This window comes from Selenomonas oralis (assembly GCF_051603425.1).
Lineage (GTDB): Bacteria > Bacillota > Negativicutes > Selenomonadales > Selenomonadaceae > Selenomonas > Selenomonas sputigena_A.
On the sequence record NZ_CP194411.1, the window covers coordinates 937,565 to 1,051,642 of the forward strand.

106 protein-coding genes, 1 pseudogene and 1 riboswitch (1 of these 108 running past the window's edge) are annotated in these 114,078 nt (G+C 55.3%); of the genes and pseudogenes, 39 read left to right on the plus strand and 68 right to left on the minus strand.

All coding sequences use genetic code 11. The annotated features are described in order from the left end of the window. The 3 genes in view from ACRTGH_RS04440 to dpaL are tightly spaced (each overlapping or abutting the next) and all read left to right on the plus strand, a layout consistent with a single transcriptional unit that may run on beyond the window. Nucleotides 1–300, plus strand: the final stretch of a protein-coding gene (locus ACRTGH_RS04440; protein ID WP_368847961.1) for a Tex family protein. It extends 1,884 nt beyond the left edge of the window; the window shows 300 of its 2,184 coding nt (coding positions 1,885–2,184); the start codon falls outside the window, past its left edge; it ends in the stop codon at nucleotides 298–300. Then, nucleotides 297–2,348 carry a nicotinate-nucleotide--dimethylbenzimidazole phosphoribosyltransferase gene (locus ACRTGH_RS04445; protein WP_368847960.1) on the plus strand — a complete coding sequence of 684 codons (2,052 nt, stop codon included), beginning with the start codon at nucleotides 297–299 and terminating at the stop codon, nucleotides 2,346–2,348. The genes ACRTGH_RS04440 and ACRTGH_RS04445 overlap by 4 nt, the downstream gene beginning before the upstream one ends. Continuing rightward, the gene (gene dpaL / locus ACRTGH_RS04450; protein ID WP_368847959.1) at nucleotides 2,345–3,541 is read left to right on the plus strand and encodes a diaminopropionate ammonia-lyase; all 1,197 of its coding nucleotides are present in this window, start codon (nucleotides 2,345–2,347) and stop codon (nucleotides 3,539–3,541) included. The genes ACRTGH_RS04445 and dpaL overlap by 4 nt, the downstream gene beginning before the upstream one ends. 112 nt (nucleotides 3,542–3,653) lie before the next feature. Here dpaL and ACRTGH_RS04455 read toward each other — a convergent pair whose 3' ends face one another. The 5 genes from ACRTGH_RS04455 to ACRTGH_RS04475 form a co-directional block, all read right to left on the minus strand. Beyond that, the gene (locus ACRTGH_RS04455; protein WP_368847958.1) at nucleotides 3,654–4,145 is read right to left on the minus strand and encodes a bactofilin family protein; all 492 of its coding nucleotides are present in this window, start codon (nucleotides 4,143–4,145) and stop codon (nucleotides 3,654–3,656) included. A gap of 16 nt (nucleotides 4,146–4,161) precedes the next feature. After that, nucleotides 4,162–5,091 (minus strand): M23 family metallopeptidase, encoded by a 930-nt coding sequence (locus ACRTGH_RS04460; RefSeq protein ID WP_368847957.1) that lies wholly within the window; start codon nucleotides 5,089–5,091, stop codon nucleotides 4,162–4,164. 110 nt (nucleotides 5,092–5,201) lie between these two features. Continuing rightward, nucleotides 5,202–5,609, minus strand: coding sequence for a PIN domain-containing protein (locus ACRTGH_RS04465; protein WP_368847956.1), 408 nt, complete (start codon nucleotides 5,607–5,609; stop codon nucleotides 5,202–5,204). Continuing rightward, a complete protein-coding gene (locus ACRTGH_RS04470) occupies nucleotides 5,593–5,820 on the minus strand; it encodes a type II toxin-antitoxin system Phd/YefM family antitoxin (protein WP_368847955.1) in 228 nt (75 codons plus the stop codon). Before ACRTGH_RS04470 ends, ACRTGH_RS04465 begins: the two co-directional genes overlap by 17 nt. Before the next feature lie 187 nt (nucleotides 5,821–6,007). Further along, nucleotides 6,008–7,537: a Ppx/GppA phosphatase family protein gene (locus tag ACRTGH_RS04475; protein WP_368847954.1), complete on the minus strand. Its 1,530-nt coding sequence runs from the start codon at nucleotides 7,535–7,537 to the stop codon at nucleotides 6,008–6,010. A gap of 273 nt (nucleotides 7,538–7,810) precedes the next feature. Here ACRTGH_RS04475 and ACRTGH_RS04480 point away from each other — a divergent pair, with 273 nt between their 5' ends. Continuing rightward, nucleotides 7,811–8,344 carry a hypothetical protein gene (locus ACRTGH_RS04480; protein WP_368847953.1) on the plus strand — a complete coding sequence of 178 codons (534 nt, stop codon included), beginning with the start codon at nucleotides 7,811–7,813 and terminating at the stop codon, nucleotides 8,342–8,344. 210 nt (nucleotides 8,345–8,554) lie between these two features. On the opposite strand, the gene ACRTGH_RS04485 is transcribed toward ACRTGH_RS04480, so the two are convergent. From ACRTGH_RS04485 to ACRTGH_RS04515, 7 genes are all read right to left on the minus strand, one after another. Beyond that, entirely contained in the window at nucleotides 8,555–10,522 is a 1,968-nt protein-coding gene (locus ACRTGH_RS04485) for a methyl-accepting chemotaxis protein (RefSeq protein ID WP_368847952.1), read from the minus strand. A gap of 197 nt (nucleotides 10,523–10,719) precedes the next feature. Beyond that, nucleotides 10,720–11,487: a hypothetical protein gene (locus ACRTGH_RS04490; protein WP_368847951.1), complete on the minus strand. Its 768-nt coding sequence runs from the start codon at nucleotides 11,485–11,487 to the stop codon at nucleotides 10,720–10,722. 103 nt (nucleotides 11,488–11,590) lie between these two features. After that, nucleotides 11,591–12,235, minus strand: a complete 645-nt coding sequence (locus ACRTGH_RS04495) for a flavodoxin (RefSeq protein WP_368847950.1) — start codon at nucleotides 12,233–12,235, stop codon at nucleotides 11,591–11,593. 178 nt (nucleotides 12,236–12,413) lie between these two features. Next, the gene (locus ACRTGH_RS04500) at nucleotides 12,414–13,733 is read right to left on the minus strand and encodes a (Fe-S)-binding protein (RefSeq protein WP_368847949.1); all 1,320 of its coding nucleotides are present in this window, start codon (nucleotides 13,731–13,733) and stop codon (nucleotides 12,414–12,416) included. Between the two features lie 3 nt (nucleotides 13,734–13,736). Beyond that, nucleotides 13,737–15,122, minus strand: a complete 1,386-nt coding sequence (locus ACRTGH_RS04505) for an FAD-binding oxidoreductase (protein ID WP_368847948.1) — start codon at nucleotides 15,120–15,122, stop codon at nucleotides 13,737–13,739. Nucleotides 15,123–15,303: 181 nt separating this feature from the next. After that, the gene (locus ACRTGH_RS04510; protein ID WP_368847947.1) at nucleotides 15,304–16,248 is read right to left on the minus strand and encodes a nucleotidyl transferase AbiEii/AbiGii toxin family protein; all 945 of its coding nucleotides are present in this window, start codon (nucleotides 16,246–16,248) and stop codon (nucleotides 15,304–15,306) included. Beyond that, the gene (locus tag ACRTGH_RS04515) at nucleotides 16,245–16,931 is read right to left on the minus strand and encodes a hypothetical protein (RefSeq protein ID WP_368847946.1); all 687 of its coding nucleotides are present in this window, start codon (nucleotides 16,929–16,931) and stop codon (nucleotides 16,245–16,247) included. The genes ACRTGH_RS04510 and ACRTGH_RS04515 overlap by 4 nt, the downstream gene beginning before the upstream one ends. A 279-nt stretch (nucleotides 16,932–17,210) precedes the next feature. Here ACRTGH_RS04515 and ACRTGH_RS04520 point away from each other — a divergent pair, with 279 nt between their 5' ends. Continuing rightward, the gene (locus ACRTGH_RS04520; RefSeq protein ID WP_368847945.1) at nucleotides 17,211–17,486 is read left to right on the plus strand and encodes a hypothetical protein; all 276 of its coding nucleotides are present in this window, start codon (nucleotides 17,211–17,213) and stop codon (nucleotides 17,484–17,486) included. 1 nt (nucleotide 17,487) lies between these two features. Here ACRTGH_RS04520 and ACRTGH_RS04525 read toward each other — a convergent pair whose 3' ends face one another. The 6 genes from ACRTGH_RS04525 to ACRTGH_RS04550 form a co-directional block, all read right to left on the minus strand. Continuing rightward, nucleotides 17,488–18,138, minus strand: a complete 651-nt coding sequence (locus ACRTGH_RS04525) for a response regulator transcription factor (protein ID WP_368847944.1) — start codon at nucleotides 18,136–18,138, stop codon at nucleotides 17,488–17,490. After that, nucleotides 18,128–19,381, minus strand: coding sequence for an ATP-binding protein (locus ACRTGH_RS04530; RefSeq protein WP_368847943.1), 1,254 nt, complete (start codon nucleotides 19,379–19,381; stop codon nucleotides 18,128–18,130). The genes ACRTGH_RS04525 and ACRTGH_RS04530 overlap by 11 nt, the downstream gene beginning before the upstream one ends. Before the next feature lies 1 nt (nucleotide 19,382). Then, on the minus strand, nucleotides 19,383–20,339 hold the full coding sequence (locus tag ACRTGH_RS04535) for a substrate-binding domain-containing protein (RefSeq protein WP_368847942.1): 957 nt from the start codon (nucleotides 20,337–20,339) through the stop codon (nucleotides 19,383–19,385). A 360-nt stretch (nucleotides 20,340–20,699) separates the two neighbouring features. Then, a complete protein-coding gene (locus ACRTGH_RS04540; protein ID WP_368847941.1) occupies nucleotides 20,700–22,052 on the minus strand; it encodes an MFS transporter in 1,353 nt (450 codons plus the stop codon). Between the two features lie 275 nt (nucleotides 22,053–22,327). Then, nucleotides 22,328–23,206: a zinc metalloprotease HtpX gene (gene htpX / locus ACRTGH_RS04545; protein ID WP_368847940.1), complete on the minus strand. Its 879-nt coding sequence runs from the start codon at nucleotides 23,204–23,206 to the stop codon at nucleotides 22,328–22,330. Nucleotides 23,207–23,467: 261 nt separating this feature from the next. Continuing rightward, nucleotides 23,468–23,962: a hypothetical protein gene (locus ACRTGH_RS04550; protein ID WP_368847939.1), complete on the minus strand. Its 495-nt coding sequence runs from the start codon at nucleotides 23,960–23,962 to the stop codon at nucleotides 23,468–23,470. Between the two features lie 334 nt (nucleotides 23,963–24,296). On the opposite strand from ACRTGH_RS04550, the gene ACRTGH_RS04555 reads away from it, so the two are divergent. The 5 genes from ACRTGH_RS04555 (at nucleotide 24,297) to hflX (ending at nucleotide 28,903) form a co-directional block, all read left to right on the plus strand. Beyond that, a complete protein-coding gene (locus ACRTGH_RS04555) occupies nucleotides 24,297–24,839 on the plus strand; it encodes a hypothetical protein (protein WP_368847938.1) in 543 nt (180 codons plus the stop codon). Nucleotides 24,840–25,211: 372 nt separating this feature from the next. Next, entirely contained in the window at nucleotides 25,212–26,210 is a 999-nt protein-coding gene (locus ACRTGH_RS04560) for a nucleoid-associated protein (protein ID WP_368847937.1), read from the plus strand. Between the two features lie 99 nt (nucleotides 26,211–26,309). After that, nucleotides 26,310–26,591, plus strand: a complete 282-nt coding sequence (locus ACRTGH_RS04565) for an AbrB/MazE/SpoVT family DNA-binding domain-containing protein (RefSeq protein ID WP_368847936.1) — start codon at nucleotides 26,310–26,312, stop codon at nucleotides 26,589–26,591. Nucleotides 26,592–26,597: 6 nt separating this feature from the next. After that, entirely contained in the window at nucleotides 26,598–27,005 is a 408-nt protein-coding gene (locus ACRTGH_RS04570; RefSeq protein WP_368847935.1) for a putative toxin-antitoxin system toxin component, PIN family, read from the plus strand. Beyond that, entirely contained in the window at nucleotides 27,002–28,903 is a 1,902-nt protein-coding gene (gene hflX, locus ACRTGH_RS04575; RefSeq protein WP_368847934.1) for a GTPase HflX, read from the plus strand. The genes ACRTGH_RS04570 and hflX overlap by 4 nt, the downstream gene beginning before the upstream one ends. Nucleotides 28,904–29,270: 367 nt before the next feature. Here hflX and ACRTGH_RS04580 read toward each other — a convergent pair whose 3' ends face one another. The 10 genes and pseudogenes from ACRTGH_RS04580 to ACRTGH_RS04625 all read right to left on the minus strand — a co-directional run bounded on the left by ACRTGH_RS04580 (nucleotide 29,271) and on the right by ACRTGH_RS04625 (nucleotide 40,976). Further along, nucleotides 29,271–30,110, minus strand: coding sequence for an Rpn family recombination-promoting nuclease/putative transposase (locus ACRTGH_RS04580; RefSeq protein WP_438474720.1), 840 nt, complete (start codon nucleotides 30,108–30,110; stop codon nucleotides 29,271–29,273). Between the two features lie 123 nt (nucleotides 30,111–30,233). Further along, nucleotides 30,234–30,399 (minus strand): annotated as a pseudogene (locus ACRTGH_RS04585) (ShlB/FhaC/HecB family hemolysin secretion/activation protein); the annotation flags it as partial. Nucleotides 30,400–30,601: 202 nt separating this feature from the next. Then, nucleotides 30,602–31,465, minus strand: coding sequence for an Rpn family recombination-promoting nuclease/putative transposase (locus tag ACRTGH_RS04590; protein ID WP_438474722.1), 864 nt, complete (start codon nucleotides 31,463–31,465; stop codon nucleotides 30,602–30,604). Nucleotides 31,466–31,694: 229 nt separating this feature from the next. Beyond that, nucleotides 31,695–33,815 (minus strand): autotransporter domain-containing protein, encoded by a 2,121-nt coding sequence (locus ACRTGH_RS04595; protein WP_368848083.1) that lies wholly within the window; start codon nucleotides 33,813–33,815, stop codon nucleotides 31,695–31,697. A gap of 24 nt (nucleotides 33,816–33,839) precedes the next feature. Continuing rightward, nucleotides 33,840–34,205 (minus strand): autotransporter outer membrane beta-barrel domain-containing protein, encoded by a 366-nt coding sequence (locus ACRTGH_RS04600; RefSeq protein ID WP_368848084.1) that lies wholly within the window; start codon nucleotides 34,203–34,205, stop codon nucleotides 33,840–33,842. A 27-nt stretch (nucleotides 34,206–34,232) separates the two neighbouring features. Beyond that, the gene (locus tag ACRTGH_RS04605) at nucleotides 34,233–36,350 is read right to left on the minus strand and encodes an autotransporter outer membrane beta-barrel domain-containing protein (RefSeq protein WP_438474724.1); all 2,118 of its coding nucleotides are present in this window, start codon (nucleotides 36,348–36,350) and stop codon (nucleotides 34,233–34,235) included. Between the two features lie 24 nt (nucleotides 36,351–36,374). Beyond that, nucleotides 36,375–38,390: an autotransporter outer membrane beta-barrel domain-containing protein gene (locus tag ACRTGH_RS04610; RefSeq protein ID WP_368847818.1), complete on the minus strand. Its 2,016-nt coding sequence runs from the start codon at nucleotides 38,388–38,390 to the stop codon at nucleotides 36,375–36,377. Between the two features lies 1 nt (nucleotide 38,391). Then, nucleotides 38,392–39,354, minus strand: a complete 963-nt coding sequence (locus ACRTGH_RS04615; protein WP_368847819.1) for a glycosyltransferase family 8 protein — start codon at nucleotides 39,352–39,354, stop codon at nucleotides 38,392–38,394. A 195-nt stretch (nucleotides 39,355–39,549) separates the two neighbouring features. Beyond that, complete coding sequence (locus ACRTGH_RS04620) at nucleotides 39,550–40,146, minus strand: two-partner secretion domain-containing protein (protein WP_368847820.1); 597 nt, start codon at nucleotides 40,144–40,146, stop codon at nucleotides 39,550–39,552. Between the two features lie 17 nt (nucleotides 40,147–40,163). Continuing rightward, nucleotides 40,164–40,976, minus strand: coding sequence for an ion transporter (locus ACRTGH_RS04625; RefSeq protein WP_368847821.1), 813 nt, complete (start codon nucleotides 40,974–40,976; stop codon nucleotides 40,164–40,166). Between the two features lie 412 nt (nucleotides 40,977–41,388). Between ACRTGH_RS04625 and ACRTGH_RS04630 the strand changes: the two genes are divergently transcribed. The 3 genes from ACRTGH_RS04630 to ACRTGH_RS04640 are packed head-to-tail and all read left to right on the plus strand — an operon-like array spanning nucleotide 41,389 to nucleotide 44,390. Next, the gene (locus ACRTGH_RS04630; RefSeq protein WP_368847822.1) at nucleotides 41,389–42,117 is read left to right on the plus strand and encodes a LytR/AlgR family response regulator transcription factor; all 729 of its coding nucleotides are present in this window, start codon (nucleotides 41,389–41,391) and stop codon (nucleotides 42,115–42,117) included. Between the two features lie 10 nt (nucleotides 42,118–42,127). Then, nucleotides 42,128–43,531 carry an ATP-binding protein gene (locus ACRTGH_RS04635; RefSeq protein ID WP_368847823.1) on the plus strand — a complete coding sequence of 468 codons (1,404 nt, stop codon included), beginning with the start codon at nucleotides 42,128–42,130 and terminating at the stop codon, nucleotides 43,529–43,531. Further along, a complete protein-coding gene (locus ACRTGH_RS04640; protein ID WP_368847824.1) occupies nucleotides 43,524–44,390 on the plus strand; it encodes a beta-carotene 15,15'-monooxygenase in 867 nt (288 codons plus the stop codon). The genes ACRTGH_RS04635 and ACRTGH_RS04640 overlap by 8 nt, the downstream gene beginning before the upstream one ends. Before the next feature lie 228 nt (nucleotides 44,391–44,618). Here ACRTGH_RS04640 and ACRTGH_RS04645 read toward each other — a convergent pair whose 3' ends face one another. The 5 genes from ACRTGH_RS04645 to ACRTGH_RS04665 all read right to left on the minus strand — a co-directional run bounded on the left by ACRTGH_RS04645 (nucleotide 44,619) and on the right by ACRTGH_RS04665 (nucleotide 48,934). Then, nucleotides 44,619–45,005 (minus strand): desulfoferrodoxin family protein, encoded by a 387-nt coding sequence (locus tag ACRTGH_RS04645; protein ID WP_368847825.1) that lies wholly within the window; start codon nucleotides 45,003–45,005, stop codon nucleotides 44,619–44,621. 233 nt (nucleotides 45,006–45,238) lie between these two features. Further along, entirely contained in the window at nucleotides 45,239–46,177 is a 939-nt protein-coding gene (locus ACRTGH_RS04650; RefSeq protein ID WP_368847826.1) for a peptidoglycan DD-metalloendopeptidase family protein, read from the minus strand. A 69-nt stretch (nucleotides 46,178–46,246) separates the two neighbouring features. Next, a complete protein-coding gene (locus ACRTGH_RS04655; RefSeq protein WP_368847827.1) occupies nucleotides 46,247–46,759 on the minus strand; it encodes a DUF4446 family protein in 513 nt (170 codons plus the stop codon). 194 nt (nucleotides 46,760–46,953) lie between these two features. Then, nucleotides 46,954–48,168 (minus strand): ParB/RepB/Spo0J family partition protein, encoded by a 1,215-nt coding sequence (locus ACRTGH_RS04660; RefSeq protein WP_368847828.1) that lies wholly within the window; start codon nucleotides 48,166–48,168, stop codon nucleotides 46,954–46,956. Beyond that, on the minus strand, nucleotides 48,149–48,934 hold the full coding sequence (locus tag ACRTGH_RS04665) for a ParA family protein (protein WP_368847829.1): 786 nt from the start codon (nucleotides 48,932–48,934) through the stop codon (nucleotides 48,149–48,151). The genes ACRTGH_RS04660 and ACRTGH_RS04665 overlap by 20 nt, the downstream gene beginning before the upstream one ends. A 180-nt stretch (nucleotides 48,935–49,114) precedes the next feature. Between ACRTGH_RS04665 and ACRTGH_RS04670 the strand changes: the two genes are divergently transcribed. After that, nucleotides 49,115–49,804 (plus strand): methionine synthase, encoded by a 690-nt coding sequence (locus ACRTGH_RS04670; RefSeq protein ID WP_368847830.1) that lies wholly within the window; start codon nucleotides 49,115–49,117, stop codon nucleotides 49,802–49,804. Between the two features lie 89 nt (nucleotides 49,805–49,893). Continuing rightward, a complete protein-coding gene (locus ACRTGH_RS04675; RefSeq protein ID WP_368847831.1) occupies nucleotides 49,894–52,266 on the plus strand; it encodes a homocysteine S-methyltransferase family protein in 2,373 nt (790 codons plus the stop codon). Between the two features lie 107 nt (nucleotides 52,267–52,373). Here ACRTGH_RS04675 and pfkA read toward each other — a convergent pair whose 3' ends face one another. Further along, the gene (gene pfkA, locus ACRTGH_RS04680) at nucleotides 52,374–53,336 is read right to left on the minus strand and encodes a 6-phosphofructokinase (protein WP_368847832.1); all 963 of its coding nucleotides are present in this window, start codon (nucleotides 53,334–53,336) and stop codon (nucleotides 52,374–52,376) included. A 200-nt stretch (nucleotides 53,337–53,536) separates the two neighbouring features. Continuing rightward, nucleotides 53,537–53,613: riboswitch (ZMP/ZTP riboswitch) on the plus strand. A gap of 64 nt (nucleotides 53,614–53,677) precedes the next feature. On the opposite strand from pfkA, the gene ACRTGH_RS04685 reads away from it, so the two are divergent. Beyond that, nucleotides 53,678–54,850, plus strand: a complete 1,173-nt coding sequence (locus tag ACRTGH_RS04685) for a phosphoribosylaminoimidazolecarboxamide formyltransferase (protein WP_368847833.1) — start codon at nucleotides 53,678–53,680, stop codon at nucleotides 54,848–54,850. Nucleotides 54,851–55,085: 235 nt separating this feature from the next. Here ACRTGH_RS04685 and ACRTGH_RS04690 read toward each other — a convergent pair whose 3' ends face one another. The 9 genes from ACRTGH_RS04690 to rpmH form a co-directional block, all read right to left on the minus strand. Next, entirely contained in the window at nucleotides 55,086–55,844 is a 759-nt protein-coding gene (locus ACRTGH_RS04690; RefSeq protein ID WP_368847834.1) for a head-tail adaptor protein, read from the minus strand. 89 nt (nucleotides 55,845–55,933) lie between these two features. Then, nucleotides 55,934–56,659, minus strand: a complete 726-nt coding sequence (gene rsmG / locus ACRTGH_RS04695) for a 16S rRNA (guanine(527)-N(7))-methyltransferase RsmG (protein ID WP_368847835.1) — start codon at nucleotides 56,657–56,659, stop codon at nucleotides 55,934–55,936. After that, nucleotides 56,659–58,539, minus strand: a complete 1,881-nt coding sequence (gene mnmG, locus ACRTGH_RS04700; RefSeq protein ID WP_368847836.1) for a tRNA uridine-5-carboxymethylaminomethyl(34) synthesis enzyme MnmG — start codon at nucleotides 58,537–58,539, stop codon at nucleotides 56,659–56,661. The genes rsmG and mnmG overlap by 1 nt, the downstream gene beginning before the upstream one ends. 27 nt (nucleotides 58,540–58,566) lie before the next feature. Then, complete coding sequence (mnmE, locus tag ACRTGH_RS04705) at nucleotides 58,567–59,949, minus strand: tRNA uridine-5-carboxymethylaminomethyl(34) synthesis GTPase MnmE (RefSeq protein ID WP_368847837.1); 1,383 nt, start codon at nucleotides 59,947–59,949, stop codon at nucleotides 58,567–58,569. A 73-nt stretch (nucleotides 59,950–60,022) separates the two neighbouring features. Continuing rightward, nucleotides 60,023–60,943 carry an RNA-binding cell elongation regulator Jag/EloR gene (gene jag, locus ACRTGH_RS04710; protein WP_368847838.1) on the minus strand — a complete coding sequence of 307 codons (921 nt, stop codon included), beginning with the start codon at nucleotides 60,941–60,943 and terminating at the stop codon, nucleotides 60,023–60,025. A gap of 1 nt (nucleotide 60,944) precedes the next feature. Beyond that, on the minus strand, nucleotides 60,945–61,610 hold the full coding sequence (locus ACRTGH_RS04715; RefSeq protein ID WP_368847839.1) for a YidC/Oxa1 family membrane protein insertase: 666 nt from the start codon (nucleotides 61,608–61,610) through the stop codon (nucleotides 60,945–60,947). A gap of 50 nt (nucleotides 61,611–61,660) precedes the next feature. Beyond that, nucleotides 61,661–61,870, minus strand: a complete 210-nt coding sequence (gene yidD, locus ACRTGH_RS04720) for a membrane protein insertion efficiency factor YidD (protein WP_368847840.1) — start codon at nucleotides 61,868–61,870, stop codon at nucleotides 61,661–61,663. Further along, nucleotides 61,867–62,253: a ribonuclease P protein component gene (gene rnpA / locus ACRTGH_RS04725; protein ID WP_368847841.1), complete on the minus strand. Its 387-nt coding sequence runs from the start codon at nucleotides 62,251–62,253 to the stop codon at nucleotides 61,867–61,869. The genes yidD and rnpA overlap by 4 nt, the downstream gene beginning before the upstream one ends. A 93-nt stretch (nucleotides 62,254–62,346) precedes the next feature. After that, complete coding sequence (rpmH, locus tag ACRTGH_RS04730; RefSeq protein WP_438474733.1) at nucleotides 62,347–62,487, minus strand: 50S ribosomal protein L34; 141 nt, start codon at nucleotides 62,485–62,487, stop codon at nucleotides 62,347–62,349. 598 nt (nucleotides 62,488–63,085) lie between these two features. Here rpmH and dnaA point away from each other — a divergent pair. From dnaA to ACRTGH_RS04765, 7 genes are all read left to right on the plus strand, one after another. After that, a complete protein-coding gene (gene dnaA, locus ACRTGH_RS04735) occupies nucleotides 63,086–64,555 on the plus strand; it encodes a chromosomal replication initiator protein DnaA (RefSeq protein ID WP_368847842.1) in 1,470 nt (489 codons plus the stop codon). A gap of 308 nt (nucleotides 64,556–64,863) precedes the next feature. Beyond that, entirely contained in the window at nucleotides 64,864–65,976 is a 1,113-nt protein-coding gene (dnaN, locus tag ACRTGH_RS04740) for a DNA polymerase III subunit beta (RefSeq protein ID WP_368847843.1), read from the plus strand. Between the two features lie 44 nt (nucleotides 65,977–66,020). Next, a complete protein-coding gene (recF, locus tag ACRTGH_RS04745; protein ID WP_368847844.1) occupies nucleotides 66,021–67,187 on the plus strand; it encodes a DNA replication/repair protein RecF in 1,167 nt (388 codons plus the stop codon). Continuing rightward, nucleotides 67,138–68,097 (plus strand): DciA family protein, encoded by a 960-nt coding sequence (locus tag ACRTGH_RS04750; RefSeq protein ID WP_368847845.1) that lies wholly within the window; start codon nucleotides 67,138–67,140, stop codon nucleotides 68,095–68,097. The genes recF and ACRTGH_RS04750 overlap by 50 nt, the downstream gene beginning before the upstream one ends. A 2-nt stretch (nucleotides 68,098–68,099) precedes the next feature. Next, nucleotides 68,100–68,336 carry an extracellular matrix regulator RemB gene (remB, locus tag ACRTGH_RS04755; RefSeq protein ID WP_368847846.1) on the plus strand — a complete coding sequence of 79 codons (237 nt, stop codon included), beginning with the start codon at nucleotides 68,100–68,102 and terminating at the stop codon, nucleotides 68,334–68,336. A 108-nt stretch (nucleotides 68,337–68,444) separates the two neighbouring features. Then, the gene (gene gyrB, locus ACRTGH_RS04760) at nucleotides 68,445–70,523 is read left to right on the plus strand and encodes a DNA topoisomerase (ATP-hydrolyzing) subunit B (RefSeq protein ID WP_368847847.1); all 2,079 of its coding nucleotides are present in this window, start codon (nucleotides 68,445–68,447) and stop codon (nucleotides 70,521–70,523) included. A gap of 122 nt (nucleotides 70,524–70,645) precedes the next feature. After that, nucleotides 70,646–71,860, plus strand: a complete 1,215-nt coding sequence (locus tag ACRTGH_RS04765; RefSeq protein ID WP_368847848.1) for an ATP-binding protein — start codon at nucleotides 70,646–70,648, stop codon at nucleotides 71,858–71,860. 219 nt (nucleotides 71,861–72,079) lie between these two features. On the opposite strand, the gene dhaM is transcribed toward ACRTGH_RS04765, so the two are convergent. From dhaM to ACRTGH_RS04810, 9 genes are all read right to left on the minus strand, one after another. After that, nucleotides 72,080–72,466: a dihydroxyacetone kinase phosphoryl donor subunit DhaM gene (dhaM, locus tag ACRTGH_RS04770; RefSeq protein WP_368847849.1), complete on the minus strand. Its 387-nt coding sequence runs from the start codon at nucleotides 72,464–72,466 to the stop codon at nucleotides 72,080–72,082. A gap of 15 nt (nucleotides 72,467–72,481) precedes the next feature. Then, nucleotides 72,482–73,102, minus strand: a complete 621-nt coding sequence (gene dhaL, locus ACRTGH_RS04775; RefSeq protein ID WP_368847850.1) for a dihydroxyacetone kinase subunit DhaL — start codon at nucleotides 73,100–73,102, stop codon at nucleotides 72,482–72,484. A 12-nt stretch (nucleotides 73,103–73,114) separates the two neighbouring features. Further along, nucleotides 73,115–74,104, minus strand: coding sequence for a dihydroxyacetone kinase subunit DhaK (dhaK, locus tag ACRTGH_RS04780; protein WP_368847851.1), 990 nt, complete (start codon nucleotides 74,102–74,104; stop codon nucleotides 73,115–73,117). A gap of 115 nt (nucleotides 74,105–74,219) precedes the next feature. After that, nucleotides 74,220–75,734: a phosphohexomutase domain-containing protein gene (locus ACRTGH_RS04785; protein WP_368847852.1), complete on the minus strand. Its 1,515-nt coding sequence runs from the start codon at nucleotides 75,732–75,734 to the stop codon at nucleotides 74,220–74,222. 16 nt (nucleotides 75,735–75,750) lie between these two features. Further along, entirely contained in the window at nucleotides 75,751–76,404 is a 654-nt protein-coding gene (locus ACRTGH_RS04790; RefSeq protein ID WP_368847853.1) for a D-sedoheptulose-7-phosphate isomerase, read from the minus strand. A gap of 85 nt (nucleotides 76,405–76,489) precedes the next feature. Next, a complete protein-coding gene (locus ACRTGH_RS04795) occupies nucleotides 76,490–76,795 on the minus strand; it encodes a hypothetical protein (protein ID WP_368847854.1) in 306 nt (101 codons plus the stop codon). Nucleotides 76,796–77,008: 213 nt separating this feature from the next. Next, on the minus strand, nucleotides 77,009–77,173 hold the full coding sequence (locus ACRTGH_RS04800; protein WP_368847855.1) for an aminoglycoside phosphotransferase: 165 nt from the start codon (nucleotides 77,171–77,173) through the stop codon (nucleotides 77,009–77,011). After that, nucleotides 77,170–77,319 carry a hypothetical protein gene (locus ACRTGH_RS04805; protein WP_368847856.1) on the minus strand — a complete coding sequence of 50 codons (150 nt, stop codon included), beginning with the start codon at nucleotides 77,317–77,319 and terminating at the stop codon, nucleotides 77,170–77,172. Before ACRTGH_RS04805 ends, ACRTGH_RS04800 begins: the two co-directional genes overlap by 4 nt. Before the next feature lie 488 nt (nucleotides 77,320–77,807). Further along, nucleotides 77,808–78,446, minus strand: a complete 639-nt coding sequence (locus tag ACRTGH_RS04810; RefSeq protein WP_368847857.1) for an HAD family hydrolase — start codon at nucleotides 78,444–78,446, stop codon at nucleotides 77,808–77,810. 268 nt (nucleotides 78,447–78,714) lie between these two features. On the opposite strand from ACRTGH_RS04810, the gene ACRTGH_RS04815 reads away from it, so the two are divergent. From ACRTGH_RS04815 to ACRTGH_RS04855, 9 genes are all read left to right on the plus strand, one after another. After that, a complete protein-coding gene (locus ACRTGH_RS04815) occupies nucleotides 78,715–79,329 on the plus strand; it encodes an HAD-IB family phosphatase (RefSeq protein WP_368847858.1) in 615 nt (204 codons plus the stop codon). A gap of 95 nt (nucleotides 79,330–79,424) precedes the next feature. Then, on the plus strand, nucleotides 79,425–80,726 hold the full coding sequence (locus ACRTGH_RS04820) for a purple acid phosphatase family protein (protein WP_368847859.1): 1,302 nt from the start codon (nucleotides 79,425–79,427) through the stop codon (nucleotides 80,724–80,726). Between the two features lie 264 nt (nucleotides 80,727–80,990). Continuing rightward, on the plus strand, nucleotides 80,991–82,823 hold the full coding sequence (locus ACRTGH_RS04825; RefSeq protein ID WP_368847860.1) for a phosphoethanolamine transferase: 1,833 nt from the start codon (nucleotides 80,991–80,993) through the stop codon (nucleotides 82,821–82,823). Further along, nucleotides 82,820–83,578 carry a sulfite exporter TauE/SafE family protein gene (locus ACRTGH_RS04830; protein WP_368847861.1) on the plus strand — a complete coding sequence of 253 codons (759 nt, stop codon included), beginning with the start codon at nucleotides 82,820–82,822 and terminating at the stop codon, nucleotides 83,576–83,578. The genes ACRTGH_RS04825 and ACRTGH_RS04830 overlap by 4 nt, the downstream gene beginning before the upstream one ends. Before the next feature lie 227 nt (nucleotides 83,579–83,805). Then, on the plus strand, nucleotides 83,806–84,234 hold the full coding sequence (locus tag ACRTGH_RS04835) for a hypothetical protein (RefSeq protein WP_368847862.1): 429 nt from the start codon (nucleotides 83,806–83,808) through the stop codon (nucleotides 84,232–84,234). Nucleotides 84,235–84,559: 325 nt separating this feature from the next. Beyond that, on the plus strand, nucleotides 84,560–85,657 hold the full coding sequence (locus ACRTGH_RS04840) for a hypothetical protein (protein ID WP_368847863.1): 1,098 nt from the start codon (nucleotides 84,560–84,562) through the stop codon (nucleotides 85,655–85,657). A 110-nt stretch (nucleotides 85,658–85,767) separates the two neighbouring features. After that, nucleotides 85,768–87,093: a hypothetical protein gene (locus tag ACRTGH_RS04845; RefSeq protein WP_368847864.1), complete on the plus strand. Its 1,326-nt coding sequence runs from the start codon at nucleotides 85,768–85,770 to the stop codon at nucleotides 87,091–87,093. A 194-nt stretch (nucleotides 87,094–87,287) separates the two neighbouring features. Beyond that, the gene (locus tag ACRTGH_RS04850; RefSeq protein ID WP_368847865.1) at nucleotides 87,288–88,424 is read left to right on the plus strand and encodes a hypothetical protein; all 1,137 of its coding nucleotides are present in this window, start codon (nucleotides 87,288–87,290) and stop codon (nucleotides 88,422–88,424) included. Between the two features lie 487 nt (nucleotides 88,425–88,911). Continuing rightward, entirely contained in the window at nucleotides 88,912–89,079 is a 168-nt protein-coding gene (locus tag ACRTGH_RS04855; RefSeq protein ID WP_368847866.1) for a hypothetical protein, read from the plus strand. A 453-nt stretch (nucleotides 89,080–89,532) separates the two neighbouring features. Here ACRTGH_RS04855 and ACRTGH_RS04860 read toward each other — a convergent pair whose 3' ends face one another. Further along, nucleotides 89,533–90,684: a hypothetical protein gene (locus ACRTGH_RS04860; RefSeq protein WP_368847867.1), complete on the minus strand. Its 1,152-nt coding sequence runs from the start codon at nucleotides 90,682–90,684 to the stop codon at nucleotides 89,533–89,535. Next, entirely contained in the window at nucleotides 90,674–94,213 is a 3,540-nt protein-coding gene (locus ACRTGH_RS04865) for an RNA dependent RNA polymerase (RefSeq protein ID WP_368847868.1), read from the minus strand. Before ACRTGH_RS04865 ends, ACRTGH_RS04860 begins: the two co-directional genes overlap by 11 nt. 289 nt (nucleotides 94,214–94,502) lie before the next feature. Here ACRTGH_RS04865 and purB point away from each other — a divergent pair, with 289 nt between their 5' ends. Together purB and ACRTGH_RS04875 are read left to right on the plus strand one after the other, a co-directional pair. Continuing rightward, on the plus strand, nucleotides 94,503–95,795 hold the full coding sequence (purB, locus tag ACRTGH_RS04870; protein ID WP_368847869.1) for an adenylosuccinate lyase: 1,293 nt from the start codon (nucleotides 94,503–94,505) through the stop codon (nucleotides 95,793–95,795). Between the two features lie 56 nt (nucleotides 95,796–95,851). After that, complete coding sequence (locus ACRTGH_RS04875; RefSeq protein WP_368847870.1) at nucleotides 95,852–97,138, plus strand: adenylosuccinate synthase; 1,287 nt, start codon at nucleotides 95,852–95,854, stop codon at nucleotides 97,136–97,138. Nucleotides 97,139–97,219: 81 nt separating this feature from the next. Here ACRTGH_RS04875 and ACRTGH_RS04880 read toward each other — a convergent pair whose 3' ends face one another. The 7 genes from ACRTGH_RS04880 to ACRTGH_RS04910 form a co-directional block, all read right to left on the minus strand. After that, complete coding sequence (locus ACRTGH_RS04880; protein ID WP_368847871.1) at nucleotides 97,220–97,600, minus strand: hypothetical protein; 381 nt, start codon at nucleotides 97,598–97,600, stop codon at nucleotides 97,220–97,222. 143 nt (nucleotides 97,601–97,743) lie between these two features. Beyond that, nucleotides 97,744–98,724 (minus strand): Gfo/Idh/MocA family protein, encoded by a 981-nt coding sequence (locus tag ACRTGH_RS04885; protein ID WP_368847872.1) that lies wholly within the window; start codon nucleotides 98,722–98,724, stop codon nucleotides 97,744–97,746. A gap of 9 nt (nucleotides 98,725–98,733) precedes the next feature. Then, nucleotides 98,734–99,852 (minus strand): 5-methyltetrahydropteroyltriglutamate--homocysteine S-methyltransferase, encoded by a 1,119-nt coding sequence (locus tag ACRTGH_RS04890; RefSeq protein WP_368847873.1) that lies wholly within the window; start codon nucleotides 99,850–99,852, stop codon nucleotides 98,734–98,736. 293 nt (nucleotides 99,853–100,145) lie between these two features. Then, the gene (locus ACRTGH_RS04895; protein WP_368847874.1) at nucleotides 100,146–100,628 is read right to left on the minus strand and encodes a DUF805 domain-containing protein; all 483 of its coding nucleotides are present in this window, start codon (nucleotides 100,626–100,628) and stop codon (nucleotides 100,146–100,148) included. A 19-nt stretch (nucleotides 100,629–100,647) separates the two neighbouring features. Next, nucleotides 100,648–102,060, minus strand: coding sequence for an amino acid permease (locus ACRTGH_RS04900; protein ID WP_368847875.1), 1,413 nt, complete (start codon nucleotides 102,058–102,060; stop codon nucleotides 100,648–100,650). Between the two features lie 435 nt (nucleotides 102,061–102,495). Next, the gene (locus ACRTGH_RS04905; protein WP_368847876.1) at nucleotides 102,496–102,900 is read right to left on the minus strand and encodes a type II toxin-antitoxin system HicB family antitoxin; all 405 of its coding nucleotides are present in this window, start codon (nucleotides 102,898–102,900) and stop codon (nucleotides 102,496–102,498) included. 13 nt (nucleotides 102,901–102,913) lie between these two features. After that, a complete protein-coding gene (locus ACRTGH_RS04910; RefSeq protein ID WP_368847877.1) occupies nucleotides 102,914–103,114 on the minus strand; it encodes a type II toxin-antitoxin system HicA family toxin in 201 nt (66 codons plus the stop codon). 132 nt (nucleotides 103,115–103,246) lie between these two features. On the opposite strand from ACRTGH_RS04910, the gene ACRTGH_RS04915 reads away from it, so the two are divergent. Both ACRTGH_RS04915 and ACRTGH_RS04920 read left to right on the plus strand, forming a co-directional pair. After that, the gene (locus tag ACRTGH_RS04915) at nucleotides 103,247–103,405 is read left to right on the plus strand and encodes a hypothetical protein (protein ID WP_368847878.1); all 159 of its coding nucleotides are present in this window, start codon (nucleotides 103,247–103,249) and stop codon (nucleotides 103,403–103,405) included. 120 nt (nucleotides 103,406–103,525) lie between these two features. Next, the gene (locus tag ACRTGH_RS04920; RefSeq protein ID WP_368847879.1) at nucleotides 103,526–103,768 is read left to right on the plus strand and encodes a hypothetical protein; all 243 of its coding nucleotides are present in this window, start codon (nucleotides 103,526–103,528) and stop codon (nucleotides 103,766–103,768) included. Between the two features lie 21 nt (nucleotides 103,769–103,789). Here ACRTGH_RS04920 and nrdG read toward each other — a convergent pair whose 3' ends face one another. The 7 genes from nrdG to trhA all read right to left on the minus strand — a co-directional run bounded on the left by nrdG (nucleotide 103,790) and on the right by trhA (nucleotide 110,933). After that, nucleotides 103,790–104,296, minus strand: a complete 507-nt coding sequence (gene nrdG / locus ACRTGH_RS04925) for an anaerobic ribonucleoside-triphosphate reductase activating protein (protein WP_368847880.1) — start codon at nucleotides 104,294–104,296, stop codon at nucleotides 103,790–103,792. Continuing rightward, a complete protein-coding gene (locus tag ACRTGH_RS04930; protein ID WP_368847881.1) occupies nucleotides 104,283–106,619 on the minus strand; it encodes an anaerobic ribonucleoside triphosphate reductase in 2,337 nt (778 codons plus the stop codon). The genes nrdG and ACRTGH_RS04930 overlap by 14 nt, the downstream gene beginning before the upstream one ends. Nucleotides 106,620–106,880: 261 nt before the next feature. Beyond that, nucleotides 106,881–107,936, minus strand: a complete 1,056-nt coding sequence (locus ACRTGH_RS04935; RefSeq protein ID WP_368847882.1) for a mechanosensitive ion channel family protein — start codon at nucleotides 107,934–107,936, stop codon at nucleotides 106,881–106,883. A 162-nt stretch (nucleotides 107,937–108,098) separates the two neighbouring features. Then, nucleotides 108,099–108,821, minus strand: a complete 723-nt coding sequence (locus ACRTGH_RS04940) for a hypothetical protein (RefSeq protein WP_368847883.1) — start codon at nucleotides 108,819–108,821, stop codon at nucleotides 108,099–108,101. A gap of 77 nt (nucleotides 108,822–108,898) precedes the next feature. Next, nucleotides 108,899–109,198 (minus strand): nucleotidyltransferase family protein, encoded by a 300-nt coding sequence (locus tag ACRTGH_RS04945; protein ID WP_368847884.1) that lies wholly within the window; start codon nucleotides 109,196–109,198, stop codon nucleotides 108,899–108,901. After that, the gene (locus ACRTGH_RS04950) at nucleotides 109,176–110,057 is read right to left on the minus strand and encodes a menaquinone biosynthetic enzyme MqnA/MqnD family protein (RefSeq protein ID WP_368847885.1); all 882 of its coding nucleotides are present in this window, start codon (nucleotides 110,055–110,057) and stop codon (nucleotides 109,176–109,178) included. The genes ACRTGH_RS04945 and ACRTGH_RS04950 overlap by 23 nt, the downstream gene beginning before the upstream one ends. A 183-nt stretch (nucleotides 110,058–110,240) precedes the next feature. Further along, nucleotides 110,241–110,933 (minus strand): PAQR family membrane homeostasis protein TrhA, encoded by a 693-nt coding sequence (gene trhA, locus ACRTGH_RS04955; RefSeq protein WP_368847886.1) that lies wholly within the window; start codon nucleotides 110,931–110,933, stop codon nucleotides 110,241–110,243. Nucleotides 110,934–111,337: 404 nt separating this feature from the next. Here trhA and ACRTGH_RS04960 point away from each other — a divergent pair, with 404 nt between their 5' ends. The 3 genes from ACRTGH_RS04960 to ACRTGH_RS04970 all read left to right on the plus strand — a co-directional run bounded on the left by ACRTGH_RS04960 (nucleotide 111,338) and on the right by ACRTGH_RS04970 (nucleotide 114,054). Then, nucleotides 111,338–112,375 carry a methionine ABC transporter ATP-binding protein gene (locus ACRTGH_RS04960; protein ID WP_368847932.1) on the plus strand — a complete coding sequence of 346 codons (1,038 nt, stop codon included), beginning with the start codon at nucleotides 111,338–111,340 and terminating at the stop codon, nucleotides 112,373–112,375. After that, nucleotides 112,365–113,021, plus strand: coding sequence for a methionine ABC transporter permease (locus tag ACRTGH_RS04965; RefSeq protein WP_368847887.1), 657 nt, complete (start codon nucleotides 112,365–112,367; stop codon nucleotides 113,019–113,021). The genes ACRTGH_RS04960 and ACRTGH_RS04965 overlap by 11 nt, the downstream gene beginning before the upstream one ends. 229 nt (nucleotides 113,022–113,250) lie before the next feature. Next, on the plus strand, nucleotides 113,251–114,054 hold the full coding sequence (locus ACRTGH_RS04970; RefSeq protein ID WP_368847888.1) for a MetQ/NlpA family ABC transporter substrate-binding protein: 804 nt from the start codon (nucleotides 113,251–113,253) through the stop codon (nucleotides 114,052–114,054). The last annotated feature ends 24 nt before the right edge of the window (nucleotides 114,055–114,078 follow it).

The following is a 114,078-nucleotide window of genomic DNA, read 5'->3' on the forward strand; positions in this document are numbered from 1 at the left end:
CGCGAAGACTTGCCCGCGCCCCTGACGCGACAGGCCATCGTGAAGCTCTCGGACATCAAGCCCGGCGCCATCATGCGCGGCACCGTGCGAAACATCACGGATTTCGGCGTCTTCGTCGACATCGGCATCAAGACGGCGGGGCTCATCCATATCTCGGAACTCAGCAAGAGGCGCGTCAAGCATCCGCTCGACGTCGTATCCGTCGGCGACATCCTGACGGTCATGGTCATCAAAGTGGACGAGGAGCGCGGCCGCATCGGCCTTTCCCTCAAGCAGGTTCTGCAGGAGGCGCAGGCATGAGCCGCCGCGAAACTCCCGCCTCCGCCCATGCCGCCGGAAGCACTGCCCCCCCCGCCGCAGGCAGGCTCCTCAAGGATACGCTTGCCGCCGTCGAGCCGCCCGATCGGGAGGCCGGCGAAAGCCTCCGCCAAGCCCTCGCCGCCCGGCTCGGCGACACCTCCCGGCTCGGTGCGCTCACAGACATGCTCGGCCGCTATGCAGCGGCGACGCGAAGCACACCCGCCGCCCTTGCAAAGCCCCCCAAATGCACCATCATCTCCTGCGCCGACCACGGCGTCGCCGCGATGAACCTCAGCGCCTACCCGCCGGAAACCACGGCGCAGATGACGGCAAATTACCTGCTTTCCAAAGGCGCCGTAGCCAACGCCATGGCAAACTTCGCAGGCTCCCGGCTCCTCGTCGCCGACCTCGGCATCCGGGTTCCCCTGCCGCCTCTGCCCGGGCTGCTCGACTGCAGGATCGCGCCCGGCACAAAAAATGCGGCGAAGGGCGCCGCCATGACCCGCGAAGAGGCCGTCCGCGCCCTCGAAACGGGCATCGGGCTTGCCGAAGAATGCTTCGCCAAAGGCTGCCGCTGCTTCCTGCCCGGCGAGATGGGCATCGCCAACACGACGTCGAGCGCCGCCATCGCCGCCGCGCTCTGCGGCCTTACGCCGGAGGCGGCGACGGGGCGCGGCACGAACATCTCGGACGAGCGGCTCAAGATCAAGATCGAAGTCGTGCGCCGGATTCTCGAGGTCAACCGCCCCGATCCGACCGACGGCCTCGATGTGCTGCAAAAAGTCGGCGGCTTCGAGCTCGGCTGCATCGCCGGAATCATCCTCGGCGCGGCACGCCGCCATGCCATCGTCATTCTCGACGGCTTCAATACAGGCGCGGCGGCTCTCATCGCGCAGGTGCTCGCACCGGAAGCGACCGGCTATCTGCTGCCCTCGCACCTCGCGGCGGAGCCGGCGCACGCAGCCATTCTGAAGAAGCTTGGCCTCACCCCTTGCATGGACATGCGCTTTCGCCTCGGCGAAGCGACGGGCTCCTCCCTCGTCGCCGACTTCCTCGACGCGGCCATCGACGCCTGCCGCAGCGTGCTCGCAGGCGGCAGAGAGGCGAACACCGAACGGCACGCGCACGCCCGGCAGCGGCAGTATGCAGCGCCAGCGGAACATGCCTCTGACACCATGCCGCTGCCGCAGCATCGCACCGGATCCGAAAGCGCCCCCTATGATAACGCCGTCCGTGCGCTTCCCCCTCTGGAAACGGCCGCCATGGAAGCCTGCCAAAAGCGCATCGACAGCCTTGCAAAGCCCATCTGCAGCCTCGGCCGTCTCGAGGAGCTGGCCGTGCGCCTCGCAGGCGTTACAGGTCTGGCGCGGCCGCCCAAGGGAGCGAAGCGCGCCCTGCTCGTGTTCTGCACGGACGAAATCGCGCCGCTGCAGCGCCGCCTGCAGGACACCTTCGCCGCCCATGCCCAAGCGCCCGTGACCATCGCGCCGCTCGATCCGGCGCTCTCCATAGACGAAGCCTACGCCTTCGGCTATGAAAGGGCAAAAAAGCTGGCGGAAAACACGCCCCTTCTCGGCCTCGCCCTAGCAGAAGCGCCGAACGACGCCTGCGGCACGAAATCGCGCCTCCTGCGGGAAGCGCTCGCCCACGCGAACGGCAGTCCTGCCGATGAAGCCGCAGACTTTCTGAGCCGCCTCCCCGCCTCGCTGCGGGCCGAAACCGCCGCTCTCTGCGGCGCCGTCTGTGCCGCCGCCCGTTGCCGCAGCTTCATCATCCTCGACGATCCGGCGACAGAGCTCATCGCGCACTGCATCGAGCGCCTCCATCCCGAGCTGCGCCCCTACATCCTCCACGTCCAGCCCGCCTGGCTCGCACTCGAAATCGCAGGCGGCGCCGGCATCGTCGCCTGCCTCGGCATGCGCCTCGTCGATGCGGCGCTTCACATGCTCAACGACATGAAAACCTTCGCCGAAGCCGCCGTCACCGTCGCCAACGACGGCCCGGGCAAGGGGCGCCAAGGCGGAGAAGAGAAAGGTCTGTCAACATGAACGAAACGATCAAAGCCGTGCGCCGCAGGCATGGAAAGGCGCTGTCCGATGTCAGCGCCTTCGGCGTCGAAGAGGCAAAAAAGGCACGCGCCTTTCACCGCAGCTTTCCAACCTATAAGGAAACGCCGCTGGAGAGCCTGAAGAATCTGGCGCAGGCGCTCGGCATCTCAGACGTTTTCGTCAAAGACGAGAGCAAACGCTTCGGGCTCAATGCCTTCAAGGGGCTCGGGGCGAGCTACTGCCTCGGCAATCTGGCGGCGGAGCAGCTAGCGCTTCCCGTCGAGGAACTTTCCTATGCACGGCTCACGGACAGCGCGGCGCGCAAAACATTGGCCAAGCTCACCGTCGTCACGGCGACGGACGGCAACCATGGACGCGGCATCGCCTGGACAGCGAAGGAACTCGGCATCCACGCCGTCGTCTACATGCCGAAGGGGAGCGCGCCGGAACGGCTGGAAAACATCCAAAAACTCGGCGCGAAGGCCGCCATCACCGATTTCAATTACGACGATACCGTGCGCTTCGCCAATGAGCAAGCGCAGAAGAACGGTTGGACCCTGACGCAGGACACGGCTTGGGAAGGCTATCAGAAAATCCCCCGCTGGATCATGCAGGGCTACACGACGATGGCGGCGGAAGCGGCAGAGCAGCTGCCGGAAAAGCCGACCCACATCTTCCTGCAGGCGGGCGTCGGCGCCATGGCGGGTGCAGTCGCAGGCTTCTTCGCCTCGCTTTACGGCAAGGAGCGCCCGACCGTCGTCATCGTGGAGCCGAACAAAGCCGACTGCATCTACCGCACGGCTGCGGCAGACGACGGGCAGCTGCACTTCGTGACGGGCGACATGGCTTCCATCATGGCCGGCCTCTGCTGCGGCGAACCGTGCAGCATCGGCTGGGACATCCTCAAGGATCATGCCGACGTCTTCGCCTCCGTGCCGGACTGGGTCGCCGCCAAAGGGATGCGGATCCTCAGCAGCCCCCTCGGCGAAGATCCGCGCATCATTTCCGGGGAAAGCGGCGCCGCGACGCTCGGCTTCCTCGCGGAAAGCCTGCAGAACGAAGCGCTCGCCGAAATGCGCCAGATGCTCGCCCTCGACGCGAAGTCGCGCGTCCTCTGCTTCTCGACCGAAGGCGACACCGACCGCGAAAACTACCAGCGCATCGTCTGGGACGGCCTCTGCCCGAGCTTCTAGGAAGCCCGACGATCATACCACCGTCCTCCGACAGCCCGATCCAAAACCGTATACAAAAAAGGAACCGCCTGCCTAAACCGAAGCAGACGGTTCCTTTTCACTTATTTACGATTCAATGCTTCCCCTGCTTTGCCGCCGTCGTTTTCGCAGCAGGCTTTGCCGCCTTCATCTCCGTGTTTCTTTCCAGATCGTTCAGAGAAACCGGCTCCGGCGCTTTCGGCCGATCCTTCAGAACCACATCCGAGCGCGGATTCATCTCGCTCCTGCCCTTGAAAATGCCGCCGTCCTCGATCAGAAACGCATTGACCTTGACATCGCCGATCAACTGGCCCGTATTGTGGATCGTCAGCCCTTCCTCCGTCCGTGCATTGCCGTGCACCGTGCCGGAAACATTCAGCGAACGCGCCGTGACATCCCCCGTGACCATGCCCGCCTCGCCGATGATGACCGCGCCCGAGAGGTTCAGCTCGCCTTCGACCTCGCCGTCGACGCGCAGATTCCCCGTGCCGCTGATCTCGCCCTTGAACTTCGTGTTCCTGCCGATAATCGTTTCAATATCACCAATAGCCGCTTCACTTTCCCGCCGCTTCATCACACCAAACATAGACTCCCTCGATTCCCTACAGATAACTCGCCGGATTCACCGGCTCCCCGTTTACGCGGACTTCATAATGCAGATGCGGGCCCGTGGAAAAGCCCGTGCTGCCCATATAAGCGATGACCTGGCCGCGCTTTACATGCTGTCCCGCATGCACGATCACTTCCGAGGCATGGCCATAGCGCGTCATGATCCCGTTTCCGTGATCAATATCGACCTTGTTTCCGTAGCCGCCCGAATTCCAGCCGGCGTCCGTCACCACGCCGTCGGCTGTCGCCATGATGGGCGTTCCCGTATCGTCCGCAATATCAATGCCCGGGTGGAAATCCGAGCCATTCCACCGCAGACCGAACGGCGAGGAAATCTCACCCGTCGTCGGCCAGCCCGCCGGTATATTGCCCGGCACGCTCGTCCTCGCGAGTTTCTCCGCCTCCGCTGCCTGTTCCTTCTGCTTTTCCTTTTGGGCGACAAGACGCTCCTGGAGCCTTGCCAGATTCTCACGCCGCTCCGGCAGGCTGCGCGAAACCGTATCGAGCGCCCGTTTCACCTGCGAGACGTCCGGCGCCACAAAAGGCCCGCCCTGTCCCGTATGATGTCCGCTTGCACCATCCTCATCCACGAGGCGGTTCAGCTCTTTTTCCAGCTCCGTAAGCTTTTCCATCTCGCCCTGCAGTTCGCTCGCCTCTTTCGCCAGAGCCTTGAGCTGCTCCTGCTGGCTGCCGTTCGTCTGCTCCAAGTTCTTGAGCTTCGCCCCGTCCGCGCTGAGTCCGAAATAGCTGTAAGCCGAATAGCCAAGCGCTCCGAGCAGGACGAGCAGCACGGCTGCCGCTGCGCCTGCCGCCGCCTTCAGCGCGCGAATGGAAATGTTCAGGCTGCGCACCGTTTCCCCCTGATGCGGAATCAGCTTGAGCGTATACACACGCCTGTCCGGCTTCTTTCCCTTGCCTCTCATGCACTCCCTCACGTTCTGCCCTTGGTATGGAATTCCTTTTAATACAATTATCATTATACCATAGGCGGCGCAGGGTTTCCAAAAAGTTTTTCAAAAAGGCCGTCCCATATTCAACGATTTAGGAAATCTGTCGGTGTCAAAGCAGGAACTTTGCACCCCTCAAAATCTCTGACGTTTCTTGTAATGATATAATCACATTTCATTGATTTCGCGCACATCGCCAAGATACAGTCCTCAAAATCCCGCGCCCGCTCCTGATAGGCCGCCAAAACATCCTCTCCGCTGACCGCAGCAGGTTTGACAATATCGAGAAGCTTGCCTATGGCATCATAGCTTTTCCCGGCATCCTTCGTATATTTTCTGACAAAATAAAAGACATCGGCCATGGAGGTCACAGCAATCATTCCCTCTACAGCCCCCTCCTCGCAAAGAGAAAACAAGCGGGCAGCATCCTCAGCAAAAGGTTCCCGTTCCAGGAAAACATCGAGAAAAATATTCGTGTCAAAAAGAATCCTCATACTTCGACAGCCTTTCTTCCCGAATCATCTTGGCATCAACAGCCCCATGCGCACCTTTCAGCAAACCGCGCAGCGAATCGACCGCGCTCACATGGGGATTGACAATCTTGGCCACGGTTTTGCCGTTGCGCGTAATGAACAAGTCCTCCTTGCCGACAAGAGCAAGATATTTGCCAAAATTCGTCTTGAATTCTGTAGCCGTGACAATCATTTCCCAACACCTCCTTTTTCTATTTTAAGCAAAAGATCTCTAAAAAGCAATAATTTCGCACGATTTTTAGTATCCTTGACAAAAAATCGCGCGATTTCAAATTGCAAAAAGCCACACACAGCAACTTCTGCCGTGTGCGGCAATCTTTATTTATTTTTCAACTTCCCAAGAATCCCTTCCTCTCCTTTCAGCGCCGCCAGACGATGACCAACGGCTTGCCGAATTCCTTCCGGAACTGCTTGCAGAAGCTCTGCATCTCGAAGTCGATGGCACGGTGATCGCCGGGCTCGGCGATGACGGTCAAGGCTACGCCCTCAGCGGTCGCGGTCGCTTCCATGCCTGTCACCCGTCCCTCATAAGTGACGTCGGCGGCCTCGGCGAGAGCCAGGAGCGTCGCCAGCTTGCGGACCTCTTTCCACTCGGGCTGCGTCAGCATCATAGCATAGCGGTAGGAGCGCATGATCTTGTTGCTGATGCCATGGTGGAAACCCGCGATAAAGGACGCGGTGAGCTGCTCCTTCTGCGTCATGCCGTAAAGCGGCGCATGGCTGATGATGAACGCTGCATTGCGCGCATGTTCGTAATAATTGATGATTTTGCCCGCATCGTGCAGCCAGGCGGCGACGCCGAGCAAGTCGCGGGCGCGTGCGGACGCGCCGTGCAGTTTGCCGAGCTGGTCGAAAAGGCTCAGGGAAAGGTCGTGCACGCGCTGCAAGTGCTCCATGCGGCGCTCCACGCGCCCGAGGTAGTTCGTGACGCTCGCCTGCAGCACATCCTTGACGACAGGCGAGCCGCCGCCATACTTCTTGCCGTAGTATTCATAGAAGACCCCGTCCCTGAGACCGCAGCCCGAGACGATGAGATCTTTGCCGCCGCTGAACTCCATGAGGCAGCGCGCAATCGCCGCGCCCGCGATGATGATATCGGCGCGCTCCGTCGAAAGGCCGCCGAACTTCCTGCGGCTGCCGATGCTCGACTTGATGATGGCCTGATAGCAAGGCTCGAAGCGTTCACGCCGGATGATGTAATTGTGTATGCGCGCGAGCTGGTAGTTCGTCTTGTACTGATCCATTTTCGCGAGATTTCGCACCGTCCCGCCGATCCCGATGACAGGAAGATTCTGGGCCTTCGCCCAGGGAATCATTTCCCGGAACCTCTTCTCGACATATTTCACGCATTTGTCGAGCGCCCCCTGCGTGACGACATCCTGCAGGCCGAACTTGTCCGTCATCGTCACCGCGCCTAAGGGAACGGAAACAGATTCCTTGATCTCACGATTCTTCACAAGCGACACCTCGATGGAAGCCCCGCCCAAATCGAACTGGATATAGTCCTTCGCCGCAATGGTATTGACGACGCCGAGATAGCCGAAATACGCCTCGCACTCGCCCGAGATGATCTCGATCTCGATGCCCGTTTCCTCCCGGATGCGCTCGATAAAGGCCGGCCCGTCCGACGCGCTGCGCGCGGCTGCCGTCGCCACTGCGATGCAGTGCGTGACCTGCATGACCTCCATCATATGCTTGTAGACATGCAGGCACTCAAGGGCGCGCTTCACCCCCTCAGGATTCAGCCGCCCCGTCTCCGACATCCCCTTGCCGAGGCGTATCGCCTCCTTTTGCTGGTATTGCAGAAAATAGGAATGGTTGTCGTTGATCTGCATGACGATAAAACGAATACTGTTCGACCCCATGTCGATGATAGCGATATTCTCCATTCTGCGGCCCCTCTCCCCATCACGATAATCCCTCTTGGTATCAAGTATAACAATTCTTGGGGCATGGTTCAAGACAGGTAGAGCCTGCAGGCCTTCCTCGAGAGCTGCCTATCGAAGCACTTTTTGCCAAAAAGCCCAGACAGCAAATTTTTTATTCCCGACCTGTCATTTCTGACAGGCCGGGAATAGGCGTTTCTCCAGTATAATATAGAGTGACAAAACCAGCAGCAAACATTTTACTTGAAGTCTTATGTGAAAAAGGAGGCATGGAAAATGAGAAAACTGTTTCGCATCTTTTTCTGCGGCGTCCTGCTGCTTGCAGGCTTCGTCTTTGGCAGCGGCGCGGCGAACGCGCATACGCTGCCCGAATCCGAGCTGGTGCTGCTTCACGATCTCGAACAGGAGGATCGGACGATCACGCGCGAGTTTCGAATCGGCATGTCGTTCGACGAGGTCGAAGCTGCCTTGGGCAACGAATTCGAACTGGAGGATAAGCACTATGAATTTCGCCTCGTGAACTACAAGTACGGCGGCATCACATTCGGCACAATCTCCGGCAGAAACGATATGACGCCCACAGGCAAGCTCGAGGTCCGATCCATCTATTGCAGGAATCCATGGTTCAGGACGCCGTCCGGCTTTCGCGTCGGAGATCCCTACGAAAAGGTCAGAAAGATGTACGGCGAGGGCAAATTGTATAAAAACTCGGAATATGTTTATACGATTTCTCCCGCAAGACTCATGAGCTTCATCGTGAATCCGGCAGGGCAGATCGAAGAAATCCAAATGTGTATCCCCATTATGTGAGCGAAAGGGCGAAGATGCGGCATGACACAGCGTGCGCAGAAGCCGCTGCATGACGTGCATGCGGTCATTACCGGCTGAGAAAGCGAAACCCGCTCCTTGCGCTCCCGGACCGCAGCCTCTTCACGCCGGCGCCGTCTTGAAAAACAGCAAAAAGCCGATGTGCGGAAACTTTCGTTCCGCGCATCGGCTTTCGTTTTTCCTGCCCTTCGCTCAGAGCTTGAACTTCGCCACCCCCTGCTTGAGCTGCTGCGCAAGTTCAGCAAGCGTATGGCTCGAAGCGGCGATTTCCTCGGCGGACGCCGCCTGCTCTTCGGAAACGGCGGATACGTCCGTCGCCTTCTGCTGCACCGCACTCGACAGCTCGCTGACTTGCTGCACCGTGTCGACGGTGCTCTTGCAGTCCTTTTCGAGCTGGCCCGTGATCGTCGCGACCTTGCCGACCTGCTCGATCAAGGCGCGGATGGATTCGGCGATGCTCGCAAACTTCTCGTCGGCGGCACGGACTTCTTCCACGCTCTCCTTGACTTCTTCGTCCTGCGTCTTCGTCAGCGCGAAGGCGTTCTCGATCTGTGCGGCGTTCTTCCCGATGACTTCGTTGATTTCCTGCGCCGCCTGCTCGCTCTGCTCGGCAAGCTTCCTTACCTCGTCGGCGACGACGGCGAAGCCTTTGCCCTGCTCGCCCGCACGTGCCGCCTCGATCGCGGCATTCAGGGCGAGGAGCTTCGTCTGGCCTGCGATGCTCGTGATGAGCTCGTTGATCTCCGCGATGTTCTTCGAGCCGTCGTAGAGGCTCTGCACGGCCTCGCCGACCTTGCGGGAGTTCGCTGCGAGACTGTCGACGCCCACGACTGCCTTTTCCAGCACTTCGCGGCCTTCGCGCGTCGCCTGCGCCGTCGTTTCGGCGACTTTCGCCGATTTGTCGACGACGTCGGCGATCACATCGGTCTGTTTGCCCATATTGTGCGCGACTTCGTTCGCCATCTCCACGATGTCGTTCTGCTGCGCCGCGCGCTCGGCGATGTCGACGACAGCTTCCGCCGCCGCCTGCGACGACTGCGCCGTCTGGTTCGAGCTCGCCGTCAGCTCATCGGAAGAGACGGACACCCGCTCTGCGGCGCTCGACGTGTCCTGAACCATCTTGCGGAGCGTCCCGATCATCTCGCTCGAGCTGTTCTGCAGGATGCCGATCTCGTCGACACGGTCGCTCGCCGGCAGCTTGCGCGTGAGATCGCCCTTGGCGATGAAGCTCATCGTTTCAGATAAGATCTCGATGGGCGAGATCATACCTGTGAGGAAGTAGTAGGTGATGCCGCCCAGAAGCGCGAGCGCGGCAAGGCTGATGGCGAGAATCGCATACGACATCCGCGTCGCCGCCGCGAACGCCTCCGCCTGCGGCATCTCGATGACGATGTGCCAGCCCGTCGTGCCGATCGGCGCGGAGTGGTAGAACTTATCGACGCCTTGGAACTCCTGCTCGAAGGTCTGCGGCTCTTCCGCCGTGAAGCGCACGGCGAGATCCTTATACTTGCCGCCGTCGAGATCGCTGAGCCTCGGGTCGTCGAGCGTAAACTTCTTGTGGTAGATGTACTCGCTGTCCGGTCCCAGGACGAAGAGCGATCCCGTTTCGCCGACCTTGACGTCCTTGAGGAATGACGTGAGCTGATCGACCGAGACATTCATGCCGATGACGCCGAGAAGCTCCCCGTTCCTGCGCACGGCACGGCTCAGCGTCACGACGTATGTATGATCCAACGCCGTGTGGTAAACGTGTGAGATCTCCACCTTGTCGGAGGCCGCCGCGCTCTTATACCAATCGCGCGTGCGCGGATCGTAGCCTGCAGGCAACGGCTGGCTCGTCGTATAAGAGCCGTCGGGCCTGCCGATGTAGAACATCTGGATGCCCGGCCTCCCGCCCAACTCCGAAACGGTCTCCTGCAGCGCCTCGCCTTCCGGCATACTTTTCGCCCAGTTCATGGCAACCGCTTCCACAGCTTCGCTTTTTCCGAGCATATTTCCGTCGATGACCGCCGCATTGTTTGCGGCACGCTCGGCCATCGCAATCTTCCGCGCTTCCCTAAGGCCGTCGCTCGCCAGCATATAGATGATGATGCCCATGACGGCGAACACGACGATCAGAGGCACGCCGATGCTCAGGAGCATCTTCGGCTTGAGTTTCATTTCCCTGTCCCCCTTGCTTTCTTTGGTGAATCTTTGCGCTTTGCACAAGAAAAGAGCATGCCCATGCACACCCTTTTATTTTATCACTTTTTAAGGTTGGCTTGCAAGACGACGCAGGCTCCCTTTTGATGCTGAAAGCGAAAAGGACGCCGCACCATCTTCTGCGCGGCGTCCTTTTAAGATTTCGATCCTCCGGCTCAGAGCTGTGCGCCGGCTGCTTTCTGCTGTGCGTCCTGTGCCGGCTGTGCAGCGGCGTCTTTTGGCGCATCGTCCTTCTTCACCAGCTTGTCGAAGCGTCCCATGATTTCGTCATAGGTCTTGCCCGTGATCTCGGGCATATCCTTCTTGCCCGTCATCTTCGTGAAGTCCAGCCCCGCCTGCTTGAAGCCTTCCTGTACGGCAGAGCGCATGGCTTCGAGCTTCTTCGGGTCGTCGCCCGCAATCGAGGTCGCCATATTCATGATGCGGTCGGCAACGGCATTGACCGACCATTGACCGCCGTCAGCAATGGCCTTTGCGGCCTCTTCCGGCGTCGTCGCGACATCGGGCAGGGCGAACTGCGCCGTCAAGACCTTGCGGCCATCGAAGTTCAGGAACCCGACGCCGTCCTTCTGCCAGGCCTGGAGCATCGCGTTCTGCTCCGTCATCGTCTTGATGAGGATGTTGTAGCTGTTGTCGATATCCGCCTGCAACGCCTTGACCTCGTCCGCCGTCAGGCCTTTCGTCTTGCCGCCCTTTGCATCGTCCGCATCCGCGGCAGCTTTCGCGTCGGCTGCTTTCTTCTGTGCAGCATCGGAAATCTTTACGTCATAGGCGGCGCCTGCATCCTTCGCGTCCGGCTTCTGCGCCGTCGCACCGGCGTCTTTCGCCGGCTGTGCACCCGAAACGCCCGCTGCCGCACTCGGCAGTTTCGCTGCGTTCTGGTTCAGCGTATACGCCATCTTGCTCATCGTTGTTACATCCATGTTTGTTCCTCCTTGCAGTCTGTCCCCTGGGAAAGTCTTCATCTTCCCTGATGAACTTTCCCCGCTAATCCTATATCGTCATTTCCCGAAAAAATCTAAAGCGTTATTTCTCTCCCTTGCTCACCACATCCCAGCCGACATTGCGCAGCCACTCCTGCACGGCAGGGCGCACGGCGTCGGGGGAATCATGCACGAGCTTGCCCTTGAAGGAAAAGCCGTTCAGGACATTCGTTCCTTTCGCATGGAGCGGTATGTTCTTCTCATTGCCCGACAAGTCGCCCGACATCGAGGTGCTGAAAGGTACGATCGTCTTTCCTTCAAGTTTGTTCTGCTCCAGGAATGAATAGACGGCCATCGGCATATCGCTGTACCAGATGGGATAGCCGAGGAAAATCACATCATAGTCGGCAAGGTTCCTCACCTGCCCGTCAAGCGCGGGGCGCGCACCTTCCTTCTGCTCCTTGCGCGCCAGGTCAAGCGTTGGCTTCAAGGACTCGGGGTAGGGATTCTTTGTCTTGATCTCAAAAAGATCGCCCCCGGTTTCCTCGGCAATCATCTCGGCCAGTATGGCCGTATTGCCCTTTTCGACATAGCCCACGCCGTAATTTTCCCCCGCACGGGAAAAATAGGCAACCAGCACCCGCGGGCCGCCCGTGTTTTTCGCAAAATTGCCTTGCAGGCTATAGGCCGCAATGGCAAGAATGGCCAGCAAAAGGGCGCCGATCAGCAAGATTCGCCTTTGGTTCATGCCACATCCTCCTCTCTCTGTCCTTCCATTATAAACCATGGAAAGGCACAAGAAAAGAGCCAAGATTTTTCGGCCGGATTCGTGCCTTTTTGCGTGCCCGAAGAGCGGCGCTTCCCGGCAGACAAAAAGGGCGTCGTGCGAGAACCGTCTTCGCACGACGCCCTTCGGCTTCGTTATCTCAGTGTTTTGCCCCTGCGCGATAGGAATCGGCCAGGATCTGGATGGGATGGTAGACGATCTGCGGCATGTCGTTCTGCACGACGCCGTCCGTAATATGCATACGGCAGCTCGGGCAGCTCGTCGCCACGAGATCTGCACCCGTCGCCTTGATGTTGTTGCACTTCCTGTCGTTGATCTCACGGCTCATCTCATAATGCGCCATGCAGAAGGAGCCGCCGGAGCCGCAGCAGCGGTCATGCTCTTTCATCTCGATGAATTCGAGGCCCGGGATCGATTTCAGGACGTCACGCGGCTGCTCCGTAATGCCAAGGCCGCGCACCATGTGGCACGGATCGTGCATGGTGACCTTCTTGTTGACGGGGGCGAGCATATCCTTGCGGAAGCCCTTCTCCATCAAAAGTTCGCTGATCTCCCGAACCTTCGCCGCCATCTTCTCGGCGCGCAGACGCCACTCGGGGTCGTCCTCCAGCCATTCGGGATAATGCTTCAGGGCTTCGACGCAGGAGCCGCAGGCACCGACGATATAATCGACGTCAAGCGCCTCGAACACGCGGATCGTGTTGCGCGCAAGCTCGTTGGCGAGATCGAAGGCGCCCGAAACATGGATCGGCGTGCCGCAGCAATGCTGCTTCGGCGGCAGCACGACCTCGACATCGTTCGCCTTCAGGACGTCGATGACGGCGGCGCCCATATCCGTGTACATGTAGTTGATCGTGCAGCCCGTGAAGAAGGCAACGCGGTACTTGGGGTTGTCCACCTTGACGACTTCGGGGTACTGGCTGCGCAAAGGACGCGAGGCCAAAGGCGGCGTGGCGCGGTTTGGATCCATGCCAGGCATCGGCAGGCGCGACTTCACGGCGTTCTTGCCCGGGACTTCCTTGAAGGACATCCAGCCGAAGAGGCCGCCGAAGCGAAGCGCCGCGTCGAAGAGCGGGCGGTTCTGCAAGAGGCGGAAGACGTTCTTCTTGATCGGATGCAGGCCGCGTGCCTCGACAGCCGCATGACGGCCGCGCAGAATGAGCTCGTCGGCCGCTACGCCGCACGGGCAGTTCGCCGCACAGCTCTTGCAGTTCAGGCACATCGCCATGATGTGGTCGAACTCCGCCGAGATGGGAATCTTCCCCGAGAGGTAGCCCTGCATCAGGGAAATCTTGCCGCGTGCGACCATCTGTTCCTTGCCGGTCTCGCGGTATATCGGACAGACGGCCTGGCAGTTGCCGCATTTCATGCAGTTTGCCAGAGCGTCCTCAATGTCCGTAAGAAGTTTCGTATCCTGCGCGTTTATGGCAGCCGCAGTAAGTTTCTTTTCTTCTGCCATAGATCAGCACTCTCCTATCAGTTTGCCGGGGTTCAAAATGAGGTTCGGGTCAAGCGCTCGCTTGATCTGGCGCATGGCCTCCATGCCTTCCTTGCCGTGCTGGAGCTCCATCCAAGGCAGCTTGCCGAGGCCGATGCCGTGCTCGCCCGAAAGCGTGCCGCCGAGCTCGACGGCGCCGCGGAAGATGTCGTCCATCGCTTCGTGGACGCGCTTCGTCTCCTCCTCGTCGCGCAGGTCGCAGACGATCGTCGGATGCATGTTGCCGTCGCCCGCATGGCCGAAGGTGCCGATCGTGACGTTGTGATCCTTCGCCGCCTTCTTGACGATTGCGAGGAAGGCCGGAATCTTGCTTCTCGGCACCGTCGCATCCTCGACGAACGTCGTCGGGCGCAGCTTCGCAAGGCAGGGAAGCGCCATGCGGCGAGCCGTCCAGAGCTGCTCCTTGTGCTTCGCGTCGCGGGCCAGCGTGACCTCTCGCGCGTTGTTTTCCTTCAAGACCTTCATGACCTTTTCCGCCTCGTCCTCGACGACGACGGGATGACCATCGACCTCGATGAGGAGGATCGCATCGGCGTCCATCGGCAGGCCGACATGCATGAAGTCTTCGACCGTGCGGATCGTCGCGTTGTCGAGAATCTCAAGCGTCGCGGGAATGATCTTCGCGGCGATGATGCCCGAGACGGCACGGCCCGCATCCTCGATCGTATCGAAGATCGCGACCATGCTCTTCGTCTTTTCCGGCGCAGGAACGAGCTTCAGGAGCGCCTTCGTGACGACGCCGAGCGTGCCTTCCGAACCGGTGAAGAGCTTCGTCATGTCATAGCCCGAAACGTCCTTGACGTTCTTGCCGCCCGTATGCAGCACATCGCCGTTGGCGAGGACGACTTCGAGGCCCTGCACATAATTCTTCGTAATGCCGTACTTGAGACCGCGCAGACCGCCCGAGTTCTCCGCAATCGTGCCGCCGAGGCTCGCCGTCTTGACCGTGCCCGGATCCGGCGGATAGATGAGGCCGAACTGTGCGATATGGTCGTTGATGTCCTGCACGATGACGCCCGCCTCGACCTCGGCGATGAGGTTTTCAAGATCGACGTCGATGATCTTCTTGAAGCGGAGCATCGAGAGGACAATGCCGCCCTTCAAGGGCGCCGTGCCCGCCGAGAGATTCGTGCCCGAGCCGCGCGTATAGACGGGGATCCTATGCTCGTTCGCGAACTTCAAGACCTTCGAAACTTCCTCCGTCGTGCCGGGGCTGACAACGGCCTCCGGCATGTAGATGTGTCCCGGCGTCGCGTCATAAGCATAAGCGTAAAGCTCTTCTTCTTTCGACTGGACATGCTCTGCCCCGACGATCTTCGAAAGCTCTTCCACTAACTGCTGTTTTTCCATTGCATCGCACCTCTTTCAGTGGTTCAATATCCATAGATAAAAGCTATACAAATATAGTCTTCCTATAATTCCTAGTATCGCAATAATTCGTTGATTTGTCAATGGAAAATTGCGACTTTTCGCCGCTTTTCTTTGCTGCCCAGGCCTGCCAATAAACCCCATCAAGCTCCGCCGCCTTGATCTATTCCCCCAGCGAGGCGAAAATCTGATCCAGTCGCTCGAACACTTCCAAGGCCTTAGAAAAATCCTGCTTTTCCTCCGTAAAAAGCAAATCTTTGTGCAGCGTTTCGTACCGCTTTTTGGCCGCCGCATCAAATGCGCCGCGCCAGGCGTGGAAGTCATACGGGGCAAGGGAATTGTACGCTCCGGCGCTGCGGCGTTTGCTCAAATAGAAAGCATCGGTTTTCTTTGTAAGGTGCAAAAGAGCTTTCAGATTGTCCCGCTCGGCAAGGAACTGCTGGATATCCTCCCGCTGAAACAATGCCGTCACATCATAAATATGCCGGATCTTGTTTATCAACGTGCCGCAGACGGCATGACGCTTCACGGCCAAAACCTTGTCAAGAAAGGTGCGCTCGATCGCCAACACCTGAACCTGCACTTCAGAAAGCCCATATTCAGCGACTGCCTCATTGGCCTCATGTGCTTCAAGATATTCCTGTATATAGGAGCGAATCCCCTTTTTTCCATACGGCTCAGGACGAACGCTGGATCCGATTTCCAATTTAATGCGCCCATTTGCAGGATCGGTTTCATCAAACCAAATGTAGGCGCTTTTATTGCGGTCGTTTCGTTCAGAAATAATTTTTTCCAGATGAAATCCCTCGGCCATACTTTTTTCAATCTGCTTCAGCCGTCTGTCGTACTGTTTGCTGCCCAAGAGAACCTGCGGCGCAAAAGTCAGGTCAATATCCTCCGAAAAGCGGGAGATAGACCCTGGATAGCATTTGCTTAGGGAAGTTCCGCCCTTGAAGACGCATTCCCCGGCATAAGGGCTTTGCTGCAATTTTTGCAGCAACAGGACGATGTAATAATCTTTTTTCACAGCTGCGGCAGGAATCCCTGCGTACTTCGCCGTCAATTCCTGCAGATCTTGAAAATCTTTTGGATATGTATGCAGGTTCATGGAAACTCCTCCAAAATTGGTATGGTGTATTGCGTCAATGGAGAAAGATACCGCTGCAAATCATTTTTTATCTGCAGGCAGTCAAGACAATGCGCCAAAAAAGCTATGGTAGACTTTTTGTAACGTCGTCGTTTCAGGACATAGTGCACAGCCTCTTCCCGGTATCCCGCAGCAAAGCGATGCATATAGGCGTTGAAGCGCGTCGGCTCGACATCCTCAATGCGGGAATAATTTTGCAGGATCTCCAGCGCCTCGATACTGGCCCTGATATTTTCATCCAATTCCATGGAGAGGCTGCGGATAGAAATATTTCCGATTGTCCTGCGTTCTTCCGCAAGATGTGCAGACAGGATTTCAATATTTCTCGCATTCTGCGACGTCAGGCCATACCGGCGATAAAGTCGGTAGCCGATGATGACGCCTTGCCCGCCTTCCATATAATGCCGGACAATCTCTTCTTCACAGAAAGGAACTTCTCCGAACTTGGATATTCGAGGCCGATAGTAGAGGCCTCTGCTCAGTCGCCGCAAAATCCCCTGCTCCGTCAATCGCGCCAAAATTTTATAATAGTTTGCCTCAAGAATTTGTTCCGCCAACGAAAGGTACAATGTGCTTGCTGTCAGGAGTTTGTTTTCCGGCTGCTGCAGAATCAGCGTCTCGACGATTTTTCTCCCGCTTTCCATGATGTCACCCCTCCTGTTCTACACGATTCGTTGAGCCTGTCTCCCTGAACTTTCCTTATCATTATAGAAATATGCTGCGAATACTGTCAAGCAAAAACGAATTCTATTTGACAACAGAAAGAAGGCGAACGCCCTGTTACATCACACAAGGAAGGATTTCCTCAACGTATTCCCGCTGCAAGGGAAATTTCGCTTCCCTTGCAGGAGTTCGGGGGCGGAGCGCGAATATTTAGCGTGTATTTAGATTCTTCGCAGTCTTTCGCAGAGGGGTGGGATACCATGCGCCGTCATGCCGATAAAATCGCATACTTCCTCATCGCGCTCGCCGTCTACCTGATCGTCCTGTCCTTTTCGCTGTATAAGACGGCGCCTCTTGTGAACACGCTGCTCTACGTATCCGCAGCGGTGTCCCTGCTCGCGGGCAATATCCCCAAGGTCGTCGAGCTGCCGCTGCACTATGCCCATCCCGTGAAGTGCATTGAATACTTCATGTTCTTCCTGGCCATACTCTGCTTCATCACGCTGCTCCTGCGGCACACGCCGCTTTGGGGATGAGTTAGCCCTTCCTTCCCAGAATATTGTGCCGGAGCGCATAGTCAACAAGCTCGGAGTTCTGCGTGCAGCCGAGTTTCTGCATGAGGCGGGTCTTGTAGGTGGATACGGTCTTGATGGAGAGATAGAGCTTGTCGGCAATGGTCGAGAGCGAATAGCCGTGCACGATGAGTTCGAGGACTTCCTTTTCGCGCGGCGAGAGCTCGGCGCCTTCGGCGCATTCCCCGAGCGCGCTGTCGATGAGAAGCCCGGCCTCGCGCTCGCTTAGATAGCGGCCGCCCGCCGCGACGGTCCGAAGCGCGCGGAAGAGTTCGGCGTCGAGCGTATCCTTGCAGAGGTAGCCGTTCGCCCCCGCCTTGAGGCACTCGTATACGTACTGGCGCTCGCTGTGCATGGTCAGGACGAGGACGCGCATGTCCGGCTGCTGCTCCTTGAGACAGCGCAGGCACTCGATGCCGCCCATGCCCGGCATGGAAAGATCGAGGAGCGCGATGTCAATCGGCACTTCACGCGCCTTCTGGAGAGCCTCCTCGCCGTCGGAGGCCTCGGCGACGACAACGAAATCCTCCTCCGAGGAGAGAAGCAGCGAAAGCCCTTTGCGCAGCACGCGGTGATCGTCCGCGAGCAGGATGCGAAGCGGCTTTTTATTTTCCATCACGGTTCATCTCCTTTCGGCGCGGCAGACGGAGGAAAAGCCGCGTGCCTTTTCCCGGCGCACTTTCTATGGTGCAGCTGCCTTCGAGCAGCTCGGCGCGCTCCTTCATGCTCACGAGGCCGAGATGGCGGTCCAGGCGCGCGGCTTCCGCTGTTTCCCGCCGAAAACCTATGCCATCGTCGCTGATTTCAAGGGAAAGCTCCTTCTCGTTCAGGGAAAGCGTGACGCATACATGGCTCGCCTCGGCATGGCGCACGATGTTCGTCAGCCCTTCCTGCACAGAGCGGTAGGCGACAAGCGCCTGCACGCGGTCAAGCGCCCGGAAATCGCCTTCGGCGGCAAGGTTGATCTGCAGCTCCGGCTGCGTGCGGCGCAGCGTCTCAAGGTATTTTTCGATGGCGACGATGAGGCCGAGATCCTCGAGCAGCGGCGGATGAAGGTCGATAGCGAGATGCTTGAGCCCCTGGAGCGTCTCGTTCGTCAGGACGCGCGCCTCCTGCAGCAGTTCCCGCTGTTCGTCGGTCATCAGTTTGCTGTGCAGGATGCGCAGATAGGCGAGGATCGACACCATCGACTGGCTCGTTTCGTCGTGCAGGGCGCGGGAGATGCGCCGCCGCTCGTCCTCCCGTGCGGAAAAGAGCTGGCCGATGAGCCAGATGCGCAGGCGCTCCTTCTTCTCAAGCGCTTCCAGAAGCTTAGCATAGCGCGTCGCGAGAAAGGCGGCGAGCAGGGAGAGCAGCAGCAGCACGAGAAAAAGCTCCACGCCGCGCTGGCGTACGAGCGTGCGCGCCTCACGCTCCTCGAGGCCGATGCGCAGGTAGCCCGTGATGCCGTCATCGATGGGATAAAGAATCTCGCGAATCGGCCCCTCCGTGCTTCGGTAGACATGCGGCTCCGTATCTTCCTTCGCCCGAAGCTGCGCCAATCCTTTGGGCAGACCGTCGGGGAAAGTGCTGGCAAGGATGCGTCCGTCGGGGTAGGTCACGAGGATGTAGCGCACCTCGGGATTTTTCTCGAGCGTGCGCTGAAGCTGGTCGGAGATGGCGAAGCGATCGTCGAGCAGGATGTCGTTCGCGATGACTGCGCCGAGCGCCGAAGCGATCTCGCGGCCCGAGCGGTTCAGCCCGTCGATGAGCGTCGAACGCAGCGAACCGAGGAAAAAGGCGCCGAGCAGAAGGCCGCAGAAAAGCACCGTGCCGACGAGGAGGATGTTGAACCGAACGGTCAGAGTCTGCGCTTTCATGTCACTCCCCCTGCAGCCGCTCATGCTCGAGATATTTCTGACGCAGCGGCTCATAAAGCGAGGCGTCGGGCGCGACGAAGCGGTCGATGACCGCCGCCTGCAGCACCGGGCGCATAGCCGCGTCGTTCGCCATTCCGTAGAAGATTTCGCGAAGGCGCGCCTTTTCCTCTTCCGGAAGATTCGCCCTCATAACGACGGGCCCTGTCGGCGCGACGGCGAGATCGCCGATGATGCGCACCTTTCCCGCCAGCTGAGGGTTCGTCTCGACGATATGATCGTAAATCTGGTTGTCGATGCTCGCGCCGTCCGCGAGATGGTTGGCGACGGCCCATATAGACTTGTCGTGGTGGTACGTGTAGAAGGTGCGGCTGAAGTACTGCTCCGGCGTCAAGCCCTCCTCCAGAAGCTGGTAATCGACGGCAAGCCGCCCCGAATGGCTCAGAGGATCGACGAAGGCGAAGGTGCGCCCCCGAAGCTCTGCGAAATCCTGAATGGAGCTGTCCGCCGCCACGATCAGGAAGGTGCGGTAAAGCACCGTGCCGCCCGTCTCCACCATGGCAAGAAGCTCGATCGGCTCCTGCCCGCGATAGGCTGTATAAGCGCCCGTTGAAAGAAAAGCGATGTCGGCCTCGCCCGCCGCGACAAGCCGGTTCAGCTCCCCCGTGCTGCGCTTCTGCACGATGGCAGTCGGGCGGCCGATCTCCTCGGCGATATACTCTACCATGCGCTGGTAAGACTGGCGCGTTTCCTCCGGGCTCATGACAGGCGCGAAGGCAATGACGAGTGGCTTTGCCGCGCCCTCCTGCACCGCAGGCGTCTCGGCACGCCGCGAGAAGTCGATGAATCCCTGCTCATCGGAACAGCCTGCCGCCAAGAGGCAGCAGAGTGCGCAAAAGAAAAGGGAGAAGCAGCGCACCAAGCCGGCCGCCGCCATCCTTCTCGCCGCCGTTCCTGCCATCGCCGCTTCCCCCTTCTCCGATATATAGCCTGCTGTTTTCCTTCATTATATCATATACGCCCCGCCTCTTACAGTACGGCAAGCGCATCGACGGAAATACCGCCGGAAGAATCTGCTCTATGAAAGATATGGTGCGGTGCTGCAGACAACATCCTTTTGAACAGTCGAAAAAAGCCCTCCCGTTCCCCTGCGGCCAAATTTCGCTCAAGCGAGATCCGGTCGGTATGCGAGGAACGGGGGGCTTTCATTGGTAAACTACACGCACAAACGTCTACTTTGTGGACATTGTGCGCCGGCGGGCAGATTCATCGCGTCAGCAGCTCTTTCTATGGCTTCTGCGCTGCAAAGGAAATCTGCCGTTTACGCTTCATCGTCCGGCTTCGCGTTCCAGACGAGGAGCGCGAGCAGCGTGGAGGCGAGAGCCGCGCCGACCCAGAACTCCGTCGCGTAGCCGAAATCATAAAGTTTCTCGCCGCCGATGACCGTAATCGTCATGAGCTTGCCCGTGACGAACTCCTGAATCGCGGCGCCCGCATAAGACAGGAGACCGATCATGCCCATGGCTGCGCCCGTGACGCGCTTCGGCACGATGTCAACCGCCATGAGACCGCCCATGTAGCAAACGAGCGCGCCCATCGTGAAGCCATAGAAGGTCATGCAGAAGAGGTCGGTGTAGAACGACTGCGGCGCCCAGACGAAACCGGCGATCGAACCCGTGTAAAGCAAACCGTAGATGAGCGCCGGCATATTGCGCTTCGAATGGAAGAAGCGGTCGGAGATCCAGCCGCAGAGAAGCGCGCCGAAAATGCCCGCGACCTGCATATACGCCATGACGCCGGCCGCGCCCATCATCTCGTAGCCCTTATGGTGCGTGAGGTAAACGACGCCCCAGCTCTCCACCGCATAGCGGGCGATGTAGACGCAGAGCGACGAAAGGCCGAGGATCCAGACGGCGGGATTCTTGACGACGGCGTTCCACTGCATCGAGCCGACGGAGCGCGTCTTTTCCTCGTCCACCTGCGCCTGCGTCTTCTCGCCGTAAAGGACGGCGCCGTTCGGCAGGCCGCGCGTCTCGGGGCGGTCGCTCATGCCGAGGTAGATGAAGATCGTGCCGACGAGGGAGATGACGCCCGCTGCGATGAAGCCCATCGACCAGCTGTAGGCGGTGACGACAGCCGTAATCGCGAAATAGGCGAAGGAAGAACCGAGGTTGTGGCTCGTGAACCAAACGCCGTAAAGCGTTCCGCGCATCCGGTTGCTGAACCATTGGTTCAGGGAAACGATGGACGGCCCCGCGCCGTACGACTGGAACCAGCCATTGAGACCCCAGAGAACCGCAAGCGGCACAAAGGAGCTCACAAGACCCATGCCCGCCATGGTCGCGGATGACATAAAGAGACCAAACGCGAAAAACCGCTTGTTGTTCATGCGGTCGGCCAGGAAACTGTTCGTGAACTTGCCGAGGCCGTACGTCACGAAGAAAATCGAGCCGATGATGCCGACCTGCGTCGCATCGACAACGCCGGAGTCAAGAAGCGGCTTCTTGATGACGGAATAACTCTGGCGGATGATGTAGTAGAAAGCATAGCCGATCGTGATGGAAGCAAAGACGCGCCAACGCACGCTGTAGAAGATGCTCTTTGCTTTTTCCGCATCTGCAAGCGGCGGCGCATCCGGCCCTGTGAGGAAAAATTTGTTGAGAAAACCTAGCATAAAAACTTCCCCCTTCTAAAAAATATTCGCACTTTCCAGGCCCTATAAATTCAGACGCAGATGAATACAGCTTGAAAAACATGCGAAGCCACGGAATGTATCCTATGTTGCTATTATTTCATATTGCTTGCATCCATACTAGCAGAAAACTTCTGATTCTTTGTAGGAATTTTTCGGACAAGAAAAGACCGCCGCCCGATCCATCCCCGTCCAACACGGAGATCCATCGGGCAGCGGCCCTCTATCCAAAAACGGTCCCGGCAGGCGCTGCCGCCTCAGCGGGGGCTTCCCAAAAGCCTCGCCTGCTCCTCAAGGCGCGCGATGCGTTCAGCCGTCGCGGGATGCGTCGAGAAGAGGCTCATGAAGGCTTGCTTTGAGCCGGCGAGCGGATTGACGATGAAAAGATTGCTCGTCGCCGGACGCGCCTCGGCTCCGGCCAGCGGGCGCATATTCCTCGCGGCGTAGTCGATTTTTTCCAGCGCCCGCGCAAGAAAACGCGGATTGCCGCAGATCTCGCCGCCAAGCCGATCCGCCTCGTACTCCCTCGAGCGTGAAATGGCGAGCTGGATGAGCGTCGCCGCAAGAGGCGCAACGATTACGGCGACAAGTGTGCCGACAAGCCCGCCGCCCTCGTTCTCATTCGAACGTCCGCCGCCGAGAATCGCGCCCCACTGCGCCATGTAGGCAAGCATGGAAATCGCACTGCCCATGGCAGCCGCCACCGTCGAAATCAACGTATCGCGATGCTTGATATGCGAAAGCTCATGCGCGAGAACACCCGCAAGCTCCTCATACTCGAGCGTCTGCAGGATGCCGCGCGTGACGGCGACAGCCGCATGCGACGGATTGCGCCCCGTCGCGAAAGCATTCGGCGCATCGGAATCGATGATGCATACCTTCGGCATGGGAAGATCGGCGCGCGCCGCAAGCGTCTCCACAAGATGATAGAGATTCGGCGCATCCGCCGCCGCAATCGGTCGGGCGCCGTACATGCCGAGCACGATGCTGTCGCTGAACCAATAGGAGATGAAATTCATGGCCAAGGCGACGAAGAACATCAGAGCCGCGCCGGAACGGCCGCCCACCGCACCGCCGAGGACGACGAGAAGCGCCATGAGGAGCGCCATCAACACAGCTGTTTTTATCGTATTCATAAAGAGATTCCTCCTTTCCGCATGGCCGCCCGTTTTTCCTTTGGAGCAAAAAAGACCCTGCCCCGGAAATTCATTGGGACAAGGTCTTGCACATTCGTATCGGTCATGCGCCGCAGCAGCCATACCGCCGTCCAGCGCAGTTTCTCGGGGCTGACCATGAGTTCATTATACCAAAGCCGTCTGCCCTTAGCAAGGAGAAAATGTCAAAAGGTCAAAATAAACTTCGGCACGAACGGCAGGCTGCCTGCGCCTGCTGCTTCCTCAGCCGCGCTTCTCCGCCAGCTTCTGCTGCTGCTTTGCAAGATCCAACAGCGCGGCCTGGCGTTCGCGGCGCTCGCGCTCAATGCGCGCGGCAACATCCTCCGCCTGCGCCTCTTCCTCCTCCACCGTATGCTTGGCGACCTCAAGGATATCCGCCTGCGCCTGAGTTCTGTCGCCCGCAATGCGCGCGGCAATCTCCTCAGGAGACTCTTCCGCGCCGGACGCCCCTCCGCCGGCCTCCGCTGCAGCCGCCTTTTCCTCGGCCTCCTTGGCCGCCCTTTCCTCCGCTTCCTTGGCTGCCTTTTCCGCCGCAGCCTTCTTCTCCATCTTGGCGATTTCCTTTTTCAGCTTTTTCCGCACCTGCTCAGGCAAATGCTTCTGCCATTCCATCGGGTCTACCTCAATCAGCCGAGGTTCCTCGACAAGTTCCTCCAGTTCAATCATGTGATTGCCCATGAAAACCTTCTTGCCTGTCCTCGTCTGCTCCTTTTCCATGGCATTCATCCCCCATCCGTTGGATTTTTCCTCACATTGCCCATCCTATAGCTGAACGGAATCTTTCGCACAGCTCGTTTCTGTGCAGCCCGTCAAACATGTCACATTCATGCATTCTTAATATATTCCCCATGCGACCCCGAAAATCCTCTCCTAGCGGCAGAAAATTTTCCGCAAAATCCGCTCCCACCTGCATTTTGATACAGTACAACAAAAGCTGCGTTTATGATAGAATGATAAAAAAGCATCACCCTCTGCTTAAAATCTCTTTCCAACCTTATGAAAGCCGTGACGAATCCGCGGCAAACCATACAAAAGAAAGGAGGAATGAACCATGAAGCGCGCTCTTTTGTTTGTCCCCGTGATTATCCTTCTCTTCTTTGTCGGCATAGCCGCCGGTCTTTTTCTCGGGGCGCCTCCAGGACGCGAGACCGGCACGCAAGTGACCGAGGATCCTGAAAAAAGCCCGCGCTACGCCTTCTCCTACCGCCATGCGAACTGGAGCGACTATGTGGATATAGAAAGCATCCAAGTCACGCCCGGCTACGAGGGGAAAAAAGGTCTCTGCTTCACCTACATCGCCGACATCGTGACCGTCATCGAGGAAAACGGCAAAAAATCCCACGTCCTCTCACGCCAGACCTTCCGTCTCGCTTCGGACAAAAACGCCTCTCCCGAATTCTGGGATTCCGCCAAAGGCTGCTACCGCCTCTTCCCCTACTATGCGGAACGCTCCATCAAGGACTTCATCGAGAAAAACGGCTACACAGCTTACGTCGGGGAGTACGAGCCAAGACTCTACCACGCCTTCAAAGTCATTTACGAAAAAGACACCGGCAAACCCTTCCGCGACGGCATGAGGGGCAAATCCCTGTAAGGGAAGTTTTCATCCGGCATGGCGCTGCGAACTTTCAAACCTACATTTATGAAACAGCATGTGGCGACGAGAGAGAAAGCCGCCTGCCCACTGCCTGAAACATTGTTCGACGCTGCACATAAGCGACGCATTTCAGGCAACATCCAGAAGCCCGCCCGTTCACCTTCAAACTAAAGTTTCGCCCAAGCGAAGCGCATCGGTTTTTAAGTGGACGGACGGGTTTTCATCTGCCAGTTCCTGTACCCGCACTGAATATCACGGTACCATAAGCAAATCTTCGCTCATACCGGCTGCTTTTCTTTTCGCATACTGCCTCCTGCCCATCCCCTATATGCTATAATAGATTCTAGAATCATAAAAAGGCGGTGCAATATGACCATCATCGACAAGGCGGTGCTTCATATCCTTGATGCGGCGGGCTCTTCGCTTCTTTCGGCGGCGGAGCTGCCGCTCGCGGGCGAGACGAGCGAATATCTCCTCGCACATATCGAGAAGAGCCGCAAAAGTCCCGACAAGAAGGCGGGGACGTTTTACGAGGACAGCGAGTGCCAGAAGGAAATCGCCGCCTATCTTGCGGGCGAGAAGGATTTTCTCGCCTTTTCGCGCACGCTTGCGGAGAGCTTTCTGCGTGCGTTTTCCCATGCGGCGGAGGCGGCGAGCATGCTGCTCTTCGTGCTCGAAGTGCACGAAGATGAGCGGCGCGAGCTTGTGATCTTTCTCTGCCGCAGCCATGCAGGCTTTTCGCCCGCCGTTGTCGATACCGAGAACGGGCTTTCGGCGGAGCTTTCGGCATGCAGCTCCCTTTTGCCGAGCGCTTCGGCGACGATGGACGAGTTTGCCTTCGTCGATCTCGCGACGCTTGCCGTCCATGTGCGCGCCAAGCGCTACACCGTCGACGGCAACGCCATCTTCGTGCTGCCCGAGCTTGTCTTGGAATGCGGACAGGCACCGTCAGCACGCGAGGCGCTCAAGAAGGCGAGCGATACGGCGAAGAAGGTTGCCGAGGCCTATGGCGGCGATACCGTAGAGACGGCGGCGGCCGTCAAGTCCTTCGTCGCGAACGAACTTGCCGAAAAGGATGCGGTGAACCCCTTCGAGGCAGGACGTGAGGTATTCAAGGGCAATCCTGCCATGCAGGCGGACTATGAGCAGACAATCGAGGAAGCCGGCTTCGCCAAGCCTGTGGAGATGGACAAGGAGTCGATCCTCAAGAAGATGAAGAGCCACAAGCTCAAGACGGACACGGGCATCGAGCTTGTGATCCCGACGGACTACTTCGACAACACGGAATTCATCGAGTTCCGCCGCAGCGAGGACGGCACGATCTCCATCACGCTGAAGCAGATCCAGAATATCGTCAATCGAGGGTGAGAACACTTTTCTACTGCTTAGGGATAGACAGAGTGCGACGAATATGCTACATTCAAAGTAGGGTTTTTCCTACTTTTCTTTTTGAAAGGAGTTTTTACGATGATGGCAGAAGCTGCGCCGGATACGTTTATAGACAATGCCAAAGTCATGGCAAAAGGACAGGTAACGATTCCTAAAGATGTACGGAATGTTCTGGGGCTGGATCACGGAAGCCGGGTCACTTTTATCGTAGAAAAGGGCTCCGTTCGTATGGTAAATTCCGCTGTATATGCTATGCAAGTACTGCAAAATGAGATGCTCGGCGAGGCGCAAAGGGCAGGTCTGACATCGGAGGAAGCGATAAATGCCATGGTCAGGGAAATCCGCAGCGAAGGAGAATAATGCGAAATGCGCGTGATGATTGATACCAATATATTGATTTCGGCAATATTGGGAAGCAAAACGCCATTTCAAGCATACTGTAAAGCTGTATCCTATCCGAATCGTGGGATTGTGTGCACGCAGAATATTGATGAGTTAAGGCGCGTGTTCAATCGGAAATTTCCTGAGAAAATCTCTGCGATGGAGCGCTTTTTGGCAGTTGCTCTCCATGGAATTGAGATTGTTCCAATTCCCGATGAATCCGTGAAAGAGGAATGTCGGATAAGAGATACAAAGGACCGTCCGATTCTGCGAGCTGCTGCGGCAGCAAACGCAGATATTATACTGACGGGAGATAAGGACTTTTTAGAATCCGGTATAAAGCAGCCGAAAATTATGACGGCGGCAGAGTTTACAGCAAAGGAGGCGCTATGAAGGGCAAAAAACTCCAAGGGGAGACGCAGAATCTCAAATCGCATGTCAAAGAAGAGCTCACTGCACTCTACGAGCTCACGGTTCCCGTCGGCCAGCTTTCGACGAAGGAACTCAACGAGCGTCTCGTTGCCGTCACGGAGGAGATCGGCCACGAGGTCGCGGTCTACATCGACCGTAAGGGGCGTGTGCAGGAGGTATCGGTCGGCGATTCAGGGACAGTCGATCTGCCCGAGGTCAAGGCTCGCTCAGAAAACCGTCTTTCCGGCGTGCGCTGCATCCACACGCATCCAAGCGGCGATACAGAGCTCAGCGCACCCGACATCTCCTCACTTCGCCGCCTGCGCTTCGACGCAATGGCTGCCATCGGACGGCACTCCGGCAAGATCGTCGGCTGCCTCGGCTTCTTCACGGGAGAAAAAAGCGAGGACGGCACGCTTGAGGTGCAGCACATCGGGCCCATGCGCGCCGACCATCTGAACCGCCTCCGCCTGACGCCGCTGGTACAGGCCATCAACCGCCGCCTTGCCAAAGAACGCACACAGGCGACGGAAGACGAGGAGGAACGCGCCGTTCTTGCAGGTCTCGACACCTCGGCAGGCGCCTCCCGCTGGACGACGGAGGATTCGCTTGCAGAGCTTGCCGAACTGGCGCGCACGGCGGGTGCAAGCGTCGTCGGCAGCTTCATCCAGAAAAAGGCAAAGCCCGATACGGCGCTCTTTCTTGGACGCGGCAAGGTCGAGGAGATGGCCATGTTCATCCAGAACGAGGAGGCGACGCTCGTCATCTTCGACGATGAGCTCACGCCGTCGCAGCAGAAAAACCTCGAAATGGCGCTTGGCGTGAAGATCCTCGACCGCACGGCGCTGATCCTCGACATCTTCGCGCAGCGCGCGCGCACGGCGGCGGGCAAACTTCAAGTCGAGCTTGCCCAGCTGAAGTACCGCCTACCGCGCATCCTCGGGCAAGGGCTCGTGCTCTCGCGGCTCGGCGGCGGCATCGGCACGAGGGGACCCGGCGAAACGAAGCTTGAAGTCGACCGCAGGCGCATACGGCGGCGCATCCACGACATCGAAAGCGAGATCAAGCGCCTGCGCAGCCAGCGCAGCCTGCACCGCGAGCGCCGCCGCGCCGCGCGTGTGCCGATTGCCGCGCTCGTCGGCTATACGAACGCGGGCAAGTCGACGCTTCTGAACGCGCTGACAGGCGCGGACGTCTTTGCCGAAGACAAGCTTTTTGCGACGCTCGATCCGACGACGCGCGCACTGCCGCTTGCCGATGGCTGCGAGATCCTCCTGACCGATACGGTCGGCTTCATCCAGAAGCTGCCGCATACCCTCGTGCAGGCTTTCCATGCGACATTGGAGGAAGTTGCCGAAGCCGATCTCCTGCTGCACGTCGTCGATGTATCGAACGAGGCGGCGGAAGTCCAGATCGAAGCCGTCACCGAAGTCCTCAAGGAGCTCGGCGTCGCCGAAAAGCCTATGCTCTATGTGCTGAACAAGATGGATCGCCTGGCAAGCGGCACGGGCAATGATGCGGAAGGCTTCGAAGGAAACCGTGCAGGCGGCGAAAGCAAAAGCGATGTAGCAGAAAACGACGCGCAAAGAGCCGCCTCCCTGCCGCCCGCCGTCAGCCGCCTGCTGCGCGGGCGTGAAGGCTGCGCCGTCTCCGCCATGACGGGTGCCGGACTCCCTGCCCTCCTCGAAAAGCTCACCGCCTTCTTCCGCTCGGGCGAGGTCGAGCTCACGCTCCACATCCCGTTCGAGGAACATGCCGTCACCGCAAAACTCCACGCTGCGGGGCGCATCCTCTCCACCGAATACGACGAGCAGGGAACGCTTCTGCGCGTCCGCCTGCCGGAAGAAGAAGCCGAAAAATTCCGTTCGTACGAAAAGTGAAACTGCACAAAAAAGCCGGAGCTTTGCCAACCAAAGCTCCGGCTTTTTTGTGCAGCTACAGCGGCGGAAGCTCGCTGTCCACGCGGCGCAGGAAGTAGTCGCCGGGGCGGCTGTAGGTAATGCCGACGCCCCATCCCTTGAGGGTTTCGCCGCCGTAGTTCTCGCTGTAGAGGACGAAGTTCTGGCGCTTGCCGTCCTTTTAATACGTCGCTGCATGATAAGCAAGCAAATTGCAGAAAGTGACCGATACTTGCTGAAAAGTGATAAAGGAAACGCTGATAAAATAAGACCGCCGCATATCGAACGATGCGGCGGTCTTATTGTCAAAAAATCTTATCGCGAAGAAGACTCTCTTCGCACAGCCATACTATTCGGCAGGCGCATCTTGCAGCGCCAGAATCTCCGCACGCGTCAAGCCGCTCGCCTTCTCGATCACCTCAAGGGGAACATTCAGCGCGAACAAAGAACGCACCATATCAAGCATCCTGCGCTGTCCCTCAGCACGTCCCTCAGCACGTCCTTCCATACGTCCCTCTTCCAGTTTCCTCTCACCAAATTTTTCCATCAGTTCACACATAGTATTCACTCCTTCTGCTTCTGCCTTAAAATAATCGACACGTTCAGCAAGTTCTTTGTAATTCATCTGCTTCGGATTCTCACAAAAGAAATCCTGCATGAGCTTCCCAAGCGGCGTGTCGTCACGGTTTGCGCCGTTGACGTAGAGGATATGCGCCCCATCATCAAACGGGCGCTGAAGCTCCTCTACGATCCGCTCCACATGATACAGCGAGAAACCTGCTCCATAGATGTCGTTCTCCGTGATGAAGATCACCCATGTTTCCGGAAGTGACGAGAAATCCTCTCCTTTTGCCAGTTCCCGCGAATCCATCATGCTGCTGTTGTAGCGTGCCCTGCGCGGAATCGCACCTTCATTGGCACGCTGAATTTCACAGTCGTAGAGTTTCCCCTCACTGTCTTCTGCCAACACATCAAAGCGCACGCCGCGACCATAGAGATTGTCCGCACTCTGCTGCGTGACAACATGCTTGACGATGAGATCATCCCGACCGAAAAAGATACGCAATAAGAGCTGCATTCCTTCGATATAATTGTCAAAACATACGTTGAAAAACGCATCATCGATCAAGCGGAATTTCTGTATCAATGCACAATATTCTGCAGGAATATCTTTCTTGATTATTCTCACAGGTTCGCTCCCCTCCCCATACGCTTCTACTATCATAGTATGCATTGCAGTGAATATTGTCAAGACTGAAAAGGGGCTGTTGCATGAGTCAAATTCGACTTATGCAACAGTCCCTCTTTCCTCTTACCAAACCTTCCCGAACATAAACCAGCAGGCGGTTCTTCGCCCTGGCGTCATCGCTCGCGTCCCGGGAGAGGCCGATGCGCCGCGCCCAGTCGAGGCGCAGGAAGTAGTCGCCGGGGCGGCTGTAGGTAATGCCGACGCCCCATCCCTTGAGGGTTTCGCTGCCGTAGTTCTCTCTGTAGAGGACGAAGCTCTGGCGCTTGCCGTCCTTTTAATACGTCGCTGCATGATAAGCAAGCAAATAGCAGAAAGTGACCGATACTTGCTGAAAAGTGATAAAGGAAACGCTGATAAAATAAGACCGCCGCATATCGAACGATGCGGCGGTCTTAGTGTCAAAAAATCTTATCGCGAAGAAGACTGCCATACTATTCGGCAGGCGCATCTTGCAGCGCCAGAATCTCCGCACGCGTCAAGCCGCTCGCCTTCTCGATCACCTCAAGGGGAACATTCAGCGCGAACAAAGAACGCACCATATCAAGCATCCTGCGCTGTCCCTCAGCACGTCCCTCAGCACGTCCCTCAGCACGTCCCTCAAGGCGTCCTTCCATACGTCCCTCTTCCAGTTTCCTCTCACCAAATTTTTCCATCAGTTCACACATAGTATTCACTCCTTCTGCTTCTGCCTTAAAATAATCGACACGTTCAGCAAGTTCTTTGTAATTCATCTTCTTCGGATTCTCACAAAAAAAATCCTGCATAAGCTTCCCAAGCGGCGTGTCGTCACGGTTTGCGCCGTTGACGTAGAGGATATGCGCCCCATCATCAAAAGGGCGCTGAAGCTCCTCTACGATCCGCTCCACATGATACAGCGGGAAACCTGCTCCATAGATGTCGTTCTCCGTGATGAAGATCACCCATGTTTCCGGAAGTGACGAGAAATCCTCTCCTTTTGCCAGTTCCCGCGAATCCATCATGCTGCTGTTGTAGCGTGCCCTGCGCGGAATCGCACCTTCATTGGCACGCTGAATTTCACAGTCGTAGAGTTTCCCCTCACTGTCTTCTGCCAACACATCAAAGCGCACGCCGCGACCATAGAGATTGTCCGCACTCTGCTGCGTGACAACATGCTTGACGATGAGATCATCCCGACCGAAAAAGATACGCAATAAGAGCTGCATTCCTTCGATATAATTGTCAAAACATACGTTGAAAAACGCATCATCGATCAAGCGGAATTTCTGTATCAATGCACAATATTCTGCAGGAATATCTTTCTTGATTATTCTCACAGGTTCGCTCCCCTCCCCATACGCTTCTACTATCATAGTATGCATTGCAGTGAATATTGTCAAGACTGAAAAGGGGCTGTTGCATGAGTCAAATTCGACTTATGCAACAGCCCCTCTTTTCTCTTACCAAACCTTCCCGAGCATAAACCAGCAGGCGGTTCTTCGCCCTGGCGTCATCGCTCGCATCCCGGGAGAGGCCGATGCGGCGCGCCCAGTCGAGGCGGCCATGTTAGAATGCCCAGCTGACGTGCGCGCCGCCGGTAATGCCCTTGCGCTTTCCCTGCCAGCCGGTCAGGTTCACCCCGTAGCTGACGCTGCCCTCCTTCGGCGCAAAGCGATAGCCGATCTCAAGCATCCCGCTGCTGCCTTTGAGGCTGGGGCTCGGCGTTGCATAGCCCTGATACGTCGCCGTCGCGTCGCCGTCAAACTCGTATTCCCAGGCAAGTCCCGCATAGAACTCGCTTTCCGGCGCCGGCTTTTTCGTATAGCGCACGCCGAGACGAACGCGGCTCGATGTCACGGAGCCGAAATCATACGTCTCGCCTGTGGCGAGGGTGGCACTCGTGCCGTCCTGCCTGGACCAGAAGTACTTTGCATAGCCCTCGAGCGCGGCATCGCCGCCGAGGGCAAATTTCCTGCCAAGGCCGATATGACCCGCGAGGTAGCTGTTCGATGCGTCATAGCTCGTGGAGGTGCCGGAGATGTTGCCGCTGTAATCGCTCTTGATGCGGCCTGCGTGCAGGCTCGCCTCGACATAGCTCTGATCTGCGCCTGCCCACTTGACCATAAAGCCGCCGCCGATATAGCTCGTCGAACCGTCGCCATGCGTACCGTCGTCGAGATAGGAATCGTACGAGCCGCGCCCGTATTCGACGAAGGGGCCGTAGGTCAGCTTGCCCGCGTCCATCGCGTCTCGCTTCGCAAAGCCGACGGCCAGGTTCCAGCCCTTCGCGTCCACATAGGAGCCTGTCTCTATGCGCTCGCCGGAAGCGCCCTGCGCCGCCCAGAGCTCGTAGCTGCCGCTCTCGATCGCCGCATTCGACTCGTCTGCCGTCGCAGCGTCCGGCAGAGCCGCCGCAGTCTCGGCAGCATCCACGCCCATCCCCGACAGGAGATCCGCACCGCCGTTCAGCAGGGCGCTTGCCGCCGCTCGCGTCTCGACGAGGGACTTCGTCTGCTCGTTCATCATCGGAGCATCCGTGACGATCGCGATGAGCTCATCCGCATTTCGCTTCTGCAGGTCGAACTTGTACCGCAGGCTCACGCCCTGCATGCCCGACACGTCGTTGGTAAGCACCGCATCCGTTGTCAGCGTGCCGTTGCTGGTCTTCAGCAGGCTGACGACATCGCCCTTCTGCAGCGCGCTCCGCTGTCCGGCAACCCCCACGCCGATATGAACCCCGCGGATGTCCTGACTTTGGTTAACGGTGAGCATCGTATTGCCGCTGTTTCCCGTCGTCCCTTCCGGCAGATAGAAGTGCAGGTTCTGCACTTGCTCGACTCTTCCCACCTGCGTACCGAAATCATGGATGGCGAGCGTGTTGCCCGTGCTATTCCACACGTTGCCGCCCATGACACTGTCGCGCACCTTGGTGCCGCGGAGATGGATTGTGTTGTTGTTCGTCGTACCCCATTGGGAGGATCCGCCATAGACATCACCACTGACTTCGACGGCTCCTATGTCGACGGTGTTCCCGTCAGCGTTTCCTGAAACCATTGCATTATTTGGCCCCTCTGCATAGCCGCCATAGACAGACACCACGTCGCCTCCGGTGATGATCACCGTGTTCCCGTTGGCGTTTCCTGTGCCTTTTGTACAGCCGCCATAGACACCATCCTGCACTGTGCCGCTTGTGAGGGTCACCCTGTTCCCGTTGGCGTTTCCTGTACCTTTTGCATAGCCGCCGTAGACACCCTGCGCCGAGCCGCCGTTGATGGTCACCGTATTGCCACGGGCATCTCCGCCAAGGGCCGCGCGTCCGCCGTAGGCATAGCCGCCGACGAACCCATAGGGGGAAATCCCGCCCCCGTTTTGGATGATGAGATGATTCCCTGTCACACCGCCGCTGCCTTTATTGTAGCCGCCGTACGCAACCCCCGCATGGGTCACGCCGTCCACGGTCAGCGTATTTCCCGTGAGGGGAGCGGCGGCGTTCGTGAATCCGGCGGCAACACCGGGGCCACGCCCTTCATCCGGCACGGAGTGAGCCGCATCCGGCGTCGGGTTCCCCGCGTCTATGGTATAGGCATCTGCCGCCTCCGTACAGGCGGTGCCGCCCCAGAGACTCCCCCCGAGGGTCAGTGCCACCGCGAGTGCTAAATACCGTTTTTTTTGCTGTTTTGTAAACATCTTGTCCGCCTCCGATGAATTTTCTTAGAACTCGACGCGCACGCCGAGATTCGCCTTCCATTTCTCACGAATGGCATCCGCGCCCACCGTGCTGGTGAGCTCGCCGTAGAGGTCCGCTCTGCCGACGCGCCGCGCAAAGCCTACGCCGTACTCGAAATAGCTGTCCCGCGCCGAATAGCTGCGGTCGATGGAGGTCGCGCCATACGCCGCACGCATGTGGAGGTCGGCCTTGAACTCATGCAGGATGCCGAGCTTCAGATAGACCGTGCCTTGCTCATCCTCATAGCCGATCTGCGCACCGATGCGCCCGATGAGGGAGGTGACGGCATCGTTTGCGATGTGAGCCCCCGGCAAAGAACCTGCACGCATCGTGTAGTCTGCCGCGCCGATGCGGCGCGCCCAGTCGAGGCGGCCATGTTAGAATGCCCAGCTGACGTGCGCGCCGCCGGTAATGCCCTTGCGCTTTCCCTGCCAGCCGGTCAGGTTCACCCCGTAGCTGACGCTGCCCTCCTTCGGCGCAAAGCGATAGCCGATCTCAAGCATCCCGCTGCTGCCTTTGAGGCTGGGGCTCGGCGTTGCATAGCCCTGATACGTCGCTGTCGCGTCGCCGTCAAACTCGTATTCCCAGGCAAGTCCCGCATAGAACTCGCTTTCCGGCGCCGGCTTTTTCGTATAGCGCACGCCGAGACGAACGCGGCTCGATGTCACGGAGCCGAAATCATACTGCTCGCCTGTGGCGAGGGTGGCACTCGTGCCGTCCTGCCTGGACCAGAAGTACTTTGCATAGCCTTCGAGCGCGGCATCCGTGCCGAGGTCGAATTTTTTGCCGATGCCGATATGACCCGCGAGGTAGCTGTTCGATGCGTCGTAGCTCGTGGAGGTGCCGGAGATGTTGCCGCTGTAATCGCTCTTGATGCGGCCTGCATGCAGGCTCGCCTCCACATAGCTCTGATCTGCGCCTGCCCACTTGACCATGAAGCCGCCGCCGATATAGCTCGTCGAACCGTCGCCATGCGTACCGTCGTCGAGATAGGAATCGTACGAGCCGCGCCCGTATTCGACGAAGGGGCCGTAGGTCAGTTTGCCCGCGTCCATCGCGTCTCGCTTCGCAAAGCCGACGGCCAGGTTCCAGCCCTTCGCGTCCACATAGGAGCCTGTCTCTATGCGCTCGCCGGAAGCGCCCTGCGCCGCCCAGAGCTCGTAGCTGCCGCTCTCGATCGCCGCATTTGTCGTGTCTGCCGTCGGCGCAGCTGCCGCAGTCTCGGCAGCATCCATGCCCATCCCCGACAGGAGATCCGCACCGCCGTTCAGCAGGGCGCTTGCCGCCGCTCGCGTCTCGACGAAGGATTTCGTCTGCTCCATCACCGCAGCATCCGTGACGGTCGCGATGAGCTCATCCGTGCTGCGCTTCTGCAGGTCGAACTTGTACCGCAGGCTCACGCCCTGCATGCCCGACACATCGTTGACAAGCGCCGCATCCGTTGTCAGATCGCCGCGGCTGGTCTTCAGCAGGCTGATGACATCGCCCTTCTGCAGCGCGCTCCGCTGTCCGGCAATCCCCACGCCGATATGAACTCCGCGGATGTCCTGACCCGAGGGACTGTTAATGGTGAGCATCGTATTGCCGCTGTTTCCCGTCGTCCCTTCCGGCAGATAGAAGTGCAGGTTCTGCACCTGCTCGAAGATATCCTCCACCTGCGTACCGAAATCATGGATGGCAAGCGTGTTGCCCGTGCTATTCGGCCTGCTGCCGCCCACGACTCGGCCGCTCACACGAGTGCCGCGGAGATGGATCGTGTTGTTGTTCGTCGTGCCATACTCGGAGGATCCGCCATAGACGACATTGACGTTGATGGCTCCTATGTCGACGGTGTTCCCGTCTGCGTTTCCTGATTCATTGTTTGGATTATTATTTGGCCCCGCTGCATCGCCGCCATAGACAGACGTCACGTCGCCTCCGGTGATGATCACCGTGTTCCCGTTGGCGTTTCCTGCAGTACCTTTTGCAGAGCCGCCGAGGACACTATGCACTGTGCCGCTTGTGAGGGTCACCCTGTTCCCGTCGGCGCTGCCTGTACCTTCTGCATAGCCGCCATAGACATACTGCGCCGAGCCGCCGTTGATGGTCACCGTATTGCCACGGGCATCTCCGCCGGAGCCGGCGCGTCCGCCGTAGGCCTTGCCGCCGACGAACCCATAGGGGGAAATCCCGCCCCCGTTTTGGATGATGAGATGATTCCCTGTCACGCCGCCACCCTTATTGTAGCCGCCGTACGCAAGCCCCGCATAGGTCACGCCGTCCACGGTCAGCGTATTTCCCGTGAGGGCAGCGGCGGCGTTCGTGAATCCGGCGGCAACACCGGGGCCATTCCCTTCATCCGGCACGGAATGAGCCGCGTCCGGCGTCGGGTTCCCCGCGTCTATGGTATAGGCATCTGCCGCCTCCGTACAGGCGGCGCCGCCCCAGAGACTCCCTCCGAGGGTCAATGCCACCGCGAGTGCTAAATACCGTTTTTTGTGCTGTTTCGTAAACATCCTGTTCGCCTCCGATGAATTTTCTTAGAACTCGATGCGAACACCGAGATTCGCCTTCCATTTCTCACGAATGGCATCCGCGCCCGCCGTACGGCTGAGCTCACCATAGATGTCCGCTCTGCCGACGCGCCGCGCAAAGCCTACGCCGTACTCGAAATAGCTGTCCCGTGCCGTGTAGCTGCGGTCGATGGAGGTCGATCCATACGCCGCGCGCATGTGGAGGTCACCCTTGAACTCATGCAGGATGCCGAGCTTCAGATAGACCGTGCCTTGCTCATCCTCATAGCCAATCTGTGTGCCGACGCGCCCGACGAGGGAGGTGACGGCATCGCTGTCGATGTGTGCGCCCGCCATGCTGCCCGCGCGCATTGTATAGGAAGCGGAGCCGATATGTCCGTAGTTCAGCTCTGCCTGCGGCGTCCAGTAGAAATGATCGCGCAGGGGCATCCGCCGCCCGTATTCGATGGAGATGTTCCAGCCGTTCACGCCGTAGCCGCCCGTGTACGCCGTGCCGTCAAAGACGGCGGTCGCATCATTCGTCATGCGTCCGTATTTCACGATCGCGTCGATGTAGTCGCCGCGCTTTCCCATGTAGCTGCCGTATGCACCGAAGAAATGCGACCGATAGCTGCCGTCGAGATCGCTGTTGCGCGCGCTGCCGTTCATCATCGAGGCGGCGATGCCCGTAAAGAGGGTGCCGTCCTTCAGCGGAACGGCGCGGTCAATGCCGGCCTGTACGCCGCTGTAGCGCCCCGTCGTGGGGTAGCTGCCGAACTCGTTCCTGCCGCCGTAGCCGCGCACCCATGCGCCGGGCTCCCCGCCCGCACGCAGCGCGCCCATGCGCCGATGGAGATCGTTGTTCTCGCCGCGCCATGCGCTCAGCTGAGCGAGCGCCATATCCATGAGGAGGTCAGCCGCGCGCAGCGCAGGGCCGTCTTCCGGAGGCGCCTCCGATATCGTGAGCTTCGTCAGGTACGCGATTTTACTGCTGCCCGACACTTCCTGACGGAGCGTCGGCGTTACGGTGAAGTCCTTGGCCAGCAGCCCCGCCGCAGCGGCTTTCCGCGTGGTGTACGCCGACGCTCTGACCGTATCGCCCGCATTGGACGAACGCAGCACCTCGATGCCGTTCGGGTTCGCAGTCGTAATCTCATAGTTCGCTGTGTCGGCATCGTTCATCGTCGGATCGTAGGCGACCTGCAGCTTGTACTGATTGCTCGCTCCTGTAACGCCGCTCAGTACAACCTTGTCCGCATGGTTATGCGCGAGGTCGGTGGAGATGCGGAAGGCTGCGCCGTTAAGAGACGCTCCCGTATTCGCAAAGGTCAGCGTACGCAAACCCGCACCAGTCCCACGCGCCACGTTCGGCGCGGCAAACGCCATGTCGATCACGCCGCCGTTCGCCGAAAGGTGGAAGCCAAGCGGCTTGTTCGGATCTGACGTCAGACCCGTCTCACCTAAATCAGTAGGAGCTGCGAGCGCATAACTGTCCGCCTTCGGATACCACGTCGCCCCGTTCGAGAGTACGAGACGCACGCCGCCGCGCGTGCTCGGCGGATTACCGGTTACATCTTTAATCCCGCCCGCAAAGTAGGAGTCCCTGCCGCTCAGATAGAGATTGACATAGCCGCCTCTCTCAGAGGTGTTATCGGGTCTGCCAACGAGAATATCGCCGTGCAGCTGCACTCTCTTCGTTCCATTCGGATTGACCGTCAGAATCCCCGTCCAGTCCTCCGTACCATCCCCGTGACTGAGCGCCTCGAGGACATTGCCCGACGGATTGATGATTCTGACGTTCCCCGTGAGGGTTGCCGTACGGTTCGCATGCTGTGACGAAGTATTATCATCGACGCCCTCCACGGTGATCGTTCCGCCCGTTATCTCCACGTCACGCGTCTCTGTCGTATCGGCGGTATAGGTCTGGGACGATGTGATGGGCGCAGCGTGTGCCGCTGCGGGCAGGATGCCCATGCCCAGGGTGAGCGCGAGCGCGGTCTGCGCACGCAGGCGCATCTGTTTCTCTTTTGCATTCGGCTTCATTTCAGTTCTCCTTATCGGTTTTTCCCATGCTGTGCGTATGCTCCAGATAGAACTGCATGAGCCGCTCCGCCGCCGCGTGAAAGTAATGCGCCGCCGCAGGGTAGTCCTCTGCCGCCTCGGCATGACAGCCCGCGAGGTAGGCGATGCGCGTCTCCCACGGCTCGGACGGTGTGAGACCGCGCCACGGCGAGTTGCGTACCACCTGCCAATAAGGCTCACGCACACGCGGGTCGGCGTAGCGAATCCACGGTTTCCCCTCGTTGAGAAAATGCCAGATCGTATGCTCCGCCGCAAAGTCCACATCCCACGGCGCAAAGGCATCCATCAGCCGCACATGACGCTTTTCGAGCACGGCAAAATCCCCGTCCAGAACATAGTTGAGCGCGTCCTGTTCGAGGAGGGGGAACGAGGCGCCATGCGTGCGCCACGCATCGAGGACGCGTGCGGTCAGCTGCATGGAGCGCCACCGCGCGAGGTCGATGAGCATGACGCCCGCGTTGAAGTAGTCCGTCCCCCGCATGCCGATGCGCTGTGCCTTGCGTGCGCTGTCGCCCTCACGGGCAGCGGCGAGCGGTGCCGTGCCGAGGTCGTGCGCGTAGAGGTCGGCGAGCCGCCCGACGCAGAGTGTATCGGCATCGAGATAGAGGATCCGCGTCAGCTCCTGCGGTACCAGCTCCGGCATGAGAATCCGAGTGAATACGCTGCGGTTGATCCGCTCATGCGGAATCCCATTGGGAAATAGAATGGCATCGAGTGCTGCGCGTGCGTCATAGATATGGACATCCGTCCTCGGAAAGGCAGCGCGGAATGCCTGCAGCCGCACGATGTCCGCCTCCGCAATCCCGTCGCAGACAAGATGAAAGCCAATCTCCTCCCCCGCATTCTCCGCGGCAATCGAGGTCATGACGATGCCCGCGTATTTTACATAGCCTGTGTCTACACCAAACGCAATTTCATAGGCCATCTTTTTCCTCCGCTTTACTGATACGAAAGGACTATAAATCCTATCAATATTTTCTCACATCGGAGAGAAATATCAACAAAGTTGGGCACAAGCGCCGAAAGTATGGTATGAACGCAAAAGAGGGAAATCCATGCTTGCGCATGAATTTTCATCTTCATTCGCCTCCCTGCACATTGATCTTCTTCGTTATATTTATCACTTCCTCGCAGAAAAGCAGCTCCCTTCTCTTTCATAATAGAAGGGGACTGCTGTCTGTCGGCTGCCATTTCGCTTGTTTTTGCAGCCGAATCGTGTGCTCTCAGCGGTCGCAGAGAGCGGGCTTGTGCCGTTTGTCTTGAATGTGCTCGTCGCCGCCGCAATGTCAGCGGGGTTCGCCGTCGAGAGGTAGAGTGCGCCCGTATTGACCTGCGAGCCTGCGGCGAAGAGAATGCCGTGCGGGTTCACGAGGTAGACGTTCCTGCCGCCCTCGATCGTGCCGTAGATGTTCGATGCGCCCTCGCCTGTGACGAGGTTCAGATAGTCGCGCGTCTGCGCTCCGCCGTCAAAGCGCACCTTCTCGCCCGAGTCGATGGAGAAGTCCTCCCAGCGGAGGATGTTGTGCTGAGTCTTGCCCACGATGTCCATGACCGCGCCGCCCGTTGAAATATTCGCCTCTCCTGCGTTCGTCGCTGCGTTCGCGCCCTCAATGGGGAGAGCATACGCCGTCTGTGCGGCAAAGGGGGCGGCAACGATGCCTGCGAAAAGGGCACAGGCGACGGCGCGATACAGCTGCTTTGCATGATGATGTTTCATTTGACTCATCCTTTCTATTAGGAAACCCTTCTTGCGTTTAACAATGCTTCGATTTGCTCAAGGTGTTCACGGATCTCTGCTTCTATCTCATCGGCTTCGCGCACCTCGGAAGGTGCGTTTTCTGCCGCATCGGCCGCCTGTTTCTGTTTGACCGCTTCTGAAATGGTGCCGACCGCTTCGACCACGATGCCCACCATGACATTCAAGAGCGTAATGGCAGTAAGAAGGATGAACACCAAAAAGTATACCCACGCATAAGAGTACGTTGCCATAATCGGCCTTGCCACGGCGGTCGCCCATGATTCAAAGGTCATCACCTGGAACAGGGTAAACATGGAGCCGCCGATGTCCCCGAACAGCTCGGGGAACACATCGCCATACATCGTGCTGCCGAAAACCGCAAAGATATAAAATACAATGAAGAGCAGCAGCAGCGCCCACGTCATGCTGGGAATCGCCTTGAGCATGGACGATACGAGGATCTGCAGTTCAGGGAACTCCGCGAGTGCCTTGAGCAATCGGAAGATACGGAAGGCTCGTATGACCGAAATACTGGAGGAAATAAAGGCGATGGAGCTGAGGACAATGACGAAATCAAAGATATTCCAGCCGTCCGACCAGAATTTCCGCCGATACACCAGCAGCTTGGCGATCAATTCTATGGTGAAGATCACCAGACAGGCTTTGTCGATCGCTTCCAGAAACAAGACTTCTTCAGCGGACAGCGCCCGATTCGTCAATATGCCCAATACTGCGGCATTGAGGAGGATGACAAAAGTGATGATCTTTTGCGTATGCTTCCAATGAAGCGCTTTTTCCAGTACGTTCATAATCCTTCCATTCTGCCGCTGTCGCCGGCGGCACAGACAGAGATCAAGGGAGGTGCTACTCTCCTTTGTCCCATACAGTCTCCTTCATTAAGACCAAAGGCCTTTTCTTTATTATTTTCTCACATTTATACGAAATAGCAATAAAAGTTGGTATGAACGCCGAAAGTATGGTATGAACGCAAGAAGATGCCAAACCTGCTTGCAAATATGTATGGATTTCCCTAGAATATTATTGGGAAGCACTGATACATTCAGCTTGCGTCTCTTGGCGCATCTTTTTCGCCCTCTTTGCCTCGACAAATCCTCCACATAGCCTTTGCTATGCGTCCGGTTTGTCTCCTTGATAGGGTAAAAAATCTACACCAATCTGACAGACTTCATTTTATCAGCGATTCCCCAGGGAGGTCATACGATGAATATTGCTGTACTGGACGATATGCCGGAGGATCTGGACCGGCTCTGCAGGCTTCTCGAAAGCGTCTGCGCCGAGCATACGCCGCGCCCCGTGATTCGCGCGTTCACGGACGACAAGAAGTTTCTCGCGCACATGTCCGCCGCACGCGCCGACATTGTCTTTCTCGACATCTATCTGGGGGAGCGTACGGGGATTCAAACGGCGCAGGTTCTGCGCTCATTCAATACAAGCTGTGCGATTATCTTCGTGACGACGAGCCGCGATCATGCAGTGGAAGCGTTCGGTGTGACGGCGGCGCACTACCTCATCAAGCCCGTGACGGAGGCGGGCGTCCGCGAGGCGCTGGCGCGTACGCCTTTTTTCAAGAAGGAGCGCCCGACGATTCCGCTCACGATCGAATACACGGAGCAGCGCATACCGATCGAGCACATCCGCTATGTCGATGCCGACGGGCGTCGCTGCTCCTTTCATCTGGCGGACGGCACGACGCTCTCTCCCTATATGACGCTCGCCCGCGCACGGGAACTGCTCGGGGCGATGCCGATGTTCCTTTCCTGTCACCGCAGTCTGCTGGTCAATATGGACTACATCCATCAACTGACGCCGGACGGCATTTTGCTCTCGGACGGCACACTCCTGCCGATCGCAACGCGCCGTACGAGCGAGGTCGAGCGCAGCTACCGCGCCTATATGCTGCAGAAGATGCGTGCAGGGTTTATGTCATAGGAGAAGATTCATGCACTCATCACCGATAATCGAACTCATGCAGTATCCGCTTGCCGTACCGCTGGTAACGCTGCTGTATACGGCGGTTCACATCCTACCCGTCAATCTGGTCCGTCTCTATATCTTTCGCCGCTATCTGCGTTTTGCTCCGCTGCCGATCATTGCGGGGCTGCTTCTGCTCACGGGGATAGAGGCTGCCATCCAGATCGAGGCTGTCACGGTCTTTTCGCGGCGCATCGCCTTTCCGTTTCTCTTTTTTATCTTCTTCTATCTGCTCGCGATGACGCGCGTGCCGATCGGCAAGCAGATCTGCATTCTCATTCCCCCGGGGCTCATCTGGTTTGCCATGCAGACGGTGATTTATGCCGTAGAGGATGGCTATCCGGTCTTTGATGTGCCGTTTCTGCTCTCGGGGCTTTGCATGATTGCCTGCCTCCCCATCGCTGTGCCGCTCTTTCTTTACTATGGGCGCACGATCGCCGAACCTCTCCTTGCGGACGATTCCTTTGATGCGGTATGGACGCCGCTCGCGTGGCTGGGTATCCTGATTCTCGCGCTCACGATCCTGCTCTCGCCGTTCAATGATCTGCGGACACATACGGCTCTCTTCGTTCGTCTGAGCGGGGCGGTCGGCGGCTTCTGCTGCATCGGCCTGGCGCTCTATGCCATGAATGCGCGGCTGCGTCAGCGTGTGCTGCGCGAACAGGTCGCACGCGAGGCGGAGATGGCGGCGATCACGCGGCAGAATACGGCGCAGATAGAGGAAAACGACCGCACGACACGCGCGTTTCGCACGCAGTTCACGGAGATGATCGCCGCGGCACAAAAGCTGCTCGCACGGGGGGATCTTGCGGGCGTCGAGCGGCTGATGGGCACAGCTGCATCTGCGATTCAGACGCACTACGCGCCCGTCTGTGCGAATGAGACGGTAAACATTCTCATCGGCCATTGGCAGCCGATCTTTGCGCGGCTCGGCGTGCAGACGGAGTACCGCATCGACCTCGGCGCGGAAAATCCCATTGACCCACTCGATCTGACGGCGATCCTCGGCAATCTGCTCGCCAACGCCGCCGAAACACTGGAGCGCCTTGCGCCCGACGCCCCGCGTCTCCTGCGGCTCGCGCTCGTCCACCAGGGGGACATGCTCTTTCTGACGGTGGACAACAGCTATGACGGAGAGCTGCACTACGATGCGGACGGCCATCTGCTCTCTGCGAAGCGCAGCAATGCCGAGCGCGGCATCGGCATGGAGAGCATCCGCACGAGTCTGGCGCACTATGACGGCACGATGGAGATTTCGCCGGAGGACGATCTCTTCGCTGTTTCGATTGTGCTTCGGGCGACAAAGGACAGAGCGGCAAACGTCACGCCGTTGCGTACGGACGGCTGCGGGGAGGAGAAACATCATGACTGATGCAGAGATTCGGCTGCTCTACACGTTCGTGTGTGTGCCGCCCTTTGACCTGCTCGTTTTCTATGTTTTTCGCGATCGGCTGCGCTTTGCGCAGCGCTATGTCGTCTGCGCCTATATGCTCGTGCTCGCGCTGACACAGGCCGCACAGATGTCCTTGCCGCTCGATATGTCTATGATCGCACTTCTCTGCCGCCCGCTCGCCCTCTTCTATATGCTCCTCTCAATCCGCGATCAGCCGCTGCGAGTACTCTCGATCGCCCTGCTCGTCTATCCGCTGCTGATGCTTGCGGGAACACTCGGGACGATGGCAGAGTTTTTCTTTGGCGCAGGACTGCCGCCGGGACTGTGGAAATGTCTGCTCATCCCCATGATGTTCCTCCTCATCCTGCCCGCCGCGCTGCATACGAACCGCCATCTGCTCGCACCGATGCTGCAGGTGGATGATCGGCGGCTCTGGCTCTATCTCTGCGGCTATGAGGTGATCCTCGTCGCGCTCGCCGTCGCCGCTGATCCGGCGAATACGTCGGTGCAGCCGACGATCCTCGCTGCGCGGCTCTTGCTCCCGCTCGCGCTCGTCCAGTATCTGCGCGTATCCACTCTCCTCACGCGCTATGCAGAGAAGGGAAATGCTCTGCATCAGCAGCAGCTTCACGAGCAGATGATTCGCACGTCCGAGGAGGCGCGCTATCAGATGATGCTCTCCCTCTGGCGCAGCTCGCGCCGTATGCGCCACGATCTCAGACACCACATGACGGTGATCGCGCAGCTCGCGCATGAGGCGAGCCGCGAACGCCTTGCTGCATATCTCGATAATCTCGCGGAGCAGTTCGCGAAGCAGAAGGCAGAGGAACACAAATAAAAATAGAAAGTGACCGATCCTTGTAGGAACGCTATAAAAAGACCGCCGCATATCAAACGATGCGGCGGTCTTAGCGTCCAAAATCTTATCATCGGTCACGGCGTAAGGTTCCTTGAAGCAATGAAAGCCATCGCTGTCCTATGAGCTGATTCCATACGACCCTCTTCCAATTTCTTCTCTGCGAATTTCTCCATCCGTTCACACATGGTATTCATTTTTCACAAGTTTTCAAATATCCGCTTTCCAAAGCCCATGCAGATTGCAATAAGCCAGAACTGCTGCGGGCTCATCCCCGGGGGCCAGCAGGAAAGTCACCGCAGGGGCTTCACCGGGAAGCAGATGACAGATCTGTGCACCCTTCTTCGTCTGCAGGTGGATCCACTCGATGAAGTGCTCCTCGACCATCGGATGCGCCACGGAACCGACCTGCACCGTGACCTTACCGGCAGCCTTGTCGTACTGCACTTCCGGCACATGTTTCTCCTGCGCTGCATCCGTCGTATTCGCCTTGAGTTCCGTCAAAGGCTCGCCGTTACAGGACAAAGCACCGCCGCCGTCGTTGATGAGACCAATGATATCGCCTGTCTTTCTACAGATAAAAAATCTCTTCGCCATAATATTTCCTCCTTTTTGAAAATACACTTCTTTTCGTATTGTAGCATATCACGGAGAGAAATGCACCCTATCAATTTTCCCACAGCTCCATATTCGCCACTTGATTCAAATCGATCTGAGAGAAAATATAACGGAAGCTTCCTGCCGATACCGATCCCATATTCATGAAATCCTCTCGGAGATACCAAAAGCCGCATCCCTTGACCGGATGCGGCTTTTGGTATCTCTTTTTTTCATAGATAAGGCGCCGGGTTTACTGGCTGTCCATTGATCCGTACCTCGTAATGAACATGCGGTCCTGTTGAAAAGCCCGTGCTGCCCATATAGGCAATGACTTGGCCGCGGCGCACATACTGGCCGGTGCTGACAGCAACTGCCTGTGCATGACCATAACGCGTCATGATACCATTTCCATGGTCAATGTCGACTTTATTTCCATAGCCGCCGGAGTTCCAGCCTGCATCGGTAACAATACCGTCTGCCGTCGCCACAATCGGTGTGCCGAAATCATTTGCTATATCAATGCCCGGATGGAAGTCCGTTCCATTCCAGCGCAAACCGAACGGGGAGCTGACAACGCCGCGCGCCGGCCACATCGAGGGAACCGTCATGGATGTCCCACTGATACCAAAGGAAGCGCCATACGGCAAGAGAGCACTGAATTCCTGCTGCTGCACTTGCAAAGCCTGCTTGAGCTGCTGCAGGCTCGCCCGACGTACCGCCAGCCTTTTTTCCAAATCATTGAGGACGGCATCCACATTTTGTACATTTGGTTCGGTATAGGGCCCGCCTTGTCCATCGTTTGCAGAGGAAGCGGCATCCGACTCTGCATCCTGCTGGGCTGTTCCCGTACCCGATATGCGGCGCAATTCGTTTTCCATCTGCGTGAGCTCATCGATTTCCGTCTGCAAATTATTCGCCTTGCGGGAAAGCTGCAGAAGCTGCTCTTGCTGAATATTGCTGACCTGCCGCAGTTTCTCCATTTCCGTTTCATCATTCTTGACAACCAATGTATTGTAGATTGAATAGGAGAAGGCTGCAACGAACAGCAAAAGAACTGCCGCAAACGATATGATACCAATCTTCGCCATCTTCATGGACAAATGAATCGTATGCACCGTATCGCCCGCATCAGGCACAATCTTGATCGTAAATCCTTTTTTATTCTCCAAAGTCCATCCTCCAAACTGCAAGGCAAAAAACAACCTTTAAGAGCAGGACTGCGGCCATCATGATTGGTATCAATCAACCCGTACGCTCATCGCCTTGTCAAGTGCCTCGGCTTCTTCCCGGGTAAGTTTATAAGTGGAACGTCCGGCCTCGATCGGCTTGACATAGCTTCGTGAATCCTCCCGCGCGAAAATGCTCGAAAAAAGAACCCCGTTGTTATGTGCATCCAGCATTGCAACGGCATAACTCAGATCACTGCCCATATCGGCAAATGCGCTGAAGCGTACAATCCCTATGCGTGTTGTGGCCGTCTGCAGGATCTTATCGAGGCGCTTGTTTTCCTGCTTGATTTGCTTGCTCTCTTCGGCAACACCTTTCATCTCATTGATATGGCCTATGAGCATGCGCTCCAGGTTCGCCCCTTCCACACCTGTCATCATCTGTCGATAGCGGCTCTTCATCTTCGATACGCTGTACATCAGATAAATCACCGTGACGAGCAGGATGATGACTAGAAGCATCAAGAATACAATAAGAAAGGTTTCGTTTTTTTCTAGGAAATCAGCCAACAGTTTTGAATCCATCCAAATCATTTCTCCTCTTTCTCTGGTTCGATATAAAATGCGCAGAAGCACGCTTCACATCAAGGCTATTGTAGCACAAAATCCCCAGAAACAACACCTTTTTTTTAATAGGGAAATCCAAACCATCTTATTGGAAACAACCCTTTCTGCTCATAAAAACAGGGGGATGTTTCACGTGAAACATCCCCCTGTACTCAAACGATAAAATTACTTCCTGACGAAAATTGGCGCAGCGCTGCTTTCCGATCCTCAAGCATCTTGCTCTTCTGCTCAAGCAAAGAAGCAAGGATCCGGTTCAAATCATCCTCGGATGAAAAATCAATCTCTATACGGCGTTTCTTTCCCTGCGTCCGAATGCGTACCTGTGTCCCAAAGAACATCTTGAGCTTATCCTCTGCTTCCTGCAGAAATATAGTCTGCGATTCCACGGGAGTTTCCGCATCCTTTGGTTCTTTTGTTTCTTTTGTTTCTTTTTGCATACGTTTGACAAGCTCTTCAGCCTGCCTCGCCGAATATTCGCGCGTCATGATGATGTCCGCCACTTCACGCTGCAGGGTAGGATCTTCTAACCCCAGAAGCGGCCTTGCCTGCCCCATCGTCAAACTGCCGTTGGCCAGATACTCCCGGACATGCGATTCAAGCTTCAAAAGGCGAACCATATTCGCGATATGTGAGCGGCTGCGTCCCACACGTTCCGCCAAAACCTCCTGTGTGATACCAAACGTCTGCATAAGATTTTGGTAGGCCGCTGCCTCCTCAATGGCATTGAGATCTTCACGCTGCAAATTTTCAATCAAGGAAATCTCTGAAGTGGCCGCATCGCTCAATGGACGCACGAGAGCAGGAATCTCTGTCAGACCGGCCATTTTTGCCGCGCGAAGCCGACGCTCGCCTGCAATCAATTCATAGCCTTGGTCTGCAGGAAGCTGGCGCACGAGAATCGGCTGAAGAACTCCATGCTGCAAAATGGATTCCTTCAGTTCCTCAAGAGCGCTTTCATCAAATTCACGGCGCGGTTGATACCGATTTGCACGAATCTGTACAACTGCTATAGACTGCAGTATCGTATCGCGGATTTCTGATACCGATTCTTTCGCCGCCTTTTTCTTCCCTTCACTTCCCTCCGTTCCCTTTCCGGAAATGGAATTTAACCCCTCCGGCTGTCCTTTTTCTATCGCTTCAGCAACGGGTTCATCTATGGACGTTCGGCCTTTTCCGGTATTTTTGGTATCTCCTTGTTTTTCTGCTGCTCCGGATGCTTCCATCGTCGCCGGGCTATCAACATTATCCGGGGTCACTAAATTGGTATCAGCATCTTGTAAAGACGCTTCTCCTCCGGATATCGTTTTAGAGTTGCCGAAGAGCGCGCCAAGGCCTTTTCCCAACGCTTTATGCTTTCTGGCTGTCACGCTCGATTACCTCCTTTGCCAGATCCATATAGACCATGGCTCCTTTACAACTACTGTCATAAGCAATAATGGGCTGTCCGTAAGAGGGCGCCTCGCTCAGTCGTACTGTGCGCGGTATGAGGGTTCGATATACCTTGCTGCCAAAATGCGTCCGCACCTCTTCTGCCACCTGCACGGAAAGGTTCGTTCTTGAATCAAACATCGTAAGAAGAACGCCTTCTATTTCCAGAGCAGGATTTAGATTCGTCTGCACAAGCGTCATCGTATTCACAAGTTGAGCCAAACCTTCCAGAGCATAAAACTCACATTGGATTGGCATCAAAACGGTATCAGCTGCCGTCAAGGCATTGAGCGTCAGAAGACCCAAGGACGGAGGGCAGTCAATGAGGATAAAATCATACTTGTCCTTTACGGTATCAAGTGAACGCTTCAACCGGTTTTCACGCGAAATCGCCGCTACCAGTTCGATTTCCGCCCCTGCCAATTCAATATTTGCCGGCAGGACATCTACATCGTAACCTGTATGAAGCATTACCTTGTCTATGGGAATATTATCGATCAATACCTGATAGATCGTTGTTTCTAAATCCGATTTATTGATACCAAACCCACTGGTCGCATTGCCCTGCGGGTCGGAGTCGATGAGCAAAACACGCTTGCCAAGTGCAGCAAGGCCAGCGCTCAAATTCACCGATGTCGTCGTCTTTCCTACGCCGCCTTTTTGGTTGGCGACCGCTATGATTTTCGCCACGTTCTTTTCCTCCATATGCTTTTCTTTCTTTATTATAGCATGATATACTGATAGGGGGAAGTGCACGGGAAAGAAGCGGGGATTCCCCTTGAGTATCAGCAATTTTCCGCTTGCTTCCAACATATCCTATTGCTACAATATGGTATATGATATATTTGATGTTTCACGTGAAACATCCTGAAAGAAGGAATATTCATGCCCGTTTATAATACGGTACTGCTCGATATCGATCCAAAAGAAACACGCCGTTATGCGGGTTTGCGCAAAGCAGAAAACTTTGATGAAAAGCTCATCGAGGAGGCCTGTCTTGAAGCACGCTTGCTGGCAAATCCACGCGGCATATGGCAAATGTATGACTATGACGCCGCAACACAGACAGTTCTTTCCGATCCGCCCTTTTCCATCAAAGGAGAGGTCATCGGCAAACATCTTGAAAAATCGGAGAAGGTGATCATCCTTTCTGCGAGTGTGGGAGATGCCATTGAAGAGCATGTAACCCAATACTTCAAGGACGGTCGTTACGCCTATTCCGTTTTGCTCGACGCAGCTGCAACAGCAGCCGTCGAACAGATTGCCGATACAATGGAAAAAGCGATTGAACCAAAAGTTGCCAAAGAAGGCTATAGTATGCGCTGGCGCTTCAGCCCCGGTTATGGCGATTGGCCTTTGGAGCAGCAGCCGGAAATGGTTCGCGTGGCCAAAAGCGCACAGATTGGTGTCAACGTAAGCGACGCCTCGATGCTCGTGCCGCGCAAATCCATCACAGCCATCATTGGCCTCGTCCCGCAAAACAATGAAACAGCGCCGCATACGCCAAACGGATGTGCCGCCTGCAGCAAAATCGACTGCCCATCACGCAAGGATGTTCCAAAACCTTCTATGTGATTTTAGCTGCCCTCTTCACTCGCATTTATTAGTGATACCAATGATACCAATGATACCAATCACGATACCGTTTCATAGGAGGATTACGAATGATTCATATTTTTGACGGCGCCATGGGAACGATGCTCCAGGAAGGGGGCCTGAAGCCAGGCGGCTGCCCTGAACTGATGAATATCGAACAGCCTGACGTCGTAAAAAAAATCCACGAGGCATATATCGCCGCCGGAGCCACGATGATCGAAACAAACACTTTCGGAGCTTCTGCCCTGAAGCTTGACCACTATGGTTTGCAGGACCGCGTGGAGGAACTCAACCATGCGGCTGTCAAACTCGCGCGTGAGGTCTCCGAAGGACGCGCTAAAGTTGTCGGCTCCTTGGGGCCTACAGGCCGTTTCGTCGAACCGCTTGGCGACCTCGGGTTTGAGGAAGCATACAATTCCTTTTTCCAGCAGGCAAAGGCACTGGCTGACGCAGGAGCCGATTATCTCATCTTCGAGACGTGCATAGACATCCAGGAAATGCGCGCCGGCCTTCTGGCCGCCAAAGATGCAACGAAACTGCCCATCATCTGCCAGTTATCCTATAGTGAGGACGGCCGTTCCGTCACGGGAAGCGATCCCCAGACGACTGCCATCACCTTGGAAGCGATGGGCGCTGATATCATCGGCGTCAATTGTTCCCTCGGACCCGAGCAGCTCGTCCCCATTGTCCAAGCTCTCGCCGACAACTGTACCGTCCCCATCAGCGTACTGCCAAATGCCGGCATGCCTCGCCTTGAAAACGGCAAGACGCTTTTCCCCATGGGGCCGGAAGAATTTGCCGGCTGGGGACCGAAGCTCGTCGCAGCCGGAGCAACCTATATCGGCGGCTGCTGCGGCACAACGCCCGCTCATATCGAGGCCTTGAGCAAAGCCGTCAAAAATCTGCCAGAGGCAGAACGCAAACCTCGTGATACACGATTGCGCCTTACAAGCCGCAGCAAAACCATCATCATCGACAAAGATCTGCCGACCGTACTCATCGGTGAACGCATCAACCCAACGGGACGTAAAAAACTTGCAGAAGAAATACGAGACGGCTCCCTTTTTTCTGTAAAGCGTGAAGCCATCGACCAGGTACGCGCCGGAGCAAAGCTGCTCGATGTCAACATGGGCGTCGGCGGCATAGACCAAGTCAAAGCAATGCAGGATGCCATTCGTGAAGTCTCACAGATTACAGACGCACCGCTCGCGATTGATACCAGTGATACCAATTCACTTGAGGCAGGCCTGCGGGCTTATCCCGGACGCGCCTTGATCAATTCGGTCAGCGCAGAAACAGAACGCATTGAAACCTTCCTGCCCTTGGCCAAAAAATATGGTGCGGCGATCCTCTGCCTGCCCATTACAGAAGATGGCGTTCCTAAAACAGCCAAAGATCGTGTTTCGGCAATCAATGGTATCATTACAGAGGCAAAAAAGCACGGTCTCAAAGACGGTGACTTTCTGCTCGACAGTCTCGTTATGACAATTTCCGCCGACCAGAACGCCTGCCTGGAAGTTCTCGAAACCTTGCGCCTCTATCGTGAACGCTTCGGCTATCCTGCCACGATGGGACTTTCTAACGTGTCCTTCGGCCTGCCGAACCGCCCCTTGATCAACAGCACCTTCTTTGCCATGTGCCTTGCCGCCGGCCTTGACGCGCCGATTATGAATCCTTACGACGAAAAGATGCAGCAAGCCCTGATGGCAAGTGCTGCACTTCTCGGCAAAGATCCGCGCGGCATTGACTTCAGCCGCAATGAAGTGAACATCAACACTCCTAAAGCTGCCGCAACAGCAAAGCCGGTGGAAGGCGATGTACTGGCCGCCATCAAGCAAGCTGTTATTGACGGCGCTTCCGAAGGAATTGCTGTCCTGACGGAGCAGGCGATACGAAAAGGTCATTCCTCAAACGAGATTACGGAAAAGGCCTTGACAGCTGCCATGAACGATATCGGCGTCGACTTCGGCGCGGGGCGCATGTTCCTGCCGCAAGTCCTTCTCTCCGCCGAAGCCATGCGCGCATCTTTCAAAAAAATAAAGGAACTCCTGCCGAGCCAGCAGGAGGCCGATAAAGGAACCGTCGTCATGGCAACCGTCAAGGGCGATGTCCATGACCTCGGCAAAAACATCGTCTCCGCATTGCTCTCGAACAGCGGCTTCAAACTCATCGATCTTGGCAAGGATGTCGATGCTGATACCATTGTGCGCACCGCCCTCGAAAAGGAAGCCGATATCGTCGGTCTCAGCGCCTTGATGACAACGACCATGACGCAGATCGACAAGGTCATAAAGAAGCTGCGCGAAGCGGGCAGCGAGGCGCGCGTCATTGTCGGCGGCGCTGCTGTCACCAAGGATTACGCCACTTCTGCCGGCGCTGACGCTTATGCCGATGACGGTGTAAGTGCTGTAAAGATTGCGAAGGAATTTGTCGGTGCATAATTCAATATTGCTCTGCCAATGTTTCACGTGAAACATTGGCAGCCGAAAAAGAAGAGAGGCAGATGTTTCACGTGAAACATCTGCCTCTCTTCTTTTTATCATCCTGCTCAGGCCAGAACCTTTGCAAGACGCATATATTCAGGATCCAGCTTCTTCTTGTTTGTCACGGCATCATGCAAATCAATCGCCACGACATTGCCGCGATTGAAGCCGAAAACGACATTGGAAAGACCCGAGAGGATTGCCAGTGCTGCTTTTTCACCAAGCTGGCTCGCCTTCACACGATCGATAACCGACGGCGTGCCGCCGCGCTGGATATGCCCAAGCACCGAGACGCGCGTTTCTATATCCGTATGCTCTGCAATAAAGTTACCCACTTCAATGCCACTCCCTGCACCCTCAGCCACAACAACAAGGATATAGCGCTTTCCTTTCTTATAGGCCTCCTTGATCTCATTGCTGATTTCTTCAAGATCGAAATCCTCTTCCGGCACGAGTATATATTCCGCGCCTCCGGAAATCCCGCTCATCAGAGCAAGCCAGCCGCAATGGCGTCCCATAACCTCAAGCACAACAACACGCCGATGTGCCGAAGCCGTATCGCGCAGCTTATTGATCGCATCGATGATCGTATTTGCCGCCGTATCACAGCCAATCGTATAGTCCGTACCCCAAACATCGTTATCAATCGTACCGGGCAGGCCAACGATGGGAATACCGTGTTCCTCACTCAGAAGGGACGCGCCGCGCAGGCTCCCATCACCGCCGATGATGACAAGCCCTTCAATTCCTCTTTCCTGCAGCTTTTTATAAGCCTCTGCACGCCCTTCAGGCGTCATGAAGCGATGGCAGCGTGCCGTACCGAGAAAAGTACCGCCGCGCTGGATGATATCACCGACATCCTTGCGTTCCATCTTGAACATTTCCTCATCCAAGATACCACGGTAGCCGTTATGTATGCCCCAGACCTCAGCTCCCTCGAAAAGCGCCGTTCTCACAACTGCGCGTGTCGTCGCATTCATGCCGGGGCTGTCGCCGCCGCTCGTCAAGACAGCAATACAATTCAACATCGCAAAATCCCTCCCATTAGCCATGGCGATACGAGAGGCCTTCCGAATCCCCGCATCGTAATGAAACCTTTTCCTACATCATACCACATTAGAAGATGGAAATAAACAGAAAGTCATATAATACATGAAATTCCCCCGGGCAAGAACAGCATCTTCCATCCTTCTCTTGACAAAGAAGGCCATGGATGATACCATTCTACTATAAGCTGCATGACTGGCGGAAGTGGAGTACCACAAGGGAGTGCAGTGGGAAAAGCCGACCGTCTGGGCAAGCCTGGATTCGCGTTGGCTTTTTCTTTTTCGCAAACGATTTCCTGCAAAGAAGGAGGATTCTTTTCACCATGAAGGCACTTGAACTCAAATATGGCTGCAATCCAAACCAGAAACCTGCCAAGGTTTATATGGAAAAGGGCGACCTCCCCTTTGAAGTTTTGAATGGCAAACCCGGCTATATCAACCTGCTCGATGCCATGAACAGCTGGCAGCTCGTGCAGGAGCTGAAAACAGCCACCGGTCTTCCTGCGGCCGCCTCTTTCAAGCATGTAAGCCCGGCCGGAGCCGCTGTCGCTGTGCCCCTTTCCGATACGCTGAAGCAAGCCTACTTCGTCGAAGGAATCGACCTCACACCCGTTGCGACGGCCTACATCCGTGCGCGCGGCGCCGACCGTATGTCTTCTTACGGCGATTTCGTGGCCCTGTCTGACGAATGCGACGCGCAGACGGCCTCTTTCCTTCAGCGCGAGGTTTCCGACGGCATCATCGCCCCCTCCTATTCCGAGGCTGCTCTTGAGATCCTCAAGACAAAACGCAAGGGCAGCTATCTCGTCATCAAGATGGATCCGTCCTATAAACCTGAAGCAAGGGAAACGAAAAACGTCTTCGGCGTGACCTTTGAACAAAAGAGAAATGATATTGAAATCACGGAAGAATGCCTCAAAGATATTCCTACGAAGAACAAAGACTTGCCGGAAAGCGCCAAACGCGATCTTCTGCTCGCACTGATCACCCTCAAGTATACGCAGTCCAATTCTGTCTGCTATGCCAAGGACGGCCAGGCGATCGGTATCGGCGCCGGTCAGCAGTCGCGCGTGCATTGTACGCGCCTCGCCGGCAGCAAGGCCGATATCTGGTATCTGCGGCAAAGCCCGCAGGCTCTTTCCCTGCCGTTCCGCAGTGATGTCCGCCGCCCCGACCGCGACAATGCCATCGATGTATATCTATCCGACGAATACATGGATTTGCTCGGCACAGAGGAATGGAAACGCATTTTCACGGAAAAGCCTGCCGTATTCCTGCCCGAAGAAAAAGCGGCCTGGCTCAAGACAGCGACAGGCGTCGCGCTCGGCTCCGATGCCTTCTTCCCCTTCGGCGACAATATCGAACGCGCCCATAAGAGCGGCGTTTCCTATGTTGCACAGAGCGGCGGCTCCATTCGCGACGACAATGTGATCGAAACGGCAGATAAATATGGCATGTTCATGGCCATGACGCATATCCGCCTTTTCCACCATTAAAAAGCAGGAAAAAGCCCTCCCGCCCCCAGAGAATCCAGGGGATTGGGAGGGCTTTTTCCTGCGGAATGCCACTTTCCTATTTGGTATCAGATCATGAAAGGAAAACCTCTTTTTACAGCAGTTCTCCCATATTTTTAATACTTATCCACATTTCTATCCACATACGAACATTTTATCGGTTAAAAATGTGGATAAGTGCATGTTTTGTCCACAAGGGCTTGCCGTCTTTCCTCGGCTAGATGGCAATATTCAGGTAGTCGTCAAGCATATCCTTGAGGGACTTATGCTCAAAGCCGCTGAGGATTGCCGGAGCTTCCACTTCTTTTACAACGGCATGGTAAATATCATCCTCGATACTTCCCGGCACAAGGTTTTCCCAATTCTGCGAGTTGTACGGACGTTCCTTGATGGCATTTGTCGGACGGCCCGTCACTTCAAGTTCGCAGAGGAATTGAATCTGCTTTTCTTTCGGATGGATGTAGTAATGCTCCATATAATACTTGTCCGAAGATCTGTAAGGTTCATCGACCGTAATTGCCGAAGCATCTTTCGGCAGGAGCTTCACCCAGACGTCAATAATGCGGTCCTGGCGGTAAGGCATGGGAATATAGCGCACGGTCTTTGTATCCATATAATAGGTAAAGGAATCGTCTCGCAGGATTTCCTTGAACCGGCTCTTCTTTTCCTTTTCTTTCTCCGCATTGCCAGATTTCCCGGAAGAAGTTTTCCCCACCTTTTCAAACTTCTTTTCGTAGTCGTTATTCGCAGAAGTCTTCCCCACGCTGCTTTCATTCTTTTTCACCGCAGGTTTCTGTGCCTGGCCGGCCTTATTTTCCACGGGACGTTTCTTTGCAGCTGCATCCGCCTCCGCCGTCGCGCCCGGAAGATCGTCCATGCCAACGCTGATCATCGTGGCCGAAGCTGTCGGGCTGAACGCCAGGCTGCCTGCAAAGAATGCCGCGCCAAGAACAGCCGTTATCTTTTTCTTCCACACTTCGAAACACCATCCTTTCAATACTGCCTTACATCTATATCGTTTTTTTCCTATGGAACATTAAGGAATCCGGCTAAACTGTGCGCATATCAGAGAAGCGGCGCTTTCCCGGGCGTACCTGCCTTGCGCGGATACGCCTTCGGCGTCGGTCGTTCCTTTTTCATAACGACGACGGCGCGCTTGTCCGTAAGATACGGCAAAGTGACGGGAACCGCCTGGATCTCCCTGCCGCCCATCAGCTGCACGGCACGCCTGGCCTCTTCGATTTCTTCTCTGTATTGCAGGCCTTTTAGAGCGAGCGCCGCACCCCCGACGCGTACAAAGGGGAAGAGATACTCCACGAGTACGGGCAGACGAGCTACGGCACGCGATACGGCAACATCGAAGCGCTCGCGCAGTTCCTTCCGGCGCGCGGCCTCTTCTGCCCGCATATGCAGGCATTGCACATTCCTCAGAGCAAGCTTTTCCACAACGGTTTCCAAGAAATCCACGCGTTTTCTCAAGGAATCGACAAGCACGAGATGAAGTTCCGGGCAGAAAATCTTCAGGGGAAGTCCCGGGAAGCCTGCGCCCGTTCCCACGTCAACCAGGTGAAGGCTTCCCTCCTGCCCCATTGTTTCCCATCCTGCCAGCGCGGTCAGGGAATCGATCATATGCTTGACGGCGACCTCGCGTTCCTCGGTTATAGCCGTAAGGTTCATCTTCTCGTTCCACGCAAGCAGCAGCTCATAGTATGTTGTGAACTTGTCCAACTGATCCTCGTTCAATTTCAAGCCATAAAGGGAAGATGCCTGCTCCATTTCCTGCCTGAACATCATTCTCCTCCTTTTTGGCGGCGCAGCTTCTCCAACCATATGAGCAGTACGGAGATATCCGCCGGGGAGACACCAGAGATACGGCTCGCCTGGCCGACGGAAAACGGGCGTACCTGTGCCAGCTTTTCGCGCGCTTCATCCCGCAGGCTCGGTACCTCAGCATAATCTATGTCCTCGGGCAGACGTTGTTCTTCCAGGCGCTCCATACGGCTCACCTGCTCTTTTTGTTTTTCTATATATCCCTCGTATCGGATGGAAATTTCCAGCTGCTCTTTTACATCAGGTGCAAGCTCCGGCAGAACAAAGGCTTTCGACAGCTTATCATAATCGGTATCAGGGCGGCGCAAAAGCTCCGCCAGGGAAGTCGAAGTGCGTATCAGCGCCATATTTTCCGCCTCTAAGTGAGCAAGCGTATCCGCCGAAGGATGTATGATGAAATTCTCCAAATGCTCACGCGCTTCTTTGATACCATTCTTTTTTTCAAGGAATTTCTGCCAGCGATCTTCCTGAACAAGACCGATCTTGCGTCCCTTTTCCGTCAGACGCAAATCCGCGTTGTCCTGCCTGAGGAGCAGGCGATATTCGGCACGGGACGTCATCATGCGATACGGCTCTTCCGTTCCCTTCGTTACGAGATCGTCGATGAGTACGCCGATATAGGCTTCGGAACGGCGCAGAATGAACGGTTCCTCACCGCGCAGCCAAAGCACTGCATTGATTCCTGCCATCAGTCCCTGTGCCGCTGCTTCCTCATAGCCCGATGTGCCGTTCGACTGGCCGGCAGAGAAAAATCCTTCGATTTCCTTGAACATCAGATTCGGCGAAAGCTGCAGAGGATCGATGCAGTCATACTCGATCGCGTAGCCGGGGCGCATGATCTTCGCCCTCTCCAGACCCGGGATGGTATGAAGAAAATCCAGCTGTACATCCATCGGCAAGCTCGTCGACATGCCCTGCACATAGACTTCCTCCGTATGGCGGCCTTCCGGCTCAAGAAAGAGCTGATGGCGTTCTTTATCGGGAAAGCGCAGGATCTTTGATTCGATGGAGGGGCAGTAGCGCGGCCCGATCCCTTCGATGATACCATTTGCCATTGGGGCGCGATCGATATTTCGACGAATGATCTCATGCGTTTTTTCGTTCGTATACGTCAGATAGCACGGAAGCTGATCCCGCGTCTTCTCCTGCGTCATAAAGGAAAAACTGCACGCCGTATCGTCGCCCGGCTGAATCTGCATTTTCTCATAATCAAGAGAGCGTCCGTCTACGCGCGCCGGCGTCCCCGTCTTGAAGCGCATGAGCTTGATACCATTTTCCTTCAAAGAACGAGAAAGCCTCTTCGCCGCCCTTTGCTCACCGGGTCCGCCGCTGTGCATATGCTCGCCGATGATGATGCGGCCCTTGAGGTACGTGCCTGTCGCAAGTATGACGGCCTTCGCGAGATAAGATTCCCCCGTCTCCGCCGTGATGCCGCGTACCGCACCGTGATCGAATAGGATCTCATCCGCCAAAAGCTGCTTGATTTCAAGCCTTTCCTGTCTCTCACACGTTTCCTTCATCAGGAACTGATAGAATTTCTTGTCCGATTGGGCGCGCAGAGCATGAACGGCAGGTCCCTTGCCCGTATTGAGCAGACGAAACTGGATTGCCGTCTTGTCCGCATTGATGCCCATTTCTCCGCCCAAAGCATCGATCTCACGCACGAGATGGCTTTTAGCCGGACCGCCGATGGACGGATTGCACGGCATCAGCGCGATATTGTCCATGGAAAGCGTCACCAGAAGCGTATGGCATCCCAGACGCGCCGCAGCGAGAGCCGCCTCGACGCCCGCATGTCCTGCACCGAGCACAATGATATCGTATCTGCCAGCAATAAACAATTTTTTATCCCTCACTTGCCGGGACAATCATTTGCCCACACAAAAACGCGAAAAAATCTCATTCATGATATCGTCATTGATCGTATCGCCCGTGATCTCGCCGAGTTTCTCCCAGGCGACACGCAGGTCGATGGATATGAAATCGACTCCCATGCCGCTTTCCAGCGAATGCAGCGCTTCCAAAAGGCAGGCTTCCACTTTTTCCAGGATATCCTTCGTGCGCAGATCGTCGATGAAATTCTCCGATACTTTGGTATCACTGCCGCCGTAAACGTGCCGGACAAGCGCATCCCGCAGCGGCGCGAGACCCGTTTCTTCCTTCGTCGTGATTTCAAGTACAAGGCGTCCGGGAAAACGCTCCCGCAGTCCCTCCAAATCGAGGCGGCGGGGCAGGTCGCTCTTGGTCACGAGTAAGAAGGCTTCCTTTCCCTCCAGCAGGCAAAGGATATCCTCATCCTCCGCCTCCAAAGGAAGAGAGCCATCGAACAGAGCCAGAATGAGCGCCGCATTCTCCACGTAGGTGCGCGCTTTCTCCACGCCGATGCGTTCAACAGCGTCATCGGTCGCACGAATCCCGGCTGTATCTATAATTCTAAGCGGCACTCCGCCAATATTCACATACTCCTCGATGCTGTCGCGCGTCGTCCCCGGTATATCCGTCACAATGGCGCGTTCTTCCCGCAAAAGGGCGTTCAAAAGGCTCGACTTGCCGACATTCGGCTTGCCGACAATCGCCGTTTCCAGGCCATCGCTCAAGATGCGTCCCGTATGAGCCGTCCCGATCATAGCGGAGATTGCCTCCTGCACCTTTTTGATTCTTTCCCGCACATCCTCCATCACGACATCCTCGACACCTTCTTCCGGAAAATCAATAAGGGCTTCCAGATGAGCGATAAGCGCCAACAGATCCCCACGCATCGACTGGATGCGCGAGGAAAGATGACCGGCGAGATGCCCTGCCGCCATCTCAAGCGCGGCTTCCGTCCTCGCCTTGACGATATTCATGACGGCTTGAGCTTCCACGAGATCGAGCCGGCCATTCAAAAAAGCGCGTTTCGTAAACTCGCCGCGTTCCGCCGGACGTGCACCATGACGATAGGTGAGCGCCAGGGTCTCGCGCAGGGGCATCATACCACCATGGCACTGAAGCTCCACGACATCTTCCTTCGTATAAGAATGCGGCGAACGCATGACAAGGCAGATTGCCTCGTCCACCGTGCGGCCATCCTCGCGCACGATATTTCCATAAAAGAAGCCCCGCTTGCCCGCTTCCTCAAGACTTTTGCCGCTGGCCGCACGAAACATGCGGGAGGCTGTCCGAATCGCTCCTGTACCAGAAAGGCGCACGATACCGATGCCGCCTTCACCTGCAGCCGTTGCAATCGCGCTGATTGTCTCTCCGATCGGCAAAACAACTCCTCCTTTCCTCATTTTTCAAAATGAAAAATGGGCTGCCGCCCGACGCAACAGCCCGATTCAAATCTCAGTAATCCTCTTCCGCCATTTGGCCGTCCATACGCGAAACACGGTGCTTCGGCTCTATGACCACCTTGCGGAAAGGCTCGTCACCGGCACTATACGTCAGTACACGGCGATTTTCCTGCAACGCCATATGAATGATCTTTCGTTCGTGCCGATTCATCGGCTCCAGAACAATGCGTTGGTTCGTACGGCAGCAGCGCTCTGCCAGACGAGCAGCCAAATGGCGCAGCGTCTCTTCACGGCGGCTGCGATATCCCTCGATGTCAAGGAGGATGCGCACGCGCTCTTCCGTCATCCCCTGGTTTGCTGCAAGATTTACAAGATATTGCAGGGCGTCCAGCGTTTGTCCATGCTTGCCGATCAATATGCCGAGATTGTGGCCGGAAAGATTCAGCTCCACATGGCTTTGCTGCACCTTTCTTTCCATTCCGACCTTAAGCTCCATTGCCCGGAAAATCTGTCCCAAAAAGTTCTCGGCTTTCCCCAGGATTGCATCTGCTGCATCGGGATCGACAGGCGCACGCGATTTCTCACTCCCGGCAAAAGAACGCGGGGCTTCTTCCGCCATTTTCCTGGCGGAAGGCTCTTCCCTTTCCTTTGCTGCCTCCTCTGCCGCAGGTTCCTCTTGCGCATTTCCTGCAAAGGATTCTTCAGCCGCAGGCTTTATGGCTTCGCCCGACTCATTTGCCCCATCCACGGGTGCCTTTTCCGTCTGCTCCGCTTCTTTTTCCTCAGGCAAAGGAATCGCCTTCGGCGTCACGCGCACCCGTGCCGGACGCTTTCCGATCAAGCCCAGAAAGCCGCGCGAAGGCTCTTCCAATACCTCAATGATTCCATCCGCTCTTTGGATATGAAGTGCTGAAAGGGCCGCCTCGATCGCTTCCTCCACCGTGCTGCCGCTTTTCTCCACGAAATCTGCCATATCAGGTTCCTCCTTTCTTCTTTTTATCCTCTCCGCGATACATCCACCACTGCTGAACAATCTGTACGAGGTTCATCGTCACCCAATAGAGCACAAGCCCCGAAGCAAAAGTCAGGCTGATCCAACCGATAAAAATCGGCATCACGATCATCATGATCTTCATCTGCTGGTTCATTTCCGTCGAAGTCTGCTTCTGGACAAGCCATGTCGAAAGCGCCGAAAGAGCCGGCAGTACATAGATGGGATCCGGTTCGGAGAGGGACGTCAGCCAGAGGAAGGAAGGCGTGCCCGAATATTCATAGCCCTGCAAAGCATAGAACATTCCCATGAGGATCGGCATCTGGATCAAAAGCGGCAGGCAGCCAGCCAAAGGATTGACGCCCGCCTCCCTGTAAAGCTCGCCAAGCTTCTGCTGCATGAGCTGCGGATTATCCTTGTACTTTTCCTGCAGCTTTTTCATCTTCGGCTGCAGCTCCTGCATCCCCTTCATGGAACGCACCTGTTTCACTGTCAGCGGATAGAGGCAAGCTTTGATGACAATAGTCAAAAGAATGATTGCCAGTCCATAGTTCTGGACACCGATGATACCTGTAAAATTATATAAATTCTCCAATAAAAACTGAATCACCGCGATAACGGGATGAAACAAGGACGCCAAAAACTCCAAATCATCACATCCTAATCGAGAAAATCGAGCCAAACGAAATATAAAACAAACTAAGGAACAGGATCATAGCCCCCCGCATGAAAAGGATGGCAGCGCAGGATTCGCTTTACGGCAAGCCAGCCGCCCTTCCATGCCCCGTATCTTTCCACAGCGAGCAGCGCGTACTCCGAGCATGTCGGAATATAACGGCAGGAAGGAGGCTTCAGCGGGGAAAGGAAATTCCGATAAAACCTGATCAAAAGAATAAAAACACATTTCATCTCCCGGACCTCTTCTTCCCCCCCATAGAGCCTTCTTCCTCTGCCATGATGCCTGCCTTTTTCGCCAAGGCAAGAAAAGCTTTTTCCATATCCTGGCAGCGTGCATCCACAGCAGCCTTGCGGCCTACAAGCAAAAGGGAAAGCCCCCCCTCGATCTCATGCTGGTGGAGGCGGTAGCACTCGCGCAGCATCCTCTTCACCCTGTTTCGAACAACTGCATTGCCGAGCTTCTTGCCGGCGGCAAAACCAACCCGGTCGGAAAAGCTTGCCGTCCGCAGGACATAAAGGACGAGAAACCTGTTTGCATGGGATTTTCCACGCGAATACACTGCCTGGAAATCCTTTTTCTTTTTAAGGATGCGGTTTCTGGGCAGCCCCAACATGCAAAAACTCCTTTTAGGAATTACTGAGCTTCCTTTATTCTCACATGAAAAAAGGCCACCGGAGTGACCTATGAGTGGCTAAGGAAAGTTTTCTTATGCCGAAAGTTTCTTTCTTCCCTTTGCGCGTCTCCTCTTCAAGACAAGACGGCCACCTTTCGTCTTCATGCGCTCGCGGAAGCCATGCTCGGCTGATACGTCATCTTCATCAATTTCCACCTCCTCAAATTTTTTCATGAAATCTCAAACATCCTGCAAAAGAAAATTCAGATTCCATACAAGGGCGTGGACACGAAACATGCCCAGCACATTCAGTCAAAACGCTAAAAGAACATGCAAGTTCCCATGATTGATTTTAACTACGCTAAATTATAGCCCAGTCCAAAAACAGTGTCAAGGTTTTTCAAGGCTTCCCGGCGATTTGTCCGCCATTTTCTGCGGAGATGGCAGCTTTTTAAGGCAGGGCTATGCCAAAGTCCTGTTGATAACTCCTTCGCAGTCTGCTAAGATATTTATAGCCTGACCATCGAAAGAGCATGAACATCGTACGGTGAAATACAAAAAATTTCTCGTTTATACACAGAGATATACACATTATCCACAGGGATGCTCCGTCTGTCCACAGATGAAAAAACATTTTCTTTCATTGATAAAAGAGAACTTTCTTCTTCCTCTGAAAAACTGTCACTTCCCCCCTTTCTCCATTTTGATCCGTTCTTTGTTTTTATATCTTATCCACAGATTGTGTACAAAAATGTGGATAAAATCATATACTTGTGTATAATTTTTTACGATGAATCATCAAAAAATCCCTGTCAGAAAGGACATATTTTTCATGGAACAATCCAACCTGCAAGAGATTTGGGAGAAAATACTGCAGAACGTACTCGACCAACGTTCGCTTACAGAACTCGCGATAAACCAATGGCTTCGTCCTGTAAAACTTCTTTCCATCTCAGAAACCTCGCTTGTTCTTGGCGCGCCGAACGCCTTCTCGAAAGAATGGATCGAGAAGCTCTATATTCCTTTTCTTGAAAACGCCGTCATGGAGATCGAACAAAGAAAGCTGGAAATCAAAATACAAAACCTCAAACTCGATCTTGAACCAAAAGAAGAGGAACGCGGCCTGGCCGTTCATGAAGCTCCTCTAAGTCCCGATTCGAAAAACCATCCCGAAGCCAATATGACGCTTCCCTTCCAAGACGAAACCCCTGCGGGAAAACAAACAAAAACCGTACAAATAACGCATGATATCCCGGGAATGATTGCGCCCGTAGACGCCTCCTCCCTGAATCCGCATTATACCTTCGATACATTTGTCACAGGTAATTCCAACCGCTTTGCCCATGCAGCAGCCCTTGCCGTCGCGGAATCTCCTGGACGCGTCTACAATCCCTTCTTCATGTACGGCGGCGTCGGCCTTGGCAAAACGCATTTGATGCACGCCATAGGCAATAAGATTCTCGAAAAATTTCCCGCGATGTGCGTACTCTATATCTCAAGCGAAAAATTCACAAACGAACTCATAAACTCCATCCGAGACGGCAATCCCGAATCCTTCCGCCAAAAATACCGCAATATCGACGTTCTGCTTGTCGATGACATCCAGTTTCTCTCAAAGAAGGAGCACACACAGGAAGAATTCTTCCACACCTTCAACACCCTGCACGATGCCAACAAGCATATCATTCTCTCCAGTGACCGGCATCCGCGCGAGATACAGACGCTCGAGGATCGTCTGCGCTCGCGCTTTGAATGGGGCTTGATCACGGATATTCAGGCACCGGATCTCGAAACGCGCATCGCGATCCTGCGTAAAAAAGCAGCCTTGGAACAGCTCGATGTCCCCAACGACGTCATGTTTTCCATCGCCAACCGCATCGACAACAATATCCGCGAGCTTGAAGGCGCACTGACACGCGTCGTCGCCTACGCTTCCCTGACACAGCAGCAGATCACCACGACGCTCGTAAACGAGGCGCTCGCCGACGTATTCCCCTCGGGCAAATCCCGTCAGGTGACGATGGAACTCATACAAGAAGTCGTCGTCTCCTACTTCAAGCTGCGCCTCGATGACCTCTACGGCAAAAAACGCACGCGCAATCTTGCCCTGCCGAGACAGATCGCCATGTACCTCTGTCGTGAGCTCACAAACAGCTCCCTGCCGCAGATCGGCAGCTCCTTTGGCGGACGCGACCATACGACCGTCATACATGCCTGCGAAAAAATCGGCAAGGAGCGCAAGGAAGACGTCAAGCTCAACCGCATCATCGAGCAGCTGATGCAGCGCATAGACAGCCTTTAAAAAAGGCGAAACATCCTGGGCATAACTTTGTGGAAAAGCACATGAATATCTTGTATATAAAATGTGGAAAAGAAGCCTGCCGCTTTTTTCTTGTGCATATGTGGACAACACAATATGACCTGTCAACATCCTTATGCACAAGCGCCGCTCATCGGCATCAAAAGCTTCGAAGGCCTTTTCCACATTTCCACAGCCCCTACTACTACGACGGCTATTCTTTATAATATGATCACCCTATAAGTCAATAAGACAATGCGGACGAAAAAAACATGCCGTCCCTCTCATTTTCCTAAAAAAAGGAGCCAACGATGAAATTCACTTGCCATAAAAACGAACTTGTACAGGCGATCCAAATCGTCTCCAAAGCCATTGCAAGCAAACCTCAGACGCCCATCCTCTCAGGCATATACTTTGAAGCGGAAGGAGATCAACTGGAACTCCATGCCACAGACAATGAAATCGGCATCATCAGTGTAATTCCCGCCTCTGTAGAACAAACAGGCAAGCTCGTCCTCTCGGGACGCTACATGCAGGATGTTATTCGCCGCCTGCCGGGAGAAAATGTCACCATTTCACAGGAAATCGGCGAGAATACGACAAAAATCAAGTCCGGTGCTTCGAACTTCACCTTTCTTTCCATGCCGGCCAATGAATTTCCTACGGTAAAGCGTCTGGAAGAGGGCATCCATTTTCGTATACAGGACAATGTCCTGCGCGATATTGTAAAAAAGACGGTTTTCGCTTGCTCAACGGACGAAGCCCGTCCGGTTTTCACGGGCTGCCAGCTTGAAATAAACGGCGAAACCCTGACCATGGCAGCTACCAATACGCATCGTCTTTCCGTCAAGAAAGAAGTCGTCGCGGATCTCTCCGGAGATTTGCGCATCATCATTCCCTCCAAGCTGCTGAATGAATTGCTTCGCGCACTGAATTCCGATATGCCAACAGAGATCGATGTCCGCTGCTCCTCCAATCAGGCAAGCTTCCATTTCGACAATGTTGTCCTCATGTCGCGCCTGATCGAAGGCCAGTTCCCGAATTATGAGAGCGTGATACCAAAATCCTTCGATACGACGATAACGCTCGATACGGAGGCTTTCCTCGATGCTGTAGATCGTGTGTCCCTTATTTCCCGCGCTGCGGATTACAATATCATCCGCCTCGACTTCGCTAACGGAAATGTGCATATCTCATCGAATAGCCCGGATATAGGAAATGCAGATGAAACAGTAGCTGCCGATATCTCCGGCCCCGATGTCAATATCGCTTTCAATGCGAAATACGTCACGGACGTTCTCAAGAACATCGACAGCAAGACATTCCGCTTCCTCATGAACAAAAGCCTACAGCCGGCTACCATACGCGAGGAGGACAATCCCACCTTTGTCTATATCGTGACGCCTGTTCGCACACAAAATTGATATTTCCTGCTGATACCATTTACTGAAGCATAGAAACATGAAGAATGAAAGCAAAGAGCCTCCAACTAAAGAATTTCCGCAACTATAAAGAACTCCATCTCCCCTTGTCTCCCAATATCAATGTCTTTCTGGGCGAAAATGCGCAGGGAAAGACGAATATCGTGGAGGCTCTTTTCTATGCGGCTATGGGACGCTCGCATAGGACGGGAACGGATTATGACCTCATCGCCTGGAAAGAGGACGAGGCGATGATGAAACTTTCCTTTGAGCGTCTTGCTGTCGAAAATACGCTCGAATTTCATTTCGCACGCGGCAAAAGGCGGCAAAGCCGCAGAAACGGGGAAGCAATCCGGACGAAAGAGCTCTTTGGGACATTCAACGCCGTTCTTTTTTCTCCGGAAGATCTCTTTCTTGTCAAAGGCGCACCTGCTGAAAGACGCCGCTTTCTCGACGGGGAGCTTTCGCAGGCAAGCCCTTCCTACGGCCATGAACTGCTGAAATATACGCGCATATTGACGCAGCGGAACATCCTGCTGAAGAAAATAAGGGAAAGAAAGGCTCGCAAGGATATGCTTTCCCTTTGGGATGTGCAGCTGGCTGAAAGTGCGGCACGCATTGTGGAGAAGCGCTTCCTTGCAATCAAGAAGCTCAATATGCTCGCGAATCTCATGCAGAGGCGCATATCCGACGGCCGAGAGAATCTTTCCCTTTCCTATGAGATGAAAGGGGCAGATGGCGAGCCGCCTTGCGTGACATCTGAGCTTGTTCCATGGTATAATAAAAAGCTGGAAGAGTTTCAGGAGCTTGATATTTTGCGCGGCTCAACGAATGTCGGGCCGCAAAGGGACGATATTCGCCTTGAAGTGAATGGAATCAATCTTCGTTCCTTCGGCTCACAGGGGCAGCAGCGCACGGGAGTGCTTTCCTTGAAACTCTCCGAGCTGGAATTTTTGCGCTCAGAAACAGGAGAATATCCTGTGCTTCTTCTCGACGATGTGATGAGCGAGCTCGATCGCACGCGGCGGCAGAAGCTTATGGAGTTCATACGAAAGGAGCACATCCAGACGCTGATCACTGCGACGGATGCGGCATATCTTCCTGCCGGGGAGCTTGCCGATATCTTCCATGTAAGGGCAGGACGGATTTCTTCGGAGGGACGGCATGGCGAAAGCATCGAAAAGGCGCAATCCCGGGATGGAAAAAATCAATAAAGTGCTGCCAAAGAGCATCCACCAGCTTGGCAAGAAAGTGGAAAGCGAATACCGGCAGCGTTTTGTGCTTTACCGTTGGCCGGAAATCGTCGGTTCTGGCATAGCTGCGCATGTTTTTCCCGTTGGGATTGAAGGAAAGAAGCTGCTGCTCTATGCTTCGGCTCCTGCCTGGCGCAATGAGATCATGCTCATGCAGCTGCCCATTTTGGCGCGTTTCAATACCTTTGCCGGCTATGAAATGGTACAGGAAATGTGCTTTTCCTGGAAAAGGAATACATCTTATGCGCCTCATAAGGAAAAGGGATCGCCTGCAATGGAAGCGGATGGGTTCGAGGAGCAGGAAGCCTCTTATAAGAAAGCCTTTGCCGCAGCGTGCCTTACGCCAGAAGAGCGGGGAAAAGGCCTTTCTCTGTTGAATGAAGTGGAGGATGGGGAGTTGAAGGACAAGCTTCTTCTCCTCTATGAGAAGAAGAAGAGGAGCGATATGGCGCGCCGCGCCTTAGGAGAAACTCCCTGCCCGCATTGCGGCAGGCTCGTGGCAAGGGACGTTTCGTGCGTTTTTTGCCGCCAGTCGGAAAAGAGGGAAAAGCGCCGGATGATCCGTCGTATGCTTTCGGATGTGCCTTGGCTGCGCTACAGTGAGATCAGGGAGCATATTCCCTGCACGCCGGCCATGGTTGCTTCCGAGCGTTCCCGTCTTGTGCAGGACATGGCGCGCCGCATTGCGTTCGGGGACTGGGACAGCCTGGAGGCAAAGACGCTTGTCATGCTGTATCGTTCCCTGCCGCCGGATCAGCTTACACCGCAGATTGTGCGCGGCACGCTTTATGATTTGCGGCGCGAGCTTTCGGAGGCCCCTGTTTTCCGGCCCTTTCCAAAGCGTGCCGCAGTTTTGCGCGGGGAGGGCTAGGCATGTACCTGCATCTTGGCGGCGACTGTTCCGTTGCTTTTGGCAGCATCATTGCGATTTGCGATATAAAGGCGCAGGAGGAGGGGGGAAAATCCTCCGTGGCGCATTTATTGCAGGAGAAGGAGAAGATTCGTGTTTTGGACAAGGAACCGCGTTCCGTCGTCGTTACGGACGATGCGCTTTATTTTTCCGCGATTTCTTCCCTTTCCCTAAAAAGGCGTCTTAAAATGTTCTTCTGATTTTTTGGTATCATACTGTATAGTTTTATATAAGGGCGGCGCACAATGTCCACAAAGTGAACGTTTGTGCGTGTAGTTTATTGGCACATGGATGGAGCGGATAATAGCATGGCAAAAGAGAACGATAAGAAGAATGCACTTGACATGGCTTTGGAGCGCGCCGCGGAAGATGCGGCGGAGAAGGAGCGCGAGGAAGCTGCGGCAAGGTTCGCCGAGGAGATTCGTGATGACGATCTTGATCTGGAGAATGTCGAAATCCATACGGATGCAGACAGCGTCGATGTTACGGCAGTCGAGGGCGACTATGGCGCGGAACAGATTCAGATCTTAGAAGGCCTCGAGGCTGTTCGGAAGCGTCCCGGCATGTATATCGGCAGCACATCGGAGCGCGGTTTGCACCATCTCGTCTATGAAGTTGTGGACAACTCGATCGATGAGGCGCTTGCAGGCTACTGCGACCATATCGATGTGACGATCGAAGCGGACAACAGCATCACCGTTGTTGACAATGGACGCGGCATTCCGGTCGATATGCACGAGAGCGGCAAGCCGGCAGTCGAAGTCGTTTTGACCGTGCTGCATGCCGGCGGCAAGTTCGGCGGCGAGGGATACAAGGTATCGGGAGGCCTGCATGGCGTCGGCGTCTCCGTGGTCAATGCCCTTTCCACTTCGATGGATGTCGAGGTCAAGCGCGACGGCAAGATCCATCGGATTCGCTTTGAACACGGCGCGACGGCAATACCGCTCGAGATTGCCGGAGATACGGAGCAAACGGGTACGCGGGTGCATTTTGTACCGGATCCGGAAATCTTTACCGTGACGCAGTACAGCTTTGATACATTGAAGCACCGTTTGCGTGAGCTCGCTTTCCTGAACCAGGGTATAACGATCACCCTTTTGGACAAGCGCGGCGAAGGACGTGAGGAAAAATATTATTACGAGGGCGGCATACGCTCTTTTGTTGAGCATCTGAACCGCAAGAAAGAAATCATCAACCAGGTGCCGATCTACTTCAATGGCATCAAGGATGATACCGTTGTGGAAATCGCCATGCAGTACAATGACAGCTATATGGAGAATATCTACAGCTTTGTCAACAATATCAACACCGAAGAAGGCGGCACGCATCTTGCGGGCTTCAAGATCGCCCTGACCCGTGCCGCGAATGACTTCGCGCGCAAGCAGGGCATATTGAAGGAAAAGGACGGCAATCTTTCGGGCGAGGACGTGCGTGAAGGCCTGACCTGCGTCATCAGCCTGAAGATTCATGAGCCGCAGTTCGAGGGACAGACAAAGACGAAGCTCGGCAATTCTGAGGTTCGCGGCATCGTCGATTCCATCGTAACGGAAGGGCTCAGCGAGTATTTCGAAGAGAATCCTGCCGTCACGAAGAAGGTCATCGAAAAGGCCATCATGGCCTCGCGTGCGCGCGAAGCTGCACGAAAGGCAAGGGAGCTGACGCGCCGCAAGAACGCGCTGGAGGTTTCGAGCCTGCCCGGAAAGCTTGCGGACTGCTCGATCAAGGATCCGGACCAGGCGGAAATCTACCTCGTCGAGGGCGACAGCGCCGGCGGCTCGGCCAAGCAGGGGCGTGACCGCCGCTTTCAGGCGATTCTTCCCCTGCGCGGCAAGATTTTGAACGTTGAGAAGGCGCGTCTTGACAAGATCTTTGCCAACGCTGAAATCCGCACGATGATCACGGCTTTCGGCACGGGAATCAGCGACGATTTCGATATAGCCAAAAGGCGCTACGGCAAGATCATCATCATGACCGATGCCGATGTCGACGGCTCGCATATCCGCACGCTTCTTCTGACATTCTTCTATCGCTATATGAAGCCGCTGATCGAGCGCGGCCATGTCTATATCGCCCAGCCGCCTCTCTACCTGATTCGCAAGGGAAAGAAGCATTGGTATACCTACAGCGATGACGAGCTTGCGCAGAAGCTCAACGAGGTCGGCAGGGACAATGCGACGGTCCAGCGCTACAAGGGTCTCGGCGAGATGAATCCCGAGCAGCTTTGGGAAACAACGATGGATCCCGAGGGACGCACGATGCTCCAAGTCCGCATGGAGGATGCCGAGGAAGCCGATGAGCTTTTCACCGTCCTCATGGGCGACAAGGTAGAGCCGCGCCGCCAGTTCATCGAGGAACACGCCAAACACGTGCGGAATCTCGATATTTGACGAATAGCCTCGCGATTGTTTTCAATGCTTTGTTAGTTTTATAAAAATGGAATTCATTCCTTCAAAATCATGATATAATGATAAAGAAGGAATGGATTCCATTTTTATTGGGAGAGAACATCATGAAATTGATCGAACGTGCTACCTATATGGATTTCCTGCAGCGCAATCGCGAGCGCCCTATCATCAAGGTGGTTTCGGGCGTGCGCCGCTGCGGCAAATCCACCCTGTTTTCCCTTTACCAACAGTATTTGCTGCAAGACGGCGTATCAGGAGAGCAGATCCATGTCATAAACTTTGAAGATCTGGCTTTTGAAGAATTGCAGGAATATCACGCCTTGTACGACTATGTATGCGAACGGCTTGTGACTGGAAAGTGGAACTACGTCTTTCTCGATGAGGTTCAGCATGTGCCGCACTTTGAAAAAGCGGTGGACAGCCTCTTCATCAAGGAAAATGTCGATTTGTACATCACGGGATCGAATGCTTATTTTATGTCGGGTGAACTCGCCACTTTACTTTCCGGCCGCTATGTGGAGCTTCGCATGCTTCCCTTGTCTTTTCGGGAATTTTGCAGCCGCGATGATCTGCGGGAAAAATTCAGTCTGTCGGAACTCTATGAAAAGTATACGAGGGAGAGTTCTTTTCCCTATGCCATGCAGCTTGAAGGACGGGAAAAGGATGTCCATGAGTATCTGCAGGGAATCTACAGCACGATTCTTTTGAAAGACGTTGTGGCACGCCTGCGCATTGCTGACGCCAAGATGCTCGAAAGCGTCACGAAGTACATCTTTCTCCATGTCGGCAGCCTTCTTTCGCCGAAAAAGATCGCCGATTCCATGACGAGTGCGGGGCGAAAGATTGACGGAAAGACCGTGGAGCGATATTTGCAGGGTCTGCAGGATGGCCTGCTCGTTTATCAGGCGGATCGCTTCCAACTCGTTGGCAAGGAAGTCCTGCGCATCAATCCGAAATACTATGTGGTCGACGCCGCCATGCGCTTCTTCCTCATTGGCAGAAAGGGGCAGGATACGGGTCATGTGCTGGAAAACATCGTTTATCTGGAGCTTCTCAGGCGAGGCTATGAGGTTTATGTCGGCGCCCTGCCAGGCGGCGAAGTCGACTTTGTGGCGCAGGATGAAAGCGGGCAGTCCTATTATCAGGTGTCCGAATCGACGCAGCAGCCCGAGGTTCTGGCACGCGAGCTGAAGTCCCTGCAAGCCTTGAAGGACAACTATCCGAAATATCTGCTGACCTTCGATGAAGTAAATGCGACAGCCGATTACGGCGGCATAAAGAAGAGGAACGTCCTGCGCTGGCTCCTGGGTGAGGAATGAATTTTGCCGCAAACTTCACATAAAACGGCGGAATATCATTCATCAGTGATTCTTAAAATCTTTTCGCAAAAGCCGTAAGAATTCTGCGGCAGAGTAGGAAGGGGCATTGCACGAGGAAATTTTTCCTCATGCAATGCCCCTTTTTACACGTAAGAGAGATTCAATTTCTGCTAACCCAATTTTTCCATTTGCTGTAAGGTGGAGCAGAAGCCTGTTCTGCTAGTTTTCGATTTTTCGCATGTTTCGCGCTTCCTGCACTTTTTCTGCAAGGGCGTCCAACGGTGTTCCGGCGGCGGATTCGACAGCGGCGAGGACGGCGCCCTCTACGAGAGGGGCGTCGATCAGCTTGATTTGACGGTCTTCCATATCTTCAAGCACCATTTCCGCCGTCATGACGGCGCTTCCCATGTCCATGAGGACGGCGACGCCGTCGTCTGTATAGACGGCGTCAATGGCGGCAGAAATCTTTTCATAGCTTGTGCCCAGGCCGCCGTCTTCCGTGCCTCCGGCAGCGGCCGCCTTTACGTCGTGCGCCATCATGCGCATGAGTTCCGTGACGCCTTCGGCAAGTTTTTCGCTGTGGGATACGATGACGATACCGAACATGATCTTCCTCCTGTTTTAGAGCGTATTTGCTATGGCCAGCAGGATGAGGGAGGAGGAAACAGCGCCGGGATCCCTGTGCCCGAGGCTGCGCTCTCCGAGATAGCTCGCGCGTCCTTTGGTGGCGATGATGTCCTTCGTGGACTCAGAGCCTTTCCGGGCGGCGTCTGCGGCAGCAGAAACGGCTTCTTTGAGGCTTTTTCCTCCTTCGACTGCTTCCTCCATGGCGCGTTCAGCCGGGCAGAGAGCGTCGAGCATGGTTTTTTCGCCTTCCGTTGCTTTGCCGCGCATTTTGACGCCGGCAACGGCAGAGGAAAAAGAGGCGAGAAAATCTGCGGCATTGATTTCCATCTTGCCCTTGAGGGCGTCGCCCGCTTTCATGAAGAAGGTGCCGTAAAGGGGACCTGAGGCGCCGCCGACGTTTGAGACGAGCGCCATGCCGACGCCCTTTAGGACAGCGCCGCAGTCCTTTTCAGCGAGGTTTGGCAGTTTTTCCAGTACAGCCTTGAAACCGCGCGCCATATTGATGCCATGGTCGCCGTCGCCAATCGCGTTGTCGAGGTCGGTCAGCAGCTCTTTTTCTGCCTCGATTTCCTTCGCTATTGCTTTGATGACGTCAAACAGTTTTTCCCTGTCCATATAATATATCCCTCATTTCTTCCATGCCAGCGTATCGGCTTTTGCCTCATAGAGACGCTTCATCTCGTCGTCGAGGCGCAGAAGCGTCAGGGAAAAGCCTGCCATCTCGATGGAAGTCATATAGTTTCCGACTTGTGTGTCGTAAATCTTCACGCCCTTCTCTTTCAGATAATCCTGCACGAAGTTGTTGATGATGTAAAGTTCCATCAATGGCGTAGCGCCCATGCCGTTGACCAGCAGGATGACTTCCTTGCCGCTGCAGTCGATATCGGCGAGAATGGTATCGAGCAGCTTCTGTGCGATCTGGTTGGCCGTGCTCAGCTTTTCGCGGTGCGTTCCCGGCTCGCCGTGGATGCCGATGCCGATTTCCATCTCGTCGTCTGCCAGCGTGAAGCCGGGTTTTCCGGCAGCCGGTACGGTGCAGGGGGTGATTGCCATGCCCATGGAGCGTACATTTTTGATGACATTTTCAGCAACGGCTTTGACTTCGGCGAGGGATGCGCCTTCCTCAGCTTTCGCGCCTGCAATCTTGTGGACGAGGACGGTTCCTGCGACGCCGCGTCTCCCCGTTGTATAGAGGCTGTCCTTGACGGCCACGTCATCGTTGACGACGACATAATCGGCTTCGATATCCTCTTCCTTTGCCATATCGATGGCCATTTCAAAGTTCAGGACGTCGCCTGTGTAGTTTTTTACGATGCAAAGGACGCCGTTTTTGGTAGCGACGGCTTTGATGCCCTCGTAAATCTGGTCGGGAGGCGGTGAGGAAAATACGGCGCCTGCCACAGCGCAGTCGAGCATTCCCGTGCCGACATAGCCTCCATGTGCCGGCTCGTGCCCGCTGCCGCCGCCGGAAACGAGAGCGACATGATCCTTTTTCTTCTGGGCGCGTACGACGATGTTTCCTTCTGCAAGCTTTTGCAGTTTTTCCGGTGCGGCCTTGACAAGGCCTTCGATCATTTCTCTTTCTACATCATCCAGTTTGTTGATGAGCTTTTTCATGAACATGACCACCTTTCTTTTCGCGTTACGCTGAACATAGATCCTCACGCCTTACAGCGCTGCCTCTCTTCTTTGAGAAAATACCGATTCGTTTTGCAGCTATTGCGGCGCGTATTTAATCGGCTTTTTCAAAAAGACTTGAGAGATCGAGGGACAAAAATCCCTCGAGAAGTTTTGCCGCTTCGGCTTTTATGGCGGCAGCACCGCCTTTTTCCCTGCTTTCAATATTGAGCGGCATATTCGGGTCGTGCAGGGATACTCTGAGAAGCGCCCAACCGTTTGGGAAGACGAGGCGGACGCCTTCATACGAAGGAGCAGCAATTTTGATGCCATTCTCTTTGGCTCGCGTTTCAAAGGAAGCGAGAACCTTTTCCCCATAAGCTTTTGCATCCGGCTCGTTCATGATCTTGATGCGGTATTCGCGGCTTTCTGCCGGATGGCCGAGTTTTTCTATGAGAGAGGAGAGGGACTGTCCCCGGCGTTTCGCTTCGGCGGCGGCAATGAGGAGCTTCACGGCGAGATAGGCGCCGTCGTCGAGGTAATAATTTTCCGAAAGCGCGCCGTGGCCCGAAGTCTCGATTGCCAAAGGGGAAACCGTGCCGGCTTCGTTGAGGCGGATGCACTCGTTGATGACATTCTTGTAGCCGCGCTTGAAGCGATGATGCTTGAGGCCGAGTTCTTTTTCCAGGAAAATGCTGAGTTCGTCGGAAGTGACAGAGTCCGTGACGATCGTGCTCTGGGGATAGGCAGGCGCAAGAATCGCCGCCATCATGGCTATGAGGGAATTTCGGCTGACATCCTCTCCCGTCGGCAGCACCGCGCTCATGCGATCGACATCGGTATCAAAGATCAGGCCGAGGTCAGCTTGATTCTCGAGCACGGCTTCTTTAATGGAGGCCATGGCCTGTTTGTTCTCCGGATTCGGGATGTGATGGGGGAACATGCCGTCCGGCTCGAGATAACGGCTTCCTGCGGTATTCGCACCGAGCGGTTCGAGAACCTTTGCGGCAAAGAATCCTCCTGCACCGTTTCCGGCATCGACGACGATGCGCATCCCCTCGAAGGGGCGGTCGGCTCCGCCAAGTCCGGCGCGAATCTTTTCCTGCAGATGCCGCGCATAGCGGGAGATGAGATCGAAGCTTTCGGCTTTTTTTCCATGGGCTTCAAGCACAGGATTTCTGGCGGCATTCTTGAGGACTTCCTTGATGTCGGAAGATTCCAGGCCGCCGTCCTTGGTGAAAAATTTCATGCCGTTGCGGTTGTATGGCAGATGGCTCGCCGTGATCATGATGGAACCGTCTGCCTTTGATTCGTCAAAAAGGATGGACATGAACATGGCCGGCGTCGAGGCGAGCCCGCAGTCGAGCGCCTTTGCACCGCGCGCCAGCAGAGCCTGGAAAATAGCGTTTTTCAGGTCTTTTGCTGAAATCCGCGAGTCATGCCCGACGGCGATTTTGAGCTCCTGCGCTTTCTTGCCGCATTTCTTCGTGAGAAAATCTACGAAGCCGGAAGCGATGCGGTTTACGGCCTCAGCCGTGAGGTTCACGGGCTCGTCTGCAACACCGGCAACAGCTATGCCGCGCACGTCGCTGCCGTTTTGCAGTTTCATCAGTTGTTTTTCTGCTATCATAACGATGCCTCCTTCATCAATCCGTGCCGAAAAACTCCTGCTCCGCTGCGATGCAGAGCGCATGGTATATGGGCAGATGAAGTTCCTGGATGCGATATGTCTCGCGTTCGGGCACGGCGAGCAATATATCCGCCAAGGCGCGGAGGCGGCCGCCGCCTTTTCCCGTCAAGGCGATGACAGGGAGGCGGAAGGCGCGCGCGGCCTGGGCTGCATAGAGCACGTTCTGTGAATTGCCGGAAGTGCTGATGGCGAGGAGGATATCGCCCTTTTTTCCGAGCCCGTAGACTTGCTGTGCAAAGACGAGATCGGCTGCCTGGTCGTTGGCGAAAGCCGTGCCGAGTGCGATCTGGTTGACAAGCGAGATAGAGGGCAAGGCTTCCTGCAGGTTTTCCGTCAAATATTCGGCGTCTTCCGGGCAGGTATCGAAGAAGCGTTTCTTTGCCTCTTCGCTCAAGCGGCGCGGCAGAAGAAAGCCTTTCATGAGTTCGCCGGTGATATGCTCTGCGTCTGCGGCGCTGCCGCCGTTGCCGCAGACAAGAAGCTTGCCCCCCGCATGATAAGCGTCTATGATCGCCCGGGCGGCAGCCTTCAAAGGCTCTTCCAAAGGGGCAAGTGCTTCATATCGTTCGATCAATTTGTCGATGGCGGCCAGGGAAGATGCTTTTGCCATGTGTTTTCCTCTTCTCTTTTCGGGTATGTAAGAGCGGCGCACATTATCCACAAAGTGGATATTTATGTGTGTAATTTACGGACGTTCAGTCCCTGTGGAAACGTCGTTTGAGCAGCCAGCCGGCGAATAGAACGGCGAGGACGCCGGCGATGATCATAGCCTGCGTGTGGTCGTCGGCATCTGCCGCGCTTTGCTCTCCGTCCTTGTCTGCAGCTGCCTTTTGGTATTTCTTCGTCGGAGTAGGGCATTGCGCCGCATGGACTGTGGTTGGTCCAAATGCGGCGAGATCTCCGTCCTGTGCGTATGGGACGGCAGGAGCTGAGACAACAGCGAAAGTGCCGAGCAGCAGAGCAATAAGGCTTTTCTTTAAAATTTTTTTTCTTTGTTTCATGGGGGAATGCTCCTCTAGGATTTTTCAGATTTCTTCGCACCGTTTGCCGCCTCATGGAGTGCGGAACAAATGCGGCTCGCTTGTTTGCGCATATATCAAAGATAGGAGCTACGCCCACGGCAAAGCTCCTATCGTCAGGGCAACCACGTTTTTTCTGTTGGTGCAGGCTTGGCTGCAGCAACAATACGGCGGGCTGAAAGTATCAGCTCTTCCTCAGGATTTTCGCTGCTCTTTCCCATAGTCGAGCACATTCTGCAAGGTACGGACCATATGGAGATGCGTCTCGTAATCGAGATCGTTCGCATCGTAGAGCATACGTTTTTTCAGAGCGTCGATTTGCCGCTGCAGCTTTTGCCGCGTCTCTTCGGGGAGACTCATACTTCCCTGCCGTTCTTTTCCAGCAGCATTTGTTGCTGGGCACGGCTGTCCCAGCCTTCTTCCTGCATTTTTTCGGGCGCAGGAGAAAGCCTGTCCAGGATTTCCTGAGTCTCAAGATCCATCTCGTTGAAATCCTCTTTATTCATTTTGACCAGCCACCTTTACTATAATAATTTTACCATGAAAACCCAAGAAATCAAGCCCGAAGGGCGCAGATTGATTGGCAGTTTTCATGTAAGGGCGGCGCATAATTTCCACAGAGTGGATGTTTGTGCGTGTAGCTTAGTGTGAAGCTCCGAGAAGTCAAGCCGAAGGTGCAGGCGAATTGAAGGTCAAATTCAGCTCAAAAATATTTCAGAAAATCTTGACAAGTCAAAGGATTCGTTCTATAATGGAGACAAGAAAAGGGAGCAAGAAAGACTTGGCGGATGAAGTGCCAAGAATGTTCTGGTTCAGTGTTCGGTTGATTGCTGTTATGGCCCGTGGGGGGAAGAAAGGAGGAGAATCCGATGGGGCTGTAAGTCTCGGAAGGAAATCGGATGAAAAGTGAATGAATAATGAATCGTGCCTGAAAGAATGACCGCCGCTCGAAAGAGCGGCGGTCATTCTTTCAGGCGTCATCGATACGCCCCTTCTATTTTATCAATTCCCCGAGGTTTTTCATGATCTTCACATGGGGCAGTGCCTCAAAGTCCTTGCGTTCCGTTGTGCCGGTCAGGACGGCGGCGAAAGGCACGCCTGCAGCCCGGGCGGCTTCGGCGTCGACGGTGTTGTCACCCGTGTAGAGGACTTCCTTTTTTATTGCGCCAAAGCGGCGGCAGGCGGCGAGAATTCCTTCAGGGGAAGGTTTCAGGGTCTTTACATCTTCGCAGCCGATGACGAAATCGATCAGGTCTTCGACGCCGTCGAGCAGGAATTTTTCCATGATGCGGCGGCGCGTTTTTGTCGAGATGATGGCGCTTTTGGCTCCGGCGGCGCGAATGGCGCGAAGAAGCGGCAGCGTCTCGGGATAGAAGTGTGTGTTCGGCGTCATATTCTTGTCGGCTTCTTTGCGGTAGAAAGACAGAAAATTCTCGACCGCCGCCGTCTCCTGCAGTCCTGTCAGGCGGCAGATCGCTTCTTCCATCGGCAGTCCGATGGTCTTTCGTATCGCCTCGTCCGGCACGTCGTCATAGCTGAAATGGGCCAGTGTCGTATGAAAGCAGCCGGTGATCCCTTTTTCGGAGTTCGCAAGCGTGTAGTCAAAATCAAAAAGATAATAACGGTATTCCATGTTTTCACCTCGGGAAAAGATTGGCCTCGGCCTCCCTTATCGTACCACAGGATATCTTTTTTTCAAGAGCGGCGTGTGATTTCTCTTTTGGCTTCGGTTTTGCCGCCGAATTTTCAACACTTGCCCGGGTTTCTGTAAGGGCGGCACACAATATCCACAAAGTGGACGTTTGTGCGTGCAGCTTAGCTTCGCTTTGGTGGCGTACAAGAAAGATTTATGGTAAGATAAGCCATTGCAATGAGATTTCGTGTGATTGAGGTAGGAGGATATGACAAAGTTCATCTTTGATTTGGATGGGACATTGACGAAGGAGGAAACGCTGCCGCTGATTGCGAAGGCTTTTGGCGTGGAAGAAGAGATTGCCGAGCTTACGGAGCGGACGGTCATGGGACAGATTCCGTTTGTTGATTCGTTTGTCCACAGGGTTTCTCTCTTGGGGAAGCTTCCTGTGGATAAGATCGGCGATCTTCTGGCGCATGCAGGGCTTCATGAGGGGCTTGTCGATTTTATCCAAAGGCATAGGGAGCAGTGCTGCATCGCTACGGGAAACCTCTCCTGCTGGGCGGCAAAGCTCATCGAAAGGATTGGCTGCACGGCTTACTGCTCGGAGGGAGAAGTTGCAAACAACCAAGTCGTTGGGATTACGGCAATCTTGAAGAAAGAAGAGATCGTCGCACGGTACCAAGAGGCAGGCTGGCGCGTCGTATTTATCGGCGATGGGGACAACGATGTGGAAGCCATGCGTCTTGCCGATATTGCCGTCGCTGCCGGCTTGACGCACAAACCTTCCCCAGGCGTCGTTTCTGTGGCGGATGAGATGATCATGGAGGAAAGGGCGTTATGCAGCAGGCTGGAACATTTTTTGCAGGATCCGGGGAAATGACTCATGGTACGGGAGAATATCTTTATTTTTAACGTAACGTCGACTTTCATGGATGCAATAACTTCAAGTCGAAATTTTTCATCAAGGAGTACGTTATGGACGATAAAAGCAAATTGAGCCGACGCGGTTTTTTGAAGCTGGCAGGCGGCGTCCTGGTTTTGGCAGGCGGCGGCATTTGGGTGAGCAGGACGGATCTGTTCCATCGCACGGCGCGGGGAATCGATCGGCTTGCGAATCCGCAGAAGATCGAGGCCGAATATATTCGGCAGATCATCACGCAGGATGCGGCGCAGTCGCGTACTATCATGTGGCAGTCGGAGCGAGTGCAGAGCGCGGCTGCTGTCGAGGTGCGCCTGAAGGATGCGGCAGGCGAGGCGCAGCGTGCCGTTGCGACGAATGAGGATTTCGCGGACGACGGGCGTGCGGTCGTGCTGCATACGGCAGAGATTTCCGGCCTTGAGCCGGGCAAGAGCTATGAGTATCGCTTGACAAACGGGGAGGAATCAAGCGAGTGGCTGCCGCTTGCGGCGCCCGGCGGCGGCGGTTTCAAGGCGCTGATTTTTCCGGATTCCCAGTCCAATGACTATGCAGGATGGAAGGATTTGGCGCAGGATGCGTGGAAACGCAATCCCGAGGCCGCTTTCTTCGTCAATATGGGCGATCTGGTCGACAATGGGGAGGATCATACGCAATGGGATGCCTGGCTCGATGCTGTCGGCGGTATGATCGAGAAAATTCCTTTTGCGCCCGTCATGGGCAACCATGAAACATACGACAGAAACTGGAAGGTTCGCCTGCCCGAGGCTTATTTGCAGGAATTCGCCGTACCCGACAACGGCAGTGAGAAGTTTCCCCGCTATTATTATTCCTTCGACTATGGCCCCTGTCATTTCACGGTGCTCAATACGCAGCAGGATGAGACGGCGGATTTCAAGGACGGTCTGATGGAGGAACAGCTGGAATGGCTGCGCGAGGATATGGAAAAAAGCCGCAAGAAATGGAAGATCGCGCTTCTCCATAAGGATGTGCTGCAATACCGCATCCACAATCGTCCCGAGCGCAAGGAAGGCATTTCCGATATCGGTGAAACCTTCATGCCGCTCTTCGATGAGCTGGGCGTCGATCTCGTGTTCACCGCGCATCTTCATACCTACCGCAATCGCGGTCATATCAAATCTTTCAGAGCCTCTGAAACGGGGCCTGTATATATCCTCACCGGCGTTGCCGGCAATGTCCGCTATCCCAATCTCTGGGTCGATCATGCTCTCGACAAGAAAGTTGCTCCTCAGCCGGAAACCGACAATTATCTCGTCCTGGAGGCCGGCAAGAAAGCTCTCGTCATCGATTGCTTCCTGCCCGACGGCAGTTTGATCGACCACATGCGAATCGAAAAATAAGTGATTTTTGCGCCGTGTTCTTTCTGAAAACGATGCAGGAAATTTCGCTTGACGAAAATCATGGGGCTTATTATCATTAGAGAAGTAAATTCAGCGGGTGCATGTTCAGACGGACAGCCTTGACACCGCATAAACGGAAAAGGCCTGCCGTTTGTGCGGCAAAGCGCTGCTTTTTGGCTTTGCTGCACGGGTCCCGCCTTCCTGGTACAAACGATGGGGCTGCTGTGTTGCAGCCTAATTTCATAGATAAAGGATGCGTTTTTCATGCGGTTTTCCACGGGTGAGAAGAACGAAGGCGTACGGTATCTTTCGTGGGCTTTCGTTTATTATTTTGCGCTTGTTTCTTTTTATATCAACATCGGCGAGGACATGTCGCCAGGCAATTATATTCCCTGGCTTCTGCCGGTTATCGGAGCGCTTGTGCTCTTCCAGTATGGGGCGCGCAGCCGGCTGTTTTCTCTGAACCATTTGCCGCATCTGCTGACGGGCGTCGCCTGGTGCGTGATGTTCCCTCTCCTTTACTCGTGGTCGTATACTACGCCCTGGTATGTGTCTCTGATCCGGCTCGATTTCCTTTGCGGCACGGGAATCTTTCTCCTTTTGGCATCGCTTCAGACGCTTGCTTTTCTGCCGCAGAAACTTACGAAGCTTTGGGCCGCATTTTTCGCCGTGCTCGATTTCGTCTGCCTGGCGATACCATTTGCACAGGCGGTTTACTTCGGCATTTATGGGCATTGCCTGACGCCGGCGACATTGATGGCGCTCTATCTGACGAATCCTGAGGAGAGCATCGATTTCCTGCAGGCCATGCTGGGAATCCCTGTGCTGGCTTTGATTTTTCTCGCGTTCGCCTGCCTCCTCTGGCTCGCTTACCGCAGCAATATGCGGCAGGCGCGTCATATCGCGGGCGAATCTTTGACGCGTGCGAAAAAGTGGGCGCTGGCGCTCCTTTCCCTGACGCTCTTGATCTACATCCCGTTTTTCGTATTTCCGGAAACGTCCATCCTTTTGAGTTGGAAAGAAGTTTCGAAATATGTGTCCGAGACGCAGGAATACAGTACATATCACGAGGGGAACTTCGCAGACCTGAAACTCGATGCACCGGAAGCTACACTCGCCCAAAAGGCGCCGGGTACGGTCATCGTCGTGATCGGCGAGTCTGCCTCGCGTACCTTCATGAAAGCCTATACGCCAAGCTTCCCCTACGATGATACGCCTTGGCTTTCCCAATGCATGGAGGATCCCGACTTCGTCGTTTTCCGCCATGCCTATTCCTGCTGGACGCAGACGGTTCCCGTCCTGCAGCGCGCTCTGACAGAGCAGAGCCAGTACAACGGGCAGGAATTCTTCCATTCGACTTCCATCATCGATGTGGCGAAGAAGGCCGGCTACGAGACGTATTGGTTCAGCAACCAGGGGCGCTACGGCGAATACGACAGCGCGATAACGCTTGTGGCCAAGACGGCGGATCATGCGGAATGGGTCGATGATTCCTACCTCTTCACGGAAAAGTACGACGAGAACCTTCTGAAGTACCTGGAAGGAGTGGATGGGCAGAAGAACAATTTCATCGTGCTCCACATCATGGGCAGCCATATCTACTACAACAACCGTTATCCGCCTTCTTTCAACCGCTGGGTCAATGCGGCGGGGGGCGCGGCGACGAATGCTGAATCGTATGCGAACAGCATCCTCTATACGGACGACAATTTGCGCCGCATCTTCGAGTATGCGAAGGAGCATCTGAATTTGCAGGCGATGGTCTACTTCTCCGATCACGGCGAAGACCTGGAGATCTCGCATAACCCGGACGTATTTAATTTCCATATGGTTCGCATTCCGATGTTTATTTACATGTCGCCTGCCTATCGGAAGGCGCTGCCGGATGCGGCGAAAGCCCTGCAGAGCCATGAGGAACAATACTTCACGAACGATTTGCTGTATGATACCGTTTCGGGTCTTTTGGGGGCGAAATCGAACCGTTACGAGGCGGGGCAGGACTTCTCCTCCTCGGACTACCGCTTCACGCGCGAAACCTTGACGACGATGTTCGGGCAGCATCCGCTGACAGAGGACGAGGGAGAGAACGGGCCATGATTTTCTTCTCCATGCTGCTTCTAGGCACACTGATCGGCTTTGTCGGAGCAGGCGGCGCCGGTGTCGTCATCACGCTTTTGACCGTGGGCTTCGGCGTGCCGATCCATACGGCATTGGCCGTTGCTCTGGCCTCGATGGTTTTTACGACGCTTTCCGGCACGATCAGCCATTTCCGTGAGCATGAGGTCGTTGTCAGGACAGGAGCTGTCATGGGGGCGAGCGGTGCGCTCGGCGCTTTTCTCGGGGCGGAGGTGTCGAACATCCTTCCGTCGAAGGAACTCGGCTTTATGACGGCCCTGATGATCCTCTTGTCGGCATTGATCTTATATGTAAAGATTTATCATCCCCAGTTTCTCGACCGCCATTTCCATGTACGGGCTGAAATGCTTGCGGGAAAGCGGCTCATCCTCTACGGCGTTTCGCTCGGCATCTTCAATGGATTCTTGTCGGGTGCTTTCGGTATAGGGGCGGCGGCCTTCATCCAGCTGACACTGCTCTGCGTCTTCGGCGTGCCGCTGCTGCAGTCGATCGGCACCTGCATGATGGTCATTCTGCCGATATCGGCAGCAGGCGGCCTCGGCTATTTGCTCAACGGGCGGCTCGATCCCAACATCTTTGTGCAGACGCTTCTCGGCTTGATGATGGGTGCGTTTTTCGGTGCAAAATGCACCCATCTCGCGCCTCGGCCAATTCTGAAAGCGGCCATTGTCGCCATGCCGGCCGTCGGCGGCGTCATCATGATGATTTGGCATTGAACTCGCATCCTAGACCGTTCCTCCCTGTTCCTTCCTGCGCTTTCGAGGATATATGTTCCGCCGTCACGCGAAGCGGTATGAGTTGCTTTGCGCCCGTTTTCCGCGCTCGGTCTGGCTGAAATTTTTTGGTGTCATTTCCATATAAAAAGGCAGTTTTCCTTTATTTTCCCTGTAAACAGTAGACGTGGGAAAAAAGTCGTGTTATAATAGCAGCGGAGGCGAGGTAAATGAGCAAGAGAAAAGTCCTGCAGCAGTTGGCAGAGGCTGAAATAGAGGATGTCGACGAAGGCGTCCGGAGCATAAGCGAGGGTCTTGCGAGCAGTGAGCAGCGCCTCAACGATATCGATAAAAAACTCGCAGAGTTTGATGAGCATTTCGCAGAACTCGATCGTCGATTTGCCGATCTCAATGCGAGATTCGAAGCATTCAACGCGCGCTATGAAGAGACAAGCGGGCAGCTTGCGGATCTCGAACAGGAGACGCAGGAGGCGCATCGCATGACGCGTCATTTGAAGCGCGGTACGGCCTATATCAACGCGCGTCTGGAGGCGCTGGAAATGACGGCCATGGCGGCTGATCTGATAACGAAAGGTGCGGTCGGCGCACCGGATCGATCCGTGGCGCTCCTTTCGCTGGAGAAAAAAAATATTCATTGAGTTTCATAAGAGCATGGTTTTAAGGCTGCTGAAAAGCAGCCTTTTTTCTGCCCGCCAATCTATGGTACAGCTCGCCGCCCGGCATAAAATGTCCGATCCCTCTGTGTTTCGGCTGGAATTTTTTCGATGGCTCGCGCATCATGCGATATAAGTGCATGACGTGCGGGCCATTTTTTATTTCCTTGGGACAATAAGTGCATTTAAGAAGAAAGACGATGATTCGATATAAGAAGCGAAAGGTTTTATCTGGAAGATTGCCTGCCAGGGAGGGAAGGGGCAATTTTGCTTGAAACGGCCGGACGGAAAGGCAAGGAGGCAGATGAAGATGAAAATTCATGCGAATGATCATGGTGCGATTGGGACGAAGAGTATAACGGCACAGAAGGCACAGGCCGTGAACCGTGCAGGGGACGGGAAATCCGCGGCGGCATCCTTACAGGATGGCGGTTCGGTAAAAAGAGAATCGACGTCCTTCCAGTCGCTCGCGCATGAGGTTTCCATCAGCGATGAGGGGAGAAAGCTTGCAGCGGCAAATCAAGCGCCTGCTCAGAAGGTGGAAACGTGGGAAATGGCTTCGGTTGAGCCGCTCGAAGATATTATGTATCGTGATTTTTATTCGGATTATGAACGCGCTTCTTTACCCAGAACGATGCGCGATTTAGAAGAGGGCATCCGAGGTATTTTGCAGCTGAGCAGTAAAGATCCTAATGTGGCAGTCAGCCTCATTCGTGTGAATGTGATCCGACAGCTCAATGCCTACGGGCATCATCAAAAGGCTTTGGGGCATACCTTGTTGGGCGATCCGTATTTGAACAGCATTCTTGACCGCTTTAGAGCGCTGGATCCCAAATGTGAAAATCCCCTGGTGAACAAGCTTCGCTCCCTTATAGGAAATACAATGATCGGTAAGGATAATGATTTTCTTACACAAGAAGAACACGATGGACTTATAAAAGAATGCCGCGACTATCTCGGCATGAAACCTGACACACTGAGCACCATGCCAAAGAAAGCGGGCAGATATTTTAATGAAAAGACAGCGGCATACGGCTTCTTCCAAGAGATGAGCCGCAAGGCGAAGCATATGGAAGAGCTGATCGCTGCGATGCTGGAGCCGGAGGCAAAGGAGAAAAAGGACGAAAAAGCGGAGAATCCTACAGACCTCTTGCAGATCATCGGCGAGAAGAAGAGCGGTCTTGATGACGGCATGAAGGCGTACAGGGAGAGCCTGCGCACACTGCATCGTATCGCAGAAGATAAGGGTGAAGGCGAAGACGGCAGGCTTTCCGAGAAAGAAAAATTGGAAGAGAAAAAGAAACTGATTCCGAGCGTTACAGGCTACGATTGGGAGCGCATCTCGGAACAATATCTAAAGGAAAATCCCGAACTAGCCGCCATTTTTTCCGATAACGGTATGCGGTGAAAAGGAGAATCCCGCTGGAAAATCTGCGCTAATCTGATGGACTTCATTTTATCAGCGCTTCCATAAGAAAAGGTTTTGACCGGAAGTTTGCTGCCGGGGAGGGAAATGGCATGAGTTGTTTCGATGTAGGGGCATGGAAAAGAGCGTATACACGGGTTCGCTGGTCTTGCGACATGCAGACGGGAAAAACCTCGTACTGGGTCGCGGACGACCCGCGGCTGCGTGCCAGCGTGCGTTCGACGCAGCAGGAAACGCCTGCCTGCAGCGTGGAGCTTGGCTGGGACAAGCTTTATGATACATTCGATGATGCCCTTGCCGTTGCCAACCGCGTTTATGGTCAGGCACAGCAGACATATTACCGCACGGCTTTGGCGGATAACTATATCTTCGATGAATCGTATGTTTGTCATCGTTCGTTTGCTCACTATGCCGGACATGATGAGTATGCGAAGAATCTTTTCTATGCGCGGGAATTCTGGGATGGTTTTCAGCTTTCAGGCGCCTACAGCAAGATGATGGGACAAGGCGGCACGAAAAACCAGAAGGATGTCGACGAGCTGATGGCAGCGGCAGAGGCGTATCGCTGGGAGAAAGCCTATCGGAAATTCGATGTCTACGATGAGGATATGTTTGAATTTGCCGATAAGATGCGTCGGGATACGGGCGTCGCGGTTACAACGCGTGGAGGCGACGGCAGTCTGGCGATTTATCGCTATTTTGGCGACAGGCTTTGCTCAATGGGAAATACCACATTCCAGTTTATGGCGAAGCATAAGGAATATATTGGCATCTGGGAAGATGCCGTCCGTGGGAAATATGCGACGTTTGATGAACTGCACGAAGCTGTGCTGCAGACGGGGGATCAGCGATTGGAAGCCGATTGGCAGGTGATGATGCGCGGCACAAAAGGAGGGCTGATTGATTCTGTAGGGCATAGAACATGGCTTTATAGCACAGTGGGGCAGCCTCCCAGCGTAAGTGCGAGCAAAGATGGTTATGATTCCTTGGAAGAGGGTAAGACAGCACTCGATTTCTGGAATGAATTCCGTTATGATCGCGGTTTGAGCGACACATACGAGAATCATCGCTCGGTGAAGGATTACTTTTGGGAGAATGGTTTCCAGTGGATAAGGGATCGCAGACTGAGTGAATTTACTGACGAGCTGTTCTATAAGAGTGATGCGGAACTCCCGTATCTGACGGGAGCCAATGAACGGAGCGGCAGAAGTTATTTTGATGCGCAGATCGATATCCTGCGTGATCGCATCCAAGGACTGCGCCGCAAACTTGCTGCAGCTAAGAACGGAACTGCGATCAACGGGGGAGATACGAAGACCGAGGCGGAGTACAAGAATCAGATCGCTGCTTTGGAGACACAGATCGCCACGATCAAAAAGCAGCAGGAATTGGAGCAGAAATATAAGCAGTATAGATGAAGCGCATCGTTGCTGCGGGCGGTTTTTTATTCCTTGGGGGAAATAAGAGTATTTAAGAAGCACGGATAAATTCAGTCACCCATCTTCACATATTTGGGCGGTCTCATTTTGTCCGTGCTTCCTTAAAGAAGATGATTCGATATAAGAAGCGAAAGGTTTTATCTGGAAGATTGCCTGCCAGGGAGGGAAGGGGCATGAAAATTTATGGCAGCAGCGATGTATCGGCGGGGATGAGGAAAAGCTTGCTGGAGGATCGTTGGGCTATTGGAAATGAAAAGCATGAAACTTCAGCCATTCCTCTGCAAAACAATATAAACAATGCGAGTGGGTGGAAAAGTTCTGTCATGCCTCCTGCTTATCGCATATCTGTCAGCGAGCAGGGCAAGAGCCTCGCAGCTTTGCCGCCGCAAAACGACGGAGAGGTTGCCGCGCAGAACTCTACAGTGCAGCAGCGTGCAGAGCAGAGGAACATGTCCGGTGTCAAGCCGTTTCGGCCGATTCGGGCAGAGGATCTTGATTGGGCGACCGAATATGAGCGGGCTTCCTTGGCGGAAACCATGGAAGGCATCGAGGGAGGCATCGGTTCGATTTTGAGAAATGCCGCAAAAAATCCTCTCGCAGTCGGCGCTGACATCCAAATGTATCTCGTGCGCCAGCTCAATGCTTACGGTCATCATCAAAAGGCTTTAGGGCATACCTTGGCGAACGATCCATATCTAAACAGCGTTCTTGACCGCCTGGGTGCGCTTGATCCCAATGGCGAAAATCCTCTGGTGAACGAGATTCGCTCCCTCGTCGGCATGACGATGCGCGGCAAGGATATCGAGCTTTTTGAAAAAGATGGACGCAGGGATCTGGTTCGGACATATTGCGCTTATCTCGGCATCAAGATAGGTGATGCGCTGAAGGTTAAGGATGAAGCGGGCAGATATTTCAATGAAAAGACAGCGGCATACGGCTTTTTCCAGGAGATGAGCCGTAAGGCGAAGCATATGGAAGAGCTGATTGCCGCCATGCTGGAGCCGGAGGCAAAGGAGAAAAAGGACGAAAAAGCGGAGAATCCTGCAGACCTCTCGCAGATCATCGCCGAGAAGAAGAGCGGTCTTGAGGACGGCATGAAGGCATACAGAGAGAGCCTGCGCCTCCAGCGTCGTATCGCAGAAGATAAGGGTGAAGGCGAAGACGGCAGGCTTTCCGAGAAAGAAAAATTGGAAGAGAAAAAGAAACTGATTCCGAGCGTTACAGGCTACGATTGGGAGCGCATCTCGGAACAATATCTAAAGGAAAATCCCGAACTAGCCGCCATTTTTTCCGATAACGGTATGCGGTGAAAAAGAGAATAGAAGCATGGTCAAAGCGCCATTCGCTGCAGGATCGCTGCGGCGAATGGCGCTTTTTTGCTGGGTTTATCCTGGCGAGAATTTATGAGAATGATACTACCCCAAAATTTTATGCCTTAGGCAAAAGGAGGTGTGCTTATGTCCCTGTCCGTATTTTTCTTTTCTGAAATGTTTGCTGTTTTGTTTCTTTCGGGTCTTTTCGCCGGCGTGCTCATTCATATTTCCTCAAAGTAGAAGCAGCGCAAGAATGAATATGATACTACCCCAAAAAAAAGGAGGTGATTCTTATGGGGTCGATCTTTGTTGATTTTATTGTCACTGTCGTTGATTATGCTCTTTCTGAAGAAGACACGTGAGAAGAAATTTCCCTTGTGCTAAGAAAGGAGGTGCCATCATGATTATGTCTACGTCGATTGTTGTTATTCATGAGACCGAGGAGATGTAAGAAGCGGCCTGGCCGCAAGGAGAGAAGTATTTTATGTTCGCCGGTATTGCCGGATTTGTAGAAAGGAAGATTTTTATGTTGTTCTTGTTTGTACCGTCTATCGAAATCATCACTGCAGCCGCAGCTTCTTTTATTGGAGGCGCCGCCCTCGGGCAGAGGGTTTGTGACGCCGTTGAGCCCTCCAGGCGGGAGCATCCCTGATGCAAAAGCCTGTTATGTCGAACGGATTTCTGAGGAAAAGAGGAGGTGAAGATCATGCCTTTGTGGTTTTTAGCCGGATTTACTACAGTCGTGCTTACGCGGATGATGTCGGAATAACGTATGTCTTATTGTCAGCTTTTGCCGGATGCCGGGACCGACTCCTGCATACAGGACCCGGCAGGCTTCGCTGTCAGGGCAGATGCCTGTACTGATACAGGTACCTGCCTTGACAGCGAAGCTTCCTGTGTGGTATTTTATATTTGAGTATAGGCACTTGTGGTTACGCTGAACGGATGAAAGGGACATTGTCCGTTTGCGATGACGAGGCTGTATCAGACATTGATGAATGATTGATATGTACTCCATCCTTCCCGGATGCAGCCACAGGCAGAATATACAGAAGCAAAGGGACGTCGGCAGCCGCCGGCGTCCCTGCTTTGCTTTTGAAAGCTGTCATTCGTATACCGTGCTTTTGCCGTCCCATAGGGTTTTTCCCGTGCCAAGGTCGCGAAAAAAAATTCCGCCCCTTTTTCCTTCTGACGGCAGGTTTTCTTCTGCCACGATGGCAAAGAGGCTCGTCCAATTCGGCTGGAGCCGCAGCTTTTTTACATTTCCTGCAGCAAGTCGGGATTCGATGAGCTGTTCTCCGGAATCTGTCAGACGATATTTTTGCAGATCTGCTTCTTCGAACTTATAGTCCTTCAGGAGCAGCCAGTTAGCGATATCGGTACTGTTGATAACGGCGTATTCCTGTCCGTTTCGTTCCATCAGGTAGACAGCTGTCGTTTTCAGCAAGAGATCTTTTTCCTTGTCCAGCAGAGGTTTTCCGTCTTTCTTGCTTCCCTTCGTATATTTTCGGACAATATCCGCAGCGAAGGGATCTTTTTCCGATACAAGGTAGCGTCTTTTCAGCGGGCCTTGGGCAAAAGCATTAGCGAGGATTTTATCGTAGGTAATTTTCTTAAAATCGTTATCCCCTTTGCCGTCCTTGCCGTCTAGATTAAACAGTGCCTCATTGAAATATCGCTGCTTCTGCGCCAGCTCCTCCAGGCTCTTGATAGCAGCAAGGAGCTGGCTGACAGCCTTGATGAGATCTTGGTTTTTCGTGGCATTTGCGGCGCCTTTTAGGGAAGGGATATGCTCTATTTTTTTCTGCAGTGCAGGTAAAGGATCTGCCGGGGAGATGTGCTCCAAGACATCCAAAAATTCCTTCCTTTGCTCCATATTTTCGGTCTCCCGGAGCAGTTTGCTGCAATCTAGCAGCGCTTCCTTGAGAAAGACTTGGCGCAGGTAGCGCGGCAGCCAGTCTGCTACTTTCTCCGTGTCCGGGGCGGCCTTATGGGTGAAACCGCACCAGGCTTTTAGTACTTCGCGGCAGGCAGGAATACGAGCCTCTTCTATTGTTGCTGCGTTTTCTTCCGCGGCGAAAAGGTGACGGCGCGCAATGATGGTCATGGCGCGCTCCAAGCCGGAAAATTTGTTTTTAAGGAAGGTTGCGTACTTCAAGCGGCGAGTGCTTTCGGCCATATCCCTGCCCTCGCCTGCGGCCAAGAAATTTTCTGCTGCCATCGTGTATTGTTCATACTCTCTGACTTCATCCAGCATAGCTGCCGCCGCCTTTCCGGTTCGTGTCTTCCTCGATGTTTTGTACCTCGGGACTGTGGATATTGCGCAAAATTTCCTCTTTGCTGAAAACATCCCAGAGAAAGCGGCTCTTGCTCTTTTCATTTGCCGCATAAAGCAAGGCCGTGTTTATGTTTTCGCCGAAGATGTTCATGAGGTGGCTGCGGCACAGGTGCTGTATTTTCCGTCGCCAGACAGAGGCGGTTTCTTTTTTTGCGCTTGCCTTGCAATATGTCTGGTAAAGTTCCTCCCAGTACGGATTGCCTTTCGGTATAGGAAAACGGCTCTTTTCCTGCGGGTTTCCATCTCCGTCCATGTAGGTTGCTATATCCATGTTTTCACGGAAGTGCCGCCTCACATCCTTGAGAATGTAGTAGAAAATCATATAACCGCCGTTACGAAAATTACTCAGTAGTTCGATCACCGCCTGCGGCAGCATTTCATCTTTCCCTAAGTTCAAAATACGGGCGATTTTTTCTTCTCGTTGCTCTTCCCTGGCAAATTGCCATTTTTCATCAAGCAGGCGCACTAAAGCGTCGCGCACCTCGGCTTCTGAGGTGAACGTCCCCTCCAGCGCAGCATATGCCTGGCGCTGGGCTTCCTCGACGGAAACGCCGCAGGGCAGAGGCGTTTGCCGGCTGTCGTACTGAAGCTTGAGCAAGAATCCGACACGATTGGCATAGTCGCTGTCTTCGTAAAAAGCACGGCTGCGCTTCAGACGGTAATCCAGTTTTCCCAGAGCGATGTACGCCTGGCTGAGGCGGCTTGTTTGCTGTAATTTCTCTTTATCCAGCGGCGCACTTCCGTTTCCTTCACCTTGGAAACGGAAAAGGATGCAGTCCCGTGCCTTATTCTTTTCCCAAGAAAATTTTTGAGGTTTTTCCGCGAGGCATTTGAGATACTCGCCGGGAATCCGCTCGAGGTTTGCCACAGCCGCCGTTTTGTCATAAACCGGGATATCGGACAAGAGAAACTTCTTCTTTTTCTGAAGGGCAAGGGACAGGGCGCCTTGCCCTTTGCTCGGGACGATTTGCGGCTCAGCATAGCCCGCATAGATCTTTTCGCTGGCCTTCTTCGTTTGCAGGAAAAAGCTTTCTTCTTTTTTCACGCAGCTTTCCAGCGCTTTGATATTCGCATTGGGATGCAGCCCCGTCTTCGCAGCGTCGATTTCCAGTCCCGTGACGATCGTGCATTCCGCGCATTTGTTCCGGAATTCATGAGCGCTTTCTTTCCCTTCCCAGTATTCCCGCTTGGCAATCTTGACGGCAATGTTGGAAATCTGTCCGATGCGGTTGGAAAAAGTATTCGCGACCGTTTCGAAAGGTATGGACGACGGCGTAAGAATCTCACTCTTCTGTTTGGCGCTGGGAATCTGGATGACGGGAAGTGTCCGAGTATATTTTCCGCCCTCTTCCTGATAGACTTTTCGCTTGACGGCTTCAATGACGGCCTCTTCACGGATGATTTTTACAAGATCTCCATCAAAATCCGCCCCGCCTAAGGCCATCGGCACGAAGGAGCTCTTCGCTGTCATGACGATGCCGACGAGATGTGAAAAGTATCGCCTATATGGCCCATCCGTCTCCCTATGTGGGATGAGAAGGCATTGTTCGTTGCGCGACAGATGGGGACTGCGCAGGATGGCACAGCAGGAATCCTCTGTTGGCTGCGCGCTTGCTTGGGGCAGATAAAATTTGTCCGGGAGCAGGCACAGACTTTTCGAGAGTTTCTTCAGCTTTTCCTTTTTGTCGGGTGGAAGACTTTCCGTTTTTTGCAGAATGTAGAAGAGCAGGGAAAGCAGGTCGCCTGATAAATAGCGATTTTCGCCGAGGACCGCAAACTTCCCTAGACAAAGATTCTTTTCCAGGTTCCTTATGGTCTCACGAACGAAGTCTTTGACATGTTTATCGCTAAGAAAAGCAGGGTTCCTTTTGAGCGCGGCCCAATATTTGTCGCGTGCGTTTTCCCGGTCTGTCCAGGAGGATTTTTCTCTGTTGATGGAAGCATCTTCCTCCGGCAGAGCAGGTTTTCCTTCAGCACTTTCTGCGGCTTCATTTTCCGGCAGGGAAAAATTTGCCGTACTTTCTGCCAATATGGAAGCATCATCGTCTTCAGCAGGCAGGGAGAACATCCCGTTGGCTTCTGTTGGGGCTTCCTGCAGGCGGCGTATGGTTTTACGCTCATTTGCAATCAATTGCAGAAAACTTTCAGGCTCGATATCGAGCGTACTGAAAAACTGGTAGTTCAGGCGCACTCGCTTTTTGCGGGAAAGGCGTGCATCCGTGCCGCTGACATAAAGGGTATGGCCATATTCCTGAATCTTTTGGAAAACATGCTGCATCGGATCGAGCCGGATATTTTCCTTTCTTGCTTCGCTGTCTGCCTGTGCGGTGTTGCTGTGGTTTTTCCAATATCTCTTCAGCCAGCCGCAGCATTTGAACATGCTCTTCGTCAGGATGATTTTTGCCTTGCGCAGATCGCGCCGTATATCAAAGGCGTCTTGGATATAAAGGGCTCCGTCGCCGCCAAATTCTGCAAAGAACTGCTCAAAATCAACTTCGTGCAGCATGCCTTTTGTGAAGGGCATACGAATCTGGAAGGAGTGAGAATCCCTGCTGAATCCGTATCGGATTTTGAGCCGTTCATTTATATGACGGGCATAGGCAGGGCAGATGAGGCCCTCACCGTCAAAGGGATTGACCTTAACGCGCTGCCGGTTTTTGCATACGCCGAATTGCCAGAGCGTTTCTTCGTCCGGAGGCTGCTCCCCGACATTAGAAAATATCTGGACATCTTCTATATCGGCAGTGTCATCTTCCAGCACAAGAACACTTTCCTCATCAAAACAGAACGCTCCTTCCTGTTCGATGCGGTATCCCGTGCTGAGGTAAAGACCGCGATAAGCATAGTACTTGCTGGGGGTGAGGTTGATTTTGGAAAAATCTATATCGAGCAGGAGGCGCTTTTCGAGTTCCTTCAGGAGAGTTTTATCGATAAAGGAGATTCGTCCCGAGCGCGCCATGCTTCCGCTTTTGTCAAAAGGGACAAAACGCCTCGGCACGCCGTCGTCAAAGGTAAGCTCGATGCCGTTTCTTTTATCGAAGAGCCATTGCAGACGGGCTCTGTGGCCTTCCTTAGACAAGAGATCCTTTTCGCTGAGATCCTGGTAGCGTTTTTTCAGCTTGTCGTCCTCCGCCTGGAAGGAAACGTTCTGGAAATCGAGGAAAATGAGGGAGCGGCGCAGACAATCGCATGCTTCCTTCCCGTCGTCATCCTCCGGCAAATCGGCCTTTGTCCCTTGCGCTTTCAGGCATTGGCGTATTTGATAAAACAGCGCATTGTCGCTGCATCTGTCCACGGAGAGGATGATATCTTCGTCCGCCAGTCCTCGCCCCCCAGCGGAAAAATCAAAGCGGAAGACGGCGCGATGTTTCCCGTCTTCTTGACGAACGACCTGGGCTTTTTCCAGCATCGTCTTCGCGTCCAATGTCATCAAATGATATGCATGCATCGCCACAACCTCCATTTGCGTCGTCATCGCAAATTCCCGGCCTTTCATCTGTCTTTAAGGAAATTCGTTCTTTCTTTGGGAAAATCCTGCCTCGAGATTTGTCTTTCGGAGGCTGCCTGCGAAAACTCTGCAGGAGACTGGAGGCGTCGTGTTTCATGGCCGTGCATCCAACGTCCGGCCGGCGTTCCTCTTCCATTGACAGCCGCCTTATATCAATGCTATGATAAATGAGGCAAAACAGCGGACGGCGTGGGGCTTTCCGCTGATGATGACAGGAGGAATCGCATCCATGATAGAACGCTACACGAATCCCGAGATGGGCAATATCTGGACCTTGCAGCATGAGTTTGAAACAATACTCGATGTGGAACTTGCGGCCTGCGATGCCATGGCGGAGTTGGGGGAGATCCCCAAGGAGGCTGCGGCGAACATTCGTGAAAAGGCAACTTTTGATTTGGCACGCGTCAAGGAGATCGAGAAGGTCACGAACCATGATATCATCGCGTTCCTTACGAATGTTGCGGAATATGTGGGCGAGGACTCGAAATACATCCACAAAGGGCTTACATCGAGCGATGTCAAGGATACGGCGCTCGGACTGATGATGAAGCGTTCGGCGGATCTCATCCTCGACGATCTCCGGAAGCTGCTCGAGGTGCTGCGCCGCCGCGCGGTGGAGTTCAAGCATACGCCGTGCATCGGCAGGACGCATGGCATCCATGCCGAGCCGATGACGTTCGGCCTGAAGCTTCTTCTTTGGAGTGCTGAGGTTGAGCGCGACATCGAGCGCGTCGAGCACGCGAAGAAAATCGTTGCCGTCGGCAAGCTTTCGGGCGCTGTCGGCACCTATTCCAATATCGATCCGCGCATTGAGGAGATCACCTGCCAAAAGCTCGGCCTTACGCCGGTTCGTCTGGCGACGCAGGTCATCCAGCGCGACCGCCATGCCGAATACATGACGACGCTCGCCATTGTCGCAAGCTCCCTGGAGAAGTTCGCGACGGAGGTCAGGAACCTGCAGCGCACGGATATCCGCGAGGCGGAGGAATATTTCGCTCCGGGACAGAAAGGCTCCTCCGCCATGCCGCATAAGCGCAATCCCATCACCTGCGAGCGCATTTCGGGCATGGCGCGTCTCGTGCGCGGCAATGCCGTCGCGGCCATGGAGGACATTACACTCTGGCATGAGCGCGACATCTCCCATTCGTCGGTCGAGCGCGTCATTCTGCCGGACAGCACGATCAATGTGGACTACTGCACGAAGAAGTTCACGAATATCATCGACAAGCTGCTCGTTTATCCCGAGGCAATGCTGGCCAACATGGAAAAGACCGGCGGCCTCATTTACAGCCAGCGCCTCATGCTTGCCATCGTCGATAAGGGCGTGCTGCGTGAGGACGCTTATAAATGGGTGCAGCGCAACGCCATGAAGCGTTGGATGGAGGGCGAGGATTTCCGTACGAATGTGGAAAAAGACGCAGATATCCTGAAGTACCTTACGAAAGAAGAAATCGACGCCTGTTTCGATTACCAATTCTTCCTGCGCCATATCGACAAGATTTTCGAGCGCTTTGGGCTGTAATACAAACAGGCATTATGGGATGCAACTTGTTTGCAAAAGAGAAGGAGTAGATCGCTATGTCAGCAGTAGTAGTCACGGGCACGCAATGGGGCGACGAGGGCAAGGGGAAGATCGTTGACTATCTCGCCGAAAAAGCCGATACTGTCGTGCGCTACCAGGGGGGCAGCAATGCCGGCCATACCGTCACGGTCAAAGGCGAGGAATTCAAGCTGCGCCTTCTGCCGTCGGGCATCCTCTACCATGGCAAGACGAATGTCGTCGGCAACGGCGTCGTTTTCGACCCCGAGGTTGCGCTCGAGGAAATGAATGCCATTGAAAAGAGAGGCATCGATACATCCGGCATCCGCATCTCAAACCGGGCGCACGTCGTCATGCCGTACCATCGCCTGATGGATGGGCTGGCGGAGGAAGCGCGCGGTGCGGGCAAGATCGGCACGACAAAGCGCGGCATCGGGCCTTGCTACATGGACAAGATGAACCGCATTGGCATTCGCATGTGCGACCTCATCGAGCCGGAAGAGTTCAGAAAACGTCTCAAGGAAAATCTGGCGATCAAGAACAATGAGCTTGTGAAGCTGTACGGACATGAGCCGCTTTCCTACGAGCATATCCTTGAGGAATACGAGGCCTATGCCGGTATCCTGCGGCCGCATGTCGTAGACACCATCGCCCTTTTGAACGAGGAGATCGCTGCGGGCAAGAAGGTGCTTTTCGAGGGAGCGCAGGCCACGATGCTCGATATCGACTACGGCACCTATCCCTATGTCACGGCTTCGCACCCCGTTTCGGGCGGCGTCGGCGTCGGTACGGGCGTAGCGCCGAAGCAGATCGACAAGGTCATCGGCGTGGTCAAGGCCTACTGCACGCGCGTCGGCGAGGGGCCTTTCCCGACGGAGCAGCTCAACGAGATTGGCGATAAGATCCGCGAAGCCGGACATGAGTTCGGCACGGTCACGGGACGTCCGCGCCGCACCGGCTGGCTCGACGCCTGCATCGTGCGCTATGCGGGACAGATTTCCGGCCTCGACTGCATGGCCATCACGCGCCTCGACATCCTCGACGGCTTCGAGGAAATCCAGATGTGCACGGGCTATAAGCTTGACGGCAAGCCGCTGAACGAGGTTCCTGCAAGCCTCAACATCCTGGCAAGGGTCGAGCCTGTCTATGAGACTTTCAAGGGCTGGAAAGAGGACATCACGGGCTGCCGCGAATATGAAAAACTGCCGGAAAACGCCAGGAAGTACCTCGAGCGCCTCTCTGAGGTCACGGGCGTGCCCATCGGCATCGTTTCGGTCGGTCCGAATCGCGACCAGACGATTGTCTGCGACAAGAATATCTTCTGAGAATTTTCTGCAGCGGCAGAAATATAAGAAAGAAGGCTGTTCCTAAAGCATTTGGCTTAGGAACAGCCTTCTTTTTGGCGTTTATCTGCGGTGCAGAGCCGTCGTGCCGTCGATGAAGAGGTAATCGCTCGTTTCTCCCGCAAGGCGCCAGTCCATCTGTATGCCGCGCACCTTGTCGTTGTCCATGACCCAGAAGATGGTCGTACCCATCGAGGGACCGTTTGCCAAATCCTCGTAGTCGAGGACTTCCCAGTCGTTGATCTTCCTGCCGTAAATCTCCAGGACGAGACGGTTGTTCCCGTCGAACCAAGCGCCCTCCATCATCTTCAAACGTGCATCAATAGCCTGTTGGCTCATCTTCCCCGGCATGTCCGCCGCCCCGTTCCCGGGCGCAGCCAATGCCCCAGCTGCAGGGAAAAGCAAAACCACAGCGAAAACTGCCAGCAAACAGATTTTTTTCATGATGCTCCCCTCCTAAACGCATACAGCCTTAGATTCTTTCGGGCAGGAAATCTTCACCCATATTATCGAGATTTTTTCCGGAAAAAGAAAGGTTTTTGCAGGCAAAGAAACGAGAGAGGCAGTATTTTCCTAAAATTTTTCTTTTATGCCTCTTCCGGATATTTCAGCCCCCAAGACTTGCGCAGCCGCGTCATGATTTCCATGACGTCGGAGGTATAGTCCAGGTGCATGGCGTCCGTCTCGCCGGCAGCGGCGGCTTCCATGTCGAGGACTTCATAGCAGAGCGCATCGCCGGCAGAGCCTGCCGTGATTTCCTCGCGTCGGCCGTCCGCTGTCCAAACGACGGCGGCCTTGTCGGCGCGCGGGTAGTCGAAGATTTCCATATAGCCTTTGTCAAAGACGATCGTAGCGCGCTTCGGCTGTTTGGCATGAAGGGAAAGCGTGACAGCCGCCATCTCTTCCGCGCGGTTTTTCAGCAGGATGGACGACTGTTCATCGACGCCTGTCGGTGCAAACCGCACGGTGGAAAGCAGTTCTTCCGGCTTTGCGCTCATGAACCAACGCGCGCAGGAAAGCGCATAGATGCCGATGTCGAGGAGCGCCCCGCCCGCCAGATTCTTGTTGAAAAAGCGGCTCTTTTCGTCGTAGGGCTTATAGCTGCCGAAGTTCAGCTGGGCGAGGCGCAGGGCGCCGAGTGCGCCTGAGCGGACGCGTTCGGCCAGCTTTTTGAAAAGCGGCATGTGGTAAAGCGTCATGGCTTCGGCAAGCACAAGCTGCTTTTTTGCGGCAAGAGAGGCGGCGAGGGAAAGCTCGTCGCTGTTCAGAGTGATGGATTTTTCCGCGAGCACATGTCTGCCGGCTTCAAGCGCCCGGAGTATATAGGGCGCGTGGGTGTTGTGCGGCGTCGAGATATAGACGATATCGACGTCGGGATCGCGGAAAAGCTGCTCCGGTTTTTCGTAGACCTTTTCGATGCCGTACTTTGCGGCAAAGGCGCGCACCCGTTCGCTGTTTCTTGCCGCAGCGCCGTGAAAGCCGCCGCCAAGCCGCGCCATGGCCTCCGCCATTTCGCAGGCAATCGCGCCGCAGCCGAGTGTCGCCCAGGAAAAACGCATTTTTTCCATGGAAGTCCCTTACTGCCAGACCGATTCGGCAATCTTGCGGATGAGGCGCAGCTTCTCCCACTGATCTTCCTCGGTCAGGATATTGCCCTCTTCCGTTGAGGAAAAGCCGCACTGCGGGCTGAGGCAAAGCTGCTCCAGCGGCACATATTTTGCCGCCTCTTCGATGCGCCTCTTGACGGCGTCCTCGTCCTCCAGCTCTGCCGTTTTGGACGTTACGAGGCCGAGCACGACGCGCTGCTCTCGGATGTGCTGCAGCGGCTCAAAACCGCCGGCACGGTCGGAGTCGTATTCGAGGAAGAAGCCGTCGATATGGCAGCCGCCGAAAAGGATTTCTGCGACAGGCTCATAGCCGCCCGAGGAGAACCATGTCGAGCGGAAATTGCCGCGGCAAATATGCATGGTGATCGTCATATCCGCGGGCTTTGCTTCGAGCGTGCGGTTGATCATCGCCACATAGGCGCGCTCGATTTTTTCCAGATCGAAGCCGCGCGCCTCGTAGGCTTTGCGCTTTTCCGGATCGCAGAATTCGCCCCACGATGTATCGTCGAGCTGGAGGTAGCGGCAGCCCGCTTCGTAGAAAGCGCGCACGGCCTTTTGATAGGCGAGTGCGATGTCCTCGAAAAGAACCGCCTCGTCCTGGTAGCGCTCGATCGGCGCATAGTCCGTCGCGCGCACGCAGCAGATGAGGTGCAGCATGCTCGGCGAGGGGATCGTCATCTTCGCGAGTGCGTCGCCTGCAAGCGACTGCAGATAGCGGAAATGCGCCAAAAACGGATGGCTGCCGAAGTCCACCTTGCCGCTGATCTTCACGGTCGCAGCCTTCGGCTGGGCGCCCTTGAAGGCTACGGACCAATGCTCCGCCCCGATTTCCTCGATGCCCTCCAGGGCGGCGAGGAAGTCGAGATGCCAATAGCGGCGGCGGAACTCGCCGTCCGTCACGGCCTTGAGGCCGACTTCTTTCTCCTTTGCCACGAGTTCGCGGATCGCTGCATCTTCCGCCTCTTCGAGCTCCTGTGCCGTGATCTTGCCGGATGCGAACGCTTCGCGCTTCTCCTTCAGCGCCGCAGGGCGCAGAAAGCTCCCCACGATATCATAGCGAAAAGGCGGTCGATTCTCTGTATTTGCCATGGAATTTCCTCCTTGCCAATGCCTTTGCCTGCATCTTCTTTGCTGCAGGCTTCTTTCTTTTAGGAAGCGCTGATAAATTCAGCCCGCCATCTCGGCGCATCTTTTCCGCTCGTTCCGCGTCGGCAACTCCTCCGCATAGCCCCACTATGCGTCCGGGTTGTCTCCTTGATCGAACGAAAAATCTGCACCCATCGGACAGACTTCATTTTATCAGTGCTTCCTTTATTTTATCACAAATGATAGCCGAGCGGCATACTGGACAGCAAAGAAATACCGTTGGATGGGATGGGGCGTCAAGAGGTGTGCTTTTCTTCCGGCAAACCGATGAGCAGGAAGAGGAATTGGCCGATCCATGGCGTGAGGCCGAGCAGGCACATGAGGCCGGCTCCGAGGCCGAGAGAATCCTGCCCCGGGGGCGTGTATTCGGACCAGTGCGCGGATACGTCGTCGATAAAAGCATTGCCTGCCAAGAAATAGAGAAGGGAAGAGAGCGGCCCAAGGAGCGCCCAGAGGCCGCAGTGTCCCAGGGCGTGCAGGCGGCGCGCAGCGAGGGACGTCTGGGAGATATAGAGCGGCAGCAGGAGAAGGAGTACGCCGCGGGACGGCGTGTCTGTGGAAAACTCGGGCGGAGCCATGAAATTGGCGATCAAGAACAGGATGGCTCCGATATGGAAAACAAAAATTTCCAGAGTGACAAGAGCCCCCCAAGCAAAGAGATAATCGTGGCGCGATATATTTCCCCGGCAGGAGAAAAGGAAGCGCAGAATTTTATCCATAGGAAGCCTCCTCCGGCGCTTATCGTTTCGCCTCTTTTGCCGCCTCTTCTGCGGCGCGGCGGCCGATGACGCTGTGGGCGCGGCTGTAGCCGAAGTAGACGCAGAGGCCGAAGAGGAGCCAAAAGCCGAAGCGGTGCCAGGTGGCAAGCGGCAGATTCGCCATGAGGTAGCCGCAGGAAAGGACGGCGAGCGGGGCTATGATCCAGACGGCGGGGCATTTGAAGTTGCGCTTCAATCCCGGCTCTGTTTTTCGGAGCACCATGACGCCGATCGAAGCGATGAGGAAGGCGGAGAGGGTGCCGATGTTCGCCATTTCGGCAATCATGCCGATGGGGAAGAAGCCTGCGATTACAGAAACGAAAATGGCGCCGAGGATTGTCACGCGGTACGGCGTATGAAAGCGGCGGTGGATCTTGCAGACGTTGGCAGGCACCATGCCGTCGCGGCTCATGGCGAAGAAGATGCGCGACTGGCCGTAGAGGATGACGAGGAGCACGGTCGTGATGCCGCAGATGGCGCCGACGGCGACGATGGCGGAGCCGACATTGTAGCCGATGTGGCGCAGCGCAAAAGCGACGGGTTCCGCCGTGTCGAGCATACCGTAGGGCACGATGCCGGTGAGGACGGCGGCGACGACGGCATAGAGGAGCGTGCAGATGAAGAGCGAGCCGATGATGCCGATGGGCAGATCGCGCGCCGCATTGCGGCACTCCTCCGCCGTTGTGGCAACGGCATCGAAGCCGATATAGGCGAAGAAGACGATGGCGGCGCCGGAGACGATGCCGCTGTAGCCGAAGGGCAGGAATGGCTCCCAATTCGTCGCGTCGACATGCGGCGCAGCGAGCGCGAGGAAGAGGAAGATGGCGCCGAGCTTGACGAAGACGAGGATGCGGTTGAGCTTGACGCTCTCCTTCGTACCGCGCACGAGGAGAAATGAGAGAAAGAGCGTGATGAGGACGGCAGGCAGGTTGAAGAGGCCGCCGTCGGCCGGGGCGACGACGAACTCATGCGGCATCTGAAGCCCCGCCGAGGCGAAGAGGCCGACGACATAGCCCGACCAGCCGACGGCGACGGCGCTCGAAGTGACGGTATACTCCAGGATGAGGTTCCAGCCCACGATGAAGGCGATGAATTCGCCTAAAGAAGCATAGGTGTAGGTATAGGCGCTGCCCGATGCCGGCACGATGGAGGCGAATTCGGCATAGGCAAGGCCCGCGAGCGCGCAGGTGAGACCCGAGAGGATGAAGGAGAGCGGTACGGCAGGCCCTGCATATTTGGCAGCGGCGACGCCCGTGAGGACGAAGATGCCCGTGCCGATGACGGCGCCGATGCCGAGCATGAGGAGATCGAGAGCGGTGAGGTTTTTCAGCATTCCGGAAGCTGCGGCAGCCGCCTGCAGTTCGTCGATGCTTTTCTTGCGAAAGAGATCCATAAGTCATTGTTTCCTTTGCGAAAAAATTTGGGATGGATAAACAGCGGCGTTCCCCGACAAACAGCGATTTTCCGCCGTATGAAGCATGGACGCCCCGGAGCCACGAATTTTCATCGTCTCCCAGCGGCTCCCGTCATGCTGCTTATTATACTGCCAAACCGGCCATTCATGCAACAAGCCTTGGATTTGCAAGGATTGCTGCATTTTTACGTGTCGCTTGCGTACCATTTGTCTACAAATGAAAAGCGGTCTTACTCCATACGAAATATGGAGCAAAACCGCATAAATCAGCGTAATTCTACGACAGAGGCTTATTTTCTTGTCCGCTTAACAGGGAGCAGTCCATGCGCTTTGGGGGCTTTTCGCATGCTGGAACGGTTTCACTATCACATTTTAGCTGCCATAGTATGGCATATTTGCCTGTTCGTGTGCAAGTCAAACGGAAAGCCGATCGCGCAGGGCGGCCTGTAGGATCTGTGAGAAGTTGAGACGTTCTTTTTCGGCAAGTTCGTTGAGATACCAAGGGATGGTGATGGTTTTCTTCACGGGGCGGTTGTTCATCTCGGCGCGTATGGCGAACATATTCGCATCAAGCAGGCAGAGGGTGTCGCCTTCTCTTGTCCGAAGAGTGTCGAGCGCACTGGGATGGGGGATGTCTGTGCCGTCCTGCTCCATGCCCCAGAGGTGCAGGGAGAGCCCTTCCTTTGCAGCAGCGGCGGCCTCGTCGGCGGTCGCGCCCGTTGCAATGCAGCCGGGCAGATCGGGAAAGTATACGCCGTAATGCCCGTTTGTCTTTTGCAGAATGGCGGGATATGTATAGTGATCGGGAAGATGCGTCATCGTATAGACCTCCTTAACGGTCAAGCAGTCCTGCTTGTGTCAATATGGATTTCTCCATGTCGAGGGAAACATCGTCGCTTTCGCGATGTCCGGAGATCGTGACACGTCCGGGCTTCGTCGGATGCTTGAATTGACGATGCGAGCCTTTTTGCGCGACGAGTTTCCAGCCGTCCGCTTTGATGATGCGCAAGAGATCTCGCACTTTTCTCGGCATGGGTTTTCCTCCTTCACTATATTGCACATGGCATGTATGTGTACATGGTTTCGATAAGTCTGGTACGATGACAGAAAGCCCTATATGCGCCGATGAGGTTTGTGTATGCTGTTTTGAAACGGGAGATGGGATTTGATCGAAATCATCGATAAACAACAGCCCGCTATAGACCTCCCCACTTATTATACTGCCAAACCGGCCATTCATGCAACAAGCCTTGGATTTGCAAGGCTTTCGCTTGATGTAGTTTCAAAAGCGTATGATGCTCGGGGATGTCCTATATGTGCATAAAAAACTTGGATTGGATGAAGCGCCGGACGGCAAGACGACGACTTTGACGGAGGCACAGTGGCCCACGGTGCGCATTTGAAGAGCGTGTGGCATTGCAGATTTCGGAGGAAATAAAAAAAGATGCCGACTTCTCTGCAAATCCTGATCCCAAATCAGGGGGAGAGAAATCGACACCCCTTTGTTAAAAATAGTATAGCAAAGTGGTGGGTGGATGTCAAGGATATAAAATCGTCCAAGTACTATGAGGAAGATTTGACAACCGTGGAGGCAACAGAAAAAGGCGCCGACTTCTCTGCAGGTCCTGACGCCAAACCAGGGGGAGAAAAATCGACACCTTTTATTAAGAAGAATATAGCAAAATGATGGGTGGATGTCAAGGTGGTTTTAGCGGGCTTCTTCCCAGAGGACGAGCGCGTGTTTCTCGCGTGTTTTTTTCATGTCGATGAGCCTTTGGTTGCGGCTGCCGCGGAAGGGGAGCGTGAGGTCGCGTTCGCCTTCGCGGTAGTCGCCGTCGACGAGGACGTCGGTTTCACCGAGGAGCGCTGCAATGCCCTCATCGTGCATGTTTTCAAGCGTTTCGAGCGTATATCCCGTATAGACCCAGACATCAAGGCCATGCGCGTGCACTTCGCGGGCGAGTGCGGCAAGCGGCGCGGCCTGGCAGAAGGGTTCGCCGCCGGAGAGGGTGATGCCTCTGAGCAGCGGATTTTCGAGGATTTCTGCCAGGATGGTTTCCGCCTCGACGTTTACGCCGCCCTCGAAATCGTGCGTTGCGGGATTCTGGCAGCCAAGGCAGTGGTGCGGGCAGCCCTGGGCGAAGAGGGTGTAGCGCATGCCCGCGCCGTCGACGATGGAATCTGCGGCTTTGCCTGCGAGTTTAATGGACATCATGCTTGACCCTGTCGTGTTCTTCGGCGCGCTTCGCGTTGTTCCAGCGGTCGATCGTGCCGACGAGGTAGCCTGTGATGCGGCGGATGCGCTCAAAGGGGCGATTGCCTTCCTTGCGGCCGCAGCGCGGGCAGATGTTGTCGATGATGCCGTTGTAGCCGCAGACGGGATCGCGGTCTACGGGATGGTTGACCGAGCCGTAGCCGATGCCTGCATCGTGCATGTAGCGGATGATGGATTCAAAGGCGGGGATGTTTTTCGACGGGTCGCCGTCCATTTCGACATAGCTGATGTGTCCTGCATTCGTCAGCGCATGGTAGGGCGCTTCGAGGCGGATTTTCTTCGCTGCTGCGATCGGGCAGTAGACGGGAACGTGGAAGCTGTTGGTATAGTAGTCGCGGTCCGTCACGCCTTTGATTTCGCCGAAGCGTTGGCGGTCAAGGCGGACGAAGCGCCCGGAAAGGCCTTCGGCGGGCGTCGCGAGCAGGGTGAAGTTCAGTCCCGTGCGCTCGGATTCCTCATCCATGCGGCGGCGCATATGGCTGACGATGGCGAGACCGAGCGTCTGCGCCTCTTCGGATTCGCCATGGTGCTTGCCGATGAGCGATTTGAGGCATTCGGCGAGGCCGATGAAGCCCATGGAAAGGGTTCCGTGCTTCAAAACTTCGGCGATTTCATCGTCGGGGCCGATTTTCTCGGAGTCGATCCAGACGCGCTGTCCCATGAGGAACGGATAGTTGCGTCCCTTCTTGGCGCACTGAATCTTGAAGCGGTGCAGGAGCTGGCGGATGACAAGCTCCGTGAGGCTGTCCAGCTCACGGTAGAATACATCGAGGTCGCCCTTGGCGAGAAGCGCAAGACGCGGCAGGTTGATGCTCGTAAACGAGAGGTTGCCGCGGCCGCAGGTGACTTCGCGTTCGGGGTCGAAGACATTGCCCATGACGCGCGTGCGGCAGCCCATGTAGGCGACCTCGGTGTTGTAGTCTCCCTCTTTGTAGTACTGGAAGTTGAAGGGAGCGTCGAGGAAGCTGAAATTCGGGAAGAGACGTTTGGCGGACGTTTCTATGGCGAGGCGGAAGAGGTCGTAATTCGGATCGCCTTCGTTGTAGTTCACGCCTTCCTTGACTTTGAAAATCTGCACGGGGAAGATCGGCGTTTCGCCGTTGCCGAGCCCTTCCTGCGTCGCCAGCAGGAGATTTTTCATGACCATGCGTCCCTCAGGCGAGGTGTCCGTGCCGTAGTTGATGGAGCTGAAGGGCACTTGTGCGCCTGCACGCGAGTTCATCGTATTGAGGTTGTGCACCAAGGCTTCCATTGCCTGGAAGGTCGCGCTGTCCGTCGCGTCGAAGGCTGCCCGGTAGGCATAGGCGTGGGCGCGCGCCGTGAGTTTTTCCGATATCGGCTCGAAGCCCAGCTCCCTCTGGTGGGCAGGCAAGAAGTCGATGAGCGCGTCACGGTAGACGTCGGCATTGCCGATCGTGATGCTCAAAGGCTGGAGCGCACGGCGCACTTCCTTGGCGAGGAGTTTTGCATCCTCGGCCTTCATGCCGAGAGTGATGGAGAAGAAGTTCGCCAGCTCCTTGAAGTACTGTTTGCGGAAGGTCTTGCGGACGCCCGGAGCCATGGCATAGTCGAAGTTCGGTACGGCCTGGCCGCCGTGCATCTCGTTCTGGTTCGCCTGGATGGCAATGCAGCCGAGCGCCGCATAGGAGCGGATGTCGTTCGGCTCGCGGAGGTAGCCGTGCCCGGTCGAGAAGCCGTCCTTGAAGAGCTTCAGGAGGTCGATCTGGCAGCAGGTTTCCGTCAGCATATAGAAATCCTTGTCGTGGATGTGGATGTCGCCGTCGATATGTGCAGCGGCGATATCCTTGGGCAGGATGTGGTGGTCGATGAAGTATTTCGAGCCTTCCGAGCCGTACTTGAGCATCGTGCCCATCGCCGTATCGGCGTCGATGTTCGCGTTTTCGCGCTTGATGTCGGCATCTTTGGCGCGCTTGAAGGTCAGCTCGTTGTAGATGTCCATGAGGTCGCCTTCCGCCTCGCGAATCTTCGCGTGTTCCGCGCGGTAGAGGATGTAGGCCTTGGCCGTCGAGGCGAAGTTGTTTTTGATCAGCACCTTTTCCACGGTGTCCTGGATGAATTCGACGGTCGGCAGCTCCTCGTCCTCGATGCGGCGCACGACGCTCTTCGTCAGCTTTTCAAGCTGGCTTTTGGAAAACGTCTCGTCGATGGATTCGAGATTCGCCTTGCGAATGGCGTCGGTGATTTTTTCCGCGTCAAAGGGTACGATTTGTCCCGTGCGTTTCTGGATATTCTTGATCGTCATGGCTCGGGTTCCTTCCTATATGGTATTTGGTGGGGAAGCGGCTCTCGGCGGCTTCCCGTTTGCACGGTTGATTATACAAGATGTAGCTTATGCAGTCAAGATTAAAAACTAGATATTGTGTTTTATCCACAAGAAAAGCGCCCTTTATCCACAGGGGAAAAGGGCGCTTTTCTTGCAGTTTCGGGCATGGGAAAAGTTATGCACAGATTTTTCGGGGCGGGAGCGGCGCTTGGTGCGGCGGAATCCCGGTGCGCTTCGTGCCTACTCTTTCGCCTGGACAATCGTGCGCACAGGGAACGGGATGTCGATGCCCTCCTCGCGGTAGCGTCGTGTCAAGGCCTTGATGAACTCATGCTTCAAGAGGAACTGGTTGACGAAGCTGCTCGTTCTCAGAACGACATTGAACTCGATGGCTGAGTCGCCAAAGGTGTGGAAGCGCACGGCGGGATCGCTTTCGACGCCGTGATCGAAGGCATTCATGACCTCGTTTGCGACTTCGAGCGTCACGCGCTCCACCATGTCGAGGTCGCTTGCATAGCTCACGCCGACGGGGATGCTGATGGCGATTTCCTGCGCGGGCATGTTGTAGTTCGTGAGGACGGCCGAGGCGAGCTTCTGGTTCGGCATGATGATGGTGCTGCCGCTCAAGGTTTGGATCGTTGCGAAACGGAAGTTGATATCGGTGACCTTGCCCTCATCTCCTTCCGCTATGCGCACGAAGTCGCCGATGCGGATCTGGCGCGAGAGGATGAGCTGCAGCCCGGAGAAGACGTTCGACAGCGTTTCCTGCAGGCCGAGGGCGAGCGCCGCGCCGCCGACGCCGAGAGCGGTGAGGATCGGTGCGACGGAGATGCCCGCATACTGAAGGACGACGAGCACGCCCATGGCGTAGATGATGCCTGAAAGAATGGAGGAGAGCAGCGTCGTCTTCGGCAGCGCCGCCCCGCTCGTGCGCGTCTTCATCTCGATGAAGCCCGTGACGGTGCGCGAGGCGACGCGCGTCAGCGTGAACACGATGATGCCGAAGAGGAGATAGGAGAGGAACTGGGCGATGGTCGGGAAGAAGTCGATGGTCTTGATGGACCAATAGACGCCGACGCCGAGGCACCAGGAGACAGGCACGCCTTTCAGAGCATGGATGAAGAGCGAGCCGATGGTGTCATCGGCCATGTTGATCCTGTTTTGGATCTGGCGGTTGATGAGCTTGTTGAGGAAGAGCCCCGCCGTCAGAGCCGCGAGCATGATGCAGGCGGGCAGGAGCAGGAGGTCGGTCATTTCGTGTACGGTCAGGGATTGAAGTCTTGCGAAAAAGGACAAAATTGTCCCTCCTTTAGCTGTGGTGAATCTGTGGATAAACAAGCCGTTTTTCTTGTTGTATCCGGTCCGTCAGGAAGGCGATTTTCTTGCTTATCCCCAAAAAACTGTGGATAACTGTGGAAAACAAGCCGTTTTCTTGTGGATAACTGTATTTCCCGCGCTTTATTTCTTGCTGCTTGCTGCGGTCTCGTCCGCTGTTTTTGCCGTCTTGTAAAGGAACTCGGCCAGCTTGTACTCGCGGCTGCCTGGCTTGAGCTGCGGCAGAGAGCCGCTGTTCAGGACATCCACGATGGAGAGATCTCTCTGGGCTTCGGGGACGGTGGAAAGGATCATGCTCGACAGGGGCTTTCCGGCGGCGTCATAGAAGAAAAAGATGGCGTCGGGCGCTACGCTCTTCGTGGCCTTTTTCTTATGGACGACCTCGAACACCTGCGCCGTGATCACCTGGCGCTTGTCCTCCATGCTCTGGCGGATGGCGTAATGCGTCTCCACAACGCGGAACCAACGGATGGGATAGGCCGTCTTTATGGCGCTCTCCGACTTTGCTTCGCGGCCCTCCAAGGGAACGAGCTGCACGTCCGGCACATGGAGCATCTCGCTGAATATGGCGCTCAATGTCTTCAAAGGCTGCTCGGGTGATTCGGCGCTGAGATCGATGTCCTGGTAAAGGTTGTTGTCCGCGACGATTTTGCGGGCCTCTTCCACGGAAATCGGTGTCTTCTTGGCATTTTCCTCCTCTTCCTGGATCGCCTTGTCCAAGGCTGCCTTTGCCTCGGCGGAAGGCGCTGCCCCGGAGCCTGTGCTGTTCGCCGCAGAAGCCGTGCCCGTAAGGCAGAGAAGCAAGGCCGCGATGGCGGAGAGTCGTTTAAGATGGGATATTTTCATGATGCGATTCCTCCAATACGATCTGTTTGCATTGCATTAACAATTCCGGTATTTTCGTGACCGCCGTGTTCCGGCGATTAAGCTGCATAGAGTTTCACTTCATCTCTTTTCAGGTTTTCGACAAAGCGGTTTATATTCGGCAGTGTACTGACGATATCGACACTGCATCCAAGGACTTCCACCAGTTCCAGCCGAAAGGCACTCAGAGTAAACAAGTCTTCAATACCGCCACGTTCAATCCGAAAATCCATGTCGCTTTTCTCCGTTGCCTCACCTCTTGCATAGGAGGCGAAAAGATAGAGAGCCTTGACGCCATACCTGACGCAGATCGGCGTTATGCGGCGCTGAATTTCTTCAATCGACAGCAGTCTGCTCATATAGATTCCCTCCAAGCGGCTGCAGCCGCTTTACTTTGGCGAATTCGAGGCGCGGGATATGGTTGACGAGGTTCAGTGCGTGCGCCATGCGGTAGAAGAGCTCAAGCCCTGCCAGATGCTCTTCCTTGAGGTCCCAGCAGATGACTTCGAGGTATTCCTCAAGCTCCTCGAAGCTGAAATCCTTTTCTCCGAGCACGGATTGAAGCGTCGCATATTTGTTGGCAAAACCGTATTCCATGCCGCGCAGCAGGCGCTCGTAGACGAGCTGGAGCTCGTGGGGGCGCTCCCTGGCGAAGGTGCGGTTGGCAACCCAAAGGGAATAGACCATGCCGAGGCCCGTGAGCTTGTGCCATTCCTCCCCGAGGTCGTAGTAATGAAGGCCCGGGTGGCGGTGGTGGTAAAGCCAGAGCGCGTCGTCGCCGATGAAGAGGGCGCCCGCCGCATCATCGGGCACTGGATTCTGCGGCACGATATGGCGCACATAGTAATTGGGGCGTGCGCCGTAAGCTTCGCTGAGGATGATCTTCAGCAGGCAATGGCTCGTCGCCGATTTCGCCGTAAGAATGATGCGCTCCGTTTCAAACTCTTCGATCGGCTTCTTCGTTACGAAGAGGATGCTCGTTACCTTGTCGTCCGTGCGCACGCAGAGATCGGGCAGGATGACGAGCTCCTCGTCGTGCTCGGCGTAAAAGATGGACGAGATGCCGCTCACGTCAAGATTTCCCGCTGCAAGCGCGCGATTCAGTTCCGCCGGGACGCCCGGCACGAGACGAAGTCCTCGGTTTGCGCCATGCGCAAAACTCCAGGTGAGAGGCAGGACATTGAGAAAATGAATATGTCCCACCCTTGGCTCCCCCATGAAATCCCTCCTTGTTTCCAGGAGCCTGCCCGAAAGTGCAGGTTCCGACATTGCTCCCTCCATTATACTGCAAATCGGCTGGAAAACAAAAGAGTTCCGGATGTTTTGGGAAAATAATATCTTCAGGCGGGCGCAAAGCGCAGCCCGCCCCTGCCGCTGGCTGCACTTTTGCGGTTCGTCTTGTCAGAATGCCGGCCAGGCAGAGGCGACACGCTGCATAAGCTCCGGCAGCGGCAGAACATAGTGGAATACCGTATAAAAATGCACGGAGCTGCCGCCCAGCACGAAAAGATGCCAGATGACATGGCTGTACGGCATTTGCCGCGCGAGGTAGAAGACGGCGCCGACGGTGTAGCAGAGGCCGCCTGCTGCAAGCCACCAAACGGCGGCTTCCGGCAGGGTCAAAAGAAGCGGCTTCACCATCACGACGGCAAACCAGCCCATGCCGAGATACGAGAGCGTGCGCAGAATGCGGAAGCGCCTCGCGGCAAAGATCTGGAGAAGGATGCCGACGGCTGCCAGCCCCCAGACGATGCCGAAAATCGTCCAGCCAAGACTGCCGTGCAGCGGAATCAGCGTGAACGGCGTATAGTTTCCCGCGATCAGGACAAAGATTGCCGCATGGTCAATGGTCTCGAATACCGCTTTGAGGCGCAGATTGCGAAAACTGTGATAAAGCGTCGATGCCAAATAGAGCAGCACGAGCGAGATGCCGTAGACGAGGCAGCTCGTCGTATGCCAGATGCCGCCGTCAGCATAGTAGACAAGCATGCCCACAAGAGCCGCAAGGGCAAGAGCCGCGCCTACGCCATGCGTCGCAGCATTGAGGATCTCCTCCAGCGTCAGGGGAGCTTTGAGCGTTGCCGTATTCTTCATAGCAGCCTCCTTTGTCTGTTCGTTTCCTATAAAGAAAAGAAACTCTTTCTCTATTATCCCCATTTTTCTTCGTCATGTAAAGTCTGACCCTCGATTTCCAATGGAAAAACAAAGGAAGATGCCGTACATCCAAGAAATCACCGACCAATTTTTTCCTTTCTCTAATTTATCTTGAGGAACCTTCTCCAAGGGCTATACAAACGATGCCAAATCCCTTAAAATATGCTTATGTATGCTCTGGGCAAGGCCGTCGCTTCCGTTTATGGCCGAGCCTTGCGGAGAAGGCGGAAGATGCCTTGACAATCGCGGGCATATATGATAACATGCAAACCATATAAATTTGGTATGAAATAAATCATCTCCCGTCCTGCTCTCCAAGTAAAGGAAGTGATAGAAACATGAGCATGATCAAGCTTTGTCAGATAAAAAAATCGTATCCGGGCGCGGCCGGGGAAGTTACGGCCTTGAAAGGCATTGACCTCGAGGTGGGACGCGGCGAGATCTACGGCATCATCGGCCTTTCGGGCGCCGGAAAATCGACGCTGATCCGCTGCATTAATATGCTGGAGCGCCCGACGGAAGGGCAGGTCTTTGTCGACGGCGAAGAGCTCACGGCCATGGGCAACAAGGAGCTGCGTGCGGCGCGCAAGAGCATCGGCATGATCTTTCAGCATTTCAACCTGCTTTCCTCCGCGACCGTCTACGACAACGTGGCTTTTCCGCTCCGCCTTTCCCATGCGGACGAAAGTAAAATAAGAAAGAAAGTCGAGCCGCTTCTCTCGCTCGTCGGCCTTGCCGACAAGGCGCAGCAGTATCCGGCGCAGCTCTCAGGCGGACAGAAGCAGCGCGTCGGCATCGCGCGCGCCCTCGCTTCCGACCCGAAGGTGCTTCTCTCGGATGAGGCGACGAGCGCGCTCGATCCGCAGACGACGAAATCCATCCTGAAGCTCATTCACGACATCAACAAGAAGCTGGGGCTGACCGTCGTCGTCATCACGCATGAAATGCAGGTCATCAAGGATATCTGCGACAAGGTCGCCGTCATCTCGGACGGCGTGATTGCGGAAAAAGGCGACGTGCTCGATATTTTTACGAAGCCGAAAGAGGCCGTCACGCGTGAGTTTATCAGCACGCTTCTCTCGAACGACCTGCCCGTCAACTATCGGGAAAAGGACATATCGCCCGAGCCGGTGCCCGGCGGTGAGCTTCTTCTCCGCCTGACATTCCTCGGCGAGAGGGCGGACGACCCGGTCATTGCCGACGTGATTCGCCGCTTTCCCATCGAGGTGTCGATTCTCTACGGTACGCTCGACCAAATCAAAAGCGTGCCGTATGGCCGCATGATCGTCGGCATCAAGGGCGAGCAGGCCGAAATCGACCGCGCGCTCGCCTATCTCGACACGCGTGACCTCAAGAAGGAGGTGATCGGTTATGTCCGCTGATATGGTTCCTCTCCTGACGAAGGCGCTCGGTGAAACCGTCTACATGGTCATCGTCTCCATGCTTGTCGCGAGCGCCATCGGCATCCCGCTCGGCGTCCTGCTCTTCACGACGGGCAAGGGGCAGATTTTGGAATGCATCCCCCTGAACCGTGCGGCTGCGGGCATCGTCAATGCGATTCGCTCCATCCCGTTCATCATCCTGATGGTCGCGATCATCCCGTTCACGCGCTTCATCGTCGGCACATCCATAGGCACGACGGCGGCCATGGTGCCGCTCGTCCTCGCCTCGATCCCCTTTATCGGGCGACAGGTCGAAACCTCGCTGAAAGAGGTGCCGGAAGGCATCGTCGAAGCCGCGCTCTCCATGGGAGCGACGCCCCTACAGATCATCCGGCGCGTGCTCTTGCCGGAAGCCATGCCGAGCATCGTCGCCCAGCTGACGACCGTCATCATCGCCCTGGTCGGTGAATCGGCCATGGCGGGCGCGATCGGCGGCGGCGGTCTTGGCGATCTGGCCATCCGCTATGGGTACCAGCGCTTCCGTCCCGACATCATGATCGCGACGGTCGTCATCCTCATCGTTCTCGTACAAATCGTCCAATTCCTGGGCAATCGCCTGGCGGATGGATTAAGGAAGCAAGGATAAATTCAGCCACCCATCTTCACACATCTTCGCTGTCCTCTCGTTGTCGACAAATCCTCGACGCAGCCCCGTTGCGCCTGCGGTTTGTCTCCGCGACAGAACCAGCGCATCTGTGCAAATCCGGGCGACTTCATTTTATCCGCGCTTCCAAATAAAAAATAAGGAGATTTCAGGCAAAAGGCGGCGTAAATATCATCTGCCGCTTTTGCCAAGACATTCAAGGAGGAAAATCATGAAAAAGCTTATCGTCATTCTCGCGGCGCTGTCTCTCGCCGTATTCGCCTTTGCGGGCTGCGGCGGCTCAGATACCGCTTCCAAGACCATCAAGGTCGGCGCAACGCCGGTGCCGCATGCCGAAATCCTCGAGACGATCAAACCGCTTCTCGAAAAGGAAGGCTACAAGCTGGAAATCGTCGAGTTCACCGATTATGTGCAGCCGAATGTTGCCCTGAACGACAAGGAACTCGATGCGAACTTCTTCCAGCATCTGCCATATCTTGAAAACTTCATCTCCGAGCATAAGGAAATGAAGCTCAGCAGTGCCGGCGGCATTCATATCGAGCCGATGGGCATCTACTCGCGCAAGCTCAAGGATTTGAGCGGCCTGCCTGCGGGGGCTTCCATCGCGATTCCGAACGACCCGACGAACGGCGGACGCTCGCTTCTCCTGCTTGCAAAAGCCGGCCTCCTGAAGCTCAAGGACGGCTCCGGCACGAACCCGACGGTGCAGGATATCGTCGAAAACCCGAAAAACCTGAAATTCCAGGAAGTCGAGGCTGCCCAGGTGCCGCGCACGCTTGACGATGTCGATGCCGCTGTCATCAACACGAACTATGCGATGCAGGCCAATCTCGTTCCCACGAAGGACGCGCTCTTCATGGAGGACAGCACCTCGCCCTATGTGAACATCGTTGCTGTTCGTGCCGGCGATGAGAAGCGTCCGGAAATCGAAGCGCTGATGAAGGCGCTGAAATCCGATGAGGTCAAAAAGTTCATCGACGAGAAGTACAAGGGAGCAATCGTTCCTGCTTTCTGATTTGAAAAATACGTCTGAGGAAGC

Coding starts and splice junctions, on each gene's coding strand:
- ACRTGH_RS04445 (WP_368847960.1), top strand. CDS start 297: ATGAGCCGCCGCGAAACTCCCGCCTCCGCCCATGCCGCCGGAAGCACT.
- dpaL (WP_368847959.1), top strand. CDS start 2,345: ATGAACGAAACGATCAAAGCCGTGCGCCGCAGGCATGGAAAGGCGCTG.
- ACRTGH_RS04455 (WP_368847958.1), bottom strand. CDS start 4,145: ATGTTTGGTGTGATGAAGCGGCGGGAAAGTGAAGCGGCTATTGGTGAT.
- ACRTGH_RS04460 (WP_368847957.1), bottom strand. CDS start 5,091: ATGAGAGGCAAGGGAAAGAAGCCGGACAGGCGTGTGTATACGCTCAAG.
- ACRTGH_RS04465 (WP_368847956.1), bottom strand. CDS start 5,609: ATGAGGATTCTTTTTGACACGAATATTTTTCTCGATGTTTTCCTGGAA.
- ACRTGH_RS04470 (WP_368847955.1), bottom strand. CDS start 5,820: ATGATTGTCACGGCTACAGAATTCAAGACGAATTTTGGCAAATATCTT.
- ACRTGH_RS04475 (WP_368847954.1), bottom strand. CDS start 7,537: ATGGAGAATATCGCTATCATCGACATGGGGTCGAACAGTATTCGTTTT.
- ACRTGH_RS04480 (WP_368847953.1), top strand. CDS start 7,811: ATGAGAAAACTGTTTCGCATCTTTTTCTGCGGCGTCCTGCTGCTTGCA.
- ACRTGH_RS04485 (WP_368847952.1), bottom strand. CDS start 10,522: ATGAAACTCAAGCCGAAGATGCTCCTGAGCATCGGCGTGCCTCTGATC.
- ACRTGH_RS04490 (WP_368847951.1), bottom strand. CDS start 11,487: ATGGATGTAACAACGATGAGCAAGATGGCGTATACGCTGAACCAGAAC.
- ACRTGH_RS04495 (WP_368847950.1), bottom strand. CDS start 12,235: ATGAACCAAAGGCGAATCTTGCTGATCGGCGCCCTTTTGCTGGCCATT.
- ACRTGH_RS04500 (WP_368847949.1), bottom strand. CDS start 13,733: ATGGCAGAAGAAAAGAAACTTACTGCGGCTGCCATAAACGCGCAGGAT.
- ACRTGH_RS04505 (WP_368847948.1), bottom strand. CDS start 15,122: ATGGAAAAACAGCAGTTAGTGGAAGAGCTTTCGAAGATCGTCGGGGCA.
- ACRTGH_RS04510 (WP_368847947.1), bottom strand. CDS start 16,248: ATGAACCTGCATACATATCCAAAAGATTTTCAAGATCTGCAGGAATTG.
- ACRTGH_RS04515 (WP_368847946.1), bottom strand. CDS start 16,931: ATGGAAAGCGGGAGAAAAATCGTCGAGACGCTGATTCTGCAGCAGCCG.
- ACRTGH_RS04520 (WP_368847945.1), top strand. CDS start 17,211: ATGCGCCGTCATGCCGATAAAATCGCATACTTCCTCATCGCGCTCGCC.
- ACRTGH_RS04525 (WP_368847944.1), bottom strand. CDS start 18,138: ATGGAAAATAAAAAGCCGCTTCGCATCCTGCTCGCGGACGATCACCGC.
- ACRTGH_RS04530 (WP_368847943.1), bottom strand. CDS start 19,381: ATGAAAGCGCAGACTCTGACCGTTCGGTTCAACATCCTCCTCGTCGGC.
- ACRTGH_RS04535 (WP_368847942.1), bottom strand. CDS start 20,339: ATGGCAGGAACGGCGGCGAGAAGGATGGCGGCGGCCGGCTTGGTGCGC.
- ACRTGH_RS04540 (WP_368847941.1), bottom strand. CDS start 22,052: ATGCTAGGTTTTCTCAACAAATTTTTCCTCACAGGGCCGGATGCGCCG.
- htpX (WP_368847940.1), bottom strand. CDS start 23,206: ATGAATACGATAAAAACAGCTGTGTTGATGGCGCTCCTCATGGCGCTT.
- ACRTGH_RS04550 (WP_368847939.1), bottom strand. CDS start 23,962: ATGGAAAAGGAGCAGACGAGGACAGGCAAGAAGGTTTTCATGGGCAAT.
- ACRTGH_RS04555 (WP_368847938.1), top strand. CDS start 24,297: ATGAAGCGCGCTCTTTTGTTTGTCCCCGTGATTATCCTTCTCTTCTTT.
- ACRTGH_RS04560 (WP_368847937.1), top strand. CDS start 25,212: ATGACCATCATCGACAAGGCGGTGCTTCATATCCTTGATGCGGCGGGC.
- ACRTGH_RS04565 (WP_368847936.1), top strand. CDS start 26,310: ATGATGGCAGAAGCTGCGCCGGATACGTTTATAGACAATGCCAAAGTC.
- ACRTGH_RS04570 (WP_368847935.1), top strand. CDS start 26,598: ATGCGCGTGATGATTGATACCAATATATTGATTTCGGCAATATTGGGA.
- hflX (WP_368847934.1), top strand. CDS start 27,002: ATGAAGGGCAAAAAACTCCAAGGGGAGACGCAGAATCTCAAATCGCAT.
- ACRTGH_RS04595 (WP_368848083.1), bottom strand. CDS start 33,815: ATGTTTACAAAACAGCAAAAAAAACGGTATTTAGCACTCGCGGTGGCA.
- ACRTGH_RS04605 (WP_438474724.1), bottom strand. CDS start 36,350: ATGTTTACGAAACAGCACAAAAAACGGTATTTAGCACTCGCGGTGGCA.
- ACRTGH_RS04610 (WP_368847818.1), bottom strand. CDS start 38,390: ATGAAGCCGAATGCAAAAGAGAAACAGATGCGCCTGCGTGCGCAGACC.
- ACRTGH_RS04615 (WP_368847819.1), bottom strand. CDS start 39,354: ATGGCCTATGAAATTGCGTTTGGTGTAGACACAGGCTATGTAAAATAC.
- ACRTGH_RS04620 (WP_368847820.1), bottom strand. CDS start 40,146: ATGAAACATCATCATGCAAAGCAGCTGTATCGCGCCGTCGCCTGTGCC.
- ACRTGH_RS04625 (WP_368847821.1), bottom strand. CDS start 40,976: ATGAACGTACTGGAAAAAGCGCTTCATTGGAAGCATACGCAAAAGATC.
- ACRTGH_RS04630 (WP_368847822.1), top strand. CDS start 41,389: ATGAATATTGCTGTACTGGACGATATGCCGGAGGATCTGGACCGGCTC.
- ACRTGH_RS04635 (WP_368847823.1), top strand. CDS start 42,128: ATGCACTCATCACCGATAATCGAACTCATGCAGTATCCGCTTGCCGTA.
- ACRTGH_RS04640 (WP_368847824.1), top strand. CDS start 43,524: ATGACTGATGCAGAGATTCGGCTGCTCTACACGTTCGTGTGTGTGCCG.
- ACRTGH_RS04645 (WP_368847825.1), bottom strand. CDS start 45,005: ATGGCGAAGAGATTTTTTATCTGTAGAAAGACAGGCGATATCATTGGT.
- ACRTGH_RS04655 (WP_368847827.1), bottom strand. CDS start 46,759: ATGGATTCAAAACTGTTGGCTGATTTCCTAGAAAAAAACGAAACCTTT.
- ACRTGH_RS04665 (WP_368847829.1), bottom strand. CDS start 48,934: ATGGAGGAAAAGAACGTGGCGAAAATCATAGCGGTCGCCAACCAAAAA.
- ACRTGH_RS04670 (WP_368847830.1), top strand. CDS start 49,115: ATGCCCGTTTATAATACGGTACTGCTCGATATCGATCCAAAAGAAACA.
- ACRTGH_RS04675 (WP_368847831.1), top strand. CDS start 49,894: ATGATTCATATTTTTGACGGCGCCATGGGAACGATGCTCCAGGAAGGG.
- pfkA (WP_368847832.1), bottom strand. CDS start 53,336: ATGTTGAATTGTATTGCTGTCTTGACGAGCGGCGGCGACAGCCCCGGC.
- ACRTGH_RS04685 (WP_368847833.1), top strand. CDS start 53,678: ATGAAGGCACTTGAACTCAAATATGGCTGCAATCCAAACCAGAAACCT.
- rsmG (WP_368847835.1), bottom strand. CDS start 56,659: ATGTTCAGGCAGGAAATGGAGCAGGCATCTTCCCTTTATGGCTTGAAA.
- jag (WP_368847838.1), bottom strand. CDS start 60,943: ATGGCAGATTTCGTGGAGAAAAGCGGCAGCACGGTGGAGGAAGCGATC.
- yidD (WP_368847840.1), bottom strand. CDS start 61,870: ATGAAATGTGTTTTTATTCTTTTGATCAGGTTTTATCGGAATTTCCTT.
- rnpA (WP_368847841.1), bottom strand. CDS start 62,253: ATGTTGGGGCTGCCCAGAAACCGCATCCTTAAAAAGAAAAAGGATTTC.
- rpmH (WP_438474733.1), bottom strand. CDS start 62,487: ATGAAAAAATTTGAGGAGGTGGAAATTGATGAAGATGACGTATCAGCC.
- dnaA (WP_368847842.1), top strand. CDS start 63,086: ATGGAACAATCCAACCTGCAAGAGATTTGGGAGAAAATACTGCAGAAC.
- dnaN (WP_368847843.1), top strand. CDS start 64,864: ATGAAATTCACTTGCCATAAAAACGAACTTGTACAGGCGATCCAAATC.
- recF (WP_368847844.1), top strand. CDS start 66,021: ATGAAAGCAAAGAGCCTCCAACTAAAGAATTTCCGCAACTATAAAGAA.
- ACRTGH_RS04750 (WP_368847845.1), top strand. CDS start 67,138: ATGGCGAAAGCATCGAAAAGGCGCAATCCCGGGATGGAAAAAATCAAT.
- remB (WP_368847846.1), top strand. CDS start 68,100: ATGTACCTGCATCTTGGCGGCGACTGTTCCGTTGCTTTTGGCAGCATC.
- gyrB (WP_368847847.1), top strand. CDS start 68,445: ATGGCAAAAGAGAACGATAAGAAGAATGCACTTGACATGGCTTTGGAG.
- ACRTGH_RS04765 (WP_368847848.1), top strand. CDS start 70,646: ATGAAATTGATCGAACGTGCTACCTATATGGATTTCCTGCAGCGCAAT.
- dhaM (WP_368847849.1), bottom strand. CDS start 72,466: ATGTTCGGTATCGTCATCGTATCCCACAGCGAAAAACTTGCCGAAGGC.
- dhaL (WP_368847850.1), bottom strand. CDS start 73,102: ATGGACAGGGAAAAACTGTTTGACGTCATCAAAGCAATAGCGAAGGAA.
- dhaK (WP_368847851.1), bottom strand. CDS start 74,104: ATGAAAAAGCTCATCAACAAACTGGATGATGTAGAAAGAGAAATGATC.
- ACRTGH_RS04785 (WP_368847852.1), bottom strand. CDS start 75,734: ATGATAGCAGAAAAACAACTGATGAAACTGCAAAACGGCAGCGACGTG.
- ACRTGH_RS04790 (WP_368847853.1), bottom strand. CDS start 76,404: ATGGCAAAAGCATCTTCCCTGGCCGCCATCGACAAATTGATCGAACGA.
- ACRTGH_RS04795 (WP_368847854.1), bottom strand. CDS start 76,795: ATGAAACAAAGAAAAAAAATTTTAAAGAAAAGCCTTATTGCTCTGCTG.
- ACRTGH_RS04800 (WP_368847855.1), bottom strand. CDS start 77,173: ATGAGTCTCCCCGAAGAGACGCGGCAAAAGCTGCAGCGGCAAATCGAC.
- ACRTGH_RS04805 (WP_368847856.1), bottom strand. CDS start 77,319: ATGAATAAAGAGGATTTCAACGAGATGGATCTTGAGACTCAGGAAATC.
- ACRTGH_RS04810 (WP_368847857.1), bottom strand. CDS start 78,446: ATGGAATACCGTTATTATCTTTTTGATTTTGACTACACGCTTGCGAAC.
- ACRTGH_RS04815 (WP_368847858.1), top strand. CDS start 78,715: ATGACAAAGTTCATCTTTGATTTGGATGGGACATTGACGAAGGAGGAA.
- ACRTGH_RS04820 (WP_368847859.1), top strand. CDS start 79,425: ATGGACGATAAAAGCAAATTGAGCCGACGCGGTTTTTTGAAGCTGGCA.
- ACRTGH_RS04825 (WP_368847860.1), top strand. CDS start 80,991: ATGCGGTTTTCCACGGGTGAGAAGAACGAAGGCGTACGGTATCTTTCG.
- ACRTGH_RS04830 (WP_368847861.1), top strand. CDS start 82,820: ATGATTTTCTTCTCCATGCTGCTTCTAGGCACACTGATCGGCTTTGTC.
- ACRTGH_RS04835 (WP_368847862.1), top strand. CDS start 83,806: ATGAGCAAGAGAAAAGTCCTGCAGCAGTTGGCAGAGGCTGAAATAGAG.
- ACRTGH_RS04840 (WP_368847863.1), top strand. CDS start 84,560: ATGAAAATTCATGCGAATGATCATGGTGCGATTGGGACGAAGAGTATA.
- ACRTGH_RS04845 (WP_368847864.1), top strand. CDS start 85,768: ATGAGTTGTTTCGATGTAGGGGCATGGAAAAGAGCGTATACACGGGTT.
- ACRTGH_RS04850 (WP_368847865.1), top strand. CDS start 87,288: ATGAAAATTTATGGCAGCAGCGATGTATCGGCGGGGATGAGGAAAAGC.
- ACRTGH_RS04855 (WP_368847866.1), top strand. CDS start 88,912: ATGTTCGCCGGTATTGCCGGATTTGTAGAAAGGAAGATTTTTATGTTG.
- ACRTGH_RS04860 (WP_368847867.1), bottom strand. CDS start 90,684: ATGCTGGATGAAGTCAGAGAGTATGAACAATACACGATGGCAGCAGAA.
- ACRTGH_RS04865 (WP_368847868.1), bottom strand. CDS start 94,213: ATGCATGCATATCATTTGATGACATTGGACGCGAAGACGATGCTGGAA.
- purB (WP_368847869.1), top strand. CDS start 94,503: ATGATAGAACGCTACACGAATCCCGAGATGGGCAATATCTGGACCTTG.
- ACRTGH_RS04875 (WP_368847870.1), top strand. CDS start 95,852: ATGTCAGCAGTAGTAGTCACGGGCACGCAATGGGGCGACGAGGGCAAG.
- ACRTGH_RS04880 (WP_368847871.1), bottom strand. CDS start 97,600: ATGAAAAAAATCTGTTTGCTGGCAGTTTTCGCTGTGGTTTTGCTTTTC.
- ACRTGH_RS04885 (WP_368847872.1), bottom strand. CDS start 98,724: ATGGAAAAAATGCGTTTTTCCTGGGCGACACTCGGCTGCGGCGCGATT.
- ACRTGH_RS04890 (WP_368847873.1), bottom strand. CDS start 99,852: ATGGCAAATACAGAGAATCGACCGCCTTTTCGCTATGATATCGTGGGG.
- ACRTGH_RS04895 (WP_368847874.1), bottom strand. CDS start 100,628: ATGGATAAAATTCTGCGCTTCCTTTTCTCCTGCCGGGGAAATATATCG.
- ACRTGH_RS04900 (WP_368847875.1), bottom strand. CDS start 102,060: ATGGATCTCTTTCGCAAGAAAAGCATCGACGAACTGCAGGCGGCTGCC.
- ACRTGH_RS04905 (WP_368847876.1), bottom strand. CDS start 102,900: ATGACGCATCTTCCCGATCACTATACATATCCCGCCATTCTGCAAAAG.
- ACRTGH_RS04910 (WP_368847877.1), bottom strand. CDS start 103,114: ATGCCGAGAAAAGTGCGAGATCTCTTGCGCATCATCAAAGCGGACGGC.
- ACRTGH_RS04920 (WP_368847879.1), top strand. CDS start 103,526: ATGCCGACTTCTCTGCAAATCCTGATCCCAAATCAGGGGGAGAGAAAT.
- nrdG (WP_368847880.1), bottom strand. CDS start 104,296: ATGATGTCCATTAAACTCGCAGGCAAAGCCGCAGATTCCATCGTCGAC.
- ACRTGH_RS04930 (WP_368847881.1), bottom strand. CDS start 106,619: ATGACGATCAAGAATATCCAGAAACGCACGGGACAAATCGTACCCTTT.
- ACRTGH_RS04940 (WP_368847883.1), bottom strand. CDS start 108,821: ATGAAAATATCCCATCTTAAACGACTCTCCGCCATCGCGGCCTTGCTT.
- ACRTGH_RS04945 (WP_368847884.1), bottom strand. CDS start 109,198: ATGAGCAGACTGCTGTCGATTGAAGAAATTCAGCGCCGCATAACGCCG.
- ACRTGH_RS04950 (WP_368847885.1), bottom strand. CDS start 110,057: ATGGGGGAGCCAAGGGTGGGACATATTCATTTTCTCAATGTCCTGCCT.
- trhA (WP_368847886.1), bottom strand. CDS start 110,933: ATGAAGAATACGGCAACGCTCAAAGCTCCCCTGACGCTGGAGGAGATC.
- ACRTGH_RS04960 (WP_368847932.1), top strand. CDS start 111,338: ATGATCAAGCTTTGTCAGATAAAAAAATCGTATCCGGGCGCGGCCGGG.
- ACRTGH_RS04965 (WP_368847887.1), top strand. CDS start 112,365: ATGTCCGCTGATATGGTTCCTCTCCTGACGAAGGCGCTCGGTGAAACC.
- ACRTGH_RS04970 (WP_368847888.1), top strand. CDS start 113,251: ATGAAAAAGCTTATCGTCATTCTCGCGGCGCTGTCTCTCGCCGTATTC.